General features: G+C 72.4%; 102 protein-coding genes, 1 tRNA gene and 2 pseudogenes (2 of these 105 only partly in view). 65 read left to right on the forward strand and 40 right to left on the reverse strand.

Going from position 1 to position 113,487, the window contains the following annotated elements:
* From ACFYPN_RS03795 to ACFYPN_RS03815, 5 genes are all read left to right on the forward strand, one after another.
* Window positions 1-288, forward strand: partial view of an ABC transporter permease gene (locus ACFYPN_RS03795; RefSeq protein WP_358762451.1) — the end only. The gene continues 636 nt to the left of window position 1, outside the view; the window shows 288 of its 924 coding nt (coding positions 637-924); the start codon falls outside the window, past its left edge; its stop codon occupies window positions 286-288.
* On the forward strand, window positions 281-1,255 hold the full coding sequence (locus tag ACFYPN_RS03800; protein ID WP_358762449.1) for an ABC transporter permease: 975 nt from the start codon (window positions 281-283) through the stop codon (window positions 1,253-1,255). Before ACFYPN_RS03795 ends, ACFYPN_RS03800 begins: the two co-directional genes overlap by 8 nt.
* A 13-nt stretch (window positions 1,256-1,268) precedes the next feature.
* The gene (locus ACFYPN_RS03805) at window positions 1,269-2,246 is read left to right on the forward strand and encodes an ABC transporter ATP-binding protein (protein ID WP_358762447.1); all 978 of its coding nucleotides are present in this window, start codon (window positions 1,269-1,271) and stop codon (window positions 2,244-2,246) included.
* Window positions 2,236-3,582 (forward strand): dipeptide ABC transporter ATP-binding protein, encoded by a 1,347-nt coding sequence (locus tag ACFYPN_RS03810; RefSeq protein ID WP_358762445.1) that lies wholly within the window; start codon window positions 2,236-2,238, stop codon window positions 3,580-3,582. The genes ACFYPN_RS03805 and ACFYPN_RS03810 overlap by 11 nt, the downstream gene beginning before the upstream one ends.
* A gap of 298 nt (window positions 3,583-3,880) precedes the next feature.
* Window positions 3,881-5,068 (forward strand): hypothetical protein, encoded by a 1,188-nt coding sequence (locus tag ACFYPN_RS03815; RefSeq protein WP_358762443.1) that lies wholly within the window; start codon window positions 3,881-3,883, stop codon window positions 5,066-5,068.
* 36 nt (window positions 5,069-5,104) lie between these two features.
* Here ACFYPN_RS03815 and ACFYPN_RS03820 read toward each other — a convergent pair whose 3' ends face one another.
* Complete coding sequence (locus ACFYPN_RS03820; protein WP_358762441.1) at window positions 5,105-7,249, reverse strand: prolyl oligopeptidase family serine peptidase; 2,145 nt, start codon at window positions 7,247-7,249, stop codon at window positions 5,105-5,107.
* Between the two features lie 427 nt (window positions 7,250-7,676).
* On the opposite strand from ACFYPN_RS03820, the gene ACFYPN_RS03825 reads away from it, so the two are divergent.
* The 8 genes from ACFYPN_RS03825 (at window position 7,677) to ACFYPN_RS03860 (ending at window position 15,679) form a co-directional block, all read left to right on the forward strand.
* Window positions 7,677-7,871, forward strand: a complete 195-nt coding sequence (locus ACFYPN_RS03825; protein WP_358762439.1) for a hypothetical protein — start codon at window positions 7,677-7,679, stop codon at window positions 7,869-7,871.
* Between the two features lie 171 nt (window positions 7,872-8,042).
* A complete protein-coding gene (mshB, locus tag ACFYPN_RS03830; RefSeq protein ID WP_358762437.1) occupies window positions 8,043-8,966 on the forward strand; it encodes an N-acetyl-1-D-myo-inositol-2-amino-2-deoxy-alpha-D-glucopyranoside deacetylase in 924 nt (307 codons plus the stop codon).
* Window positions 8,963-9,442 carry a DUF6113 family protein gene (locus ACFYPN_RS03835; protein ID WP_358762436.1) on the forward strand — a complete coding sequence of 160 codons (480 nt, stop codon included), beginning with the start codon at window positions 8,963-8,965 and terminating at the stop codon, window positions 9,440-9,442. Before mshB ends, ACFYPN_RS03835 begins: the two co-directional genes overlap by 4 nt.
* Window positions 9,443-9,617: 175 nt before the next feature.
* Complete coding sequence (locus ACFYPN_RS03840; RefSeq protein WP_358762434.1) at window positions 9,618-11,738, forward strand: hypothetical protein; 2,121 nt, start codon at window positions 9,618-9,620, stop codon at window positions 11,736-11,738.
* A gap of 242 nt (window positions 11,739-11,980) precedes the next feature.
* Entirely contained in the window at window positions 11,981-12,916 is a 936-nt protein-coding gene (locus ACFYPN_RS03845) for an ABC transporter ATP-binding protein (RefSeq protein ID WP_358762432.1), read from the forward strand.
* 182 nt (window positions 12,917-13,098) lie between these two features.
* Window positions 13,099-13,785: an ABC transporter permease gene (locus tag ACFYPN_RS03850; RefSeq protein WP_358762459.1), complete on the forward strand. Its 687-nt coding sequence runs from the start codon at window positions 13,099-13,101 to the stop codon at window positions 13,783-13,785.
* Complete coding sequence (locus ACFYPN_RS03855; protein WP_358762430.1) at window positions 13,782-15,065, forward strand: histidine kinase; 1,284 nt, start codon at window positions 13,782-13,784, stop codon at window positions 15,063-15,065. Before ACFYPN_RS03850 ends, ACFYPN_RS03855 begins: the two co-directional genes overlap by 4 nt.
* A complete protein-coding gene (locus ACFYPN_RS03860; RefSeq protein WP_358762429.1) occupies window positions 15,062-15,679 on the forward strand; it encodes a response regulator transcription factor in 618 nt (205 codons plus the stop codon). The genes ACFYPN_RS03855 and ACFYPN_RS03860 overlap by 4 nt, the downstream gene beginning before the upstream one ends.
* 43 nt (window positions 15,680-15,722) lie before the next feature.
* Here ACFYPN_RS03860 and ACFYPN_RS03865 read toward each other — a convergent pair whose 3' ends face one another.
* The 3 genes from ACFYPN_RS03865 to ACFYPN_RS03875 form a co-directional block, all read right to left on the reverse strand.
* On the reverse strand, window positions 15,723-16,133 hold the full coding sequence (locus tag ACFYPN_RS03865; protein WP_358762427.1) for a VapC toxin family PIN domain ribonuclease: 411 nt from the start codon (window positions 16,131-16,133) through the stop codon (window positions 15,723-15,725).
* 62 nt (window positions 16,134-16,195) lie between these two features.
* Window positions 16,196-16,672, reverse strand: a complete 477-nt coding sequence (locus ACFYPN_RS03870; RefSeq protein ID WP_358762425.1) for a hypothetical protein — start codon at window positions 16,670-16,672, stop codon at window positions 16,196-16,198.
* A gap of 334 nt (window positions 16,673-17,006) precedes the next feature.
* Window positions 17,007-17,267, reverse strand: coding sequence for a hypothetical protein (locus ACFYPN_RS03875; protein WP_358762424.1), 261 nt, complete (start codon window positions 17,265-17,267; stop codon window positions 17,007-17,009).
* Between the two features lie 104 nt (window positions 17,268-17,371).
* On the opposite strand from ACFYPN_RS03875, the pseudogene ACFYPN_RS03880 reads away from it, so the two are divergent.
* The 4 genes and pseudogenes from ACFYPN_RS03880 (at window position 17,372) to ACFYPN_RS03895 (ending at window position 20,582) form a co-directional block, all read left to right on the forward strand.
* A pseudogene (locus tag ACFYPN_RS03880) lies at window positions 17,372-18,203 on the forward strand (Scr1 family TA system antitoxin-like transcriptional regulator).
* The gene (locus ACFYPN_RS03885) at window positions 18,200-18,409 is read left to right on the forward strand and encodes a DUF397 domain-containing protein (protein ID WP_358762422.1); all 210 of its coding nucleotides are present in this window, start codon (window positions 18,200-18,202) and stop codon (window positions 18,407-18,409) included. Before ACFYPN_RS03880 ends, ACFYPN_RS03885 begins: the two are co-directional and overlap by 4 nt.
* A gap of 204 nt (window positions 18,410-18,613) precedes the next feature.
* Window positions 18,614-18,823, forward strand: coding sequence for a DUF397 domain-containing protein (locus ACFYPN_RS03890; protein ID WP_358762420.1), 210 nt, complete (start codon window positions 18,614-18,616; stop codon window positions 18,821-18,823).
* Window positions 18,824-19,304: 481 nt separating this feature from the next.
* On the forward strand, window positions 19,305-20,582 hold the full coding sequence (locus ACFYPN_RS03895) for a DUF4157 domain-containing protein (RefSeq protein ID WP_389296940.1): 1,278 nt from the start codon (window positions 19,305-19,307) through the stop codon (window positions 20,580-20,582).
* Between the two features lie 940 nt (window positions 20,583-21,522).
* Here the strand turns inward: ACFYPN_RS03895 and ACFYPN_RS03900 are convergent.
* Both ACFYPN_RS03900 and ACFYPN_RS03905 read right to left on the reverse strand, forming a co-directional pair.
* Window positions 21,523-22,002, reverse strand: a complete 480-nt coding sequence (locus tag ACFYPN_RS03900) for an SAM-dependent methyltransferase (RefSeq protein WP_358762418.1) — start codon at window positions 22,000-22,002, stop codon at window positions 21,523-21,525.
* Between the two features lie 79 nt (window positions 22,003-22,081).
* Window positions 22,082-23,500, reverse strand: coding sequence for a Tat pathway signal protein (locus ACFYPN_RS03905; protein WP_389296621.1), 1,419 nt, complete (start codon window positions 23,498-23,500; stop codon window positions 22,082-22,084).
* Window positions 23,501-23,875: 375 nt separating this feature from the next.
* On the opposite strand from ACFYPN_RS03905, the gene ACFYPN_RS03910 reads away from it, so the two are divergent.
* Entirely contained in the window at window positions 23,876-24,247 is a 372-nt protein-coding gene (locus ACFYPN_RS03910) for a hypothetical protein (protein WP_358762415.1), read from the forward strand.
* A gap of 114 nt (window positions 24,248-24,361) precedes the next feature.
* Here the strand turns inward: ACFYPN_RS03910 and ACFYPN_RS03915 are convergent, their stop codons facing one another.
* The 8 genes from ACFYPN_RS03915 to ACFYPN_RS03950 form a co-directional block, all read right to left on the reverse strand.
* On the reverse strand, window positions 24,362-25,042 hold the full coding sequence (locus ACFYPN_RS03915) for a GntR family transcriptional regulator (protein WP_358762413.1): 681 nt from the start codon (window positions 25,040-25,042) through the stop codon (window positions 24,362-24,364).
* Window positions 25,043-25,133: 91 nt separating this feature from the next.
* Window positions 25,134-26,072: an NAD(P)-dependent oxidoreductase gene (locus tag ACFYPN_RS03920; protein WP_358762412.1), complete on the reverse strand. Its 939-nt coding sequence runs from the start codon at window positions 26,070-26,072 to the stop codon at window positions 25,134-25,136.
* 154 nt (window positions 26,073-26,226) lie between these two features.
* Complete coding sequence (locus ACFYPN_RS03925) at window positions 26,227-27,651, reverse strand: gluconate:H+ symporter (protein WP_358762410.1); 1,425 nt, start codon at window positions 27,649-27,651, stop codon at window positions 26,227-26,229.
* An 86-nt stretch (window positions 27,652-27,737) separates the two neighbouring features.
* The gene (locus tag ACFYPN_RS03930; protein WP_358762408.1) at window positions 27,738-28,250 is read right to left on the reverse strand and encodes a ribose-5-phosphate isomerase; all 513 of its coding nucleotides are present in this window, start codon (window positions 28,248-28,250) and stop codon (window positions 27,738-27,740) included.
* Window positions 28,251-28,309: 59 nt separating this feature from the next.
* On the reverse strand, window positions 28,310-30,046 hold the full coding sequence (locus ACFYPN_RS03935) for a dihydroxyacetone kinase family protein (RefSeq protein WP_358762406.1): 1,737 nt from the start codon (window positions 30,044-30,046) through the stop codon (window positions 28,310-28,312).
* Between the two features lie 272 nt (window positions 30,047-30,318).
* Window positions 30,319-31,257 carry a sugar phosphate isomerase/epimerase family protein gene (locus tag ACFYPN_RS03940; RefSeq protein ID WP_389296622.1) on the reverse strand — a complete coding sequence of 313 codons (939 nt, stop codon included), beginning with the start codon at window positions 31,255-31,257 and terminating at the stop codon, window positions 30,319-30,321.
* A gap of 155 nt (window positions 31,258-31,412) precedes the next feature.
* On the reverse strand, window positions 31,413-32,279 hold the full coding sequence (locus ACFYPN_RS03945) for a transglutaminase-like domain-containing protein (RefSeq protein WP_358762402.1): 867 nt from the start codon (window positions 32,277-32,279) through the stop codon (window positions 31,413-31,415).
* 55 nt (window positions 32,280-32,334) lie between these two features.
* Window positions 32,335-33,336, reverse strand: a complete 1,002-nt coding sequence (locus ACFYPN_RS03950) for a GNAT family N-acetyltransferase (RefSeq protein WP_389296623.1) — start codon at window positions 33,334-33,336, stop codon at window positions 32,335-32,337.
* 117 nt (window positions 33,337-33,453) lie between these two features.
* Here ACFYPN_RS03950 and fdxA point away from each other — a divergent pair, with 117 nt between their 5' ends.
* Both fdxA and dapC read left to right on the forward strand, forming a co-directional pair.
* The gene (gene fdxA, locus ACFYPN_RS03955) at window positions 33,454-33,774 is read left to right on the forward strand and encodes a ferredoxin (RefSeq protein ID WP_065490770.1); all 321 of its coding nucleotides are present in this window, start codon (window positions 33,454-33,456) and stop codon (window positions 33,772-33,774) included.
* A gap of 121 nt (window positions 33,775-33,895) precedes the next feature.
* The gene (gene dapC / locus ACFYPN_RS03960) at window positions 33,896-34,993 is read left to right on the forward strand and encodes a succinyldiaminopimelate transaminase (protein WP_389296624.1); all 1,098 of its coding nucleotides are present in this window, start codon (window positions 33,896-33,898) and stop codon (window positions 34,991-34,993) included.
* 173 nt (window positions 34,994-35,166) lie between these two features.
* Here the strand turns inward: dapC and ACFYPN_RS03965 are convergent, their stop codons facing one another.
* Both ACFYPN_RS03965 and ACFYPN_RS03970 read right to left on the reverse strand, forming a co-directional pair.
* Window positions 35,167-35,577 carry an ATP-binding protein gene (locus ACFYPN_RS03965; RefSeq protein ID WP_358762396.1) on the reverse strand — a complete coding sequence of 137 codons (411 nt, stop codon included), beginning with the start codon at window positions 35,575-35,577 and terminating at the stop codon, window positions 35,167-35,169.
* A 335-nt stretch (window positions 35,578-35,912) separates the two neighbouring features.
* A complete protein-coding gene (locus ACFYPN_RS03970; protein ID WP_389296625.1) occupies window positions 35,913-36,938 on the reverse strand; it encodes a hypothetical protein in 1,026 nt (341 codons plus the stop codon).
* A gap of 179 nt (window positions 36,939-37,117) precedes the next feature.
* Between ACFYPN_RS03970 and dapE the strand changes: the two genes are divergently transcribed.
* Window positions 37,118-38,197, forward strand: coding sequence for a succinyl-diaminopimelate desuccinylase (dapE, locus tag ACFYPN_RS03975; protein WP_389296626.1), 1,080 nt, complete (start codon window positions 37,118-37,120; stop codon window positions 38,195-38,197).
* A 250-nt stretch (window positions 38,198-38,447) separates the two neighbouring features.
* Window positions 38,448-39,278, forward strand: a complete 831-nt coding sequence (locus ACFYPN_RS03980) for a TIGR00730 family Rossman fold protein (protein WP_389296627.1) — start codon at window positions 38,448-38,450, stop codon at window positions 39,276-39,278.
* Window positions 39,279-39,413: 135 nt separating this feature from the next.
* On the opposite strand, the gene folP is transcribed toward ACFYPN_RS03980, so the two are convergent.
* Window positions 39,414-40,286 carry a dihydropteroate synthase gene (gene folP, locus ACFYPN_RS03985; protein WP_389296628.1) on the reverse strand — a complete coding sequence of 291 codons (873 nt, stop codon included), beginning with the start codon at window positions 40,284-40,286 and terminating at the stop codon, window positions 39,414-39,416.
* 331 nt (window positions 40,287-40,617) lie between these two features.
* Here folP and ACFYPN_RS03990 point away from each other — a divergent pair, with 331 nt between their 5' ends.
* Together ACFYPN_RS03990 and ACFYPN_RS03995 are read left to right on the forward strand one after the other, a co-directional pair.
* Window positions 40,618-40,992 carry a DivIVA domain-containing protein gene (locus tag ACFYPN_RS03990; protein WP_358762386.1) on the forward strand — a complete coding sequence of 125 codons (375 nt, stop codon included), beginning with the start codon at window positions 40,618-40,620 and terminating at the stop codon, window positions 40,990-40,992.
* Entirely contained in the window at window positions 40,989-41,603 is a 615-nt protein-coding gene (locus ACFYPN_RS03995; protein ID WP_358762384.1) for a DNA-3-methyladenine glycosylase I, read from the forward strand. Before ACFYPN_RS03990 ends, ACFYPN_RS03995 begins: the two co-directional genes overlap by 4 nt.
* A 6-nt stretch (window positions 41,604-41,609) precedes the next feature.
* Here ACFYPN_RS03995 and ACFYPN_RS04000 read toward each other — a convergent pair whose 3' ends face one another.
* Window positions 41,610-42,422, reverse strand: a complete 813-nt coding sequence (locus tag ACFYPN_RS04000) for an enoyl-CoA hydratase/isomerase family protein (protein ID WP_389296629.1) — start codon at window positions 42,420-42,422, stop codon at window positions 41,610-41,612.
* Window positions 42,423-42,737: 315 nt separating this feature from the next.
* Between ACFYPN_RS04000 and ACFYPN_RS04005 the strand changes: the two genes are divergently transcribed.
* On the forward strand, window positions 42,738-42,905 hold the full coding sequence (locus tag ACFYPN_RS04005; protein ID WP_003966491.1) for a DUF3117 domain-containing protein: 168 nt from the start codon (window positions 42,738-42,740) through the stop codon (window positions 42,903-42,905).
* A gap of 174 nt (window positions 42,906-43,079) precedes the next feature.
* On the opposite strand, the gene ACFYPN_RS04010 is transcribed toward ACFYPN_RS04005, so the two are convergent.
* Complete coding sequence (locus tag ACFYPN_RS04010; RefSeq protein WP_358762380.1) at window positions 43,080-43,745, reverse strand: O-methyltransferase; 666 nt, start codon at window positions 43,743-43,745, stop codon at window positions 43,080-43,082.
* Between the two features lie 179 nt (window positions 43,746-43,924).
* On the opposite strand from ACFYPN_RS04010, the gene sigE reads away from it, so the two are divergent.
* From sigE to ACFYPN_RS04035, 5 genes are all read left to right on the forward strand, one after another.
* On the forward strand, window positions 43,925-44,686 hold the full coding sequence (sigE, locus tag ACFYPN_RS04015; RefSeq protein ID WP_358762378.1) for an RNA polymerase sigma factor SigE: 762 nt from the start codon (window positions 43,925-43,927) through the stop codon (window positions 44,684-44,686).
* Complete coding sequence (locus ACFYPN_RS04020) at window positions 44,683-45,717, forward strand: zf-HC2 domain-containing protein (RefSeq protein ID WP_389296630.1); 1,035 nt, start codon at window positions 44,683-44,685, stop codon at window positions 45,715-45,717. The genes sigE and ACFYPN_RS04020 overlap by 4 nt, the downstream gene beginning before the upstream one ends.
* Before the next feature lie 181 nt (window positions 45,718-45,898).
* Complete coding sequence (locus ACFYPN_RS04025) at window positions 45,899-47,572, forward strand: trypsin-like peptidase domain-containing protein (RefSeq protein ID WP_389296631.1); 1,674 nt, start codon at window positions 45,899-45,901, stop codon at window positions 47,570-47,572.
* A 281-nt stretch (window positions 47,573-47,853) separates the two neighbouring features.
* The gene (locus ACFYPN_RS04030) at window positions 47,854-48,354 is read left to right on the forward strand and encodes a sec-independent translocase (protein ID WP_358762374.1); all 501 of its coding nucleotides are present in this window, start codon (window positions 47,854-47,856) and stop codon (window positions 48,352-48,354) included.
* 125 nt (window positions 48,355-48,479) lie between these two features.
* Window positions 48,480-49,145: a hypothetical protein gene (locus tag ACFYPN_RS04035; RefSeq protein ID WP_358762372.1), complete on the forward strand. Its 666-nt coding sequence runs from the start codon at window positions 48,480-48,482 to the stop codon at window positions 49,143-49,145.
* Window positions 49,146-49,233: 88 nt separating this feature from the next.
* Here ACFYPN_RS04035 and ACFYPN_RS04040 read toward each other — a convergent pair whose 3' ends face one another.
* The 3 genes from ACFYPN_RS04040 to ACFYPN_RS04050 are packed head-to-tail and all read right to left on the reverse strand — an operon-like array spanning window position 49,234 to window position 52,234.
* Complete coding sequence (locus tag ACFYPN_RS04040) at window positions 49,234-50,367, reverse strand: Mrp/NBP35 family ATP-binding protein (RefSeq protein WP_266708782.1); 1,134 nt, start codon at window positions 50,365-50,367, stop codon at window positions 49,234-49,236.
* A gap of 42 nt (window positions 50,368-50,409) precedes the next feature.
* A complete protein-coding gene (locus tag ACFYPN_RS04045) occupies window positions 50,410-50,970 on the reverse strand; it encodes a DUF1003 domain-containing protein (RefSeq protein ID WP_358762370.1) in 561 nt (186 codons plus the stop codon).
* Window positions 50,960-52,234, reverse strand: coding sequence for a magnesium transporter MgtE N-terminal domain-containing protein (locus tag ACFYPN_RS04050; protein ID WP_358762368.1), 1,275 nt, complete (start codon window positions 52,232-52,234; stop codon window positions 50,960-50,962). Before ACFYPN_RS04050 ends, ACFYPN_RS04045 begins: the two co-directional genes overlap by 11 nt.
* Window positions 52,235-52,473: 239 nt before the next feature.
* Here ACFYPN_RS04050 and ACFYPN_RS04055 point away from each other — a divergent pair, with 239 nt between their 5' ends.
* The gene (locus ACFYPN_RS04055) at window positions 52,474-53,232 is read left to right on the forward strand and encodes a hypothetical protein (RefSeq protein WP_389296632.1); all 759 of its coding nucleotides are present in this window, start codon (window positions 52,474-52,476) and stop codon (window positions 53,230-53,232) included.
* A 79-nt stretch (window positions 53,233-53,311) separates the two neighbouring features.
* Here the strand turns inward: ACFYPN_RS04055 and ACFYPN_RS04060 are convergent, their stop codons facing one another.
* Both ACFYPN_RS04060 and ACFYPN_RS04065 read right to left on the reverse strand, forming a co-directional pair.
* Window positions 53,312-53,827: a hypothetical protein gene (locus ACFYPN_RS04060; protein WP_389296633.1), complete on the reverse strand. Its 516-nt coding sequence runs from the start codon at window positions 53,825-53,827 to the stop codon at window positions 53,312-53,314.
* Window positions 53,828-53,872: 45 nt separating this feature from the next.
* Window positions 53,873-55,000, reverse strand: a complete 1,128-nt coding sequence (locus ACFYPN_RS04065; protein ID WP_358762362.1) for a magnesium and cobalt transport protein CorA — start codon at window positions 54,998-55,000, stop codon at window positions 53,873-53,875.
* 418 nt (window positions 55,001-55,418) lie between these two features.
* Between ACFYPN_RS04065 and ACFYPN_RS04070 the strand changes: the two genes are divergently transcribed.
* A complete protein-coding gene (locus ACFYPN_RS04070; RefSeq protein WP_389296634.1) occupies window positions 55,419-56,003 on the forward strand; it encodes a suppressor of fused domain protein in 585 nt (194 codons plus the stop codon).
* A 25-nt stretch (window positions 56,004-56,028) separates the two neighbouring features.
* Here ACFYPN_RS04070 and ACFYPN_RS04075 read toward each other — a convergent pair whose 3' ends face one another.
* Complete coding sequence (locus ACFYPN_RS04075; protein WP_389296635.1) at window positions 56,029-56,181, reverse strand: hypothetical protein; 153 nt, start codon at window positions 56,179-56,181, stop codon at window positions 56,029-56,031.
* Between the two features lie 127 nt (window positions 56,182-56,308).
* Here ACFYPN_RS04075 and ACFYPN_RS04080 point away from each other — a divergent pair, with 127 nt between their 5' ends.
* From ACFYPN_RS04080 to ACFYPN_RS04090, 3 genes are all read left to right on the forward strand, one after another.
* A complete protein-coding gene (locus tag ACFYPN_RS04080) occupies window positions 56,309-56,986 on the forward strand; it encodes a DUF6758 family protein (protein WP_358762358.1) in 678 nt (225 codons plus the stop codon).
* 182 nt (window positions 56,987-57,168) lie between these two features.
* Entirely contained in the window at window positions 57,169-58,035 is an 867-nt protein-coding gene (locus ACFYPN_RS04085) for a PHP domain-containing protein (RefSeq protein WP_389296636.1), read from the forward strand.
* A 236-nt stretch (window positions 58,036-58,271) separates the two neighbouring features.
* The gene (locus ACFYPN_RS04090) at window positions 58,272-58,877 is read left to right on the forward strand and encodes a MarC family protein (protein WP_389296637.1); all 606 of its coding nucleotides are present in this window, start codon (window positions 58,272-58,274) and stop codon (window positions 58,875-58,877) included.
* A 107-nt stretch (window positions 58,878-58,984) separates the two neighbouring features.
* Here ACFYPN_RS04090 and ACFYPN_RS04095 read toward each other — a convergent pair whose 3' ends face one another.
* Window positions 58,985-59,137, reverse strand: a complete 153-nt coding sequence (locus ACFYPN_RS04095) for a hypothetical protein (protein ID WP_015611185.1) — start codon at window positions 59,135-59,137, stop codon at window positions 58,985-58,987.
* Window positions 59,138-59,348: 211 nt separating this feature from the next.
* Between ACFYPN_RS04095 and ACFYPN_RS04100 the strand changes: the two genes are divergently transcribed.
* Complete coding sequence (locus ACFYPN_RS04100; protein WP_358762352.1) at window positions 59,349-60,257, forward strand: NYN domain-containing protein; 909 nt, start codon at window positions 59,349-59,351, stop codon at window positions 60,255-60,257.
* A gap of 198 nt (window positions 60,258-60,455) precedes the next feature.
* Here ACFYPN_RS04100 and ACFYPN_RS04105 read toward each other — a convergent pair whose 3' ends face one another.
* Window positions 60,456-61,307: an alpha/beta fold hydrolase gene (locus ACFYPN_RS04105; protein WP_389296638.1), complete on the reverse strand. Its 852-nt coding sequence runs from the start codon at window positions 61,305-61,307 to the stop codon at window positions 60,456-60,458.
* 130 nt (window positions 61,308-61,437) lie between these two features.
* On the reverse strand, window positions 61,438-63,528 hold the full coding sequence (locus ACFYPN_RS04110; protein WP_389296639.1) for a DEAD/DEAH box helicase: 2,091 nt from the start codon (window positions 63,526-63,528) through the stop codon (window positions 61,438-61,440).
* 476 nt (window positions 63,529-64,004) lie between these two features.
* Between ACFYPN_RS04110 and ACFYPN_RS04115 the strand changes: the two genes are divergently transcribed.
* Window positions 64,005-64,751, forward strand: a complete 747-nt coding sequence (locus tag ACFYPN_RS04115) for a ferritin-like fold-containing protein (protein ID WP_358762346.1) — start codon at window positions 64,005-64,007, stop codon at window positions 64,749-64,751.
* Between the two features lie 98 nt (window positions 64,752-64,849).
* Here ACFYPN_RS04115 and ACFYPN_RS04120 read toward each other — a convergent pair whose 3' ends face one another.
* The 4 genes from ACFYPN_RS04120 to ACFYPN_RS04135 form a co-directional block, all read right to left on the reverse strand.
* Entirely contained in the window at window positions 64,850-65,125 is a 276-nt protein-coding gene (locus ACFYPN_RS04120) for a hypothetical protein (RefSeq protein ID WP_358762344.1), read from the reverse strand.
* A gap of 370 nt (window positions 65,126-65,495) precedes the next feature.
* Window positions 65,496-65,723 carry a DUF3107 domain-containing protein gene (locus ACFYPN_RS04125; RefSeq protein ID WP_358762342.1) on the reverse strand — a complete coding sequence of 76 codons (228 nt, stop codon included), beginning with the start codon at window positions 65,721-65,723 and terminating at the stop codon, window positions 65,496-65,498.
* A gap of 123 nt (window positions 65,724-65,846) precedes the next feature.
* Window positions 65,847-66,482, reverse strand: a complete 636-nt coding sequence (locus ACFYPN_RS04130; protein ID WP_266708815.1) for a TetR/AcrR family transcriptional regulator — start codon at window positions 66,480-66,482, stop codon at window positions 65,847-65,849.
* Window positions 66,483-66,821: 339 nt separating this feature from the next.
* On the reverse strand, window positions 66,822-67,037 hold the full coding sequence (locus tag ACFYPN_RS04135) for a hypothetical protein (RefSeq protein WP_358762340.1): 216 nt from the start codon (window positions 67,035-67,037) through the stop codon (window positions 66,822-66,824).
* Window positions 67,038-67,151: 114 nt separating this feature from the next.
* On the opposite strand from ACFYPN_RS04135, the gene ACFYPN_RS04140 reads away from it, so the two are divergent.
* The 7 genes and pseudogenes from ACFYPN_RS04140 (at window position 67,152) to moeZ (ending at window position 74,786) form a co-directional block, all read left to right on the forward strand.
* A complete protein-coding gene (locus ACFYPN_RS04140; RefSeq protein WP_358762338.1) occupies window positions 67,152-68,117 on the forward strand; it encodes an alpha/beta hydrolase in 966 nt (321 codons plus the stop codon).
* A gap of 8 nt (window positions 68,118-68,125) precedes the next feature.
* Window positions 68,126-69,607 (forward strand): DUF3152 domain-containing protein, encoded by a 1,482-nt coding sequence (locus ACFYPN_RS04145; protein ID WP_389296640.1) that lies wholly within the window; start codon window positions 68,126-68,128, stop codon window positions 69,605-69,607.
* A gap of 150 nt (window positions 69,608-69,757) precedes the next feature.
* Window positions 69,758-69,971, forward strand: a pseudogene (locus tag ACFYPN_RS04150) (ABC transporter ATP-binding protein); the annotation flags it as partial.
* A 191-nt stretch (window positions 69,972-70,162) separates the two neighbouring features.
* Window positions 70,163-71,446 (forward strand): DUF3492 domain-containing protein, encoded by a 1,284-nt coding sequence (locus ACFYPN_RS04155; RefSeq protein WP_389296641.1) that lies wholly within the window; start codon window positions 70,163-70,165, stop codon window positions 71,444-71,446.
* A 289-nt stretch (window positions 71,447-71,735) separates the two neighbouring features.
* Window positions 71,736-72,701, forward strand: a complete 966-nt coding sequence (locus tag ACFYPN_RS04160; protein WP_358762172.1) for an NAD-dependent epimerase/dehydratase family protein — start codon at window positions 71,736-71,738, stop codon at window positions 72,699-72,701.
* Entirely contained in the window at window positions 72,689-73,522 is an 834-nt protein-coding gene (locus ACFYPN_RS04165) for a spherulation-specific family 4 protein (protein WP_358762174.1), read from the forward strand. Before ACFYPN_RS04160 ends, ACFYPN_RS04165 begins: the two co-directional genes overlap by 13 nt.
* Before the next feature lie 85 nt (window positions 73,523-73,607).
* Complete coding sequence (gene moeZ, locus ACFYPN_RS04170; protein ID WP_358762176.1) at window positions 73,608-74,786, forward strand: adenylyltransferase/sulfurtransferase MoeZ; 1,179 nt, start codon at window positions 73,608-73,610, stop codon at window positions 74,784-74,786.
* A gap of 126 nt (window positions 74,787-74,912) precedes the next feature.
* On the opposite strand, the gene ACFYPN_RS04175 is transcribed toward moeZ, so the two are convergent.
* Together ACFYPN_RS04175 and ACFYPN_RS04180 are read right to left on the reverse strand one after the other, a co-directional pair.
* Window positions 74,913-76,499 carry an alpha/beta hydrolase gene (locus ACFYPN_RS04175; RefSeq protein ID WP_389296642.1) on the reverse strand — a complete coding sequence of 529 codons (1,587 nt, stop codon included), beginning with the start codon at window positions 76,497-76,499 and terminating at the stop codon, window positions 74,913-74,915.
* Between the two features lie 120 nt (window positions 76,500-76,619).
* Window positions 76,620-79,469, reverse strand: a complete 2,850-nt coding sequence (locus ACFYPN_RS04180) for a lysylphosphatidylglycerol synthase domain-containing protein (protein ID WP_358762180.1) — start codon at window positions 79,467-79,469, stop codon at window positions 76,620-76,622.
* Between the two features lie 312 nt (window positions 79,470-79,781).
* On the opposite strand from ACFYPN_RS04180, the gene ACFYPN_RS04185 reads away from it, so the two are divergent.
* The 5 genes from ACFYPN_RS04185 to nudC all read left to right on the forward strand — a co-directional run bounded on the left by ACFYPN_RS04185 (window position 79,782) and on the right by nudC (window position 90,287).
* The gene (locus tag ACFYPN_RS04185) at window positions 79,782-80,261 is read left to right on the forward strand and encodes an MGMT family protein (RefSeq protein ID WP_358762182.1); all 480 of its coding nucleotides are present in this window, start codon (window positions 79,782-79,784) and stop codon (window positions 80,259-80,261) included.
* Window positions 80,262-80,644: 383 nt separating this feature from the next.
* The gene (locus ACFYPN_RS04190; protein WP_389296643.1) at window positions 80,645-84,256 is read left to right on the forward strand and encodes a UvrD-helicase domain-containing protein; all 3,612 of its coding nucleotides are present in this window, start codon (window positions 80,645-80,647) and stop codon (window positions 84,254-84,256) included.
* A 139-nt stretch (window positions 84,257-84,395) separates the two neighbouring features.
* Window positions 84,396-87,887, forward strand: coding sequence for a UvrD-helicase domain-containing protein (locus tag ACFYPN_RS04195; RefSeq protein ID WP_389296644.1), 3,492 nt, complete (start codon window positions 84,396-84,398; stop codon window positions 87,885-87,887).
* A 10-nt stretch (window positions 87,888-87,897) separates the two neighbouring features.
* On the forward strand, window positions 87,898-89,301 hold the full coding sequence (locus ACFYPN_RS04200) for a dipeptidase (RefSeq protein WP_358762188.1): 1,404 nt from the start codon (window positions 87,898-87,900) through the stop codon (window positions 89,299-89,301).
* 38 nt (window positions 89,302-89,339) lie between these two features.
* Window positions 89,340-90,287 (forward strand): NAD(+) diphosphatase, encoded by a 948-nt coding sequence (gene nudC / locus ACFYPN_RS04205; protein ID WP_358762190.1) that lies wholly within the window; start codon window positions 89,340-89,342, stop codon window positions 90,285-90,287.
* Window positions 90,288-90,495: 208 nt separating this feature from the next.
* On the opposite strand, the gene ACFYPN_RS04210 is transcribed toward nudC, so the two are convergent.
* Entirely contained in the window at window positions 90,496-90,753 is a 258-nt protein-coding gene (locus ACFYPN_RS04210; RefSeq protein WP_266708857.1) for a glutaredoxin domain-containing protein, read from the reverse strand.
* Window positions 90,754-91,068: 315 nt separating this feature from the next.
* On the opposite strand from ACFYPN_RS04210, the gene ACFYPN_RS04215 reads away from it, so the two are divergent.
* From ACFYPN_RS04215 to ACFYPN_RS04235, 5 genes are all read left to right on the forward strand, one after another.
* Complete coding sequence (locus ACFYPN_RS04215; protein ID WP_358762192.1) at window positions 91,069-93,291, forward strand: ATP-dependent DNA helicase UvrD2; 2,223 nt, start codon at window positions 91,069-91,071, stop codon at window positions 93,289-93,291.
* A 176-nt stretch (window positions 93,292-93,467) separates the two neighbouring features.
* Window positions 93,468-93,803, forward strand: coding sequence for a hypothetical protein (locus tag ACFYPN_RS04220; RefSeq protein ID WP_358762193.1), 336 nt, complete (start codon window positions 93,468-93,470; stop codon window positions 93,801-93,803).
* 172 nt (window positions 93,804-93,975) lie between these two features.
* Window positions 93,976-94,344, forward strand: a complete 369-nt coding sequence (locus ACFYPN_RS04225; protein ID WP_358762195.1) for a WhiB family transcriptional regulator — start codon at window positions 93,976-93,978, stop codon at window positions 94,342-94,344.
* A gap of 32 nt (window positions 94,345-94,376) precedes the next feature.
* The gene (locus ACFYPN_RS04230; protein WP_389296942.1) at window positions 94,377-94,700 is read left to right on the forward strand and encodes a hypothetical protein; all 324 of its coding nucleotides are present in this window, start codon (window positions 94,377-94,379) and stop codon (window positions 94,698-94,700) included.
* Between the two features lie 330 nt (window positions 94,701-95,030).
* Window positions 95,031-95,231, forward strand: coding sequence for a hypothetical protein (locus tag ACFYPN_RS04235; RefSeq protein WP_389296645.1), 201 nt, complete (start codon window positions 95,031-95,033; stop codon window positions 95,229-95,231).
* A 550-nt stretch (window positions 95,232-95,781) separates the two neighbouring features.
* On the opposite strand, the gene ACFYPN_RS04240 is transcribed toward ACFYPN_RS04235, so the two are convergent.
* Entirely contained in the window at window positions 95,782-97,566 is a 1,785-nt protein-coding gene (locus ACFYPN_RS04240) for an ABC1 kinase family protein (RefSeq protein WP_389296646.1), read from the reverse strand.
* 172 nt (window positions 97,567-97,738) lie between these two features.
* Window positions 97,739-98,878 carry a ThiF family adenylyltransferase gene (locus tag ACFYPN_RS04245; protein WP_358762201.1) on the reverse strand — a complete coding sequence of 380 codons (1,140 nt, stop codon included), beginning with the start codon at window positions 98,876-98,878 and terminating at the stop codon, window positions 97,739-97,741.
* Between the two features lie 368 nt (window positions 98,879-99,246).
* Between ACFYPN_RS04245 and ACFYPN_RS04250 the strand changes: the two genes are divergently transcribed.
* The 4 genes from ACFYPN_RS04250 to ACFYPN_RS04265 all read left to right on the forward strand — a co-directional run bounded on the left by ACFYPN_RS04250 (window position 99,247) and on the right by ACFYPN_RS04265 (window position 103,057).
* Complete coding sequence (locus ACFYPN_RS04250) at window positions 99,247-99,891, forward strand: M48 family metallopeptidase (protein ID WP_358762203.1); 645 nt, start codon at window positions 99,247-99,249, stop codon at window positions 99,889-99,891.
* A gap of 108 nt (window positions 99,892-99,999) precedes the next feature.
* Window positions 100,000-101,601 carry a TerD family protein gene (locus ACFYPN_RS04255; RefSeq protein ID WP_389296647.1) on the forward strand — a complete coding sequence of 534 codons (1,602 nt, stop codon included), beginning with the start codon at window positions 100,000-100,002 and terminating at the stop codon, window positions 101,599-101,601.
* Window positions 101,602-101,612: 11 nt separating this feature from the next.
* A complete protein-coding gene (locus tag ACFYPN_RS04260) occupies window positions 101,613-102,293 on the forward strand; it encodes an AIM24 family protein (RefSeq protein ID WP_358762207.1) in 681 nt (226 codons plus the stop codon).
* 17 nt (window positions 102,294-102,310) lie between these two features.
* Window positions 102,311-103,057 carry an AIM24 family protein gene (locus tag ACFYPN_RS04265; protein WP_358762208.1) on the forward strand — a complete coding sequence of 249 codons (747 nt, stop codon included), beginning with the start codon at window positions 102,311-102,313 and terminating at the stop codon, window positions 103,055-103,057.
* Window positions 103,058-103,141: 84 nt separating this feature from the next.
* Here ACFYPN_RS04265 and ACFYPN_RS04270 read toward each other — a convergent pair whose 3' ends face one another.
* Together ACFYPN_RS04270 and ACFYPN_RS04275 are read right to left on the reverse strand one after the other, a co-directional pair.
* On the reverse strand, window positions 103,142-103,678 hold the full coding sequence (locus tag ACFYPN_RS04270) for an NUDIX hydrolase (RefSeq protein ID WP_358762209.1): 537 nt from the start codon (window positions 103,676-103,678) through the stop codon (window positions 103,142-103,144).
* A complete protein-coding gene (locus ACFYPN_RS04275; protein ID WP_358762211.1) occupies window positions 103,675-105,195 on the reverse strand; it encodes a zinc-dependent metalloprotease in 1,521 nt (506 codons plus the stop codon). The genes ACFYPN_RS04270 and ACFYPN_RS04275 overlap by 4 nt, the downstream gene beginning before the upstream one ends.
* A gap of 191 nt (window positions 105,196-105,386) precedes the next feature.
* Here ACFYPN_RS04275 and ACFYPN_RS04280 point away from each other — a divergent pair, with 191 nt between their 5' ends.
* From ACFYPN_RS04280 to ACFYPN_RS04295, 4 genes are all read left to right on the forward strand, one after another.
* Window positions 105,387-106,529 carry an SDR family oxidoreductase gene (locus ACFYPN_RS04280; RefSeq protein ID WP_358762213.1) on the forward strand — a complete coding sequence of 381 codons (1,143 nt, stop codon included), beginning with the start codon at window positions 105,387-105,389 and terminating at the stop codon, window positions 106,527-106,529.
* Window positions 106,530-106,706: 177 nt separating this feature from the next.
* Window positions 106,707-107,180, forward strand: a complete 474-nt coding sequence (locus tag ACFYPN_RS04285) for a molybdenum cofactor biosynthesis protein MoaE (protein WP_358762215.1) — start codon at window positions 106,707-106,709, stop codon at window positions 107,178-107,180.
* Window positions 107,181-107,329: 149 nt separating this feature from the next.
* Window positions 107,330-107,500, forward strand: coding sequence for a hypothetical protein (locus ACFYPN_RS04290; protein ID WP_266708887.1), 171 nt, complete (start codon window positions 107,330-107,332; stop codon window positions 107,498-107,500).
* 206 nt (window positions 107,501-107,706) lie between these two features.
* Entirely contained in the window at window positions 107,707-108,795 is a 1,089-nt protein-coding gene (locus ACFYPN_RS04295) for a PDZ domain-containing protein (protein WP_358762217.1), read from the forward strand.
* 34 nt (window positions 108,796-108,829) lie between these two features.
* Here ACFYPN_RS04295 and ACFYPN_RS04300 read toward each other — a convergent pair whose 3' ends face one another.
* Window positions 108,830-109,390, reverse strand: coding sequence for a PPA1309 family protein (locus tag ACFYPN_RS04300; RefSeq protein WP_358762219.1), 561 nt, complete (start codon window positions 109,388-109,390; stop codon window positions 108,830-108,832).
* Between the two features lie 135 nt (window positions 109,391-109,525).
* On the opposite strand from ACFYPN_RS04300, the gene ACFYPN_RS04305 reads away from it, so the two are divergent.
* The 3 genes from ACFYPN_RS04305 to ACFYPN_RS04315 form a co-directional block, all read left to right on the forward strand.
* Entirely contained in the window at window positions 109,526-112,471 is a 2,946-nt protein-coding gene (locus ACFYPN_RS04305) for a UPF0182 family protein (protein ID WP_358762277.1), read from the forward strand.
* Between the two features lie 42 nt (window positions 112,472-112,513).
* A tRNA-Met gene (locus ACFYPN_RS04310) sits at window positions 112,514-112,587 on the forward strand.
* Between the two features lie 206 nt (window positions 112,588-112,793).
* Window positions 112,794-113,487, forward strand: partial view of a tetratricopeptide repeat protein gene (locus ACFYPN_RS04315; RefSeq protein ID WP_358762221.1) — the 5' portion only. The gene runs 1,406 nt beyond the window's last position; only the first 694 of its 2,100 coding nucleotides appear in the window; the start codon lies at window positions 112,794-112,796; its stop codon lies beyond the right edge, outside the window.

The following is a 113,487-nucleotide window of genomic DNA, read 5'->3' on the forward strand; positions in this document are numbered from 1 at the left end:
GGACTGCCCCGGCGCCGGGTGATCGTGCGCCACCTGCTGCGCAACTCGCTGATCCCGGTCGTCACCTTCATCGGTACGGACGTGGGCGCGCTGATGGGCGGGGCCATCGTCACCGAGCGGATCTTCAACATCCACGGCGTCGGATACCAGCTCTACCAGGGCATCCTGCGTCAGAACACCCAGACCGTCGTCGGGTTCGTCACCGTCCTGGTCCTCGTGTTCCTGGCGGCCAACCTGATCGTCGACCTCCTGTACGCCGTACTCGACCCGAGGATCCGCTATGCCTGAGCCGTACTCACAGGACGGGGCGATCTCACCGGCGGGCGCCGGCGGTCCCATGGACCTCGCCATGGAGGAGGGCGAGACCCTGGAGAAGCCGCCCGGCCACGACGGCGCGGGCCCCTCCGAGAAGCCCCGCAGCCTCTGGTCCGACGCCTGGCACGACCTGCGGCGCAACCCGGTCTTCATCGTCTCCGGCCTGATCATCCTCTTCCTGGTGATCATCTCGATCTGGCCGTCGCTCATCGCGAGCGGCGACCCGCTCCAGGCCGACCTGGCCGACGCCCAGAAGGGCCGTGAGCCCGGCCACCCCTTCGGCTTCGACCCCCAGGGCCGTGACGTCTACACCCGCGTCGTCTACGGCGCCCGCACCTCGGTCACCATCGGCGTCTGCGCCACCCTCGGCGTCGGCATCCTGGGCAGCGTCCTCGGCGGACTCGCCGGGTTCTTCGGCGGCGGCTGGGACGCCGTGCTCTCCCGGATCACCGACGTCTTCTTCGGCATCCCGGTCGTCCTCGGCGGCCTGGTCTTCCTCTCCGTCGTCACCAGCTCCACCGTCTGGCCCGTCGTCGGCTTCATCGTCCTGCTCGGCTGGCCGCAGATCGCCCGCATCGCCCGCGGCTCCGTGATCACCGCCAAACAGAACGACTACGTCCAGGCCGCCCGCGCGCTCGGCGCCTCCAACTCGCGGATGCTGCTGCGCCACGTCACCCCGAACGCCATCGCCCCCGTCATCGTCGTGGCGACCATCGCGCTCGGTACGTACATCTCCCTGGAGGCGACCCTCTCCTACCTCGGCGTCGGCCTGAAGGAACCCGCCGTCTCCTGGGGCATCGACATCTCCGCCGCGTCCAACTACATCCGCAACGCCCCGCACATGCTGCTCTGGCCCGCGGGAGCACTGGCGGTCACCGTGCTGTCGTTCATCATGCTCGGCGACGCGGTGCGCGACGCCCTCGACCCCAAGCTGCGCTGAGGAGTCCGCTGCCATGCTGCTGGAAGTGCGCGATCTGCACGTGGAGTTCCACACCCGGGACGGCGTGGCCCGTGCCGTCAACGGCGTCAACTACTCCGTGGCCGAGGGCGAGACGCTCGCCGTCCTCGGCGAGTCCGGCTCGGGCAAGTCGGTCACCGCACAGGCGGTCATGGGCATCCTCGACATGCCGCCCGGGAAGATCACCGGCGGCGAGGTCCTCTTCAAGGGCCAGGACCTGCTGAAGCTCAAGAAGGAAGAGCGGCGCAAGATCCGCGGCCGGGAGATGGCCATGATCTTCCAGGACGCGCTCTCCTCCCTGAACCCCGTGCTGACCGTGGGCGACCAGCTCGGCGAGATGTTCCGGGTGCACCGGGGGATGTCCCGCAAGGAGTCCCGCAAGAAGTCGATCGAGCTCATGGACCGGGTCCGTATCCCGGCGGCCAAGGAGCGCATCGGGAACTACCCGCACCAGTTCTCCGGCGGCATGCGCCAGCGCATCATGATCGCCATGGCGATGGCGCTGGAACCCGCGCTGATCATCGCCGACGAGCCCACCACCGCCCTCGACGTGACCGTCCAGGCCCAGGTCATGGAGCTGCTCGCGGAACTCCAGCAGGAGTACCGCATGGGCCTGATCCTCATCACCCACGACCTCGGAGTGGTCGCCGACGTCGCCGACAAGATCGCCGTGATGTACGCGGGCCGGATCGTCGAGAGGGCCCCCGTCCACGAGATCTACAAGGCCCCCGCCCACCCGTACACCAAGGGCCTCCTCCAGTCGATCCCGCGCCTGGACCAGAAGGGCCAGGAGCTGTACGCGATCAAGGGGCTGCCCCCGAACCTGCTGCGCATCCCGCCCGGCTGCGCCTTCAACCCGCGCTGCCCGATGGCCCAGGACGTGTGCCGCACGGACGAGCCGCCGCTCTACGACGTGGCCGAACACCGCGCGAGCGCCTGCCACTTCTGGAAGGAGACGCTCGATGCACGCTGACCACTCCGGGGGCCGCAAGGCGGCGCGCGAAGAGGGCGAGGTGGCCGCGACCCTCCTCTCCGAGTCGCGGCGGCTCTCCGCGTGGGCCGAAGGGGAACCGATCCTGCGGGTCCGCGAGCTCGTCAAGCACTACCCGCTCACCCAGGGCATCCTGATCAAGAAGCAGGTCGGTGCGGTCAAGGCCGTCGACGGGGTCAGCTTCGACCTCTCGGCCGGCGAGACGCTCGGCATCGTGGGGGAGTCCGGCTGCGGCAAGTCCACCGTCGCCAGGATGCTGGTCCACCTCGAACGTCCCACCGCCGGCACGATCCAGTACAAGGGCGAGGACGTCACCAAGCTCTCCGGCCGGGCCCTGAAGGCGGTGCGCCGGAACATCCAGATGGTCTTCCAGGACCCGTACACCTCGCTCAACCCGCGCATGACGGTCGGCGACATCATCGGGGAGCCGTACGAGATCCACCCCGAGGTCGCCCCGAAGGGCAACCGGCGGCAGCGGGTGCAGGACCTGCTGGACGTGGTGGGGCTGAACCCCGAGTACATCAACCGCTATCCGCACCAGTTCTCCGGCGGCCAGCGCCAGCGCATCGGGATCGCCCGCGGCCTGGCGCTCAACCCCGAGATCATCGTCGCCGACGAACCCGTCTCCGCCCTCGACGTCTCCGTCCAGGCGCAGGTCGTCAACCTGCTGGACCGGCTCCAGGCGGAGTTCCGCCTCAGCTTCGTCTTCATTGCCCACGACCTCTCGATCGTCCGTCACATCTCGGACCGGGTCGGGGTGATGTACCTCGGCCGGATCGTCGAGATCGGCACCGAGGAGGAGATCTACGACCACCCCACGCACCCCTACACGCAGGCCCTGCTCTCCGCCGTCCCGGTGCCCGACCCGGAGGCCCGCGAGCGCCGGGAGCGGATCATCCTGCACGGGGACGTGCCCTCGCCCGCCAACCCGCCCTCCGGCTGCCGCTTCCGCACCCGGTGCTGGAAGGCGCAGGAGCGGTGCGCGGTGGAGGAGCCGCTGCTCGCCGTCCCGGAGGCGTTCAGGACGGCGGGCGGGCCGGCCCGCCACGACTCCGCCTGCCACTTCGCCGAGGAGAAACGCGTGGTCGTGGTCGAGAGCGACCGGGTGGTGCCGCCCGGGACGGAGAGCGGCACCACCCGGGGCCGTCTCGGTGCTGCCACGGGAGGCGGCAGCACGGAGACGGCCCCGGGCAGCGGCACGGCCCCGGGCATCGGGAAGCCGGGTCCGGGTCAGGGCGGGGAGCAGGGACCGGGACCGGGGTCGGGGTCGGGCGGGGAGCCGGGAGAGCAACCGCCTGACCCCGGCAGGGCGTTGTAGCGGCTCCGGAGCCGGTCGGCCTGCCCGCGCACCGGCGGGGGCGGTGCCCGGAACATCGTTAACAGTGAGGCAACGCGCCTGTCGTCACACCGATATACGGACGCCGCACCATGAACAACGTACGGCCGTGCGGGTGCCGTGGACCGGCCGGGACGACTTCACGTCGTCCCGGCCGGTTTCCCGTTTCCGGGTACCCGGAGATCGTCCTCGGGATCGCTCCAGGGAGCGCTCGGGATCACCTGAAACCCCGGCGCGGGCCCCCTTGTCGGGCGGTCCGGGGCGGTGGAGTATCGCTCGCGTGACACTCACACGGGGCGCACGCATCACCGGTACGGCCCTCAGCGCCGTCCTCGCACTGATCACCGCGGGCTGGATCGTCCGGGACCTGCGGGCCCTCGACGGACCGGGCCCGCTCTGGGACCTCTGGTCGGGGGTGCCCGAGGGTTTCCCGGGCGGAGTGCCCGCCACCACCGGCGGCACGCTCGCCCTCTTCCTCGTCCAGGCGGTCACCGTTCTCGCCGTGCGCCGGTCACCGGTCGCCGCCGCCGCGCTGGTCGCCACCGGTGTCACCACCCTGCTGCTCCGGCTGCCCGGCGTCTGGACCATCGGAGCCGCGTGGATGGACGGCCGCTACCCCGACGAACTCCGCACCCGCGCGCTGATCGGCACATTCGTCACCCTGGCCGCCTCCCTCGCCATGATCGTCACCGCCGCGGCCGGGCGGCGGCCCGCCGAGGACGTGGGGCTCCCCGCGCCGACCTGGCCCGCGACGGGCACCGCGGTCACCGCCTTCTTCACCCTCAGCGCCTCGGGCGCGGTGCTGATCGCCTGGGAGATACGGCAGTTCTCCGTCTTCCCGGACGAGGCATACCCCGACTGGTACGTCGGCGGGCGGGTGTTCGGTGTCGCGCTCGTCGACGCACCGGCGGGCTGGTCCATGGTGGCCGTGGCGCTGCTCGCCCTGTTCGCCGCCTTCAGCTCACTCGCGCATGCCGTCCACTCCCGGCCGTTCGGCATGATCGCCGCGCTCTTCCTGCTGCTCACGGGCGGTCTCGGCATCGCCCGCTCGGTCCGGCTGGAACTCTTCGGGGAGTTCGCCGACCTCGGCACCGAAGGCCGGCTCACCCTCGCGTCACAGGTGTTCCTCACCCTCGCCGGAATCGCCGCGCTCGCGGTGACCGCCCGCCGGGGGCGGCCCGCCGAGGACGGACCCGGGCAGGGCTGGGGACCGGGCGCCCCGGGGTACGGCTACCCGCCGCCCGGTGCGCCCGGCCGGGCGCCCGGCTACGGCTACCCGTACCCGTCGGCCGCTCCGGACTCCGGGTACCCGACGCCTCCCGGCTCCCCGTACTCCCCGGCTGCCCCCGCCGCCCCGGATCCCGCTTCCGGGTACTCCCGGCCGGGTGGCTCCGAGCCGGGGTCCGGCCACCCGCAGGGCGGCGGCTTCGGACCGCCGCCGCCCTCGTCACCGCCGCCCGGCTGGTGAACCCCGCCCGGCCGGCGGATCCGGCCGGCCCGGCGGTCAGCCCGCCGCGGGGGCTCCGGCCGACGGCAGGCCCAGGGACCGCTTGAGGAACTCCACCTGGAGCAGCAGCAGGTTCTCCGCGACCTCCTCCTGCGGGGTCATGTGCGTCACCCCGCTCAGCGGCAGTACCTCGTGCGGGCGGCCCGCCGCCAGCAGTGCGGAGGAGAGCCGCAGCGAGTGCGCGACCACCACGTTGTCGTCGGCCAGGCCGTGCACGATCATCATCGGCCGTACGGTGTCCGCCGGTTCGGACAGGCCCTCGTCGGTCACCAGCGAGTTGTGCGCGTACACCTCGGGCTGCTCGGCGGGGTCGCCGAGGTACCGCTCCATGTAGTGGGTGTCGTAGAGGCGCTGGTCGGTGACCGGGGCGCCCACGACCGCCGCGTGGAACACGTCCGGGCGCCGCAGCACCGCGAGGCCCGCGAGGTAGCCGCCGTAGGACCAGCCCCGGATCGCCACCTTCGACAGGTCCAGCGGGAAGCGTCCGGCGAGCGCGTGGAGCGCCTCGATCTGGTCGTCGAGGGTGAGGACCAGGTTGTTGAGCACGGCCTTCTCCCAGGCGGGGGAGCGGCCGGGGGCGCCCCGGCCGTCCGCGACGACGACCGCGAAGCCCTGGTCGGCGAACCACTGGGAGGTGAGGTGCGCGTTGTGCGCGGCGACCACCCGGCGGCCGTGCGGGCCGCCGTACGGGTCCATCAGTACTGGAAGCGGACCGTCCGGCTCCTGATAGTCGGTGGGCAGCAGCACGGCGCACGGAATGCGCCGTGCGCCCCCCTCGGTGAGGGTGAGGCGGGGGCTCAGGCCGGGTTCCTGGGCGTGGCTCGCCACCTCCGCGACCTGCTTACCGTCCCGCAGCACCCGTACGGCCGTCCCCGGCCGGTCGAGTGAGGTGGAGAGCAGCACCGTGAGGGCGCCGGAACGGACCGCCGTGTGGACGCCGACCCCTTCCGACATCCGTTCGACGCCCCGTTCGCTCACCCGGTACACATGGCACTCGCCCAGCTCCGGCGCGGCGGCCTCCTCGCCCGCCACCGCCCGCACCAGGACGTCCGACTCCCCGACGTCCAGCACCTCCTGAAGGTGCAACTGCGCCCCCGTCAGCGCCCGGTCGCCCACGTGCAGGACCCGCGCCCCGCCCTCGTCCGAGATCCGCACGAGCCGCCCGTCCGGTGTCCACGCGGGCACCCCATGGAAAAGATCGAGCCACGCCGGGTCCTCGTCCACGTGCACGGTCCGGGTCGCCCCGGTCTCCGGGTCCACCGCCAGATACCGCTGGCCACGCTGGTCGCGCGCCTGCACCAGCATCAGCGGAGCGCCCGCCGACGACCAGTGCACCCGGGCCAGGTACGGGTAGCGCGCCCGGTCCCACGCCACCTCGGTGCGCCCGCCCGACAGGTCCACGAGAAAGAGCCGGATTTCGGCGTTGGGGGTGCCCGCCGCCGGGTAGGCGACCTCGGCCGGCTTGCGCTCCGGGTGCGCCGGATCGGCGATCCACCAGCGCTGGACCGGGCTGTCGTCCACCCGGGCCACCAGCAGCCGGTCCGAATCCGGCGACCACCAGAAGCCCCGGTGCCGGCCCATCTCCTCCTCCGCGACGAACTCCGCGAGCCCGTAGGTGAGGTGTTCCTCCTCCGGTTCGGCCACCGCCCGGTCGTCGGTCCCGTCCGCGCCGACCACCCGCAGCGCGCCCCGCGCGGCGTAGGCGACGTGCCGGCCGTCGGGGGAGGGGCGAGGGTCGATGACCGGTCCGGGGACCGGCAGCGCCCGTGCCGTACCGGCGCGCAATTCGGCCACGTACACCTTGCCGGAGAGCGCGAAGGCGGCCAGCTCCGCCTCGGCGTCCACCGCGTACCCGACGATGCCCGCGCCGCCCTCCCGGACGCGTTCGCGCCGTGCCCGCTCCCGCGGCGACAGCTTCTCCGCCGCGCCCCCCAACAGGGCTTCCGGGTCGGCGGCGATGCGTTCCTGGCCGGTCGAAGGGTCCAGCACCCAGAGCCGGTTGACCGAATCCGTGCCGGAGGCGGAGCGCAGGAAGATCACCCGCGTCCCGTCAGGTGAGACGGTGAAGGCCCGGGGGGCGCCCCGGGTGAATCGCTGGGTCCTGGCGTGCCGGCGGGGGAAGGACAGCTTCTGCGAGGTCATGGGCCGAAACCTAGCGCCTCTCCCGTTAGGCCCTGCCCCGTCGCGGTGTTCAGCACGCACGCGCGCGGCGTTGGCCAAAAGCCCTGGTAGCTCCGTGACGAGGACTCCCGGCCGCCCTGCGGTCGCACGCACCGCACACCGCTCCTCGGGGGCGGACATCGCCGGCCGCGGCACCGGCTGGTCTCTCCACGGGGCAGGCGTTCCGGTCGCGGCGCTGGTTGTTCTCTCCACGGGGCAGGCGTTCGTGCGCCCCTCGTGCTGCTGTGACCCGGACAATGTCGTGGCACGGATAGTTATGATCCGTAGCGCTCGGTGGGTAGGAACCTGCTGGGCTCTCTACTGCTGCCCGACTGCTGTCCGTTCAGGCCCGATGAGTTCGACCCGTCCCGATGTCCCGTCGCGACCGTACTGATGGAGGTGAACCGCCGTGGCACTCTCGATTTCGGCGGTAGTGCTGCTGGCGATCGTCGTCTTCCTGCTGATCCGGAAATCCGGACTCAAGGGCGGACACGCGGCGATCTGCATGCTGCTCGGGTTCTACCTGGCGAGTTCTTCCATCGCCCCGACGATCTCGGACCTCACGTCGAACGTCGCGGGCATGATCGGCAGCATCAAGTTCTGACGGCCCGCGAGGCCCCTGCCGGGGTTCCGGGCGCCCGGCGTGCGTACGAGGGCCCCCACCGCCGCGTGGGGGCCCTTCGCGCGCCCCGGGAGCGGTGCCGCCGGCTTCCCGGACGTGTGAACCGAGGACGCCGACGCCCGGAGGGGGAGCGGGGCTCGTAGGGTGGTCCCCATGAAGGACCTTCCCGCCCGCCGTCTGCTCCTGGTGCACGCGCACCCCGACGACGAGTCGATCAACAACGGCGCCACCATGGCCAAGTACGTCTCCGAGGGCGCCCACGTCACGCTGGTGACCTGCACCCTGGGCGAGGAGGGCGAGGTCATCCCGCCGTCGCTGGCGCACCTCGCGGCCGACCGGGACGACGCGCTCGGCCCGTACCGCGTGGGTGAACTCGCCGCCGCCATGAAGGAGCTGGGGGTCACCGACCACCGCTTCCTGGGCGGCCCGGGCAGGTACCGCGACTCCGGGATGATGGGCACCGAGCAGAACCACCGGCCCGGCGCCTTCTGGGACGCCGCCGTGGACGACGCGGCGGCCCCGCTGGTGGACATCGTCCGCGAGGTCCGCCCGCAGGTCCTGGTGACGTACGACCCCGACGGCGGATACGGCCACCCCGACCACGTCCAGGCGCACCGGGTGGCGACCCGCGCGGCCGAACTCGCCGCCGACCCCGGGTACACCACCGGTTCCGGCGCCCCGGACGCGCCGCACGCCGTCGCGAAGATCTACTGGAACCGGATGCCCCGCCCGGTCGCCGAAGAGGCGTTCGCCCGGCTCCGGGCCGAGGCGCCCGCGGTGTTCGCGGAGATCGCCGCGGTCGACGACGTGCCCGGGGTGACCGAGGAGTCCGCGATCACCACGGAGATCGACGGCTCGGCGTACGCGGAGGCGAAGGCGGCGGCCATGCGGGCCCACGCCACCCAGGTCGCGGTCCACGGCCCCTGGTTCGCGCTCTCCAACGACAAGGGCCAGCCCCTCTTCACCACCGAGTACTACCAACTGGTCCACGGCGTCCACGGAGGTGGCTGGGCGCGCGAGCGTGATCTCTTCGCCGGCCTGCCCGAGGCGGACGCCGGGACGGGAGCGCGGTCATGAGCGGGAAGAAGAACCGGTCCGACCGGGCCCGCGCCGAGGCCCGCGCCCCGCGCACCAACGCCCCGCCCCGGTCGCCCGAGCCCACCGGGATGGCGGCTCCGCCCAACCCCCGCCGGATCGCCGCCTACCTCGGCCTCGCGCTCCTCGGAGCGCTGGTCTCGGTGGCCGGTTCGCTGGTCCAGGCGGCCTGGTTCCCGGGCGGCCTGCTGCTGGCGCTGGCCGGCGCGGCGGGCGTCTTCTACGGTGGTCGCGTCCTCACCCGTACGCAGCTCGGCGCCTTCGCGCCCGCCGCGGGATGGCTGATCGCCGCGATCGTGGTGCTGAACGGACGCCCCGAGGGCGACTTCTTCTTCGGAGGCGGCGACGAGGTCGTCCTGGCCCTCTTCGTCCTCGGAGGGATGGTGGTCGCTGTGATCTGTGCCACCTTCGGTGGGGGGCCTGTTTCGGCCAACGACCAGGAACGTTCAGGCCGGTGACATGCCTTGAGCGGCAGCTCGTGGACGTCCACGGGTGTGAGGTGCCGGTGGAGGTTTCCACCGGGCGTGAAACGCCCGTGCGCGGCGGCCAGTATGGTGGTGCGCGCGCCGAGCCGTCCCCTGGCCTGCGGCATGGGGGAAGTACGGGCGGCGGAGCCAATCGGGAGAACCTGCTTTGAGTCGTGAAACTGACAGTTCGTCCTCCGGGCCCCAGGGGCGCGGTGGTGCCGCCTACCCCTCGGGCACGCCGCCGTACGGATCACGCCAGTACCCGTCGTTGCACCCGACGCAGGACGGCGCGGAACCCGCACCCGAGCCCACCCCGGAATCCCCCCGGCCGTCACGGCCCGACGAGCCCCGGACCGAGACGACCCTGACGACGCGCATCCGGATCAACATCCCGGGGTCGCGGCCGATCCCTCCCGTCGTGATGCGTACGCCCATGGCGGAGGGCGACACCGCCTCCGGACCCGACCCCGAGCGCACGGGCGTCATGCCGCTTCCCGGTGCGGGCACCCCCGCCCCGGGGCAGCCGTCGGGCGAGCCGGCCGCCGAGGCGCGCGACGGCGGTGACTCCGAGGGGTCGCCGGCCGAGCCGCCCGCCAGGGAGAAGCCCACCAGCGACTGGTTCGCCCCGCGCAAGTCCCCGGCCGCCAACTCCGTGCTGGACGCCCCGGCCGGCACCGCCCCTCCGGGTGGTTCCGCCGGTCCTGCCGGTGGTCCTTCCGGGGCGAGCGCGCCGGGCCCGGCGGGGTCACCGGCAGGCTCGGACACGCCGACCGGCCCGCGCGCCGAGTCGCCGTACTTCCCCGACGGCCCGCAGGGCGGTTTCCCCGCCGGTCCTCCGGCCGGCCGGAGCGCCCTGGACAGCATCGACGCGGAGCTCGCCGACTCCGGCCGGCCCACGCCGAACCTCGGGGTGCGCACTCCCGGCCCGGCCGGTTCCACGACCGGTCCGACGGCCGGCACCGCCAGTTTCCCGACCGCCCCGGGCAACCCGGGCGCCGCGAACCCCGGTCCCGGCAGCCCCATCGGCCAGGGCCGCCCCGGCCTCACGGTGCCGGCCGGCCGGAGCACGCCCCCGGGCCCCGGTCCGCAGGGCGCGCCGGGCTCCGCGCCCCGGCTCTCCGACGACACCGCGATCCTGACGCCCCAGGTCGCCGCACCCGTCCCGGGCGGCGGTCACGTCTCCGGTGACACCCTCACCGGCGGCATCCCCGTCGTACCCGGCGGCGCACGGCCGTTCCCGCCGCGCTCCGAGGGGCCGGACGGGGCGAGTCCCGTACCGCAGGGGCCCTCGGGTCCCACCCCGCCGCGTCCCGCACCCCAGGCCGCCTCACCCGCCCGCAAGGGCCGGTCCAAGACGGTCCTGCTCGGCGTCGGGGTCGTCGTCCTGCTGGGCATCGCCTACGGCGCGGGCCTCCTGATGAACCACTCCGAGGTCCCCAAGGGCACCACGGTCCTCGGCCTGGACATCGGCGGCGGCACGAAGACCCAGGCGGTGAGCAAGCTCGACGCCGAGTTCGGCAAGCGGGCCCAGGCGCCCTTGAAGCTGTCGGTCGACGGCAAGCAGACCGAACTCTCCCCGGAGAAGGCCGGCCTGGGGCTGGACAGCGAGGAGACCGTGCGCGGCGCGGCGGGCAGCGACTACAACCCCGTCTCCGTGATCGGTTCCCTCTTCGGGGGGGCACGCCCGGCCGACCCGGTGATCCCGGTCGACGAGGAGAAGCTCGGCGCGGCGCTCAACGCCCTGTCCGGCGTCTCCGGTACCGCGACCGACGGCACCATCGAGTTCGAGCCGAACAAGGCCGAGCCGGTGCCGGGCAAGGCGGGCAAGGGGATCGACGTCAACCAGTCGATCGTCGCCGTACGGGACGCCTACCGCGCCCAGGTCCAGACGGGCACCTCCGCCGTCGTGGAACTGCCGGTCGTCACCCGGCAGCCCACCATCACCCAGGCCGAACTCGACCGGGCGATGAAGGAGTTCGCGGAGCCCGCCATGTCCGACCTGGTCACCATCGAGGCCGGCGGCAAGACGATCCAGTTCGGTCCGGCGCGGTCCCTGCCGCAGATCCTGTCGATGAAGGCGATCGACGGCAAGCTCGTGCCCTTCTACGACAAGAAGGCCATCGAGACCCTCTGCGACGGCGTCTTCGACGGCGTCATGGCGACCAAGGGCGACGGCAAGCAGCACCAGGTCGGGCCCGACGACGTGGCCAAGGCCATGCAGCAGGCGCTGCTCGGCAAGACCACCGCCGAACGCACCGTCTCGATCGACCTCACCGGCCAGGGCTGACCGTCCCGAGCCGTACCGCACACCGCCCCGCCCGGACTTCCTTGCTTCCCGGGCGGGGCGGTGCGCCGTGCGGGAGGTGCCGTACGGGGAGAGGCGTCCACGCGGGGGAGCCCGGCCCTCGGTCGCCCGGCGGCCGGGTCACCCGCCACGCGGCCCGTCACCCGCCCGGCATGACATCTGTCATCCCCGACAGCAGCCCGCCGTCCCTGCCGCGCGCACTGCCTTTCGGGGACGCTGTACCCATGACAACGACAGCCACCGGAGCGACCGCCGCAGCCACGGCCGTGGTCAGCTTCGACCACGTCAGTAAGGCGTACGGCGACGTGCGCGCGGTCGACGGACTCCACCTCGAACTGCACCCCGGCGAGACCGTGGCGCTGCTCGGCCCCAACGGCGCGGGGAAGTCCTCCACGCTCGACCTGCTGCTCGGACTGCGTACGGCGGACAGCGGCACGGTCCGGGTCTTCGGCACCACCCCGCAGGCGGCCATCGCCGCCGGGCGGGTCGGCGCGATGCTGCAGAGCGGCGGGCTGATGGAGGACGTCACCGTCGAGGAGATCGTCCGGCTCGCGTGCAGCCTGCACCCCCGTGCGTACCCCGTCGCCGAGGTGCTCGCCCGTGCGGGCATCGCGTCGATCGCCGGCCGCATGGTCAACAAGCTCTCCGGCGGGCAGGAGCAGCGGGTCCGGTTCGCGCTCGCCACGGCGGGGGCCAACGACCTGATCGTGCTCGACGAGCCGACCACCGGCATGGACGTCACCGCCCGGCAGGCGTTCTGGGCCACCATGCGGGAGCAGGCCGACCAGGGCCGTACCGTCCTGTTCGCCACCCACTACCTCGAAGAGGCCGACGCCATCGCCGACCGCGTCCTCGTCCTCCACAAGGGCCGGCTGCTGGCCGACGGCACCGCCGCCGACATCAAGGCCAGGGCGGGCGTCCGCAGGATCTCGTTCGAACTGGAGGGCACGATCGACGAGACCGCGCTCCGCGCCCTGCCGTTCCTCTCCACGCTCGACACCAGCGGCGACCGGGTCCGCATCCAGTCAAAGAACGCCGACGCCACCGTCCACGCGATCTACGGCCTCGGCCTCTACCCGCGCGCACTCGAAGTCACCGGACTCGGCCTGGAGCAGGCCTTCGTCGCCATCACCGAGGCCGAGGAGGCCAGAACCGCATGACGAACGCCACGAACGCCACCAACACCCCGAACGCCACGAGCACGACGACTCCGTCCCGTACCGCCGGTGCCGTCGACGCGCCGGGCGGGAAGGGGGCGTCGGGCACGAAGAGCCGGGCGAACCTCTTCTCCGGGGCGCTGATCAGGCTCGAAGTGACCCGCACCCTGCGGAACAAGAAGTTCATGTTCTTCTCGGTCCTCTACCCGTCGGTGATCTACCTGGCGGTCTCCAGCACGCAGAACACCACCGACAAGGTCCCCGGCACCCAGCTGACCCTGCAGGCGTTCTTCATGGTCGCCATGAGCTCCTTCGGCGCGCTGACCGCCGTCCTCATGGGCAACAGCGAACGCATCGCCAAGGAGCGGGAGAAGGGCTGGGTGCGCCAGCTCCGCCTGACGGCGCTGCCCGGTCACAGCTACGTCCTGGGGAAGATCGCCAGCGCCGCGATCGTCACCCTGCCCTGCATCGTCGTCGTGTTCGTCGTGGCCGCAGCGGTCAAGGGCGTACGGCTGGAGACCTGGCAGTGGTTCGCGCTGACCGGAGTCATCTGGGCCGGATCGCTCGTCTTCGCCGCACTCGGGGTGGCCATCGGCTACCTGGCGAGCGGTGACGCGGTCCGCCCGATCACGATGATCATCTACTTCGGGCTGTCGATCCTCGGCGGACTGTGGATGCCCGCCGCCACCTTCCCCGGCTGGCTCCAGGACATCGCCCGCTGGCTGCCCACCCACGCCTACGCCGCCCTCGGCCAGGCGGTGGAGACCGGCGGCGCCCCGCACGCCGGGGACGTCCTCCTGCTCTGCGCCTACTTCGTGGTCTTCGCGGGCGCCGCGGCCTGGCTGTACCGGAAGGACACCCTGAAGGCGTGAACGACGACACGTGGGTCGGGATCGGGCGCAGGCCGGCGAGCCCCCGGCAGATCCGGATGAAGGCGCTCTGGATCGGCGTCTGGCTGGTGTTCATGAGCGCCCCGGTGGCGGACCTCGCCGGCGGCCACCACACGCCGTGGGCGACGGTGCTCGGCTCCCTCGGCCTGGCCGGGTTCGTCGCCGCCTACCTCCTGCTCGTCTTCCGCCACACCTCGCGGTCCCCGGACCCCGGGCAGGCCAGGTCGACGATCGCCTTCCTGACCGTGTTCGCCGTCGTCCTCAGCCTGACGCTCGGCCTCCCGTGGCTGGTGCTCTTCGTCTACGTCAGCGTCTCCGTCGGCGCCGCACTGCCCCTGCGGGCCGCCTGCCGGCTGATTCCCGCGGTGACCGCCCTGATGGCGGGGCTCGGCCTCGCCATCGGCGGCGAGGGCGCGGGGGACATGATCCCCGACCTGCTCCTGCCCGCACTGCTCAGCGGCTTCGCCATGACCGGCGTACGCCAACTGATCCGTACAACGGTCGAGTTGCGGGAGGCCCGCGCAACGGTCGCCCAACTCGCCGCCAACGAGGAGCGGCTGCGCCTCGCCCGCGATCTGCACGACCTGCTCGGCCACTCGCTCTCGCTGATCACCCTCAAGAGCGAGCTGGCCGGACGGATGCTCCCCGGCCACCCCGAACAGGCGGCCCTCCAGGTCGCCGACATCGAACAGGTCAGCCGCCAGGCCCTGTCGGACGTACGCGACGCCGTCACCGGCTACCGCCGGCTCACCCTTCCCGGCGAACTGGCCGGAGCCCGTACGGCGTTGGCAGCGGCGGGAATCACCGCCGACGTCCCGGCCGTCTTACTGGCCGGTGCCACCGCCGATGCCACCACCGCTGTCGCCGCAGCAGCCCCGGCCGATGCCCCGGCCGGTGTCCCCGCCGCGCACGGCCTCTCCGCCGCGCGTGAGGAGGCCCTCGCCTGGGGGCTGCGGGAAGCCGTCACCAACGTCGTGCGGCACAGCGGGGCCACGTCCTGCACCATCGGCCTCGCCCCCCGGCAGACCCTCACCGGCCGGGTCCTCGAACTCGCCGTCGCCGACGACGGCCGGGGCGGGGCGGGCCTCACCCCCGGCAACGGCCTCACCGGCCTCGGCGAGCGCCTCGCCGCCGTGGACGGCACCCTCACCGCCCGGCCCGCCGACACCGGCCGGGGGTTCCGGCTCACGCTCAGCGTGCCGCTGGACGCCGCCCCGCCCGAAGGGGCCGGGGCGGCCCACGGTCTAGGATCGCCGGAATGAGCGTGCGTACGATCCGGCTCCTCCTCGCCGAGGACCAGTCCATGGTGCGGGAGGCCCTCGCCGCGCTGCTCGGCCTTGAACCCGACATCGAGGTGGTAGCCCAAGTGGCGCGCGGTGACGAGGTCCTCGACGCCGCCCGCACGCACACGGTCGACGTGGCCCTCCTGGACATCGAGATGCCGGGCATGACCGGTATCGAGGCCGCCGGAGTGCTGCGGCGCGCACTTCCCTCCGTGAAGATCGTGGTGGTCACGACCTTCGGCCGCCCCGGCTACCTCCGCCGCGCGATGGAGGCCGGCGCCGACGCCTTCCTGGTGAAGGACGCACCCGCCGCCCAACTGGCGTCAGCGGTACGGAGGGTGATCGCCGGAGAACGCGTCATCGACCCCGCCCTCGCCGCCGCCGCACTCGCGGGGGGCGCGGACCCGCTGACCGAACGCGAACGGGACGTGCTGCGCTGCGCGGCGGACGGCTCCACCAACGCCGAGATCGCCGCGGTCCTCCACCTCTCGCACGGCACGGTCCGCAACTACCTGTCGACCGCCATCCAGAAGACCGCCGCCCGCAACCGGGCGGACGCGGTACGGATCGCGTCGGACAAGGGCTGGCTGTAGGCCCTGCTCCCCCCTCCACCGGTAATCGGTCGGGCCGACGCGGTCACCGGTCGGCGGTGCCGGGCGGCACGACCCATTCGGTGGCCTGGCCGGTGAGGGAGGCGATCATGTCGAAGTCGCCGTCCCAGTGGAGGACCGTCCGCCGGTGCTGCTCCGCCGTGGCGGCGACCAGTAGGGCCGGGAGGGACAGCGCGCGGTGGAAGCCCTCGTCGAGGGCGCGCCGCTGCACCTCAAGAGCGCGGCCGAAGGCGTTCGCGTCGGTGGGCATTTGACAGCAGCATGAGGAAGCGTGGCCTCTGTCCCTGTCGCGGTCGCGGATGAGCGAACCGTCCGCGTCACGTGGGCCGGTGGTCTCCACGATCTTCGCCTTCGCCTTCGCCTTCGTCCTCGTGCCGACGATGCGCATGGCCTCGGCGATCATGTCCTCGTCGAGATCGGTGACAGTCCGTGCCACAGGGCTGACCCCTTCGTCTGCTCCATGAGTGAACGATGCCTCGTATGTCGTAGAAACGAATGTCATTCGGGCCGATTCGCCCCAGCCCCCTGCCCCCCGGGAGTCGGACCCCCGCGCTGCGGCGGCAGCGGAGGGTCTTGAGGGCCGTCGTCCTCGGCGGTGTCGATGATCCGCCACGAGTGCACGGACTGATGGCCGTCGAAGAGACCGCAGACATCGCCCGGTTCGCCGTCCGAGCCGCCCCCCGGTTCGCCGTCCGGTGCGGTGGAGTGGGTGCACCAGAAGAGCATCACCCGGTACATGCGGCTCTCGGTCCAGCGCACCCAGAGCCCACCGCCCAGCCGGTCGTCGTCCCACAGCAACTGGGCGTGTTCGTCGCAGTGCCCTTCCGCCAGTTCGCAGCGGAGCTGCCTCCCGGGCTCCACCGGGGTGGTCGCCGCCGCTCCTACGACCTGCGCCGGGGGCGGCAGCGGGGCCGTGGAGGGGCAGCGGTCCTTGAGCGGGCCGTACGCCGTCCTGCCCGGCCCCGGGGCGCTCATCGATGGCCGGCGGGGGTGTGCCGGCCACCCCTGGAGAGGCGGATCACCCCGCCCGGGGTGGTGCGGGCCCGCGCTCCGGGCAACGGCGAGGATCTGTCGGCGTCGAGCCGGTCCCGGAGGCGCTCCCGTAGGCCGCCGAGGCGTCGTGGGCCGCTCTGCCCGTCCCCGACGGGGTTGGACGCGTACGTGTTCATGAGGTGGCCTCTCTCGGTGAGCGGTGAGCGGTGAGCGGTGAGCGGCTTCGATGCGGGGGGGTCGGTGGAAACGCCGGGGACAGTCCGCGACGCGGCCGGCGGCCGGCCCAGCCCTCGGTGGCCCTGTAGGCGAGGCGCGCTCAGAGCACGTCACCCCGACTCCGGGCGTTGCACCGGGCGTTCTCGGCCCGTAGCCGCTCCATGGGGTTCGCCGGGCGTACCTGCTCGGGTGCGGCCTCCCATTCGAGCCCGCCGGAGAGAGGGCGTATGGCCCAGTAGGGACCGGAGATCCCTCGGAACTCGCCGACACGGTCCTGACGGCCCGTGTCGACCAGGACTGCGCCGAGGGCGGGAGTCGGGGGGCCGCCCATGGCATTCGGACTGGCGTTCTCTCCGGACATCTTTCGCTCCTCTCTGTAGTGGACCCACTACGGGGAGTCCCCAGGGTGTCCTAGAGTCAACTCCCCTTCAACTAGCGAGAACGGAAGGAAGAGGAGACCTCGACGTGGTCAATCGCCTGGAGTTGAACCCGGAAGCAAGCCCGCGCGCGGCATATGGAGCGCGTATCAGACGGATGCGGGAGGAGCGCGGGTGGAGCCAGGAGGGACTGGCATTCCATCTGTCATATTCCAGCCAGCATGTTTCGGCGATCGAAACTGCCCGGAAACCGCCGACCCTCCGCTTTTCGCGTGAGATCGATGCCGTATTCGGTACGGCGGAGTCGGCCGAGTCGTTCGAGAACGAGTGGCGGGAGATCCGGCACGGCGTACTACTGGAGGGGTTCCCCGAGTACGTCGCCTACGAGGGGCGGGCGGTGGAGATCCGGCTGTTCGAGGTGGGGATCATTCCTGGCCTGTTGCAGACGCCCGAGTACGCACGGGTGCTGGCGGACAGCGCGGTGCGCAGGGGTGTCGTCTCGCCGGAGCAGGCGGACGAGCGGGTGGCGTTCCTGGCGGAACGGCAGGCGGCGCTGGTCCGGCCCCGGCCACCCATGACGATGGTGGTGATGGACGAGAGCTGCATCCGCAGACAGGTCGGAGGGGCCGAGGTGATGGACGCTCAGTTGGCGCACCTCGTCGAGTTCGCCGAACACCGTGCTCCACGTCGCTCCCTACGACATGGGGGAGCGACGTCCGTTCGACCTTCCGATGAATCTGCTCACGCTGTCGGACCTCTCGGTGATGGCGTACGCGGAGTCGCAGATGCGGGGGCACCTGGAGCGTGAAACGACTTCCGTGCTCCCGCAGTTGGTGGCCTACCATCAGCTACAGGCCGAAGCGCTCTCTCAATCAGCATCGGTGGCCATGATTGAACAGGCACGAAAGGGCAGCCCATGACGTCCGAGTCCCCCCGTTGGTTCACGTCCTCGTACAGCAACAACGGTGGCAACTGTGTCGAGGTCGCCGCCAACCTTGCCGTGACGCACCACCTCGTACCCGTCCGTGACTCCAAGGTCTCCGGTGGCCCGGTCCTGGGTTTCTCCGCCGACTCCTTCACCTCGTTCGTGGCGGGTGTCAAGTCCGGCGAGCTCGGCGCCCTCTGACCGGTCGGCGCCGGGCCGACCGCAGCAGGCAGAAGAAGGCTCCACCGTGCGCCGCGCGGTGGGGCTTCCTCGTTTCCGGAGGTCAGGTAGGCGCGTTTTCGCCTCGGTGGCACCAATGTGGGCGGCCTACCCTCGTCACGCGGGGCGAGTCTTGCCGCGCGTGGCGTGCGCGGTGGTGACCGAGCACCGACGAAAGGGCAGCCCATGACGTCCGAGTCCCCCCGTTGGTTCACGTCCTCGTACAGCGACAACGGTGGCCAGTGTGTCGAGGTCGCCGCCCACCTTGCCGTGACGCACCACGTCGTACCCGTCCGTGACTCCAAGGTCTCCGGTGGCCCGGTCCTGGGCTTCTCCGCCGACTCCTTCACCTCGTTCGTGGCGGGCGTGAAGGCGGGCGACTTCGGTGCGGTCTGACCCACCGGTGCGAGCCTGACCGGATCATGCGCCGGGGAGCCCTGTCGCGCGCTGCGTGGCGGGCTCCTCCCTTCCGTGCGCCCCTCGCAACTCTCCGGAGCCTCCTGGTGGGGAGAGCCCGCTCCGCTCGCGCGCAGGCGAACGTGGGGGAAGCATGGCGGAGTTCACCACATTCCGGAGCGCGACCCGGCCAGGAGGAGAGGCGCGATCCTCCGCCTCGTACCCTGGTGACCACAACCGTGATCTGCCCCTGCCGGATTCTCTGCCGTGGCCGCAACCAGGCTGCGAAGTGGTGCAGTTGATCCGGCTCTCGAAAGGTGAGCGTGTGACTTCCAGGCAATCCCACGAAGACCCGGCGCAGAAGGCCGATCAGCGGTCGCGCCCGTCATCCCGCCGGCCCGCCGCTCCGGGGAGAACGTCGGGGCCTGCCTCGGGCTTGGCGGCATTGCAGGCCAGTGCGGGCAATGCGGCGGTGGTGCAGATGCTCCGTGAGGCCGGCCACTCCTGGACCCAGGAGCAGCATCAGCACTCGGCCGACTGCGGGCACCAGCAGACCGCCCGGCCCGCGGTGCAGCGGGCCGCGGCCGGTGTCGCCGTGGAGCGGACCGAGGACGAGCACGCACACGCCCACGGGCCGGAGACGCAGAGCGCGCTGTTGGCCGCCGCCATGAGCTCGCCGAGCGAGGCGCTGTCCTCCTCCATCGTGGCGAAGGCCGGGGCGTTCTACCAGAACGACGCCCTTGCCTCCACGCGCGTCCACCACGGGGTGGTGGCCCAGCGTGCCACCGAGGCCATGGGGGCAGCGGCCATGACGGTCGGCAACCACATATTCCTCTCGTCCGGGGCCACGGCCAGCGACGAGCTGATCGGCCACGAACTCAGCCACGTCGACAAGAACCTCAAGGGCGTGCGCGAGACGGGTCACAACAACGGTGGCGGAGTCACCGTCACCAACCCGCGCCAGGACTCCGAACGGGCCGCCGAGCGGGACGGTAGCGCCTATGCCGCCGGCCACCGGACCGCCCCGTCCCTCGTCGCGTCGCAGACAGGGTCGAACACCACCGCCGGGCCCGTGCAGCGGATGCCGGAGGAAGGGCAGTCGTCGGAGGAGGGGCGGCGGATCGCCCTCCAGGACGGTCCGCTGGATCTCAGCGCCGAGGACCACATCGCGTCGTTGCCCGAGGACAGCGAACAAGAAGTGATCCTCCAGCGCGGCATCACGCCCACGCAGCGGAAGGCCATGGAGAAGGAGGTCATCCGCGGCTCCTTCATCAGCCTTCCGAAGATGACGGCGAAACCCGACGAAGATGCCACGAAGCCCGATCCCGAGCATGTCCGGGGATACGTGAACCAGGAGCGCAACGACGAGGTCGCCAAGCTCATCGAGTTCTCGACGAAGACGAGGATCGCCACCGGGTTCGCCACGGAAGCCTCCTTCGGCATCGTGCTCACCATCAAGATCAAGAGGAAGTTCCTGGCGAAGGGCGCGCCCGGTGCCGAGAGTGGCTGGATCGCACGACAGGGAGCGCCCTACGACATCGTCGGGATCGAGCGGAAGGACAGTGGGGTGGAGAAACTGGTCCCGCTGACCGAGGGGGAGTTCCGTGAGGTGGTCAAGAAGGAGGAGATGGCCGAGTTCCTTCTCAAGGTGCAGGATCCGGCCGGCAAGGCGGAGCACATGAACTCGATCGAACCTTCGAAGAAGATGGACGAGGTGCGGAAAATCCTCGCCTACAACAAGGCGGTATTCGGGTCCTAAGGGCTGTCCCGCAGCCTTGTCGCGGCGGCTGCGCCCCCGGTGCGGTCCCTCCTCCCCAGGTGTCCCTGGGCGGTGGGGCCGGTTGTTCCGGGGGCCCGTCGCGTGCAGGGCCGCGGCGCCGGGTTCGGCCCATCGGTGCCCACGGCCCTGGGGCACCGCCGTCCGTGACCTACTGACCTGGAGGATTCATGGTGTACGCGGAGCCCATGGCGCGTGCCGTGGTGGAACCAGCCGTGCGGGAGCTGTTGGACCGGTTTCCCCGCGGAGGGGAACACACCGGGACCGTATCGTTCGGCGGCGACGACTTCACCCTGTACGCCGACGTCCGGGTACGCCGGACCCGGCCGGGACTGGCCACGGTCTCGGTGGCCTGCTGGGTGGCCAACCGCGATACGGCCCGCTACCTCGGCGGCAGCCCGCCACGGGAGGAGGAGGCGCTTCTGCCTCCGGAGGGCACGGCGGTTGTGGATGCCCCACTCACCGCGCGGGTGACCGAGCACCTGGCCACCCGAATGAACGCCCACGGCACTCCGGGGCCGGACGGTGACGGCCGCCTGGCGATCACCGTCCCCACCACCTCCCCGTCGCGAGCGGAGGACCAGCGCCGTATCGTGTCCGGCCGGTGGGCCTCGCTCCGGAGCCGACCGTTCGCATCCCCGTTCCCCATACTTCTGCCGGCGCTGGAGCCGATGCCGAAGCGGACCCGAACTCCGCCTTTCCGGCGGCACTGGGACGACTCCTGGCGGCGGGAAGGAGCGCCCGCGCACGCGGCGCTGCTCCCCGCCGTCCCACCGTGCAGCGGAAGGTTCACCGTGGCCTCGCGTCACTGGTTCCGTCGTACCGCACCGGCTACCGCACCGGCTCATCCCTCTCGCGCGGGGCGCCGCCCCCTCCGCCGCCCTGGCCGTCGCGGCGGCCCCGACCTGGTCCGACGTGACCCTCAGGCCCCGCTCCCGGCCCAGTACTCCGCGAGCATCTCGCCCGGCCAGGCGGGCTCCCGGACCGGGCCCCGGGGGCCCATCGCGGTGAAGTAGGGGGCGAGGTCGTAGACCGGCGTGCCGTCCACGGCGTCCAGGTCGGTCACCCGCAGGTCGAGGCCGTCCACCGCAAGCAACCGGGGGAAGCTGGTGGCGAGTTGGTTGGGGCGGCGGTGGTTGCGGTGGGCGAAGGTGCCGGTGGGCGGCCAGGCCGGGTTGTCGCGGGGGCTTCTCGCGTGCAGGGCCACATCCCCGGGATCGGCCCGGTCGAAGTGCCAGACGACCACGAGGTGGGAGAACTCCTCCAACCCGCGTACGACCTCCGGCGGGAAGTCCGGCCGCAGCCGGATCACCGCCTCGACGCCGCCCCAGTGGTCGTCGGACACCTCCTGGCGTCCCCCGACCACGGTCCCGACCGGCTCGATGCCCAGTGCGTCCGCCATTGTCCGTACCCCCACCCAGTCCGCAGTCCGTCCGCCGCGTTCCCGCAGCGCGCGGGGCGGCTCCGGGAGCCGCCCCGCGTCAATGTAGCCGCGCCAGATGCCTGTTGGCGCGCTCGGCCACCGCCGTCACCGACGCGATCCGGCGATGGCGCAGCGGCGACAGCAGGCGCCGCACCTGGAGAACCGCCTGCTCCGCCCGTCCCGACTGGATACCCTCCTCCATCGAGTCCAGCAGCCCGCCCCACGTGGCGCAGGCATCCTCCACCCGCCCGTCCGCCATCTGCGCAGCCCCCAGATGCCCCAGGGTCACCGCGTGGGTGCGGCGGAAGGCCGCACCCCGGGTCCGTACCGAACGGCCGAACTCGCGGATCGCGCCCTTGCGGTCACCGAGCGCCTCCAGGGTGCGCGCGGTCTCGTGGGCGAGGGAGGCCTCACCGAAGAAGAAGGTGCGGTGCGGCTCGACCACCCCCTCCTCGGCGGCGGCGAGATCGTTCTCCGCGCGCAGCAACGCCTTCACGGCGCTCCGGGTCCGGCCCGCGGCTGCCAGCGCCCGCGCGTGCACCACGCCGAGCAGGGCGCGCTCGCGAGGGGTCGCGTCGAGGTAGCGCCGGTCCTGCACGGAGGCCTCGGCGAGGGTGAGCGCGGTGTCGAAGTGGCCCAGATCCAGGGCCTGGTGGGCCATCGCACGCAAGATGTGCCCGCCGAGTGGATGGTCCTGCGCCTGTCCGGCGAGCTGGAGCGCGAGTACGAAGTAGCGTTGCGCGAGGGCGTTCTCGCCGCTGTCGAAGGCCATCCACCCGGAGAGGTAGGAGAGTTCGGCGGCGGCCGACTCCATGTCCCGGCGCACCCGTTCGTGGGCGTACCGCCCGTGCAGCAAGTCGCGTACGTCCGTGTGGAGGTACTGCACCAGGGCGGTGCGGCCGTGTCCGCCGCCGCGCCGCTGGTCCACCGCCGAGAAGGCGAGGGTGAGTTCGCGGACGGTGGCCACGTCGCCCTGGACCACCCGCAGATGGTTGGACGGCCGTTCGGCCGCGTGCGGGAGAAGGCCGCCGGCCTGGGGCGGCGGCCGGTCGCCGGTGGGGACCGCCAGGACCGCAGTGGAGTACACGATCCCGGCCAGCAGGTTCCGGCGGTCCGGATGGAGATCGGCCCGCCCGAGGTCCGCCAGGACGGCCAGGGCGTCGGCGGGCGACTCCAGCGGCGCCGGGCCGCCCGGGCCGCCCGGGGGACCGAACCCGAGCTCCGAGACGGTGACGAGGCGCTTCAGCCGCCGGGACAGCGCCAGCGCGAGCACGGCGGGTGCCGAGCCGGACGGCCGGGTGCCGGCCACCCACATGCTCACGTGCGAGCGCCCGATCAGCGGACCGCACGGGCCGCACGGACCGTCGGTGCGGCGGCTCTCCGCCGCCGCCCGGTTGAAGGCGCTCGCCGCCTGGGCGCGCGACCAGCCGGCCTCTCCCAGGAGGCGGGCGAGCTGCTCGTTCCGTTCACGTGTCATCGCATCCCCTGAAGGCCCGAAGTCGCACACCGGTGCTCCGTGGCGCCGCGCATGCCGAGCACCACCGGGAGACGACGAGGGCCTTCCGGCGTGCGTGGACGGGGCCAAAGTAGCCACGGTTGTGGGCCCTCACGGGGCGAATTTCCGCACGTCACCCGTGTTGGGGTGGTCCGAGACCGGTCCTGGGCGAGGCCTGTCGATCTTTGACCACTTTGATCAGCCCGACCGGGCGTCGGTCCCCCCGCGCGAGGGCCGGATGCGGTTCGATTCTCCGTACCGCAGCTCGTACCGCAGACCGTCCAGGAGCGGGTTCCGGCCCGCCCCGTCCACCGGCGGCCGGCGGGCGGGACGACGTGCCGGACGCCAGGAGGACCGATGAACAGCAGCACCGCACCGGACGTCCGACCGAAGGATCCGGGCATCGACGTGGGCGCGATCGCCGACGCCATCGAGCACGCGCGGGCCGACCGGGCGGGGGTGCCGCCGCGCTGCGTCGTCAACGCCGGTACGGACGACCTCGTCGCCCACCTCCGCAAGCTGATGAGCGCGGACGAATACGGCCACGACGAGCCGGACCGGGGTGCGGTCCGGCTGCTGTTCCGCGCCGCCTACCGCCACCTCGACATCGCGGTGCGGCCCGACGCGGACACCCCGGACCTCGCGGCGTACGCGTACTGGCGCACGGTCGCCTCCTTCGCCGCCGCCTTCCGCGACCTCTACTGCGAGACCGGGGCGGGAGCGGAGTGAGCCCACTCCGGCACCCGCCGGTATGCCGGGCTGGACACCGCCCGGGTCGGCGCACCTCGCGCACCACGGGCGGCGGGCCGGTCGCCGCCCGTGGTGGCCGGACGGGCCGCCGGGTCAGTGGCCGAACGACCGGTGTGCCACACCCTCCAGATGCGCGCGCATCGCCGCCTCGCAGGCGTCCGCGTCGGCCGCCTCGAACGCGCCCAGTACCGCGGCGTGTTCGGCCAGCGCCTCCCGGGTGTCCGTGACGCGACCGCCGGTGAACCGGCGGAAGCGCTGGACGTGCGCCCCCAGCGGATCGATGGCCGCGGCAAGGAACCGGTTGCCCGCGGCCCGCGCGATCGTCGCGTGGAAGGCGGAGTCGGCCTGCAGGTACGCCCGGAAATCGTCCGCCTCGCGCTGGACGGCCGCGGTCTCCATCAGCCGGTGGCTCTCGGCCAGCGCGCGCGCCGTGCCCGCCGCGTCGCGCTCGCACGCCTGGCGGGCGTTGTACGGCTCGATGAGCAACCGGGCGCCCATCAGCTCACGGAACCCTCCGTCGTCCAGGAGCGGGGCGACCGTGTAACCCCGGTGCGGGACGCGGACGACCAGACCGGTGTTCTCCAGCTTGGCGAGCGCTTCGCGCAGCGGCGTCGGCGAGACCCCCCAGTCCTTGGCGATGGTGTCGATGCGCAGGGGCGTGCCCGGCTCCAGGCCCTCGTCGAGGATGAGGGAGAGCAGCGCGTCGTACGCCTCGTCCATGAGCACGGTCCTGCCGAGCCCCGTCGGACGTACCTGCCTGCCGACTGGTCCCATCGTTGACTCTCTCCCTGTGATCTGCCGGGCACCCTGCCGACCGGATTTCAGCCTAGTCCGAACGGCCGGCCCACCCCCCACGGGCCCGCGTTCAGTGCGCGGTGCGCGGGGAGAGCAGGGTGACGAGCGCCGAGTCGTCCTCGGCGGCCAGGCCCTGGCTGATCGCGAGCTGGTAGAGCTGGTCGGCGGCGGCGGCCACGGAGGTGGCGACGCCGGCCTTCTTGGCCAGGGAGACCACGATGTTCATGTCCTTGCGGATGATGTCGAGCCGGGAACGCAGCTCGGGACCGCCGGTACCGTCCTCCTGCACCTGGTACTGCTGGACCATGCGCGGACCTCGGTCGGCCAGCATGAACGAGGCGGCGGCGCCCTGGCCCAGGACGTCGACCGCGCGGTCGAGGTCGATGCCGAGCGCACGGGCGAGCGCGAGGGACTCGGCCGCGGCGGCGGTGTGGATGCCGCACAGCAGCTGGTTGACGGTCTTCATGATCTGGCCGTCGCCCACGCGCGGCCCGACGATGTGCAGCGTCGAACCCAGCCGGGCGAGGACCGGCTCGGCGTCGGCCAGCACCGCCTCGTCCGCTCCCACCATGATCAGCAGGTCGCCCGTGCCCGCCCGTACGGCCCCGCCGCTGACCGGGGCGTCGACCAACCGCACACCCTGCTCGGCGAGACGCGCCGCGACGGTCCGGACACCGTCCACGCCGACGGTCGAGGTGACCACGACGACCGCGCCCTCGCGCAGCGTCTCGGCGGCACCGTGCTCGACGATCCCGCCGCCGAACAGGCACGACTCCAACTGCTCCTGGTCGCGGACCGCGATGACGACCACGTCGGCGCCCCGCGCGGCCTCGGCCGGAGTGGCGGCGGGCGTCGCCCCTGCCTGCTCGGCGAGGGTACGGCGCTCCTCGAAGACGTCGAAGGCCCGCACCGGGAAGGCGCCGGCGAGACGGGTGGCCATGGGCAGGCCCATGGCGCCGAGGCCGAGGACGGCGGTGGTGGGGGTGGAGGCGGGGGTGGTGAGCGACATGGGGTGCTTCTTCCTTGCGGGATGCGGTCGTGAGGGCCGCATGGACAGGTTCTCTCAACGGCCCGAGGGGGCAGGGCCGACGTGCCGGTTCCGGTGGTCCCGCACACGAGGGCCGGGACCGGTCCGGGGCGGCTTCCGCACGGGGGCGGGCGGATCAGACGAAGACGGCGTACAGGAGCAGGGACATGACCAGCCCCATCACCGCGACGATCGTCGACAGGGCCGACCAGGTCTTGATGTTCTGCGAGACGCTCATCCCGAAGTACTCCTTCGCCAGCCAGAAACCGGCGTCGTTGACGTGCGAGAAGAAGAGGGACCCGGCGCCCACGGCGAGTGCGATCAGGGAGGCTTCCACCGGGGGGACCCCCGCCGCCAGCGGAGCCATGATTCCGGCGGCCGCGGTGGTGGCGACGGTCGCCGAGCCGGTGGCGAGCCGGATCAGCACGGCGAGCAGCCAGCCGAGGACGAGCAGCGGCAGGTGTGCCTCCGCCGCGAACTTGCCGATGGCGTCGGCCACCCCGGTGTCCACGATGAGCTGCTTGAAGCCGCCGCCCGCGCCGACGATCAGCAGGATGCCGGCCACCGCGGGCAGCCCCGCGCTCACGGTCGCCCGCACCTCGGCGCGGTCGCGGCCGAGCCGGAACCCGAAGACGACCATGGCGACGAGCACCGCGAGGAACATCGCGATGAGCGGGGTGCCGAGGAAGTCCAGCACGCGGTTGTACCAGGCGTCCCCGGGGAAGGCGATGTCGGCGACCGACTTGGCGAGCATCAGCACCACCGGCAGGGCGACCGCGCCGATGGCGACGGCGAAGCTCGGCACCCGGCGGCCCTCACCCGGCTCCCGCGTGCGGTCCGCCTCCTTGACGAGGGAGGCGATGAGCGCGGCCGGGGCCTCGCTGCGCACATGACGGGAGATGAACCTCCCGTACAGGGGCCCCGCGAGGATCACGGTGGGTATCGCCGCGAGCAGTCCCAGACCGAGGGTGGTGCCGACATCCGCCTTGAGCGCGCTGACGGCGACCAGCGGTCCGGGGTGCGGCGGCACGAACGCGTGCATCGTTCCCAGGCCCGCGAGGGCGGGCACGGCGAGCAGGACCAGCGGCGTGTTCGTCCGCTTGGCCATCACCACGATGATCGGCACCAGCAGGACGAGGCCCACCTCGAAGAACATCGGCAGGCCGATGACCGCGGCGATCAGCGCCATCGACCACGGCAGTAGGCGAGGTCCCGAGCGTGAGCCGATGGTGTCGACGATGCGGTCGACGCCTCCGGAGTCGGCGAGAAGTTTGCCGAGAATCGCACCGAGCGCGATCAGGGCGCCGGTGGAACCGAGCGTGGACCCCATGCCGGCGCTGAACGAGTCGACGACCTTGGCGAGTTCGGTGCCCGAACCGATGCCGAGCACGATGGAGCCGCCGATGAGGGCGACGAACGGGTGGAAGTCGAGAATCGCGATCAGCGAGACGATCACGCCGATGGCGAGGGCGACCATGACGATGAGCCGGGTGTCGTGCCCGGTCCAGGGCTCGGTCGCCGCGGCCAGTACCTCTGGTCCGGTCAGAACGGGCGTAGACATGCGGCGTGCACCTTACGTCGTTGTAAGTGGTGGCAAGGGGGTCGAGCGGGGACGAGCGGGGTGGGGCCGAGGCGCGGAGGAGCGCGTCAGCAGCCGGCGGCGGCCTCGTGGTCGCGGTCCGCGCCGGCGGTGTCGTACGCGTCGAGAACCGCGACCTTCTCGTTCGAGGGCGAGGACTCGTCGAAGCGGTAACCGACCCACTCGCGGACCAGACGGCGGGCGAGTTCGAGGCCGATGACGCGCTGGCCCATGGTGAGGACCTGGGCGTTGTTGCTGAGGACCGCCCGCTCGACGGAGAAGCTGTCGTGGGCGGTGACGGCCCGGATGCCGCGCACCTTGTTGGCGCTGATGGCGACGCCGAGCCCCGTACCGCACAGCAGCAGCGCCCGGTCGGCGTCCCCGGCGGCGACCACACGGGCGGCGGCCACCCCGATGTGCGGGTAGGCGGTGTGCTCGTCCGAGGTCACCCCGACGTCGAGCACGGACGCGACGCGCGGGTCGGCCTCCAGATCGGCCTTGAGGGCTTCCTTGTACGCGTATCCGGCGTCGTCGCAGCCGACGACGATGCGGAGCGGAGCAGGGGCCTGGTTCTCTGTCATGTCGGTGTCCCGTGGGGTGGTGGGCGGTCGGGTTCGGTGGCGTGGACGGCGGCCGCCGCTCAGCCGGTGGCGTCGGCGTCGCCGAACAGCGCCGCGACGGTCCGGGCGCACAGGGCCAGGGAGAGGGCGCCGGCGTCGGGGGTGCCGACACTGCGCTCGGCCAGGGGCCGGGCACGGCCCAGGCGGGGGGTGAGCGCGGCGGTGGCGTCGGCGGCCACGGTGGCCGCGGCGGCGGCCTCGGCCAGGGCGACGCGGGGGGCCGCCCCGCGTGCGACGCCCGCCGTGAAGGTGTCGACGAGCGGGACGAGGGCGTCGACGAGGGTCTTGTCGCCGGGCTTCGCCCCGCCGAGCGAGGTGACGGCGTCGAGCGCGGCGCGGGCCCCCTCGGCGGCACGCGTCCCGTCGGCCCGGCCGGTGTCGCCCAACTCCTGGGCCAGAGCGCGCAGCGCGACGCCCCAGAGCACCCCGGAGGTGCCGCCGGCCTCGTCGGCCCAGGCGTCGGCGGCGGCGCTCAGCAGCGAACGGGCCCCCGCCCCGGCGGAGTCGGCGGTCTCGGCGGCCCGTACGGCGGCGTCGACGCCCTTGGTCATGCCCCGCCCGTGGTCACCGTCGCCCGCGACCGCGTCGATACGGCCGAGTTCCCCGGCGGCCTCGTGCAGCGCGCCGCGCAGTGCCCGCAGCGCCGCCAGGGTGTCTGCCGCGGCCGCACGCGAGGCGCGGTCCCCCGGCACGAACGGTGTCGTGGCCGGAGCCGGGGCCGCCTGCCCCGAACGGGCGCGCGGGCCGTCCGGAGCCTTCGGCAGGGGTGTGCGGCGGAAGCCCGGGGCGTCCGCCGCGGCGCACCACCGGCGCTCCAGGTCCTCGTCGAGCCACATCAGGGTGAGGGAGCAGGCGGCCATGTCGAGGCTGGTGACCAGCTCCCCGATCTCGGGCCGCACCACCGTGAGGCCCGCCCCGGCCAGGGCGCCGGCGACGTGTCCCCAGAGCAGGAACAGTTCCTCGTACTTGGTGGCGCCCAGCCCGTTGAGGATCGCGGCGACCCGGGGTCCCGCCCCGGTCGGGCGTTCTTCGAGGAGACGCTCGACGAGCGTGCGGGCGATCGTCGGGGCGTCGGCCATGTCGGCGTCGCGCACGCCGGGCTCACCGTGGATTCCGAGCCCGATGGCCATCTTGCCGTCGGGGACCGTGAAGAGCGGGGCGTCGGCGCCCGGCATGGTGCAGCCGTCGAAGGCGATGCCGAAGGAGTACGTACGGTCGTTGGCGCGGCGGGCGGCGGCCTCGACGCCGTCCAGGTCGAGGCCCTCCTCGGCGGCTGCGCCCGCGACCTTGAAGACGGTGAAGTCCCCGGCTATGCCCCGGCGTTCGTGGCGCCGCTCGGCGGGTGCGCTGGCCACGTCGTCGGTGACCATGACCGTACGGGTGTCGATCCCGGCGTCGCGCAGGCGGGCCTGCGCCATGCCGAAGTTCATGCGGTCGCCCGCGTAGTTGCCGAAGGAGAAGAGGACGCCCGCACCGGTGTCGGCGGCCCGCGCCACGGCCTCGGCCTGCCGGGCGGAGGGCGAGGTGAAGATGTTTCCGACCACGGCTCCCGCCGCCAGCCCTTCCCCCACCAGGCCGCTGAACGCCGGGTAGTGCCCCGACCCGCCGCCGACGACGACCGCGACCCGGCCCTCGGCCTGCGCCCGGGTGCGGACGACACCGCCGGGCACCACCGTGACGTGCTCCGGGTAGGCCGCGGCGAAACCCCGCAACTGGTCCTCGCTGAAGCGGTCGGGGTCGTCGAAGAGCCGGGTCATGGCGGGGGAGCTCCTAGTCGGAGAGGGGGATGTGCGGGTGGGGGCGCGGGCCGGACGGGAGGCGACGGGTGCGCGGGCCGGGCCGATGCCTCCGCGCGGAGGGCGCGGCCCGACCGGCGCACGGAGGCGTCGCGGCCTCACGGCGTCGCGGCCTCACGGCGTCGCGGCCTCACGGCGTCGCGGCCTCACGGCGTCGCGGCGTCGCGGCGGCACGGCTCACGGCGGCACGGCTCACGGCGTGGCCGGGGGCGTGCGGGTGGGGAGGGGGCGGTTCAGGCCGCGGTACGGCGCGGCAGGATGCGCCGGAGGTACTCGCGGTTGGAGGCGGCCACGCTCAGGCCGTCACCGCCGTAGTGCTCGACGCAGAACGCGCCGGTGTAGCCGTGCGCGAGGGCGATCTTCACGGCCTGGCGGTAGCTGACGAAGCCGGACTCCATGGGAGCCGGGGACGTCAGGACGGTGCCGGTGGCCGGGTCCTCGACGCGGTAATAGCTCTTCACGTGCCAGTAGTTGGCGTGCGGCAGCGTCTTGGTGACCATCGACTCCCAGGACTCGATGGGGCGTTGCATCCGGATGAGGTTGCCGAGGTCCGGGTTGAGGCCGACGTTCTCGCGGGCGATGTCGGTGAGCAGGGCGACGGAGGAGTCCGCGGTGCCGAGGTAGGTGTCCTCGTACATCTCCAGGGAGAGTTCGACGCCCACCGAGGCCGCGTGGTCGGCGAGTTCGCGCAGGCGGGTGACGGCCTTGTCCCAGGTCTCGCGGTCGCCGACCGGGTCCTGGGGGCCCGGCACCGTCCAGAACCAGAGCACCGCCTGCTGCTCGGGGGTGAGCGGCCGGTGCAGTCCCACCGAGACGAGCGGGACGCCGAGAGCGGCGGCCGCGTCGATGGTGCGGTGCGAATAGGCGAGGTTGGCGTCGCCGTCGACGGGGTCGATGACGCTGCGGCGGATCGCGGAGATGGCCGGGGCGGTCAGACCGACCGCGGAGAGCGTGGCCCGCAGTTCTTCCAGGCGCGCGGGGGCGAGATCGCCGGGGCGCAGCCAGCCGTCGGTGAGGTCGACCTCGGTGAAGCCGGCGTCCGCGACCTCCTGAAGGCTCTCGGCCCACTGCTCGGCGGTCTGCTCCTGGGTGGAGACACCATCGGGTCCCACGTTCGGGAACTGCAGCAGGGCGGCGGCGATCGGCCAGGTTTCTGCGGTGTGAGTCATCATCGGCTCCCTTTCTCTATTTCCTATAGGATCTAGAATCGTAGAGCCTGTCAATGTGGTCCGTGTCACGTACATGTTCCTGGTCGGTCCAGGGCGAGGGGTGGCGGAGCTCCCCCGGACACCGCCGCGGCCGTGCGGGGGACACCCCGCCGGCGGGCTCAGTTCAGCCGCGCCCGGGCCGCCCGCGCGCCCCGCCGTATCGTCTCCGCGGCCGTCGGCTCGATGCCGCCGATGATGTCCGCGTACTCCTCCATCTCCGACGCCCCGCGCAGGAAGTCCCCCCGCTGGACCAGGAGTTGGGCCCGCTCGTACCGCAGTCTGGCCGGATGGGACGGCAGCAGGAGCGACAGCTCGACCGCCCAGAGCGCCACGTCGGTGCGTTCGGGGCGAGCCGCCGCCCAGGCCCGTACGTTGTTCAGGATGCGGAGCACGATCGCCTGCGGCCGGGCGGGCGTCGGCAGCGACTCCCGCAGGGGCACACCTGTCGCCCCCGCCACCATCAGCTCGGCGTCCTCACCCGTCAGCACCACGCCCCCGGCGAACGGATCGGCCAGTACGTGCTCCGCAGGATCCCCGAAACCGACCACGAAGTGCCCCGGCAGCGCGACCCCGTGGACCGGGCCGCCCGCCCGCCGCGCCACCTCCATCCAGATCACCGAGAGCAGGATCGGCAGCCCGCGGCGGCGGCGCAGCACCTGCTGGAGCAGGGACGATTCCAGCCGCTGGTAGTCGGGGGAGGCACCGCAGAAGCCGTACCGGCCGCCGAGCAGCGCGCCCAGCGCCTCCGCCCAGTCGCGCGGCGTGGCGAGGCCGTGCGGGAGGAGGCCCGCCAGCCGGTCCAGCTCGATCTGCGCCGCGTCGATGCCGTACGGATCGGGGTCGCCGGGCGGGGGCTCCGGCATCGCCTCGGCGCCCACCAGCAGGCAGAGCAGCGCGAGATCCGGCCGCTCGGAGCGGGCCTCCTCGGCGAACCGCGCCCGCCGTCCGGCCGCGGAGAAGTCCTCGGAGTCCGCTCCGTCGTCCACGGGGTCCCTCTCTGACACCTGTTCCGCCGCTCCGAACGCCCGAACCGTTACGCCGTCACGCGGAACGGAAGTGGTGGTACCGGTGGTGCGTCACGAAGCCCATCCGGTCGTACAGGGCTCGTGCCCCGGCGTTCTCCTCCTCCACCTGGAGCCAGGCCGCCGATGCGCCCTCCTCCAGAGCGGTACGGGCCAGCGCGGTCATCACCGCGCCGGCGAGGCCCCGGCGCCGGTACTCGGGGGCCACCTCCACCGCGGAGAACCCGGCCCACCGGCCGTCCACCACGCACCGTCCGATCGCGGCGGGCGCACCCGCCGGGTCGGCGCCCGGGACGGTCGCGAACCAGACCGACGGGCCCGCGCACAATACGTGGAGCATGGGGGCCGAGTCCGCCCCGGCGCGGTGGTAGCGCTCCAGCCACCCGGTGTCGGGGGTCCGCCCGAGGAGCACCCGGGAGACGTCCGCGTCCCGGTCGCCGAGGGGAGCCAGCGCCGCGATCCGGACCTCGGCGGAGACCTCGCGCCGCCACCCGTTCTCTTCCAGCTCGGCGCAGAGCGCCTCCTGGCTGTCCGCGGTCCCTGTGCCGGCCTGGAGATAGGCGGGCAAGGCGCGCTCCGCGTACCACCGCCGGGCGTGGGCCAGCGCGTCGGCGACCGGCATTCCCGGATCACCCAGCGGCAGGACCGAGTTGGCGCGACGGGTGAAGCCGCCCGCGGCGCGCAGCCGCCAGTCGCCCAGCGCCTCGCTCTCCACGGGCTGCCAGGCACGCGCCGTCGCCCGGGTGAGTTCCGCGAAGGTGGCCGCGGGGCCGGACCGGCGCGCCGGGGCGGGGGGTACGACCTTGCCGGCGACGAGCGAGGATTCCGCGATGTGGACGCCCTGCCCGTCCTTCGGGGTGATCCGGAGCACGCCCGCGTCCCAGGATGTGAGAACACCGACCGTGTCCGTGAACACGGCGCCCGGGGCGCCCCCTTCGGAACGACGTCGGACGGACACGCGTTTTCCCACATCAGCATGGGTAATACGGACCTCGAGCCGTCCGCCGACGGTGAATTCCACAGCTCCTACCGCCCCTCCTGTTCGGATCGCGCTGAACTACGGAGATACTAGGTGAGGGCATCATCGACGCCGCGCTCCCGCGCGAGAGCCAACGCCCTACCGAGGAGGAACGACAGCGTGACCTACGTCATCGCGCAGCCTTGTGTCGACGTGAAGGACAAGGCCTGCATCGAAGAGTGCCCCGTCGACTGCATCTACGAGGGCCAGCGGTCCTTGTACATCCACCCGGACGAGTGTGTGGACTGTGGCGCCTGTGAGCCGGTCTGTCCGGTCGAGGCCATTTTCTACGAGGACGACACCCCCGAGGAGTGGAAGGACTACTACAAGGCGAACGTCGAGTTCTTCGACGACCTCGGCTCGCCCGGTGGCGCCTCCAAGCTGGGGCTCATCGAGCGCGACCACGCCTTCGTGGCCGCGCTGCCGCCCCAGAACCAGTAGCGACGCCCGCGGCCGCGCCGCACTCAGCACAGACGCGGCAGCAGATGTGCCGCTCGGTCCCGTACGGCTCGCCACCGTGCGGGACCGAGGTGTTTTCGCCCGTACGAGAAAGCAGAGTTCCGTGTCCGCAGCACTCTCCTCCCGCCTCCCGGAATTTCCCTGGGACCGCCTCGCACCCCACAAGGCGACCGCCGCCGCCCACCCGGACGGCATCGTGGACCTCTCCATCGGCACCCCCGTCGACCCGGTGCCCGAGGTGATCCGGCAGGCGCTCGCGGCGGCGGCCGACAGCCCCGGCTACCCGACGGTCTGGGGCACCGAGGAGCTGCGCGACGCACTCAGCGGCTGGGTGGAGCGGCGCCTCGGCGCGAGGGGCGTCACCCACCACCACGTGCTGCCGGTCGTCGGCTCCAAGGAGCTGGTGGCCTGGCTGCCGACGCAGCTGGGCCTGGGCCCCGGCGACAGGGTCGCCTTCCCGGCGCTCGCCTACCCGACGTACGAGATCGGCGCCCGGCTCTGCGGGGCGGACGCCGTCGCCTACGACGACCCGACCGCGCTCGACCCGGCCGGGCTCAAGCTGCTCTGGCTGAACTCCCCGTCCAACCCGACGGGCCGCGTCCTGTCCGGCGAGGAACTCACCCGGATCGTCGCCTGGGCCCGCGCCCACGACATCCTGGTCGTCAGCGACGAGTGCTACCTCGAACTCGGCTGGGAGGCCGAACCGGTCTCGGTTCTCCACCCGGACGTCTGCGGCGGCTCGTTCGACGGCCTCGTCGCCGTCCACTCGCTCTCCAAGCGGTCCAACCTGGCCGGGTACCGAGCGGCGTTCATCGCCGGTGACCCGGCCGTGCTCGGCGAGCTGCTCCAGATCCGCAAGCACGGCGGCATGATGACCCCCGCCCCGGTTCAGGCGGCCACGGTGGCGGCCCTCGCCGACGACACCCACGTCGCCGTGCAGCGCGCCCGGTACGCCGACCGGCGCGCGGCCCTGCGCGCGGCCCTGGAGAGCCACGGCTTCCGCGTGGAGCACAGCGAGGCGAGCCTCTACCTCTGGGTCACCCGCGACGAACCCTGCTGGGACACCGTGGCGTACCTCGCCGGACTCGGCATCCTCGTGGCGCCCGGCGAGTTCTACGGACCGGCGGGAGACCGCTTCGTCCGGGTCGCGTTCACCGCGACCGACGAGCGCATCCTGGCGGCCGTGAAGCGGCTGTCCTGACAGCCCTGACAGCCCTGACAGCCCTGACAGCTCTGACCGACGCCGCCCGATCGCGGGCCGACCGCCCGTGAACGACGCGAGAGACCCCGGGACGTGGTCCCGGGGTCTCTCGCGTCACTGCTGCGGGGAGGACACGGGCGGCGCCGGGCGGCGTCCGGCCGGTGTCCGGCCGGTCATCCGCCGAGCGGCAGGGCGCCGGCGAGACGCTCGACGGGCAGCGAGCCGCCGGTCGCCTTGTTGGCGGCGCCGCCGAGCACTTCGGCCGTCTGGCCGGTGGTCCTGCCGGCCTTCTCCTTGGTCTCGGGAGCGACCAGTTCGCCCGCCTGGTTCACCGTCTTCGCGGCGACCGGGACGGCCGTGCCGACCAGCTTGCCGCCCGTCTCGTTCAGCGTCTTCGCGCCCTGCTTGGCGGTGCCGTCGAGGGTGCTGCTGAGGTTCGTGCTGTCCAGCTTGGTCAGACCGCCCAGGTCGGGCGTCTGCGGGAGCCCCGCCGCGTTCGCGGCACCGGCCGCGCCGATCACGGGGGCGGCTGCGGCGATCAGCAGGACGGCGCGGGCGATACGGCGGGTGAGGGGGAGGGACATGGTGCTCCTTCGGCGGAAAGTCATCAGCACGGGCACGACCGGCAGTGCTGCCAGTACTGCCAGTGCTGCCAGTGCTCGTCCGGCGTTCCGGACGGACTGATCAACTGCGCCGGGGGCGGGGGAGGTTGCGGTCCGCCGAGGTAAAGAGTCGGCAATGCGTCGGATAATCCGCACTCCGGACACGTGGTCGGAGCACCGAATTCCGCACCACCCGAAGTACCGTCACTCCTCTTGTGCCGCACGGGAAAAGGGGAATCCGGCCCCGCCTCGCGGCTGGGGGGCGGGTGCCCCTGCCGCCGCCGACCGGGATGACCCCCTGCGGGTGAAGTGTCGCGCTACTGTGCGAGGCGCATCCGGACCTCGGGGGTGTCCGATTCCGCCGACTCCGCGGATTCTGTCGACTTCGCCGATTTCCCGTCCTCGGACCGGTCCGTGCGCCAGCCCGCGCCCGCGGTCCACACCTTGCCCGCGTAAGCGATCTCGTCGATGCCGAGTTCCGCGGAGCGGGCGACCGCCCAGTGGGCCAGCGACCAGCCCCGCTGCGCGGCGGTCGTCGCGCCGGCACCCGCGGTCCCGGCTCCGCCCTTCGCGTCGCCGTCCGTCGTGCCCCCGCCCGTCGCACGCACCGGAACCGCGACCGTGCGCGTCGCCGACCCCGCGGCCCCGCCCGCCGGAAGGACCTCCTTGCCGAAGTCCCGCACCAGCTCGGTGCGGAGGCGGTCCGGGTCACCCGGTGCGGAGGCGGTCGCGGTGACCGGTGTCGCGCAGTTCAGCGAGGCCGGGATCTGCCCGGTCAGCGCGGACGCCAGCAGTATCGCGTCGGGCTCGTGCTGTGCGTACGCCTCCGGGAACCCGCTGCGCTGCACGCGCTGCGCGGCCTCCGTCAGCGGCAGGTCCTCGTAGTGGCTGATCTTCGCGAGGTGCTCGTAGAACTTCCCGGAGGCGTACACCGGGTCCTGGATCTGAGCGGAGGTGCCCCAGCCCTGCGAGGGGCGCTGCTGGAAGAGGCCGAGGGAATCCCGGTCGCCGTAATCGATGTTGCGCAGCCGCGACTCCTGGATCGCCGTCGCCAGCGCGATGGCCACCGCCCGCTCCGGCATCCCGTGCGCGGCCCCCACCGCGGCGATCGTCGCGGCGTTGGCGGCCTGGTCGACGCCCAGCTCGTACGTCGTCCCCTCGCCGTCCCCCTTGCCGTCGCCGGAGCGAACCTCGCAGCCGGTCAGCAAATCCTTGCTGCCGGAGAGGTACTGCACCGCGAGATAGCCGGCCAGGGCAGCGAGTATGACGAACGCGGCGAGCACCTGGTAGAGGCGGCGGTGGCCGGTGGGGCGGCTGGGGGAGGAGAGTGTCGTCCGAGGCACGGGCCCACCGTACTGGAGGGTACGGGCGGCGCCGAGACCCTCGCGGGCGCCGATGGCCGCCCCGGAACGCCGGCCGGACCGCCCCGCACGTTTCCCCGGACTTTCCCGGCACTTCCCCCCTGATTCCCCGGCCCGTCCCCCGTCGGATGCGGGCGCGGCGCGGCAGTAGGGTCGGAGCCATGGCCGATCGCACGCTTGACCTCGCCCTGGACGCCCCCGCGCTCACCGCCCGGCTCGTCGACTTCCCGTCGGTGAGCGGGGAGGAGAAGGAACTGGCGGACGCCATCGAGGCGGCCCTGCGCGGACTGCCGCACCTGACGGTCGACCGGCACGGCAACAACGTGGTCGCCCGCACGCACCTCGGCCGCCCCGAACGCGTGGTCCTGGCGGGGCACATCGACACCGTGCCGATCGCCGACAACGTGCCCTCCCGGCTCGACGGGAACGGTGTCCTCTGGGGCTGCGGCACCTCCGACATGAAGTCCGGGGTCGCCGTACAGCTGCGGATCGCCGCGACCGTCCCCGAGCCCAACCGCGACCTCACCTTCGTCTTCTACGACAACGAGGAGGTCGCCGCCCACCTCAACGGCCTCGGCCATGTCGCCGACGCCCACCCCGACTGGCTGGAAGGCGACTTCGCGGTCCTCCTGGAGCCCTCCGACGGCCAGGTCGAGGGCGGTTGCCAGGGCACCCTGCGCGTCATCCTGCGGACCGAGGGCGAACGCGCCCACTCCGCGCGCAGCTGGATGGGGTCCAACGCCATCCACGCCGTCACCCCGATCCTCGCCAGGCTCGCCGCGTACGAACCGCGCCGCCCGGTCATCGACGGCCTCGAATACCGCGAGGGCCTCAACGCCGTGAAGATCGAGGGTGGCGTCGCCACCAATGTGATCCCCGACGCCTGCACCGTCACCGTCAACTACCGCTACGCCCCCGACCGGACCGCCGAGGAGGCCCTCGCGCACGTCCGCGAGGTCTTCGCGGAGTGCGCGATCGCCGAGTTCACGGTGGACGACCACTCGACCGCCGCCATGCCGGGCCTCTCGCACCCGGCGGCGAAGGCGTTCATGACGGCCGTCGGCGGCACCGCCCAGCCCAAGTTCGGCTGGACGGACGTCTCCCGCTTCGGCGACCTCGGCGTCCCCGCCGTCAACTACGGTCCCGGCGACGCGCTCTACGCCCACAAGCGCGACGAACACGTGGTGACTGCACGGATCACCCACTGCGAGGAGCGCCTCCGCTCCTGGCTCACCAGCTGACCCACGGCATCACCCCGCCCGTAACCCCCCGGGATCCAGGCCATTTGTCTGACCATTCGCGTCGGATCGGTGGGCGGTGTCCGGCGCGGTGCATCGCAGGGCGGAGGGGCGTCCGCATACGGGATGTACGCGGACGTTCCGGCAACGCGGCGAGGCGCCGTAGCTGGAGCCGCGCACCCGCCAGGAATCGCGGGACAGCGCTTAGGCTGACGGGAACAGCCACAAAGCACGTCGGTGGAGGGAGCAGGACATGGGCAACCCGGAGGACGGGCGCATTCCAGAGAACCCCGAGAAGGCAGAGAGTCCCCGGAGGGCGGAGATTCCCGCGGGCGCGCAGATCCCCGAGGGTGCGGTCAGGCCCGAGGAGCAGCGGCTCGGCCCGGTGCTGCGCCGCAGGGAACAGGTACAGCCCGGCACGACCGATCAGCGGCTGCTGGACTCCGAGGACGACTCGGAGTGGGTGCACACCGACCCGTGGCGGGTCATGCGCATCCAGTCCGAGTTCGTGGAGGGGTTCGGGGCGCTCGCCGAGCTGCCCAGCGCGATCAGCGTGTTCGGCTCCGCGCGCACCGCGGCGGACACCCCGGAGTACGACGCCGGGGTACGGATCGGCCGGGCGCTCGTCGACGCGGGCTTCGCCGTCATCACCGGCGGTGGCCCCGGCGCGATGGAGGCCGCCAACAAGGGGGCCAGGGAGGCGAAGGGAATCTCGGTCGGACTCGGCATCGAGCTGCCCTTCGAGTCCGGGCTGAACCCGCACGTCGACATCGGCGTCAACTTCCGTTACTTCTTCGTCCGGAAGACGATGTTCGTCAAGTATGCGCAGGGATTCGTCGTACTCCCCGGCGGCCTCGGCACGCTGGACGAACTCTTCGAGGCGCTCACCCTCGTCCAGACCGGCAAGGTCACCCGTTTCCCGATCGTCCTCTTCGGTTCCGCGTACTGGAGCGGTCTCGTGGACTGGCTCAGGAACACCGTGGTCGCACAGGGCAAGGCATCCGAGAGGGACCTGCTGCTGTTCCACGTGACGGACGACGTGGACGAGGCGGTGGCCCTGGTGACGAAGGAGGTCGGCCGGTAGTACGGCCGCCTCCCGTCGCCCGTCGCCCGTCCCCCTCTCCGTCACCGGTCGTGCGAACGGCCGGTGCGACGCCTACGACCCGGCCGGGCCGCCGCCCGGGGAGCCCCGGCGGCTCCCCGGGCGCCCCGGGTCGGGTCAGGCCAGCCCGCGCCGTGCCACGGCGGGCGGCCGGTGACCGGCGATCGACGCGACCATGTCCAGCACCTGCCGGGTCTCCGCCACCTCGTGCACCCGGTACACCTGGGCCCCCAGCCACGCCGACACGGCGGTGGTCGCCAGCGTCCCGATCACCCGCTCCTTCACCGGACGGTCCAGGGTCTCGCCGACGAAGTCCTTGTTGGAGAGCGAGACGAGCACCGGCCAGCCGGTCGCCGTCATCTCGTCCAGGCGCCGGGTGGCCTCCAGCGAGTGCCGGGTGTTCTTCCCGAAGTCGTGACCGGGGTCGATCATGATCCCGTCCCGGCGCACCCCCAGCTCCACCGCCCGCTCGGCCAGCCCGAGGGTGACCCGCAGGATGTCCGCCATCACGTCCTCGTACCCCACCCGGTGCGGGCGGGTACGCGGCTCCGCGCCTCCCGCGTGGGTGCAGACCAGTCCCACGCCGTACCGGGCGGCGACCTCCGCCAGCTTCTGGTCCACCCCGCCCCACGCGTCGTTCAGCACGTCGGCGCCGGCCTCGCAGACCGCCTCGCCCACGTCGTGCCGCCAGGTGTCCACGCTGATCACGACGTCCGGGTGGCGGCGGCGGACCTCCGCGACGAACCCGACCGTGCGCCGGGCCTCCTCCTCGGCGGAGACCTCCTCACCCGGTCCCGCCTTGACGCCGCCGATGTCGATGATCGCCGCGCCCTCCGCGATCGCCTGCTCGACCCGGGTGAGCGCCGGCTCGTCCAGGAACGTGGAGCCCTGGTCGTAGAAGGAGTCGGGGGTCCGGTTCACGATTGCCATGATCACCGGCTCGTACGGACCGAATTCCCGCCGCCCCAGCCTGAGTGGACCGCTTCGCATCCCGTGTTCCTCCTCGTAGATCGACCCTGGGGTCTCCGTCCGGATCATGCCGGACGGCGGCGGACCCGTGCGGCCCCGCACCCGGTCCGGGCCGGTGCGTGCCGGTGCGTGCCGGTGCGTGCTGTGTTCCGGTCCTGGGCCCGTGCGGGTCCCGCGCGGTCGAACCCGCAGACCGCAGACCGCAGACCGCAGACCGCAGACCGCAGACCGCAGACCGCGGAGCGTCGGCGACCGACGGCGACGACGCTGGTGCGGCACCGGAGACCCTATGTGCCGGTGCCGCATGGCACGATCGGACCCGGACTGATTCCCGTCCTCTGGGGAGGCGCACGTGTTCTTGTTCCTGCTGCTCGCGATGGTCGTGGTCGTCGGGGCGGTCACCCTCGCCGTGGTGGGTGGGGGCGACCGGGCGGTGCTCCTGGACACCGCGCCCGAGTGCCTCACGGACCCGCTGCCGGTGAACAGGCCCCTGGTCACCGCCGACCTGGAAAAGCTCCGGCTGCCGATGGCCGTGCGCGGCTACCGCATGGCCGACGTGGACGAGGCGCTCGACCGGGTCGCGGCCGAACTCGCCGAGCGCGACGCCCGGATCGCCGACCTGGAGTCGGCGCTCTCCGGAGCCCTCTCCCGGGGCACGCCCGCATCCGACTTCCGCAAGCCCCCCTCCGGCCAGGAGCCGGGCCACGACGACGGAGGGGCCCGATGAGCGGCGGAGCCGAACCGGGCCCGGACGGACGGCTGCGCTGTCCGTGGGGCCTCAGCACCGACGACTACCTCGCCTACCACGACACCGAGTGGGGCCGGCCGGTCCACGGCGACGACGCCCTCTTCGAACGCCTCTGCCTGGAAGCGTTCCAGTCCGGTCTCTCCTGGCTGACGATCCTGCGCCGCCGGGAGGGCTTCCGCGCCGCCTTCGCGGGATTCCGGATCGCCGAGGTCGCCCGGTTCACCGACGCCGACAAGGAGAGGCTCCTCGCCGACGCCGGCATCATCCGCAACCGCGCCAAGATCGACGCCACCCTGGCCAACGCCCGGGTGCTCGCCGGATGGGCCCCCGGCGAGCTGGACGAACTCATCTGGTCCCACGCCCCCGACCCGGCGACCCGGCCCGTCCCCAAGGCGCTCGGAGACGTCGCGGCGGTCACCCCGGAGTCGACCGCGCTCGCCAAGGAGCTGAAGAAGCGGTCGGTGCGCTTCGTCGGCCCGACCACCGCCCACGCCCTGATGCAGGCGTGCGGCCTGGTGGACGACCACCTCGCCGACTGCGTGGCGCGCGGCGCCTCCGGCCTCCGGCCTCCGGCACCCCGCGACGAGTGATACCGGTCACTTCCCGAGGTAGTGCGGCTTCTCCTTGGCGAGGAACGCCTTCACCGCGATGGTGTGGTCCTGCGAGGCGCCCGCCTTCGTCTGGAGTTCGTCCTCCTTCTCCAGCGTCTCGGCCAGGGTGTGGCCCGCGCCGTACGCCATGGACGCCTTGAGCGCCGCGTAGGCCACGGTCGGCCCGTCCGCCAGCGCGCGCGCCACGGACGCGGCCTCGGCTGCCAGGTCGGCCGCCGGGACGACCCGGTTGACCAGGCCCAGTTCGTACGCCTGGGCCGCGGTGATCGAACGGGGGAAGAGCAGCAGGTCCGCCGCGCGGCTCGGCCCGATCAGCCGGGGCAGCGTCCAGGACATCCCGGAGTCGGCGGTCAGCGCGACCCCCGCGAACGATGTGTTGAACGAGGCGGTGTCGGCCACCACCCGGTAGTCGGCGGCGAGCGCGAAGCCGAAACCGGCCCCGGCCGCCACCCCGTTCACCCCCGCCACGACCGGTTTCTCCATCTCCGTGATGGCCAGCACGATCGGGTTGTAGTGCTCGCTCACCGTGCTCAGGGCGTTGCCCCCGCCGGTCTCCTGCGCGGCGGCGAGCGACGCGATGTGCTCCTTGAGGTCCTGGCCGACGCAGAAGGCACGCCCGGTGGCCGTGAGGAGTACGGCGCGTACGGAGGAATCGCCGGCGGCGGTGCGCAGCGCGTCCCGCAGGGCGACCTTGGCCGCGGTGTTCATGGCGTTCATCGCGTCGGGCCGGTTGAGGGTGATCGTCGCCAGTCCGTCGCTCACCTCGTAGAGCACGGTGTTCGCCAGTTCGTCGGCCATGGTGGTGTCCCCTCGCTGTCCAGGTTCGGTGCCCCGCCAGGCAAGCATGGCCGACGCCCCGCCGGGCCGACATGTGACCTGCGTCTAACGATTGGCTCTCACCTCGGGCCGCGAGCGGGCGAAGTATCGCAGCCGGATCGCCGAATTGGGTGGTTTTGGTGGTGTGCGTTGCGCAAGCGATGCCGATCGATGTTGGTCATCGGGGTGTCGCATGCGGGATAATGACCTGGAAGCAATGTGTTCGATGCCGGTGAGGCAGCGCCTGTCATGGGGCCGCCGGTTGCGATTGAGCTGGTTTCAGGAAGGGGAACGAGCATGGCGGCCATGAAGCCGCGGACGGGCGACGGCCCGCTCGAGGTGACAAAGGAGGGGCGGGGCATCGTCATGCGAGTTCCGCTCGAAGGCGGCGGTCGGCTTGTTGTCGAGCTGACTCCCGACGAGGCAGACGCGCTCGGCGACGCGCTCAAGAAGGTTGTCGGCTGACCTTCTGCGCGCCCACACTTCACTTCTGCCCCGGCACGGGAACCCGTGCCGGGGCAGAAGCGTGTCCGGCCGGAACCGTCTCCGGGGCAGACCGTGGCCGGGGCGCCGTAGCGTGTTCGCGCCGCAGCGGTACGGGCCGTGCGCACAGCGGCCGGGCCTTCCCGGCCGGCGGGCTCAGCCGCGCCGGACCGCGCAGAGCAGGCCGTCGCCGACCGGCAGCAGCGTGGACATCAGCTCCTGGCTCTCCCGCACCGCCCGCAGCAGCTCACGGATGCGCTGGACCTCGGCGGGCTGGGCCGCGGCGTCGACCGTACGGCCGTCCGCGAAGACCCCTTCAAAGCAGACGACGCCGCCCCGGCGGAGCAGACGCAACGATTCCGCGAGGTAGTCCAGGCTCTCCAGCCGGTCGCCGTCGCAGAAGACGAGGTCGTACCCGCCGTCGGCGAGCCGTGGCAGGACGTCCAGCGCGCGTCCGGGGATGAAGCGGGCCTTGTTGGTGGCGTAGCCGGCGGAGCGGAACGCCTCACGGGCGAACTGCTGCCGTTCCGGCTCGGGGTCGACCGTGGTCAGCACCCCGTCCGGGCGCATCCCGTTCAGCAGGTAGATGCCGGACACGCCGGTACCGGTGCCGATCTCCGCCACCGCCTTGGCGTCCGCCGCGGCGGCGAGCAGCCGCAACGCGGCTCCCGTGCCGGGGGAGACCGAGCGGATCCCGAACGACCTGGACCGCTCGCGGGCCAGGTACAGAGCCTCGTCCTCGGGGACAAAGGCGTCGGCGAACGCCCAGCTCGTCTGCCGGTTGGCGGTAATGACCCTCTCCTGTCCCCGTAGTTGGCGCAACGGTGACTGTATCCGCTGCGCAGGGGAACCCGCAGATGGGACCGGACGTTGGGGGAGGAGAGGGGAAAGCGCCCGAAGGGGGCCCGCGGATCGGGCTCACCGGACCGGCACGAGCAGGCCCCGGGCATGGCCCGGCCCCTCCGAAAAAGGCTTATACGGAGCTAACGGGCGAGGTGGCTATGGTAGGGGCTCCACTGGACACCACCAGAGCCGACAGGGGAGGTGCGGCTGCGCCTGGGGATCGGGGAGGAGTGCTGCGGCGCTTTCTCAGGTCGGCGGGTGAGCCGAAATCCGTGACCAACCAAGCTGACCGTTCTTCCAACGATTCCGCAACGACCGCGACCTTCGCCTCCGACACGGAATCCCCGGCGTGGACCCCGCCCTCCTGGGAAGAGATCGTCAGCACCCACAGCGGTCGCGTGTACCGACTCGCGTACCGGCTGACGGGCAACCAGCACGACGCGGAGGACCTCACCCAAGAGGTCTTCGTCCGCGTCTTCCGGTCGCTGTCGACGTACACCCCCGGCACCTTCGAGGGCTGGCTGCACCGCATCACCACCAACCTCTTCCTCGACATGGTCCGCCGCAAGCAGCGGATCCGTTTCGACTCCCTCGGCGACGACGCCGCCGAACGGCTGCCCAGCCGTGAGCCGTCGCCGCAGCAGGTGTTCAACGACACCCACTTCGACGCGGACGTGCAGCAGGCGCTGGACACCCTCGCTCCCGAATTCCGGGCCGCCGTGGTGCTCTGCGACATCGAGGGTCTGAGCTACGAGGAAATCGCGGCGACCCTCGGAGTCAAGCTCGGCACCGTGCGCAGCCGCATCCACCGAGGCCGTTCGCATCTGCGCAAGGCGCTCAAGCACCGGTCTCCCGAAGCCCGCGCCGAACAGCGCTCCCTGGCGGGCGCCGTCCTCGCGGGGGAGGGCGGTACGACGTGACACCCACAGGTCCCACCCCTGCCGAGCAGCACTTGGGGGACCGGCTCGCCGCCCTGGTCGACGGCGAGCTCAAACACGACGCCCGCGAACGCGTCCTGGCCCACCTCGCCACCTGCGCCCGCTGCAAGGCGGAAGCGGATGCCCAACGGCGGGTCAAGTCGGTGTTCGCACAGACGGCTCCCCCGTCGCCCACCGAGGGCTTCCTCGCGCGGCTCCAGGGTCTCCCCGGCGGTACCGGCACCGACGACGGATTCCGGGGCGGGCCCTTCGGCCCCGACGGGCGGCCGGTGGACGACTTCCGCCTCCCGGCGCGTCCCCCCGTCGGTCGCCGGGCGGAGAAGGTCCCCTCGCCGCTGGACGGCTTCGGATACCTCCCCACCGTGCACGGGTCGGGCGCCGTCCTGCCCGGCGGCGCCGCCGGTTCCGCCTTCCGCATACACGAGGTGGCCCGCGAGGCCGACCGCGGTCCCTGGCGCAGCCGGCGGATCGCGTTCGCCGCTGCCAGCGCCGTATCCCTGGCGGCCATCGCGCTGGGCGGTGCCGTCCCGGTGGGCGACGCCTTCGACACCCCGTTGCGGGCCGAGGGCGCCGGGTCCGCGGCGACCCCGCTCGACGCCGACGAACGCGCGGCGAGCGGCATCTCCGCGGCCAGCCGCGGGAGCTCCCAGGGGGGCGCGCTCTCGGTGGAGGGCCCCTCCGAAGGCACGGACAGCACAGCCGCCACGGCCACCACGCCCACCTTCGCCGCGTCGTCCGCCTCCGGGGGGCTCACCACCGGCGCCCGGTCCTTCTCCGGAACCGGCAGCACCGGCACCGAGACCCTCTTCGGGACGGGGCAGGAGTACACGCAGCCGACGAGGAAGGTCTCGCTGGCGTCGCTGATATGCCCCAGCACGGCTTCCCCGCTCCTCGCGCCGCTCTTCCCCGCCGCGGCCGCGCAGCCGGGGGCCACCCCGTCCTCGGCCGCCCCCTCCCCGTCCGCCTCCACGCCGCTCTCGGCCCTGCCGTCGCCGCACCAGGCGCTGCGCTGATCGCCCCCGCGCCGGTCATGCCCCGGCGCGGGAACGGCACCTCCCCCCGACGCCCGGGCGGCCCGCACCGGCCGCCTCCTCGGCCGCCCCTCGCCGTCTCCGTTCAACCGGCCCAAAACCTGGTTGAATTCCGGTCGGAACGCTCCGAGGAGGGCGTGCGGAGGTCATGTGCGGGGAGAGTATGGACGAGGGAAAGCCCACCGGATCGAAGCCGAAGTGGTGGAGCCGTCCCGCGACGGGACCCGCCGCCGACACCGAGGGCTCGCTCCCGCCGGTCGCACCCGGCCGGCCCGCGCCGCTTGCGCCGGTCGCACCGGAACAGCCGACACCGGTCGCACCGGATCAGCCCGTGCCCCTTGCGCCGGGCCCCGTACCGGCCGCGGACGGTCCCCCGACGGAGGCTCCGGGCCTCCCCGGCCCGCGTACCCCCGGGGCGGCGCGCCCCCTGCACGAGCCCGACGAGTACAGCACCCCGCCCTACGGCGGCCCCGGCCCCTGGGCGCCCGCCCCGCCGGTCCAGCACCCGGCGGCGACTCCCGCCCACGGCACCGCCGTGCCCCAGGCGTACGCGACGGCACCCGGTGCGCCGCACACGGCGGGCCACCACGCGGGGCAGCCCGCACCGGTGCAGGCCGCCCGGCCCGGCGCTCCCTGGCTCCACTACGACCCGTGGGGTTCTCGGCAGCAGCCGCTGATCAGGACCGTCCCCCAGCACTCCGGGGTCGTCCCGGCAGCGGGCCGCCAGGGCGGCCGGCGCGGGTCGCTCCTCGTCGGGGCCGTCCTCCTCACGCTGGTCGCGGGAGCCGTCGGCGGCGGGGTCGGTTCGTACATCGAACGGAACGGCGGGATCACCACCGTGCACCTCCCGCAGGCCGGCCCCGCGCCCGCCGGCCGGGCACCCGACAGCGTCGCCGGGATCGCCGCGAGCGCCCTGCCGGGCGTGGTCACCCTGCACGTCAGCGGCAACGCGGAATCCGGTACGGGCACCGGCTTCGTCCTCGACGACCAGGGCCACATCCTCACCAACAACCACGTCGTGGCGCCCGCCGGGTCGTCCGGCGACATCACCGTGACGTTCAGCGGCGGCGAGAACGCGAGGGCCGAGGTGGTCGGCACGGACAGCGGGTACGACCTCGCCGTGGTCAAGGTCAGCGGGGTGTCCGGCCTGAAGCCGCTGACGCTCGGCAACTCCGACGACGTGGCGGTCGGCGACCCGGTGGTGGCCATCGGAGCCCCGTACGACCTGTCGAACACGGTCACCTCCGGGATCATCAGCGCCAAGCAGCGCCCGATCACCGCCGGCGGCGAGGAGGCAGGCTCCACCGACGTCAGTTACGTCGACGCCCTCCAGACCGACGCCCCGATCAACCCCGGCAACTCCGGCGGCCCGCTCCTGGACTCACGGGCCCGGGTGATCGGCATCAACAGCGCCATCCGCGCCGCCGACACCGGCGCCGGCGGGACGGGCGCCCAGGCGGGTTCGATCGGCCTCGGGTTCGCCATACCGATCAACCAGGGCAAGCGCGTCGCCGAGGAGCTCATCAACACCGGCAGGGCCACCCACCCGGTCATCGGCGTCTCCCTGGACATGGCGTACGCAGGCGACGGCGCCAAGGTGAACACCGGGGGAGCGGACGGCTCCGCCGCCGTCACCGAGGGCGGTCCGGGCGACCGGGCCGGTCTCCGGCCCGGCGACGTCATCACGGCGGTGGACGGTGTCCGCGTCCACAACGGCGAGGAGCTGATCGTGAAGATCCGCGCCCACCGGCCGGGCGACCGGCTCGGCCTGCGGCTGACCCGCGGGGGTAAAGAGCTGTCCATGACTTTGACCTTGGGGTCCGCCACCGGCAGCTGATCGGCCGCCGTGTGTTCCGATGCCTGTTCATACGGCCCGGGAACCGGGAACCACCGGCAGAGACGTGCGCCGGCCCCTGCCCCGCTGCGACGTCCGCGGCGGGCCGGGGGCGGTCCCCGGCGACTCCATGACCGGATTCCGGGGCGGCGGGCGCCCCCTGGACGTCGTCCAGAGCTACCGTCCGTACAGCTCGGCCAGGTACGGTTTGCACGGCCGGACTTTCCGGCCGTGCCGGTGGGAGACCACGCGACTCATACGCGGAGCACACGAGGAGCGGCAAAGTGTTCAACGACATAGGCGCACTTGAGCTGCTGACTCTCGGGATTCTCGCCGTCCTGGTCTTCGGCCCCGACAAGCTGCCGAAGGTCATCCAGGACGTCACGCGCACGATCCGCAAGATCCGCGAGTTCTCGGACAGCGCCAAGCAGGACATCCGCTCCGAGCTGGGCCCGCAGTTCAAGGACTTCGAGTTCGAGGACCTGAACCCCAAGACGTTCATCCGCAAGCAGCTCATGGACGGCGAGGACGATCTCGGGCTCAAGGAGATCCGCGAGAGCTTCGACCTCCGCAAGGAGATCACCGACATGACGGACGCCGTGCACGGCCGCGAGAGCGTGGCGGCCACCACGGCGGCGACGGTGGCCTCGGCCCGTTCCGACGCCGGCGCGCTGACGAAGCCCGCCGCCGCCGACCCGCTGGTCAAGGGCTCCGCGGACCCCCTGAAGAAGGCCGCTCCGGCCGCTCAGGACGACCGTCCGCCCTTCGACGCCGACGCCACCTGAGACCGGTCAATCCCGGCTCGTCCGGACGGTATGGCTATTCTCCATCTGTCCGGTTGCGAGGATGCCCGAGCCCGCGGGGGGCGGGCCGCTCCGGATCCTGAGAGATCGAGGAGGCGGCCGGGTAGATGGAGACCACGAGTCGGGCTGACACGGATGGCACGCCCAGCACGGAGACCGCGCCGGCGGAGGGGGTGCCCTCGGCCCGGCCGGCGGTCGTCGACGGCTATCTGCAGGCGTCCTTCCCCTGGTACGCCCTGGACGAGGCGTTCACCGGACCGCGACGGCTGGGCCAGGTCGGCAGGGCCGCGGACGGGACGGTCCAGCACGGCGCGATCGGCCACGGCGACGAGCCGCTGGCACGTCCCGACGCGGGCCCCGAGAAGGACCGGTTCGCCGTCGTGGTGACCGTGGCCAGCAGCCCCGTACGCGGCAGCGGCGACGGCACCGGCACGCTGGAGGCCACCACGGTGTCCACGGCGGCCTGGCTGGCCGGTTCCGGACTCCTCGCCTGCACCTGGCCGCCGCAGCTCGACCACGGCCTCCGCGACGACTGGCTCGACCAGCAGACCGAGATCGCGTTCGAGCTCGCCGACGAGCTGGCCGGGGCGCCCTGGTCGAGGCTCTCGCTGCCGGTGGACGGCGTGCCGGTCGAGTTCCACTACCGCGAGTCCGAGTTCGGCTGGGTGCTGGCCGGGTCGGCGAGGGGCGTGCACCTCGGTGCGTACGGCCGGGGGATGAGCGCGTACGGGCTCGGCTTCTCGGCCGTCGAGGACGTCGCCGCCTACGCCTGAGGGATGCGCGAGGAGCCGGGCGGTCCGTGACTACGGACCGCCCGGCTCCTCATGCGTCAGCCGCGAGACCCGCCGGTCTCCACGGGACTCAGAACTTGTTGCGCGGCGTGATGCCCAGCGACATGCCGGACAGGCCGCGCTGACGGCCTCCCAGCTTCTCCGCGATGGAGCGCAGCGCGCGGCCGGCGGGGGAGTCCGGGTCGGAGAGCACGACCGGCTTGCCCTCGTCGCCGCCCTCGCGGAGCCGTACGTCGATCGGGATCGAACCGAGCACCGGGACCTCGGCGCCGATCGTCTTCGTCAGACCGTCCGCCACCCGCTGCCCGCCGCCGCTGCCGAACACGTCGACCATCTCGTCGCAGTGCGGGCACGGCATGCCCGACATGTTCTCCACCACACCGGCGATCTTCTGGTGCGTCTGCACCGCGATCGAACCGGCCCGTTCCGCGACCTCGGCCGCCGCCTGCTGCGGGGTGGTGACGACGAGGATCTCGGCGTTCGGCACGAGCTGCGCCACCGAGATCGCGATGTCACCGGTGCCCGGGGGCAGGTCGAGCAGCAGGACGTCGAGGTCGCCCCAGTAGACGTCGGCGAGGAACTGCTGGAGCGCCCGGTGCAGCATCGGGCCGCGCCAGACCACCGGGGCGTTGCCCGGGGTGAACATGCCGATGGAGATGACCTTCACGCCGTGCGCGGAGGGCGGCATGATCATGTTCTCGACCTGGGTCGGCTTGCCGTCGGCGCCGAGCATGCGGGGCACGCTGTGGCCGTAGATGTCGGCGTCGACGACGCCCACCTTCAGGCCGTCGGCCGCCATCGCCGCGGCGAGGTTGACCGTCACCGAGGACTTGCCGACGCCACCCTTGCCGGACGCGACCGCGTAGACGCGGGTGAGCGAGCCGGGCTTGGCGAAGGGCACCTCGCGCTCGGCGGTACCGCCGCGCAGCGCGCCCGCCAGCTCCTTGCGCTGCTCGTCGCTCATCACGTCCAGGGTGACCTCGACCCGCGAGACGCCCTCGACCGCGGCGACCGCGTCGGTGACGTTCCGGGTGATGGTCTCGCGCATCGGGCAGCCGGAGACGGTGAGGTACACCGTGACAGCCACCACACCGTCAGGATCGATCTCGACCGACTTCACCATGCCGAGCTCGGTGATCGGGCGGTGGATCTCCGGGTCGTTCACTGTCGCCAGTGCTTCGCGCACCGCGTCTTCCGTAGCCATACGACGATGTTACGGCGCGTGGCGCTACGCGCGGGTAGCCCCTCAGCGGTCGCCTTCGTCACTCTCGGACGGAAGGAGGATCCGCCGGTCCTCCAGGTCCTTCACGAGGTCCTCCAGCTCCGAGCGGATCCAGTCACGGGTGGCGACCTCGCCGAGGCCCATCCGGAGCGCGGCGATCTCCCGGGTGAGGAACTCGGTGTCGGCGATGGACCGCTCGTTCTGCTTGCGGTCCTGCTCGTGGGTGACCCGGTCACGGTCGTCCTGGCGGTTCTGCGCCAGCAGGATGAGCGGCGCCGCGTACGAGGCCTGGAGCGAGAGCATCAGCGTCAGGAAGATGAACGGGTACTCGTCGAACCGGAGCGCCGTCGGCGCGAAGATGTTCCAGAGCACCCAGAGGACGATGATCAGCGTCATCCAGACGATGAACCGCCCGGTGCCCAGGAAGCGGGCGATCCGCTCCGAGAACCGGCCGAACGCCTCCGGGTCGTACTCCGGGATGAGCCGGCGGCGCGGGGCCTTCGGCTGGTCCAGCCGGAACCTGGGCGGGCGCACCATCCCGGACGAACCGGTGGACGCCGCCTTCGTACGCTCCTCAGCGGCCACGGGCGATCCCCTCCTCGCCGTGGAAGTCGGTCTCCCGCCAGTCCTCCGGCAGCAGGTGGTCCAGCACGTCGTCGATGGTCACCGCGCCCAGCAGAGAGCCGCTCTCGTCGACCACGGGCACCGAGACCAGGTTGTAGGCGGCCAGATAGCTGGTGACCACCGCCAGCGGGGTGTCCGGCGGCAGTGGCACGAGGTCGCTGTCCACGATCGAGCTGACCAGCGCGAACGGCGGGTCCCGCAGCAGCCGCTGGAAGTGGACGGTCCCGAGGTACTTGCCGGTGGGCGTCTCGTCGGGCGACCGGCAGACGTACACCTGGGCGGCGAGCGCGGGGGAGAGGTCCGACTGGCGCACCCGGGCGAGCGCGTCCGCGACGGTGGCGTCCGGGCGCAGCACGATCGGCTCGGTCGTCATCAGACCGCCCGCCGTCCGGTCCTCGTAGCTCATCAGCCGGCGCACGTCGGCCGCGTCGTCCGGGCGCATCAGCGTCAGCAGCCGCTCCTTGTCCGCCTCCGGCAGCTCGGAGAGCAGGTCCGCCGCGTCGTCCGGGTCCATCGCCTCCAGCACGTCCGCCGCGCGCTCCTCCTTGAGCTTGCCGATGATCTCCACCTGGTCGTCCTCCGGCAGCTCCTCCAGGACGTCGGCGAGCCGGTCGTCGTCGAGGGCGGCGGCCACCTCCGCCCGGCGCTTGGGCGTCAGGTGGTGCAGGGCGTTGGCGACGTCGGCGGGGCGCAGCCGTTCGAAGGTGGCGACCAGGCTCTCGGCGCCCTGCCCGTGCTCCTCCAGCGAGAAGTCGCGGACCGCCGACCACTCGACGGTCAGGGTCTCGCCCTTGCGGCGCAGCGCCCCGCCGCGCCCCTTGCGGACGAAGTACTTGTCGATCTCCCAGTCGCGGCGGGCCGGCAGCTGGTGGATGGCCACATCGAGGATGGTGACCTCCTCGCCGCTCGTCGCGAGCCGCACCCGCCGGTCCAGGAACTCCCCGAGCACCAGACGCTCGGTGGGGCGCTGTTCGAAGCGCCGCATGTTGATCACTCCGGTGGTGATGACCTGGCCGGACTCGACCCCGGTCACCCGGGTCATCGGCAGGAAGATGCGCCGCCGGCTGACCACCTCCACCACCATGCCGAGCAGCCGCGGCGGCCTGCCGCCGACGCGCAACATCGCCACCAGGTCGCGGACCCGGCCGACCTGGTCGCCGTTGGGATCGAAGACCGGGACTCCGGAGAGGTGCGAGACGAAGACCCTGGGCGCGCCCGATGCCATTGCGCACCCCTTCCGTACCGTTGCCGCGTGCATGTACCCGACGTGATCCTTTAACCGTACGTCAGGGGCGCCGGTGACGCCGGTGTGCCGGATTCAGGCTAGCCCGTACCGCTGCGCCCCGCTCTGTACCCCTCCGTACCGACCTGGCGCACGCCCGGACGGCTCCCTTCCGGACGGCGTCCGAACCCCGGGTACGCTGCCGCTTGCCATCCCACACGCATGACGAGAGGCAAGTACGCGTGACCTCCTACGCCCCCGCCGTACGGGCCCGCCGCACCGCGCTCGCCGTGGCACTCGGGGCGGGGCTCGCCCTGGTCCTCACCGGTTGCACGGGCGAGGACCCCGACAAGGGCACGAACGGAATCGGCAAGCTCTCCGCCACGGAGATCGACACCCGGGCCCGAGCCGCCGCCGACGCCGCCACCGCCGTCCACCTCGCGGGCACCCTCATCAGCAAAGACGGCAGCTACACCCTCGACATGCGGCTCAACGCCGACGGCGGCACCGGCTCCGTCACCTCGCGGCAGAACACCTTCGCCGTCCTCCGGGTCGGTGACGAGCTCTACCTCAAGGCGGACACCGCCTTCTGGAGCGCCGAGCAGGACGGCAAGGGCGAGGACGGAGACGGAGAGGCCGCCAGGAAGCTCGGCGGCAAGTACGTCAAGGTGCCCGAGGACGACCCCACCTACAAGCAACTGCGCGGCTTCACCGAGAAGGACACCCTGCTCGACGGGCTCCTCTCCCTGCACGGCACCGTCAACAAGGGCGAGCGGGACACCATCACCGGCGTCCCCACCATCAAGATCCTGGGCGGGAAGGGCGAGGGCGGGGCGTTCGACGTGTCGCTCACCGGCACGCCGTACCCCGTCAAGGTGGCGCGCGGCGGCGGTGGCGGGACGGTCACCCTCGCCGACTGGGGCCGCTCCTTCGACCTGGCGGCCCCGCCGCAGGACGACACGGTGGACTACGGCGGCGAGCTGCCGAAGAACTCCGGCTGAGCCGCTCGTAGGTCCGGGCCGGCCGTTGCTGAGGGCCGGGGGCGGCTGTTGCTGAGGGCCGGGGGCGGAACGCCGGCCCTCAGACCTTGGGGCGGCGCTTCTTCAGCAGCAGCCGGGGGAGTCCGGCCGGTACCGGTTCGCGGGTGATCGCCGGGGTGGCGAGGGGGCGGGCGGCGAGCGAGCCGTCCGGCAGATCGGTGGTGTGCGCCACGGGCGTCAGCCGCACCACCCGGCAGTCGCGCGCCCAGCGCTCCGTCAGCCGTTCCGCGTCGGGCGCGTTCAGCCGCTTCCCCTTCAGCTCCGCGACCGCCGCCTCCCACTCCTCGGAGTGCGGGGCGAGCTCGGCCACCGAGGCGGTCCACGCGACGACCCGGCCGCCCTTGTCCTTGCTGCGCACCGTCACCCCGGCCCGCGCGCCGTCCGCCAGACCGTCCGGGAGCGGCTGCTCACCGGGACCGCCGACGAGCAGCGCCGCGCCCTCGTGCCAGACGTGCCAGAGCGCCCGGGCGGCGCCGGAGGCGCGCACCCAGATCAGGCCGGACTTCTTGGTGGCCTCCTCGACGAGGGCCTGCCCGAGCAACGAGTCAGCAGTCATGGCGAAGAGCCTAACGGCCCGTCGTCCGGGCCCGCGTGGCGGGAATCAGAGCCAGCCGTTGCGCTTCAGCGTCCGGTGGATGGAGAAACAGACCACCGCGATGACGCCCAGCACCATCGGGTAGCCGTACGTCCACTTCAGCTCCGGCATGTGCTCGAAGTTCATGCCGTAGACCCCGCAGATCATCGTGGGCACGGCGACGATGGCGGCCCAGGACGTGATCTTGCGCATGTCCTCGTTCTGGGTGACGGTCGCCTGCGCCAGGTTGGCCTGGAGGATCGAGTTCAGCAGTTCGTCGAAGCCGAGCACCTCCTCCTGGACCCGGGCGAGGTGGTCGGCCACGTCGCGGAAGTACTTCTGGATGTCCGGGTCGATCAGCCGCATCGGCCGCTCGCTGAGGAGCTGCATCGGCCGCTGGAGCGGCGAGACGGCCCGCTTGAACTCCAGCACCTCACGCTTGAGTTGGTAGATCCGCCCGGCGTCGGTGCCGCGTGCGCTGCCCTTCGTCGGAGTGGAGAAGACGTCGATCTCCACCTCGTCGATGTCGTCCTGCACCGCGGCGGCCACCGCGATGTAACCGTCCACCACGTGGTCGGCGATGGAGTGCAGCACGGCGGACGGGCCCTTGGCGAGCAGCTCCGGATCGTCCTGGAGGCGGTGGCGCAGGGCGCGCAGCGAGCCCTGACCGCCGTGCCGGACGGTGATCACGAAGTCCCGGCCGGTGAAGCACATCACCTCGCCGGTCTCCACGACCTCGCTGGTCGCGGTGAGTTCGGCATGCTCGACGTAGTGGATGGTCTTGAAGACGGTGAAGAGCGTGTCGTCGTACCGCTCCAGCTTCGGCCGCTGGTGGGCGTGGACCGCGTCCTCGACCGCCAGCGGGTGCAGCCCGAACTCCCGGGCGATGACCGCGAATTCGGCCTCGGTGGGTTCGTGCAGCCCGATCCAGGCGAAGCCGCCGCCCTCGCGCACCCGCAGCATCGCCTCGTGCGGGGTCTGGCAGGCGGAGGCCTCCATGCGGCGGCCGTCGCGGTAGACCGCGCAGTCCACCACGGCACTGGAGGCGGACGGGTCGCGGGTGGTGTCGTAACCGGTGTACGGGGCTGGGGTCTTGCGGAAGGAGGGCCGCAGGGAAGGGCGCACGGCGGCGCGCAGGTCACGGATCATGGACATGGCAGGCTCCTACACGAAAGGGCCGTGCGGTGCGCGCAGGCGGAACAGCCCGGAATGGAGACGTGGAAACCACGTCCGCAAAGCGGGCGGCACCGCGGAGCGGTGGCGACGGCGTTCGCTACAGACAGGGCAAAAAACGGGATGCTCTTCCGCCGTGCGACAAGCCACGAGCCCTGACCGAGAGGGCTTAAGAAATCACCGGGTAACGGTGGAGACGGAAGAGCGCTCGGTACTGCACGGTCGACTTGGATCCATGGCAGTCCCCACCTCCTCCGGTCGGTCCCCCGTGGGGGACGACGTGCTGTCGGGACGGAGAGGGCGCCGCATCGCGCGCTGTCCCGACCGGCGGCCAGGCTATCAGTCGGCCCGGGGTCAATCCCTTACTTTGCCCGTTCGATACGCGTTCTATGCTCGCGGCATGGAAGAAATTCTCGCGCTCGTCGAAGCCCGTCTCCGCACCGCTCTGGGGGAGCCGGACGCCCGCGCCGCCGTCACCTTCCTCGGCACGGACCGCATCGAAGTGCTGCGCTTCCTGGACGGGGACGTGGTCCGCTACGCCACCCTCGGCATGTCCGCCCAGCCCATGGCGGACCCCACCTCGCCGCTCGCCGACCCCGTGAAGGGCCCCCGCGCCGAACTGGTGCTCTCCGTGCGCGCGGGCCTGGCCGACACCGACCAGGTCCTCCGCCCGCTCGCCGTGCTGGCGGCGTCCCCGCAGGTCGAAGGCGTGATCGTGGCGCCCGGCGCCTCCCTCGACCTGGGCGACCCGCTCTGGCCGTCGGCCCCCTTCTCCTCGGTGCTCGTGGCCGAGTCCGGCGGACTGGTGGAGGACCTGGAGCTCGACGCGCCGATGGACCCGGTGCGCTTCCTGCCGCTGCTCCCGATGACCCCGAACGAGGCCGCCTGGAAGCGGGTCCGGGGCGCCCAGGAGCTCCAGGAGCGCTGGCTCTCCCACGGCACCGACCTGCGGGACCCGCTGCGCACCTCCGTACCGCTGGACTGAGATCACCCGTCCACGTTCAAGCGTTTCACCCGTCCGTGTCGTGCGTGAGTGGCCGGGTCGTCGCGGGTGTCGGTCGGCGAGCGGAGACGCCGCCGAGGCGGACGAACCCGACCGTCATCGGGGCCGCGGTGCCGAGGAACGGGGAGCGGCCGCCGGCGTTGCCGGGCACTGCGCCCACCAGCGGTCCGTACGCCATGCCGGGGCCGGAGCGCCGCCTCGCACAACGGCACGTCCTGGCGGAAGCCACGCTGCGGACGGGTGACCGTCCTTGACGTGGCGACGCGGGAGGGGGACCGTGGGTCGCTATGAGGGGCGAACCCAGTTGCCCGAAATGCGGTGGCCGGGTAAGGGCGCCCGGTCTCTTCGCCGACTCCTGGCAGTGCCCCGCGCACGGTCCGGTCCACCCGATGCAACCGGTGGTCCCGCCGAGTGTCGAGGCGCTCGGAGTGGTGGTCCACCGCGCGCAGGTGCCGGTCTGGATGCCGTGGCCACTGCCGGTGGGCTGGCTGTTCACGGGCGTGGCGCACGCGGGCGACGACCGCAGCGGTGGCCGCGCCACCGCGCTGGTCTGCTCAGGACCCGGCCCGCTCGGCGGGCTCGGCGAACTGCTGCTGGTCGCCGAGGAACTCGGCGTCGGGCTCGGCGCCCGTTACGCCGGCATCGAGGGCCCCGACCCCGGCCCCCGCATGCGCGTCGACGGTCCCCCCGCGGCCAAGGTGCTCGCCGCCGGCCGCCCGACCCCGCTCTGGCAGGTGAACGGCGTCCCCGAGGACCGGGCCGTCTTCGCGGGCGAGGCGCGCGGGCTCTGGCTCTGGGCGATCGTCTGGCCCCAGCAGTCGGCGCTCCTCATGTACGACGAACTCGTGCTCACCGACCTCCGCGACGCGGGGGCCGAAGTGGACCTGGTGCCCTGCGGTGCCCTCACCCCCCGTCTGCTCGGCATCCCCGAAGGCCCGCCCCGGCAGGGCCCCGCACCGCGCTGAGGGCGGCCGACGCGCCTCTGCGACGCGGGCCGGGTGCGGCCGGCGCGCTCTTTCCGCGAGGGGCGGCTCCCTACGGCCGGGGGCGGCTCGGTACGGCCGTCCGGACGGAGGTCGGGTGGCGGTCGGGCGATGGTTATCCTGGAGCGTCCCCACCGTCCGCCGCGAGCACAGGAGTCATCGTCGTGCGTATCGACCTGCACACGCACTCCACCGCGTCCGACGGTACGGACACCCCGGCCGAGCTGGTCGCCCACGCGGCGGCGGCCGGACTCGACGTCGTCGCCCTCACCGACCACGACACCGTGCGCGGCCACGCGGAGGCGCGGGCGGCCCTCCCCGAAGGCCTCACCCTCGTCACCGGTGCCGAACTCTCCTGCCGTCTCGACGGGGTGAGCCTGCACATGCTGGCGTACCTCTTCGACCCCGAGGAACCCGAGTTCGCCCGCGAGCGCGAGCTGGTCAGGGACGACCGGGTGCCGCGCGCGCAGGCCATGGTGGTCAAGCTCCAGGCGCTGGGCGTACCGGTGACCTGGGAGCAGGTCGCCCGGATCGCGGGGAACGGCTCGGTGGGCCGCCCGCACGTCGCCGCCGCCCTCGTCGAACTCGGCGTCGTCCCCACCGTCTCCGACGCGTTCACCCCCGAGTGGCTCGGCGACGGCGGCCGGGCGAACGCGGCCAAGCACGAACTCGACCCCTTCGACGCCGTCCGGCTGGTCAAGGCCGCGGGCGGGGTCACCGTCTTCGCCCACCCGCAGGCCGTCAAGCGCGGCTCCGTCGTCCCCGAGTCGGCCATCGCCCGGCTCGCCGCGGCGGGACTCGACGGCATCGAGGTGGACCACATGGACCACGACGGGGCCACCCGCGCCCGGTCGCGCGGCCTCGCCGCGGACCTGGGACTGCTGACCACCGGTTCCAGCGACTACCACGGCAGCCGCAAGACCGTGGCGCTCGGCGAGTACACCACCGACCCCGAGATCTACGGCGAGATCACCCGGCGCGCCACGGGAGCCTTCCCGGTGCCGGGCGCCGGTGGAGCCCTCACCCGCTGAGGGCCCCGCGTACTGCCCGTACCGCTCCCTCTCCCGCGCGGCGGCCGGACGTCCGGTCGGCCGCGGCAGCCGTACTCCGGCGCCCTTCACACCCCGGCGCCCTTCACACCCCCCGCGCCATCCTCACGCGCCCCGGGCCCTCCCGTAGCCCCGCTCCGGCGAGCCAGGGGGCGCCCGCGCGCGGTCTCCCTCCCCGACCTGCTTCTTCTCATCTCCAGCAAGGCTCAAGGCTCACTGTGTTCGACGTCGCTGTTTTCGGTTCGCTCTTCCTCACCCTGTTCGTGATCATGGATCCGCCCGGGATCACGCCGATCTTCCTGGCCCTCACCGCGGGCCGCCCCGCCAAGACCCAGCGCAAGATGGCGCTCCAGGCGGTCGCGGTCGCCTTCGGGGTGATCGCCGTCTTCGGCGTGCTCGGCCAGCAGATCCTGGACTACCTGCACGTCTCCGTGCCCGCGCTGATGATCGCCGGCGGTCTGCTCCTGCTGCTCATCGCGCTGGACCTGCTCACCGGCAAGACGGACGAGCCGACGCAGACGAAGGACGTCAACGTGGCACTCGTACCGCTCGGCATGCCCCTGCTGGCCGGTCCGGGCGCGATCGTCTCGGTGATCCTGGCCGTGCAGCACGCGCACACCGTGAGCAGCCAGATCTCGGTCTGGGCGGCGATCGCCGTCATGCACGTGGTGCTCTGGCTGACCATGCGTCACTCGCTGGTGATCATCCGGGTCATCAAGGACGGCGGTGTGGTGCTGGTGACCCGGCTCGCCGGGATGATGCTCTCCGCCATCGCGGTCCAGCAGATCATCAACGGTGTCACCCAGGTCATCCAGAAGGGCTGAACCGGCCCGTACCACCGGAGCGGCCGGCCCCGGACGCACTGCGCCCCCGTACGGAGATCCGTACGGGGGCGACTCGACTTCTCATCAAGGCGTACTGCCGGAAGGTGTTACGAGGCCGAGCTCTCTGCCGGCCGAATGTAGATGCGCTGGCCCATAGCCGCGGCCTGCTGCACGATCCGGTTGACGGAGGCGGCGTCTACAACGGTGCTGTCCACGGCGGTACCGTCGACATCGTCGAGTCGCATGATCTCGAAGCGCACAGGGCTTCCCTTCGTCCGATCCTCCTGCTGGAGAACTACTGGTCGGACGGGACACCCCGTCCGCAAGGATAAGGAAGCGGGGCCTTGCGGTCCCACTCCCTACGAGGGGTACAACGGCCCGCCCCCCGAGAAACATTCCCTACGCTAAGGAAATTTTTTGGATGTCTAAGTACCTGTTGGCAGTCACTCCGTCACGGACGTCGGATCCCGCATGACCGACGCCGATTTCCCCACCACCCCGGACGACATCCGGGACCGCCTGGACCTGACGAACCAGCTCCTCCAGCGTGTCCTCGCCGAGGTCTCGAAAACCCCTTCCACCCACGCGATCTTCGTCGACGCGGGTTATGTCTACGCCGCCGCAGGACTTCTCGTCACCGGCACCGAGGACCGCCGCTCCTTCGACCTCGACTCGGGAGGGCTGATCGAGGCGTTCATCGAACAGGCCCGCACGATCTTCGCGGACAGCCGGCTTCTGCGCGTCTACTGGTACGACGGCGCCCGGCGCCGCACCCACACCACCGAGCAGCAGTCCATCGCGGAACTGCCCGACGTCAAAGTGCGCCTCGGCAACCTCAACGCCAACAACCAGCAGAAGGGAGTCGACTCCCTCATCCGCACCGACCTCGAATCACTCGCCCGCCACCGCGCCATCAGTGACGCCGCCCTCGTCGGCGGCGACGAGGACCTCGTCTCGGCGGTGGAAGCCGCGCAGGGGTACGGCGCCCGGGTCCACCTCTGGGGCATCGAGGCCGGTGAGGGCCGCAACCAGGCCGAGCCGCTCCTCTGGGAGGTGGACAGCCAGCGCACCTTCGACCTGGACTTCTGCCGCCCCTACGTCACCCGCCGCCCGGTCACCACGTACGAGGACGAAGGACCGGCGCCCTCCCGCGAGGACGTCCGCTTCGTCGGTGCGCAGGTCGCCGCCGCCTGGCTCGCTGCCAAGGGGCGGGAGTCCCTGGTCGACCTGATGCCGGGCCACCCGTACCTGCCGGGTTCCGTGGACCAGGATCTCCTGGTCGAGGCGGAACGCCTGCTCCAGCACTCCCTGCGCGGGCACGCCCCGCTGCGCCGGGCACTGCGTGACGGCTTCTGGCAGCACCTCCAGGCGCAGTTCTAGGGCCTGTATGGGGTTGTCGCGCGGAAGAAGGAGCGGGGCTGGGTGCGTGCGACCGCAAGGCGCCGGAGCGCCCTGGTAGCTCCGCTACCAGGGCGCTCCGGCCACGCCGCGAGCGCGCGTGCCCGGCCCCGCGACGCCGCGAGCCAACCCGTACCGGCCTGAGGACGGTCTCCGGCCCCCGCCCGGCCCGCCCGCGGCTCAGAGGCCGGACCAGAACGCCACCAGCGCCGCGGCCGTCTCCTCGGGGCGGGCGGTGTTGGGGGAGTGCTCGGCGCCCGCGATCGTGGTGCGGCGGGCGCCCAGACGGCGGGCCATCGCGGTGAGCAGGCCGACCGGCCACACGTCGTCGCGCTCCCCGGAGAGGACGTGGACGGGCAGGCCGGTGGCGGCCAGCTCGTCCACCCGGTCCGGCTCCACGGACAACTGGTGGCCGGTGGCGAGCAACTGCGCCGGGTCGTGTCGCAGCCACCGGCGGCGCAGATCCTCGCCGCCGCCGGTGTCGGCGTCCTCCGGCGGGTCCAGCGCCCGCATCGCCTCCCACACCTGCTCCATGGTCAGCGCGGAGAGCGCTTCGCCGAGCAGCTTCACCTTGTCCCGCTGCCCGGCGGAGATTTCCGCCGGGCCGGACGACATCAGTGTCAACGAGCGGAAGGGTGCGGGGTCCAGGAGGGCGGCCGCACGGGCGACCTGGCCGCCGAGCGAATGGCCGAGCAGGTGCGGGGCGGCGCCGTCACCGATGTCGAGCGCCTTCGCCTGCGCGAACACGTCCCGCGCCAACTCACCCTGCGCGTAGTCCTCCTGACGACCCGTGCCCGAGCTCTCGTACTGCCCCCGGCCGTCCACGGCGACGGCGCGGAAACCCGCGACGGCGAGGGGTTCGAGGAGGGCGACGAAGTCCTCCTTGCTCCCGGTGTAGCCGGGGAGCATCAGGACCGTCCCGCGCGTTTCCGTACGCGCCACGGCGTCCAGGGCGGCGAAGTCGCCGCGCGGGGTGTGCAGCACGCGGGCGCGGGCACAGGGGGGCGGGGTGAAGGTCGGCGGCCGGCTCATGGGACGAGGTTAAGGGCTGGTTCGCGCCCTCCCCGACCATCGGGGGACGGCCCCGGAAACGCCGGACGGCCCCGTCCCCCCGATGGTCGGGGAGCGGGGCCGTCCGGCGTGCTGCGGGTTGCCGCGAGTGTCAGCTCTCGGACGACACGGCGTCGGCGGTGGCCGGGCGCGTGCGGCGGCGACGGGTCCGGGCCGGGGCCTCTGACACCTCGCCCGTCACGCCCTCCGCCTCGGTGACCACGGAGGTCTCCGGCTTGACGGCGGCGCGGCGACGGCGCTTCGGCTTCTCCTCCACGGCGTCGGCGTCGGCGACCGGAGCGGCCTCGGCCTGCACGGCGGTCTTCGCCGCGGCGGCCTTGCGGGTCCGGGGCTTCGTCTCGGTCGCGCCGCCGGCCTTCGTCTCGGCGGCCGGCTTCGTGGCCGTACGGGGACGGCGGCGCGTCCGGCTGTCGGACTCGGGCTCCGAGGGCGGGGCGATCTGGAAGTCGACCTCGTCCGCGGCGGGCTTCACGATCCGGGCGCGGCGGCGCGGCTTCGTCGCGGCCTCGGCGGAGGCCTCACTGAAGCCCCCGGCGACGGCCACCGTCTGGAACTCCGGCTCGGCCGGAGCAGCGGCACGGGTGCGGCGGCGGCGTGCGGGCTTGGTGGCCTCGACGGCGGCCGGAGCCTCCGCGACGGCCACGGGGGCCTCCGCGACGGCCACCGGTGCGGGCGCCTCGACGACGGCCACCGGTGCGGGCGCCTCGACGACGGCCACGGCTGCCGCCTCGGCGGCGACGGCCTCCGCGACACCGACCCGGCCACGACGACGGCGGCGCGGGGTGCGCGACTCCGTCGTGCCGGCGTCCCCGGCCTCGTCCGGAGCGGGTACCGCTACGGCCTCGGTCGAGGGTGCGGGCACCGTGGCGGCGCCCTCCTCGCCGGTTCCGCCACGGGTGCGGCGGCGCTGGCGCGGGGTGCGCGCGGGGCGCTCCTCGCGCGTCTCACGGGCGGGGGCGGACGCGGCGGGCGCCTTGCGGCCACGGCCACCGGTCTCGCCGAGGTCTTCGAGCTCCTCCGCGCGCAGACCCGCGCGGGTCCGCTCGCTGCGCGGCAGTATGCCCTTCGTGCCCTCGGGAATGCCGAGGTCGGTGAAGAGGTGCGGAGAGGTGGAGTACGTCTCCGGCGGGTCCGGGAACTTCAGGTCCAGCGCCTTGTTGATCAGCTGCCAGCGCGGGATGTCGTCCCAGTCCACCAGCGTGACCGCGATCCCCTTGGCACCCGCGCGGCCGGTACGGCCGATGCGGTGCAGGTAGGTCTTCTCTTCCTCGGGGGACTGGTAGTTGATGACGTGGGTCACACCCTCGACATCGATACCGCGCGCCGCGACGTCGGTGCAGACGAGGACGTCGACCTTGCCGCTGCGGAAGGCGCGCAGCGCCTGCTCGCGGGCGCCCTGGCCGAGGTCGCCGTGGACCGCGCCGGAGGCGAAACCGCGCTTCTCCAGCTGCTCCGCGATGTCGGCGGCGGTGCGCTTGGTGCGACAGAAGATCATCGCCAGTCCCCGGCCGTCGGCCTGGAGGATGCGCGAGACCAGCTCGGGCTTGTCCATGTTGTGCGCCCGGTACACGAACTGGGTCGTGTTCTTGACCGTCGTGCCCTCGTCGTCGGGCGACGTGGCGTTGATGTGCGTGGGCTGCGACATGTAGCGGCGGGCGAGGCTGATCACGGCCCCGGGCATCGTCGCCGAGAAGAGCATGGTCTGGCGCTTCGCCGGCAGCATCGTGAGGATGCGCTCGACGTCGGGCAGGAAGCCCAGGTCCAGCATCTCGTCGGCCTCGTCGAGGACGAGGGCGCGGACGTGGGACAGGTCGAGCTTGCGCTGGCCCGCCAGGTCGAGCAGGCGGCCGGGGGTGCCGACGACGATGTCGACGCCCTTCTTCAGCGCCTCGACCTGGGGCTCGTACGCGCGGCCGCCGTAGATGGCCTGGACGCGGACGTTACGGACCTTGCCGGCGGTGAGCAGGTCGTTGGTGACCTGCTGGCAGAGCTCGCGCGTGGGGACGACGACGAGCGCCTGCGGCGCGTCGGTCAGCTTCTCGGGCGCCGCCCGGCCCGCCTCGACGTCGGCGGGGACCGTGACGATCTCCAGGAGCGGCAGACCGAAGCCCAGCGTCTTGCCGGTGCCGGTCTTCGCCTGGCCGATGACGTCGCTGCCGGAGAGCGCGACGGGGAGCGTCATCTCCTGGATCGGGAAGGGGGACAGGATGCCGACGGCTTCGAGGGCCTCGGCAGTCTCGGGGAGGATCCCGAGGTCGCGGAAGGTAGTCAGGGTGCTGCCTCTTCTGTGAGACGCGGACCGAGGCGAACGCTGGGGGTCGTACCGTGCCGGGGTTGGTCATCCGGCCCCGGGAGGGCGCGGGTGGCGCGGGACCACTGCCGTCGCTCGAGCGCTCGTGCCGCTGAGGGGGCCCCTCATCTGCGGTCGTACGGTGTGTACGACCCGCGCGGAGGGCTGTCGGGTCGGAGCCGATCGGGCCTCCGACCGGGCATCCTCATTCAAAGGGCGCGCCCCTGGCACACGAAAATGCTCAGTAGGCGCATTACCACTGTACCCCGGATTCGCGCATGTGTGTTGGGCGAATTCATCGGAACGGTGTGATCTCGGTGGTGGACCGGGCCCTTACCACCGGGGTGGTGCGGGCTATTGTGCGCTCCATGGAGACGCCTGACAACGCACCTCGCACACCCGACGAAGCCCCCGCCCCCACCGGCATCGCCGCCGGAAGCTGGTCGACGGCATCGGTCGATCCGCAGTACCGCGCCGCCGTGGTGGATCTGCTGGGCGCCCTCGCGTACGGGGAGCTGGCCGCCTTCGAGCGGCTCGCCGAGGACGCCAAACTCGCGCCGACCCTCGGGGACAAAGCGGCACTGGCGAAGATGGCCTCCGCGGAATTCCATCACTTCGAGCAGCTCACCGAGCGGCTCTCGGCCATCGGCGAGAACCCGACCGGGGCGATGGAGCCGTTCGGCAAGGCGCTGGACGACTTCCACCGCCAGACCGCTCCCTCCGACTGGCTGGAGGGGCTGGTCAAGGCGTACGTCGGCGATTCGATCGCCAGTGACTTCTACCGCGAGGTCGCCATCCGGCTCGACGCGGACACCCGGGAACTGGTGCTCGCCGTCCTGGACGACACCGGCCACGGCAACTTCGCGGTGGAGAAGGTGCGCGCCGCGATCGAGGCAGAGCCCCGCGTCGGCGGCCGGCTCGCCCTCTGGGCCCGGCGGCTGATGGGCGAGGCGCTCTCGCAGGCCCAGCGGGTGGTCGCCGACCGCGACGCCCTCTCGACGATGCTGGTGGGCGGTGTGGCGGACGGGTTCGACCTGGCCGAGGTCGGCCGGATGTTCTCCCGGATCACCGAGGCGCACACCAAGCGGATGGCCGCCCTGGGCCTCGCCGCCTGACGCCTGCCCGGCGCGTGGGCGGCGGCCCGTCCGGCCGCATCCGCCGCGGGGGTACGTTCCTGACGGGAGTACCGCGAGGAGAACCACCGCGGACGGGACTACCGGGTGGCCGCCGACCCCGTGATCCGGCGCCGGTCGCGCGGCCGGATCAGCAGCGAAAGCGTCACCGCGCCGACCACCAGCGCGCCGGCGACCGTGGCCGTGGCGTGTCCGGAGTACAGCACACCATCTGTCAGATACGCCCCGAACAGGGCTCCGAGTGCGCCGGTGGGATAGACGGCGCGGGCCGACGGGAGCCGGCCGGGCAGGACGTGGAGGGCTGCCCAGGACAGGGCGAGCCCGACCACGACGGAGCCGAAGGATTCCAAGATCACGGAGCATCACCTCGCGGAGTTCGTCGGTGCGTCCCCGCCGCCGCGGAGCGCCGGGGGAGGGCCGGTGGGCCCTGGCTGGACAGGTCCGGCGGATCTGGACGGGCCACGGCGTCCGGCGCGGCACGCCGCGTCCGATCGGCCTTGATCCGTAGGACGCTGCCTACGCCGTCCTACCCGTGACCTGCGTCACGCAACCCTTCCCCGGTCGGGGGAAACCTTTCGGCGGAGCGCTGTGTTCCGCAGCGGCGACCTGGGGCGGGGTGCGGAACGGGCCGCATGCCGCGTGGGGTACGGCGTGCTCCCCGGACATGCGGAACGGCCCGGCGGGACATCCCGCCGGGCCGTTCCGTAGTGCTGCGTGTGGAGCCGCCTACAGTGCGCCGAACCCGACACGCCGGGCAGTCGGCTCGCCGATCTCGACGTACGCGATCCGGTCGGCCGGCACGAGAACCTTGCGGCCCTTCTCGTCCGTGAGGCTGAGCAGCCGCGCCTTTCCGGTGAGCGCCTCGGCGACCGCGCTCTCGACGTCCTCGGCGGAAAGCCCGCTCTCCAGAACGATCTCGCGGGGCGTGTGCTGCACCCCGATCTTGACCTCCACGGCTATGTCCCTCCGACGGTCAGTCCCTGCGCGGTAGCCGCGCCGTACGCAGCCACATTAGCCCGGTGGACGGAGCGCCCACGGCCCGACCGGCCACGCCCGCAGCGAACACGCCCGGCGACGCTACTCCGTCCCGTGCAGCGGGAAGCCCGCGATGCCCCGCCAGGCGAGCGAGGTGAGCAGCTGCACCGCGGTGTCGCGCGGGATGCCGGAGGGGCTGGAGAGCCAGTAGCGGGCCACCACCTGTGCGACACCGCCCAGGCCGACGGCGAGCAGCATCGATTCGTCCTTGGACTGGCCCGTGTCGCCCGCGATGACGTCCGAGATCGCCTCGGCGCACTGGAGGGACACCCGGTCCACCCGCTCGCGCACGGCGGGCTCGTTGGTGAGGTCCGACTCGAAGACCAGGCGGAAGGCGCCGCCTTCGTCCTCCACGTACGCGAAATAGGCGTCCATGGTGGCCTCGACGCGCTGCTTGTTCTCCGTCGTCGACGCGAGGGCGGTACGCACCGCCTGGAGCAGCGACTCGCAGTGCTGGTCGAGGAGGGCGAGGTAGAGCTCCAGCTTCCCGGGGAAGTGCTGGTAGAGCACCGGCTTGCTGACGCCGGCCCGCTCGGCGATGTCGTCCATCGCTGCGGCGTGGTACCCCTGCGCGACGAACACCTCCTGGGCGGCGCCCAGCAGCTGGTTGCGTCGGGCGCGGCGGGGCAGGCGAGTGCCCCGCGGGCGCGCTGCCTCTGTCTGCTCGATGGCGCTCACGCCGCCTCCCAAATGTGTGATCCGACACGGTGTTCCGTGCTTGCCGCGCCGCATGCCCATCGTACTTTTGGGTAACCCGGGTGCGCGCGGCGCGGACGCAGAATTTCACGGACCGGACAACTCCGGTAGCCACCGGCCGACGTCACGTCCCCGGCCGGGCCGGGACGAAGCGGTCCTGAACTGTGTGTTTCATCGGTAATCGCCCCCCCGGAGCGACTTCCGGCCGTGGGCCGGCGCCGCCCGCCCCCGCGCAGCCGCTCCACTCCGCCACCGGCCACGAGCACGTGCCCGGTGGGGCACGGTCGTGGCCGGCGCCGAAGGCGGTGTCCGGCGGGCCACTCAGCGGTAGTCGTCCTCGTCCTCGGCGACCACCTTGGTCTGTTCCGCGACGTCGGCCTCGTCGGCTTCGTCGGTGTCGACCTCCGTCAGCGGCTCGTCGTCCTCCGGCCGGACCTCCGTCCGCTGCTCCGCGGCGTCCGCGGCGGGCGTCTCCAGGCCTGGCGGGTCCGGCTGCTCGTCCTCGAACGTCTCCGGGTCCCTCGGGTCGACCGTCATGGTGACTCCCTTCCGTCCGTCATCCGAAGCCTATGAGCTTGACTCCTGCCCCGCGATGCGGCCTGTGACCGCGAACACATGAATCAGCGCGTGATCGTCTCGTAACATTGCCGCATGTCTTCGACCGAGCTGCCGGGTGTCGAGGCCGCCGCCGCGGCGGTCGCCCCCACGGTCAGTGCCGTGCACGTCGCGTCCGGGGAGAGCCTGCGTACCGTCCCCCTGGCCGGACTGAGCCTGACCGTCCGTTCCCGCCCCGGCGCGCGCGCCGGGCTCCCTCCGGCGCTGTACGTCCACGGGCTGGGCGGTTCCTCGCAGAACTGGTCCGCCCTGATGCCGCTGCTGGCGGACGTGGTGGACGGCGAGGCGGTCGACCTGCCGGGCTTCGGCGACTCACCGCCGCCGGACGACGGCGCTTACTCGGTGACGGCCCACGCCCGGGCGGTGATCCGGCTGCTCGACGCGCAGCGGCGCGGACCGGTCCACCTCGTCGGCAATTCGCTGGGCGGCGCGGTCTCGACCCGGGTCGCGGCCGTCCGGCCCGACCTGGTGCGCACCCTCACCCTGATCTCGCCCGCGCTCCCGGAGATCCGCGTCCAGCGTCCGGCCGTGCCGACCGGACTGCTGGCGCTCCCCGGCGTCGCGGCCCTCTTCTCCCGGCTCAGCCGGGGCATGACGGCCGAGCAGCGCACCCGCGGAGTCATGGCACTCTGTTACGGCGATCCCGGGCGGATCACCGAAGAGGGATTCCGTCACGCGGTGGCCGAGATGGAACGGCGCTTGGAACTGCCGTACTTCTGGGACGCCATGGCACGTTCCGCCCGGGGGATCGTCGACGCGTACACGCTGGGCGGACAGCAGGGACTGTGGCGCCAGGCCGAGCGCGTGCTCGCGCCGACGCTTTTGGTGTACGGAGGACGGGACAGACTGGTTTCGTACCGGATGGCGCGCAGGGCCTCCGAGGCGTTCCGCGACTCGCGCCTCCTGTCACTGCCCGAGGCCGGGCACGTGGCGATGATGGAGTACCCGGAGACGGTCGCCCAGGCGGTCCGGGAATTGGTGGAAGACAACGGCGGGAGCTGATCCGGGGCGTGGGACGACACAGCCGAAGGGGCGCCGAGGCCACGGGCCCGGCGGGCGAAGCCGCACCGGCCCCGGCAGGTGCACCGGGGGCGGACTCCGGCAGCGGTCGCCGCAGGCGGGCGCCGGAAGGGCCGCCCGCCGGGCGCGACGGACAGCGGCCGCCCGAGGCGGCTGAGGAGACCCCGTTCCAGGGTGTCCCGCAGGTGCGCGGCGGCCACCCCGAACAGCGCGAACCGGGCGGCGGCTGGGGCACCGGTCCGCAGCCGCGCTACCCCCGCGGCGAGGTCCCACGGTCCCCGCGGCCCGTCGAACCGTCCCGCAGGCAGACACGTTCGGGCGAACTTCCGGCCGGAGCGCCCCGCGCCGGAGCCCCCCGTACGGCGGAACCTCGTACGGGCGACCTCCGCGCAAACGGCCGGGGCACGGCTCCCGTCGGCCGGTCGGTGACGCGGCCCGCTCCCGGCGGCACGCCGCTGATACCCGGTCCGCGGCCCGAGTTCGTGGACGCCTTCGACGCGCCGTCGGTGGGACTGCCGGTGCGGCACGTCCCGTCGAGGGTGGCCGTGCCCGCCGTGGCGGAGGAATCCCCCGGTGCTCAGGACCGGCGCGGTGGCGGGGCGGAAGGCGGCCCGGACGGCGGGGCGGGCGACGGCTCCGGCGGGGCGGACCTCTCCCCCGGCACGGGCGGCCGGGGCGGCAGGGCACGGACGTTCACCGGTATCGCGGCGGCGGCGGTGACCACGGTGCTCGCCGTCGTGGTGGCCGGGCAGGTGGCCCAGGGGCACGGCGACGACTCCCCGCAGGCGTCCGGGACCCGGCAGAGCGGGCAGGGAGCGTCGCGCTCCGACGCGCGCCCCACCCCCGCGACGCCCGTACCGCTGAAGGCACTGACGTACGACGAGAGGATGGCCACGCCCTACCCGCTCGCCGCCGATCTGGCGGGCAACGGGAAGTTCGAGGTCGTCCCGGGCACGGCGAAGGCGCCCGGCACCGGGCACAAGTACCGCTACCGCATCGACGTGGAGGAAGGGCTGGGTCTCGATCCGGCCCTCTTCGCCGAGGCCGTGCAGAAGACCCTCAACGACGACCGCAGTTGGGCGCACCACGGGGACATGACGTTCGAGCGGGTCTCCACGGGCGCGCCCGACTTCGTCATCACCCTGGCCAGTCCCGGTACCACCGGGGTCTGGTGTGAGAAGTCCGGTCTGGACACCACCGAGGACAACGTCTCCTGCGACTCCGCGTCCACCGAGCGCGTCATGATCAACGCCTTCCGCTGGGCCCAGGGATCGGCCACCTTCGGCCCCGACAAGCTCCTGCCCTACCGGCAGATGCTCATCAACCACGAGGTCGGACACCGGCTCGGGCACAACCACGTGAGCTGCCGTACCCCGGGCGCGCAGGCACCCGTGATGCAGCAGCAGACGAAGTCGCTCGACATCGACGGGATCTCCTGCAAGCCCAACCCGTGGGTCTACCCCGTCAGTTGATCCGGCACATCCACAGGGTGATACGGCCGTCCAGTGCCACGACCGGCGATAGTTTCGCGTGGGGCAAGTGGATGAGCGGTTCATTGCCTGCCCGGTCGCGTGCGGGCCGCCGTGCGCACCCCTCCCCGGCGCCTCCCGCGCGACCCTCGGATCGCGCCCCCGGCTGGAGTGATCCGTGAGGTCGGCGACCGGGTCGCGGTGATGCGCCGCGGCAGGATCGTCGAACAGGGTGCCGTCGACGGGGTGTACGGCGCCCCGTGCGCCCCGCGCCCCGTGCACCCGGCAGCTCCTGGCGGCCGTGCCCGCCCTCGATCCGGAGGTGGCGGCGGCCCGGCGGGCGGCGCGCGAGGAGCTCGCCGCGGCCCGCCGGGGGCCTCTCCCGGGGGCCGTTTCGCGGCGAAACGCGCGGAGGCCGGGAAAGTTACGCCGGTTCACCCCTTCTGGTGGCGTGACGGACAACCGTCCGTCGTACCCCCGGCGTATCCGCTTACGGTCGTCCCGACGCTGGTCACCGGCCAACGGTGGCCACCCACATGGGAGATCGGGGGTGTACTCGTGCGTATCGGCCTGCTCACCGATGGTGGCTATCCGCATGCGGACGGTGAGTCCGGACTGTGGTGCGACCGCTTGGTACGCGGTCTTCCCCAGCACGAGTTCGACCTCTACGCGCTGAGCCGCTCCGCCCGCCAGGAGAAGCTCGGGTGGGTGAGCCTGCCGCCGCAGGTGGGGCGGGTACGGACCGCGCCGCTCTGGAGCGCCCCGCCCCCGACCCCGACCCCGCCCCCGGCCACGGACGGGGGCGGGCACCATCGCGAGCTCCGCGCACGCGCCGTCGATCCGCTGGAGATCGCCGCAGGTCCGGAGGTGCACGGGATCACCGACCGGGCCGCCGCCCGCTACCGCCACCGGGACGTCTTCTCGTCGGCCGAGGAGCTCTATGCCCGGGTCCCCCGGACGGTCACCGGGCCGGGCCGGGTGCCGGTGGCCGTCCGGGGGACGCCCGACGATCCCGACCACCGTGCCGCCTGGACCCTGCACGCCCTGCTGCCCGGGGCCGCCTGCCTCGCCACGGTCGGGGTGCTCCGGCTGACGGAGGGGGCGCTCGGTACCGGCGCGCGGAACGCCTTGACGGCGGCCGGCGCTCTGCTGGTCTTCCTCACGCTCCGGTCCGCCGTGGCCACCGGCCCGTTGCGCGCCCCGGCGGGCTCCGGCCGGACCGCGCTCTACACCTGCTGGCTCCTCGGCTACGCGGTGTACGGGGAGGAGTTGCTCGCCCAGGTCCTCAGCGGCGGCCCGGACGGCCACTGGCCCGGTACCCCGGCCCCGCTCCTCGGCCTCTCCCTCGCCGTGGTCCCCGCCACCCGGTGCGCGCACTTCTTCGCCGTGCACGCCCGTCGCAGACTCGCCGCCGGCCGGAGGCTGGAGGAGTTCGGCGCGGGGGGGAGACCCGTGCTGCTGACGAGCGCCGCGCTCTTCCTCGCCGCTCTCCTGCCGCTCATGCTCCTCGCCGACCTGGGGTACGGCGGCCACGGCGTACCGCTCTCCGCCTACGCCCTCGGGCTGCTGCTCTTCCTCGCCCGGCTGGAGACGGCGCACGGCCTGCCCGCTCCCGCCGTCACCGCGCTGGCCGCTGCCTGCGCGGTCGAGGCGGCGGCCCCCGTCCTCGTGCTGGGCGGTCGGCTGCCCGGCCTCGACCTGCTGGCCCGGCCCGTCGACGTGCTCGTCGCGGCCGCCGGTACCGGCGCCGTGCCCGCCCTGGCCTGCGGCGGGGCCGCTCTCGGGCTGCTGGCGCACGCAGCCGTCGCGCTCTCCCGCGCCTCCGCCCACCACCCGCACTGACCCGACGCGCCCCGACCCCGACGCGCACCGACCGGCCCACGCGGCCGACCCCGCGCACACCGGGCGCCACGGGCGCCACATCGCACCACCCCGTGCAGGCCGCACCGCCCCATGCCAGCCCGTACTACCCCGCTCGACCCCGTACCAGCCCGTACCTACCTCGCAGACCCGCGGAGCCGACGCCGCGGGTCGCCCACACCGCACACGCCTTCCCCATCAAGGAGTAACCGGACATGACCCGCCGACCCGCCGCACCGGCCACCCGCCGTCGGCACCCAGGGAGCGCACGATGAGGGTTCTGCTGCTCGGCGCCAATGGATTCCTCGGCCGCTTCGTCGCGGACCGCCTGCTGGCCGACCCGGCCGTCCACCTGACGGCCCTCGGCCGGGGCGACGACGCCGACGTACGGTTCGACCTCGCGGGCGGCAGCCCCGGGGCGCTCACCCGCTTCCTGGACGCCGTCCACCCAGGGGTCGTCGTCAACTGCGCCGGGGCCACCCGGGGCCAGGCCCGCGAGCTGACCCGGCACAACACCGTCGCGGTCGCCACCGTCTGCGAGGCGCTGCGCCGCAGCGGCTGCGGGGCGCGGCTCGTCCAGGTCGGCTGCGCCTCGGAGTACGGTCCCTCGCAGCCCGGGTCCTCCACCGCGGAGGACGCCGTACCGCGCCCCGGCGGTCCGTACGGCGTCAGCAAGCTCGCCGCGACCGAACTCGTCCTCGGTTCCGGCCTCGACGCCGTCGTGCTGCGGGTCTTCTCGCCGGTCGGCCCCGGCACCCCGGCCGGCTCCCCGCTCGGCCGGCTCGCCGAGGCGATGCGCCGCGCGATGCAGTCCGGCGACGGCGAGCTGAAACTCAGCGGCCTCGGGGTGCAGCGCGACTTCGTGGACGTACGGGACGTGGCGCGTGCGGTGCACGCGGCCTCGCTCTCCGCCGCCCAGGGTGTCGTCAACATCGGGACCGGCCGGGCCGTCCGGCTCCGCGACGCCGCGGCGGTCCTCGCCCGGGTCTCCGGCTTCGCCGGTGTGCTGCACGAGTTGGAGGTGCCGCCCCACCGCATCCCGATCGGCGCCCAGCGCACCTCCGGCGAGTCGGTGATGGACCACCTCGCGGCCACCCCGTCGCCGTACCCGGACGGGTGCGGCGCCTGGCAGCAGGCCGATGTGCGTACCGCCCGCGACCGACTGGGCTGGCGCGCCCGGATCAACCTGGAGGAGTCCCTGGCCGACATCTGGATGGAGGCGGCGTGCCGCATCTGACCGGCACCGGAACGGCTCGCCGGACGAGCGGGGACGAGCCGATGGGGTTCGGTGTGCCGGGGTACGCCCATCCGCTGCTCGCTCCCACCGAGTGGGCGGAACTTACCCGCCCCGGCACGCCGTTGCACTGGGCGGTCCTCAACATCGCGGACGGGCCGGGCACCCGGCCCGATCCGCACTGCCTGGAAGCCGCCGGAAAGCTGTACGACGCCCGGGAGCGCGCCCTTCAGGGGTGCGCCCCCGGCGCCCCCGCCCCGGGCGGCCGGCTGCTGGGACACCTCGATCTGGTGCACGGGGCACGGCCGTTCGGCGATCTGGTCGTGGACGCCCAGCGGTTCCTGGACTGGTACCGGGTCGGCGGCTTCTACCTCGGCCGCTGCCCCACCGAGCGGGCCGGCCTCCCGGCGGTCCGGCGGCTCACCGCCACCCTGCGCGAACTCGTCGCGCAGAGCGAGGCGGTCCGGGGGTGCACGGACGGCGACGGTGGCCGGATCGTGCTGGGGCTCGGCACCCATCCCTACCCCGGTTACGCCGAGGCCGCCGACCAACTCGTCACCTTCCGGGGGGCCTGGCCCGACTACCGCTGGTCGCAGGTGGCCCAGTGGACCGCCGAGTACCCGCCCGAACGGTTCGCGCACTTCGTCCACGGCGTCCCCCGTACCCATCTGGACGAGGCGATGCGCATCGCGCGCTGGCAGGGCGCCGGCACGATCTTCTTCACCGACCGCGACGGCCGCAGCAGACAAACCGACCCATTCGCGGCACTGCCCGGCTACTGGGACGAAATCGTCTCGCGGATCGGACCGGGTATCTCGGAATGAGCGGGGGCGTGACAGTGTTACCGGGAGAACAACCGTACGCACGTGAAGTACGTATAAACCGACCACCTGCATTGTTGAGGTTCCTGTGTCGCTGCCACCCTTGGTCGAGCCGGCTGCCGAGCTCACCGTCGATGAGGTCCGCAGGTACTCCCGCCACCTGATCATCCCGGATGTCGGGATGGACGGACAGAAGCGGCTGAAGAACGCGAAGGTGCTCTGTGTGGGCGCGGGCGGCCTCGGCTCGCCGGCCCTGATGTACCTGGCCGCCGCCGGTGTCGGCACGCTCGGCATCGTGGAGTTCGACGAGGTGGACGAGTCGAACCTGCAGCGCCAGATCATCCACAGCCAGGCCGACATCGGCCGCTCCAAGGCCCAGTCGGCCAAGGACTCGGTGCTGGGCATCAACCCGTACGTGAACGTGATCCTGCACGAGGAGCGGCTCGAAGCCGACAACGTGCTGGAGATCTTCGCCCAGTACGACCTGATCGTGGACGGCACGGACAACTTCGCCACCCGCTATCTCGTCAACGACGCGGCCGTACTGCTGAACAAGCCGTACGTCTGGGGCTCCATCTACCGGTTCGACGGACAGGCGTCCGTCTTCTGGTCCGAGCACGGCCCCTGCTACCGCTGCCTCTACCCGGAGCCGCCCCCGCCGGGCATGGTTCCCTCCTGCGCCGAGGGCGGGGTGCTGGGCGTGCTCTGCGCGTCCATCGGCTCCATCCAGGTCACCGAGGCCATCAAGCTGCTCGCCGGTGTCGGCGACCCGCTCGTCGGCCGGCTGATGATCTACGACGCGCTGGAGATGCAGTACCGCCAGGTCAAGGTCCGTAAGGACCCGGACTGCGCGGTCTGCGGCGAGAACCCGACCGTCACCGAACTCATCGACTACGAGGCCTTCTGCGGCGTCGTGTCCGAGGAGGCGCAGGAGGCGGCGCTCGGTTCCACGATCACTCCCAAGCAGCTCAAGGAGTGGATCGACGCCGACGAGAAGATCGAGATCATCGACGTCCGCGAGCCGAACGAGTACGAGATCGTCTCGATCCCGGGCGCCAAGCTGATCCCGAAGAACGAGTTCCTGATGGGCAACGCCCTCCAGGGCCTGCCGCAGGACAAGCGCATCGTCCTGCACTGCAAGACCGGTGTCCGCAGCGCCGAGGTCCTCGCGGTCCTCAAGTCGGCGGGCTTCGCCGACGCGGTGCACGTGGGCGGCGGCGTCATCGGCTGGGTCAACCAGATCGAGCCGTCGAAGCCGGTCTACTAGAGGCTTCCCCGCAGGCCAGGGTTTTCCCGGGAGGGGCCGCAGCACGGGTTTCCGTGCTGCGGCCCCTCCCGGTGCGCTCCGTGACATTCCCGTGCGCTCCCGCGCGTTCTCGTGCTTTCGTACGGGTCAGGACGAGCAGGTCGAGCCGTCCGCGGGGACCTTCCCGTCCAGGAAGTAGGAGTCCGTCCGCGCGGTCACGCAGGTGCCGTTGCCGTAGGAGCCGTGTCCCTCGCCCTTGTTGGTGAGCAGTACGCCGACATCCTTGCCGAGCTCGTCCGCCATCCGCGGCGCCCCTTCGTACGGGGTCGCCGGGTCCCCGGTCGTCCCGATCACCAGGATCGGCGCCGCACCCGGGGCGCTCGCCTCCGGGGTGTCGTGCTCCCCGGTCACCGGCCAGTTCGCGCACCAGCCCGCGGTGTCCCAGGCCAGGAACGCGCCGAAGACCGGGGAGAGCTTCCGGAACTCGGGCAGCAGCGCCCGCGCGTCGTCGACGGTCGGACGCGCGCTGCTGTCCGCGCAGGAGATGGCCCGCTGCGACTGCGCCATCGTGCCGTAGTGCCCGTTCTCGTCACGGTCGTTGTACGAGTCGGCCAGCGCCAGCAGCGTGTTCCCGGTGCCGTTGTCCTCCGCCTCGTCGAGCGCCTGCGTCAGCAGGGGCCAGTCGCTCTGCGAGTAGAGGGGGGTCACGATGCCGATGACGGCGAGCGACTCGCTGAGCATGCGGCCGGAATCGGTCGGCAGCGGGTTCTTGTCCAGTTTCGCGAGCAGCCGGGCGATGCGCGCGCTCCCCGCCTCCAGGTCCTCGCCCCGGTCCTCGAGGTAGTTCCCCAGTGCGCGCTGGAAGCCCTCCGCCTGGTTCCGGGCATGTCCGACGGTGTCCGCCGTGGGGTCCACCACGGCGTCCAGCACCCCCCGGCCGACGTGTCCGGGGAAGAGGTGGGCGTACGTGCCGCCCAGCTCGGTGCCGTACGACATGCCGAAGTAGTACAGCTTCTGGTCGCCGAGCACCTGGCGGATCAGGTCCATGTCGCGGGCGGTGTTGGTGGTCGTCAGGAACGGCAGGACCTTGCCGGAGTTCTTCTCGCAGGCGGCGCCGATCTCCGCACCGTCCTTCATGAAGGCCGCCTCCTCCGCCGGTGTGTCCGGGGTCAGGTCGACGCGCTTCAGGGACGCTTCGGTCTCACCGTCACCGCGGCATTCCACCCCCTCGCTGGCGGCGACCCCGCGAGGGTCGAAACTCACCAGGTCGTACCGGGAGTTGAGCCTGCCGTAATCACCGGCGGCCAGCGGCAGGGTGCCCACCCCGGAGCCACCCGGGCCTCCGAAGTTGAAGAGCAGCGAGCCGATCCGCTCCCTGGTGGAGGTCGCCCGACGCTTGATCAGCGCGATGCCGATCGTGTCCCCGTCCGGCTTCCGGTAGTCCAGCGGCACCTGGACGGTGGCGCAGCGCCAGGAGCCGCCGGGTGCCTTACCGCCCTCGGGGGCCGCGCACTTCTTCCAGTCGGGCCTCTGCGAGGTGAGCGCGGCCGGCAGCGCGGTGGGTCCGGGCGCCGCGGTCGCCGGTGCGGAGGGGGCCCGGCTCGGGGTGGCCCCGCCGCTGTCGCCCGTCGCGTCGTCCTTCGTGGCGCCGTCGCAGCCCGCCAGCGCGACCGCGGCGAGCAGCGCCGCGGTCGCCAGGGCCGTGACGCGGTGGGCGCGCGTGTGCGTGTGCATCGTGTCGTCGTCCTCCCCGATGCCGGGGCGGTGCGGCCCCGGCCCGACATGTGTGCGGCCACGGTAGTTGAGCCGTGGCCGCACCCGCCCCGAGAGCCCCGCGCGGGGGCGGGAGAACGGCTACAACTGGCCCCTGCGCGTCAGCTGGCTGAAGCAGATCCAGCCGGGCAGGACCGGCAGCCAGAGCGTCATCACGCGGTAGAGCAGCACCGCCGGCGCCGCCACCTCCTTGGGCAGTCCGACGGCGATGAGACCGAGGGTCAGCGCCCCCTCCACCGCGCCCATGCCGCCCGGGGTGGGCGCCGCGGAGCCCAGGGCGTTGCCCGCGAGGAAGACCACCGCGATGCTCGCGTACGACAGCTGCGGCACGTCCGGCCCGCTGAACGCCCGGATGGACGCGTCCAGGCAGAGCACGAACAACCCCGTCAGCAGCACCATGCCGCCGATGCCGGTGGCCAGCTTCTGCGGACGCTGCACCACGTCCAGCATGCGCGGCACGACCCCCGCGAACAGCGACCGCACCCGCGTCACCACGAACTTCCGCAGGAACGGGATCGCCGTCACCACCAGCACCAGCACCGCGACCGTGAGCAGCCCGGCGATGACCGTACGGGACGGGGTCAGCGAGTCCGGCGTCTTCTCCGTACCCGTCAGATAACCGAACAGGGCCAGCAGCAGGATGTGGCAGCCCAGCCCGAACAGCTGGGAGGCGCCCACACTCGCGACCGCGAGGCCGGGCCGCACCCCCTGGCGCTGGAGGAAGCGGGTGTTCAGCGCCACCCCGCCGACCGCGGCCGGAGCGACGATCTTCACGAACGATCCGGCCACCTGCGCCAGTACCGTGCGCCGGAACGGCACCCGCTCGGGCACAAAGCCCAGCAGGCTCATCGCCGCCGCCACGTAACTCAGCGCCGAGAAGCCCAGCGCCGCCGCCACCCAGCCCCACTCGGCCTGCTCCACGACCGTGCCGAAGTCGGCCTGGGTGATCTGCGAGATCACGAAGTACGCGGCGATGGATCCGGCGATGAAGCTCAGCAGGGTGCGCGGCTTGATGCGCTCCAGGCGGACCGGTTCGACCGGGGCCTGCGGACGGATCAGCAGGACCTGACGGCGGATCTGCGTGAGCAGGTCCTCCTCGCGGGCCTCCTCCCGTGCGTCGTCCAGAGCCCGTTTCTCGGCCTGCTTCTCCGTACGCTGCGACTTCCGCTCCGTCTTCCGGTCCGAGGGAGACGCCATCGTGGAGGAGACCGACTCCGCCCGTTCCCGGCGTGCCGCGTCCGAAGCCTCCAGCGCCGCCTCACGGTCCCGCTGCGCCCGCTCGCGGGCGAGCCGGCGCAGGGTCGCCCGGGTCGAGCGGGTCAGCGCGATCGGCTGGAGCAGCGGCAGACAGCCCGCCACCGCGTCGGGCCCCAGCACGGCGAGCGCCCCGGCCACCGACCGCTCGGCCCCCACCCGCAGACCGAGCGTGGTCAGGAACTGGGCCACGTCCATCCGCAGGACGAGGTCGCCGGCCGCGATCTCGCCGCCGCGCAGATCGGTGACGTACACGGTGCCCGAGGCGTCCACCAGGATCGAGTCCCCCGCGAGCCTGCGGTGCGCGATCCGCCGAGACTGCAGCGACCGCACCTGTTCCCAGGCGCCGCGCACCAGCTCGTCGGTGATCTCCGCGTCCTCCAACGAGTCCAGCGACCGCCCGCCGATGTGCTGGTAGACCAGCATCACGGCGTCCGGACCCAGCTCGGAGGTGGCGATCAGCTTCGGCGCGTTCGCCCCCGCCGCGATGGCCGCGTACGCGAGCAGCGCCTCCTGCTCCAGGGCTTGGCGCAGCGACTGGATGGAACGCCGCTGGGTGATGCTGCGCAGGGTGAGCCGCCGCCAGGCCCGGTAGAAGAACCCCTGGGCCTGCTGTTCCCGGTCCACCACCGTCACGTCGAGCGGCGGGCCGTCCTCCAGGGTGACCAGATAGCGCCGCCCCCGGTCCTGTCGGTCCGGGTTCTCGGGCGCCTCGTCGGCGCGCAGCGCGGCGACCGGCCGGAAACCGACGTGCCGGAGCCCGGCCATCAGGTGCTGGCCGGTGGGCCGGACGTTCGGGGAGCCGACTCCGTACAGCGTCCCGTACGCGACGGTCCAGCCGATCAGTACGGTGAGGATGATCGAGAACGGTGTGGTGTAACCGCCCACCAGCATGGCGAACGCGTCGAGCAGCAGCACCACCCAGAGCACGACCCGCCAGCGGGGGCGTCGCGCCATGCCCACCGCCGTCATGTACGCGATGACGGGCGCGAGGTAGCCGTGCACCGGGTCGGTGAGTGCGTGTCCGGGCTGCGGCTGGGTCAGCGCGTCCTGGATGGAGCCGGGGGCGGACCGGGAGACCCAGAGATCGGTGGCGAGCGTCACCCCGTGCGCGAGCACGGCGGCCAGCACCCCGTCCGCGATGCGCAGACCGTCGCGTTTGATCAGACGCTCGATGGCGAAGGCGACCGGGACGAGCAGCACCGCGATGCTCGACACCAGCCCGGCGATTTTGATCAGGAGGTCGGGCGCCTGCTCGGTGCCCCGGGAGATGTCGTCCTCCAGGCCCGTCGTGGTGCCCTGCGCGAAGGCGGCGACCGCCAGCAGCACCGCGATGGCGAGCACGCCGACGAGCAGCCGCATCAGGTCGGACGGGCGGTGCACCCGGGCTGCGAGCAGCGGCTCGTCGCCCGAGACACGCCCGCTGGGCCCGTCGCCGGTGCCCGCCCGGGTCGAACCGGTCAGCCGCGGGGGGCCGGGAGCCTCCCCGGGTGCGCCGGGCGCCTCGCCGGAGCTCCTGGCGTCTGCGGCGCCTGAGGCGTCAGCGGCGTTTCCGACGTGTTCGGGCTCTCCGGTACGGGCGGGCCCGGCGGGGTCACCGGCGGGTTCCGGCGCGGAGCCGGAACCACCTGGCTGCGAGTCGGCATCGGAGGCGTCCGCCGCCCTGGATGGCTGCACGCCCTGCTCCTTCGTCGCATCTGGTCGATCTTCGTGTTCTCGTATCACCGGTCACCGCCCGCACGATGGTGGCACGGCGCCAGGACACGCGGAGTCATCAGGGTGCACTCCCCCCGCGCGCGAGGGGAGTGATTCGCTCCTTTGCGCACGTGGGCGGTCCGGGCCTGCGGTCCGGCCCCCTGTCCTGTCGGCGGTCCGGCCTCCGCTCCCCTCGGTGGTCCGGGCGGTGGGGTGGCCGCGCTCGCCGCCGGGACCGGTGGGAGTGTCCGGACGGGGACCCCGGTGTCGGTGGCGTACGGCAAGATGGGACGGATGAGACAGGACCGGACGCCCCGCCACGGCGTGGACGACGCCGCCCTCCACCGCACGTCGGCAAAGGACGAGGGCACCGCCGGTGCCCCTGCCGCGCAGGCCCACGCCGAGCTCCCGGAGTACGCCGAGCGGGTCCTCGACGTCGCCGACCTGATCCCGCCCGGCCACGTCATGACCTACGGCGACGTCGCCGAGTGGCTGGGCGACGGCGGCCCGCGCCAGGTCGGCCGGGTGATGGCGCTCCACGGATCGGCGGTGCCGTGGTGGCGCGTCGTACGGTCGGACGGCACGCTGCTGCCCGGGCACGAACTGCGCGCGCTGGCGCGCTACCGCGACGAGGGCACACCGCTGCGCGACGCCGCCCGGTCGGCGGACGGGCATCTGCCGCGGATCGACATGCGGCGCGCGCGGTGGGACGGCGGGACCGGGGGGCACGGCGGGACAGCCGGGCCGGACGGGGGCGAGGAAGCTCACACCTGACAGCTTCGGCCATCGGGACCCGGCAGTCTCCCTCTTCGGGTCCCGTATCCCGCGCGCCGCCGGGCGTGAACGCGCGGGAGCGGGACACCCCCGGCCGACCGCGGTCCGCCGGGCCCGTGACGAGCGACGCAGCCGACCCGTCTCCGCCCGCGCCGTCACTGGCGTAGCGTCGATGCCCGGCGCGGACCCGAGTCCCTGCCGTACCGCGTTCATCCGCGCACCTCTCCGTACCTCGCCACCAACCGCCCCGCCGAACCGCTCCGAACCGACCGAACTGCCCCTGACCGCTCCGGCAGGACCGCCCCGATCCGCGACCGTGCACCGCCCGGTGCGACGGCCGGCGCACCACCAGTCAGCGCACCACCGACAGGACCGGCGAACCATTGAGCTCCTCCTCCACCACCCGGCAGGCCCCGCCCCGCGAGACGCGACGGCGGGCGCCGGGCGCGTACCGGCTGGTGCGCACGCCCCCCGGGTCGGTGGAGCCCCCTGTGCTGGACGCGGCACAGCGCGCGGTGGTTGACCACCCGGGGGGGCCGCTGCTGGTGCTCGCCGGTCCCGGAACGGGCAAGACCACGACGCTCGTGGAGTCCGTCGCCGCACGGGTGACCGCCGGCACGGACCCGGCCCGCATCCTCGTCCTCACCTTCAGCCGCAAGGCCGCCGTGGAACTGCGCGACCGGATGGCGGCCCGGCTCGGCGCGGCGCGCGGACCGCAGGCCACCACCTTCCACTCGTACTGCTACGCCCTGGTCCGCGCCCACCAGGACGCCGACCTCTTCGCCGACCCGCTGCGCCTGCTCTCCGGTCCGGAACAGGACGTCACCGTCCGCGAACTGCTGGCGGGCCAGCTCGACCTGGAGAAGTCCGGCCTCGCCCACGTCCGCTGGCCCGACGAACTGCGGGCCTGCCTGACCACCCGCGGCTTCGCCGACGAGGTGCGCGCCGTCCTGGCCCGCAGCCGCGAGCTGGGACTCGGCGCGGACGCCCTGGCCGACTTCGCCCGCAGGACCGGGCGCCCCGACTGGGGCGCGGCGGCCCAGTTCCTCGCCGAGTACCTGGACGTGCTCGACGCGCAGGGCGTCCTCGACTACGCGGAGCTGGTCCACCGCGCGGTCCTGCTCGCCGAGCGTCCCGAGGTCGCGGAGCGACTGGCCGGTGAGTACGACGCCGTGTACGTCGACGAGTACCAGGACACCGACCCGGCGCAGGTGCGGCTGCTGCACGCGCTGGCCGGCAACCGTGTGGGGCGTACGCCGGGCGGGACGGGTACCGGCCCGGGCGCGGGCGAGCACGCCGGCGACTCCGCCGGGGCGGGCGCCGGAGTGCGGGCCGGGGCGCGGGGCGGCGGCCGGACGCTGATCGCGTTCGGCGATCCGGACCAGTCCATCTACGCCTTCCGGGGCGCCGACGTGAACGGCATCCTCGACTTCCCCGACACCTTCCGCCGTGCGGACGGGGCACCCGCGCCGGTCGGCGTCCTCACCACCTCGCGCCGCTCCGGCGCCGGCCTGCTCGCCGCGACCCGGCTGCTCACCCGCCGGATGCCGCTCACCCGGCTGCCCGCCGAGAAGGTGCGCGCCCACCGCGAGCTCTCCGCGGTCCGGGAGGGCGGCCAGGTGGAGGTGTACACCTACCCGACCGCCTCCACCGAACTCGACAACATCGCCGACCTGCTGCGCCGCGCCCATCTGGAGGACGGCGTCCCCTGGAACGAGATGGCCGTCCTGGTACGCGCCGGCGGCCGCTCGATGCCCTCCGTGCGCCGGGCGCTGACCTCCGCCGGGGTACCGCTGGAAGTCGACGGCGACGACCTCCCGCTCCGCCACGAACCCGCCGTCGCCCCGCTGCTGACCGCCCTGCGCGCGGTGGCGGAGGCCGCCCTGCGGCAGCCGCCCCCCGCCGACGCGAGCGCGGTCGTGGGCGCGGACCCGGATGCGGGCCCGGATGCCGGCCCGGATGCGGGCCCGGATACGGACGCGGTCCCGGACGCAGCCGGGCCCGGTACACCGGAGTTCGGCACGTCCGGGTCCGGCACGTCGACGTCCGGTACACCGGCGCCCGGCACGGCCGGGCCCGGACCGGATTCCGGTGCGCGGACCTCCCCGGCGAAGGGCTCGGGCGTCCTGGACGAGGAGACCGCCCTCACCCTGCTCACCTCCCCCCTCGGCGCCATGGACGCCGCCGATCTGCGCCGCCTCGGCCGGGCGCTGCGCGACGACGAGCGGGCCGCCGGGAACCGCGTACCGCCGCCCTCCGGGGAACTGCTCGCGCTGGCCCTCGCCGAACCCGAACGCCTCGCCACCCACGACCCCGCCTACGCCCGGGGCGCCCAGCGCCTCGGCACCCTGCTGACCCGGGCCAGGGCCCTGCTCCAGGAAGGGGGCACCGCCGAAGAGGCGCTCTGGACCCTGTGGAACGGCACCCCCTGGCCCAGCCGCCTCGAACGCGCCGCGCTCCGCGGTGGCGCGGGCGGGCGCAACGCGGACCGGGACCTGGACGCGGTGTGTGCCCTCTTCGAGACCGCCGCGCGGGCCGAGGAACGTACCGGAGGGCGCGGGGCTCTCAACTTCCTGGAGGAGGTGGACGCCCAGGACATCGCCGCCGACACCCTGTCGCGCCGGGTCGCCCGCCCCGACGCGGTCCGGCTGATGACCGCGCACCGCTCCAAGGGACTGGAGTGGCGACTCGTCGTGGTCGCCGGGGTGCAGGAGGGACTCTGGCCCGACCTGCGCCGCCGGGGCTCCCTGCTGGAAGCCGACCGGATCGGCCGCGACGGACTCGCCGAACCCCTCACGCCCGGCGCGCTCCTCACCGAGGAACGCCGGCTCTTCTACGTCGCCGCCACCCGCGCCCGCGAACGCCTGATCGTCACCGCGGTCAAGGCCCCGGCCGACGACGGCGACCAGCCGTCCCGGTTCCTCGCCGAACTGGGCACCGAACCCCGCGACGTCACCGGCCGCCCCCGCAGGCCGCTGGCCGTCGCCTCCCTCGTCGCCGAACTGCGCGCCACCACCGTGGACCCCGCGGCGTCCGAGGCGCTGCGCGGGGCCGCCGCCCAGCGGCTGGCCCGGCTCGCCGCGCTCACCGACGACGAGGACCGCCCGCTGGTGCCCGCCGCCCACCCGCACCGCTGGTGGGGCCTGGACGAGCCGACCCGCTCCGCCGTCCCGCTCCGCGACCGGGACCAGCCCGTCGTGCTGTCGGGCAGCGCCCTCGACCAGCTCGCCCGCACCTGCGCGCTCCAGTGGTTCCTCGGCCGCGAGGTCAAGGCCGACGCCCCCGCCACCGCCGCCCAGGGGTTCGGCAACGTCGTCCACGTACTCGCCGACGAGGTGGCCTCCGGCCGTACCCCCGCCGACCTGGACGTCCTCATGGAACGGCTCGACACGGTCTGGAACGGCCTGGCCTTCGACGCCCCGTGGAAATCCGACCAGGAGAAGGGTCAGGCCCGCGCGGCCCTCGAGCGCTTCCTCCACTGGCACGTCATGGACCGCTCCGGCCGCACCCCCGTCGCCGGGGAGCACGACTTCGACGTGACCCTCGAAGCGGGGGAGCACGCCGTCCGCATCCGGGGCTCCATGGACCGCGTCGAACGCGACGCCGAGGACCGGGCGTACGTCGTCGACTTCAAGACCGGCAAGCAGGCGCCCACCAAGGACGAGGTGGCCCGCCACCCCCAGCTCGCCGTCTACCAGCTGGCCGTCCGCGAAGGCGCCGTCGACGAGGTCTTCGGCGGCCGGCGCCCCGAACCCGGTGGCGCCGAACTCGTCCAGTTGCGCCGCCCCGCCCCCGTCAAGGAGGGCGGCGCGACCTCGCCCCAGGTGCAGGCCCAGCAACCGCTCGCCGGGGAGTGGGTCTCCGACCTGCTCGCCACCGCAGCCGGACGCGTGCTCGACGAACGCTTCACCCCGACGACCGGCACGCACTGCGGCCACTGCGCCTTCCGCGCCTCGTGCAGCGCCCAGCCCGAGGGACGGCACGTGGTGGAGTGACGGTGTGGTCCGGGGTCGCGGGGCGCCCGCGTGACGGGAGCCACGGGCGGTCCGGCGTGACGGGAGCCACGCGCGGGTCCGGGGTGACGGCGGACACGGTCCGGGGCGCGATGTCGGTGCGCCCGGTTACCGTTCTGGGGTGTCCTCACGTCTCACCGATCCCGAGCAGCTCAAGGAGCTGCTGGGCATCCCCTTCACCCCGGAGCAGACGGCCTGCATCACAGCGCCGCCCGCCCCGCAGGTGATCGTGGCCGGGGCCGGCTCCGGCAAGACGACCGTGATGGCCGCCCGCGTGGTCTGGCTCGTCGGCACCGGCCAGGTCGCCCCGGAACAGGTCCTCGGCCTCACCTTCACCAACAAGGCCGCCGGTGAACTCGCCGAACGCGTCCGCAAGGCCCTGGTGGCCGCCGGGGTCACCGATCCCGACGTCATCGACCCGGACAACCCGCCGGGTGAGCCGAGCATCTCCACGTACCACGCCTTCGCCGGCCGGCTGCTCACCGACCACGGGCTGCGGATAGGGCTCGAACCCACCACCCGGCTGCTCGCCGACGCCACCCGGTACCAGCTCGCCGCCCGCGTGCTGCGGGACGCCCCGGGCCCCTACCCGGAGCTCACCCACTCCTTCCCCACCCTGGTCGGCGACCTCCTCGCGCTCGACGCGGAGCTGGCCGAGCACCTGGTCGAGCCGGACGCCCTCGCCGCGTACGACACCGGCCTCCTCCGTACGCTCGACGGCGTCAAGCTCTCCAACGAACAGTTGCGCAAGCTCCCCGAGACCGCGCGGGCCCGGGGTGAACTGCTCACCCTCACCGAGCGGTACCGGCAGGCCAAGCGCGGCCGGGACCTGGTCGACTTCGGCGACCAGATCGCCCTCTCCGCCGAGCTGGCCCTCACCCGGCCCGAGGTCGGGGCCCTGCTGCGCGACGAGTTCCGGGTGGTGCTCCTGGACGAGTACCAGGACACCTCCGTCGCCCAGCGACTGCTGCTGTCGGCCCTCTTCGGCCACGGCCCGGCGGGTCGCACCGGCCACGCCGTCACCGCCGTCGGCGATCCCTGCCAGGCGATCTACGGCTGGCGCGGCGCCTCCGTCGCCAACCTGGACGACTTCCCCCAGCACTTCCCGCACGCCGACGGCACCCCCGCCACCCGTCACAGCCTCAGCGAGAACCGCCGCAGCGGGGGACGCCTCCTCCAGCTCGCCAACGGCCTCGCCGAACCGCTGCGCGCCCTGCACGAGGGTGTCGAGGCGTTGCGCCCCGCCCCCGGTGCCGAACACGACGGCACCGTCCGCTGCGCCCTGCTCCGTACCCACGCCGAGGAGATCGACTGGCTCGCCGACTCCCTCGCCCACCTCGTACGCACCGGCACCCAGCCCGCCGAGATCGCCGTGCTCTGCCGCACCGCCTCCGACTTCCCGCAGATCCAGGCCGCGCTGGTGGCCCGTGACGTCCCCGTCGAGGTCGTCGGCCTGTCCGGACTGCTCCACCTCCCCGAGGTCGCCGACCTGGTCGCGGTCTGCGAGGTCCTCCAGGACCCGGGGGCCAACGCCTCCCTGGTCCGGCTGCTCACCGGCCCGCGCTGGCGCATCGGCCCCCGCGACCTCGCCCTGCTCGGCCGCCGGGCCCGCCTCCTCGTCCACCGGGCCTCCTCGGGAGACGGGGACGGCGACGCCGACCTGCGGCTCGCCGAAGCCGTCGAGGGCACCGACCCGGCCGAGATCGTCTCGCTCGCCGACGCCCTGGACACCTTCCTCGACCAGGGCGGCGACGAGGACGACGGACTGCCGTTCTCCCCCGAGGCCCGGGTCCGGTTCGCCCGTCTCGCCGCCGAACTGCGCGACCTGCGCCGCTCGCTGGCCGACCCGCTGATGGACGTACTGCACCGGGTCCTCTCCACCACCGGGCTCGAAGTCGAGCTGTCCGCCTCCCCGCACGCGCTCGCCGCCCGCCGCCGGGAAACCCTCGCCAACTTCCTCGACATCGCAGCCGGTTTCGCCTCCCTCGACGGCGAGGCCACCCTCCTCGCGTTCCTCGGCTTCCTGCGGACCGCCGCCCAGTACGAGAAGGGGCTCGACAACGCCCTGCCCGGCGGCGAGAACACCGTCAAGGTGCTCACCGCCCACAAGTCCAAGGGCCTGGAGTGGGACGTCGTCGCCGTACCCGGTCTGGTCACCGGCCAGTTCCCCAGCAGCCGCGCCCGTGAGTCCTGGACGTCCCGGGCGAGGGTGCTCCCGCACGCCCTGCGCGGCGACGCGGCCACCCTCCCGGCGCTGGACTCCTACGACGCCAAGGCGCTCAAGGCGTACCAGCAGGAGATGAAGGAGCACCAGCACACCGAGGAACTCCGCCTCGGCTACGTCACCTTCACCCGCCCCCGCTCCCTGCTGCTCGGCTCCGGCCACTGGTGGGGCCCCTCGCAGAAGAAGACCCGCGGCCCCTCGGCCTTCCTCGACGCGCTGTACGAGCACTGCGTAGCCGGACACGGCGAGATCGAGGTCTGGGCGGACGAGCCGGCGGCCGACGAGGAGAACCCGGCACTCGCCGGACAGGACGCCGACATCGCCTGGCCGCTGCCCCTGGACGCCACCGCGACCGCCCGCCGCCGCGCCGCCCGCGACACGGTCCTCGCACACCTGGACGCGTGGGCGGGCGGCGAAGCGCTCCCGTACACCGAGCCGGAACCCGCCCCGGCCGGAGGCGACGCGGAGGAGGCGTACGACGAGCCGTTCGAGGAGCCTTCCGAGGAGCCGGACTGGGACGACTGGGACTCCCTCGCCACCGACCGTCCCGAGGAGACCCCGCAGTCCCCCGCCGAAGCCGCTCCCGGACCCGTCGTCGAGGCCGCCCGGCCCGCCGTCGAGGCCCCCGACGCCCCCCATCCGTACATCCCCGCCGCCCGGCCGCCCAGCGAGCTGACCCCCGAGGAGAGCCGCACCCTCGCCTCCTGGGACCGCGACCTCGACGCCCTCGCGGGGGAGCTGCGCCGCGCCCGCGCCACCGTCCGGGACGTCGTCGTACCCGCCTCGCTCTCCGCCACCCAGCTCCTCCTCCTCGCCGAGGACCCGGACGCCTTCGCACGCGAGCTGGCCCGCCCGATGCCCCGCCCGCCGCAGCCCGCGGCCCGCCGGGGCACCCGGTTCCACGCCTGGGTCGAGTCCCGTTACGAAGAGCTCCCGCTGCCGATGCTCGGCCCCGACGAACTCCCCGGCGGCGCCGGTGACGGCGACGCCGATGACGCCGCCATCGCGGACGAGCGCGAGCTCGCCGAGCTGAAGGAGGCGTTCGAACGGACCGAGTACGCCCGCCGCACCCCGTACCGGGTCGAGACCCCGTTCCAGATCTCGCTCGCCGGCCGGGTCGTCCGGGGCCGGATCGACGCGGTGTACCAGGCGGAGGACGGTTCGTACGAGATCGTCGACTGGAAGACCAGCCGCCACCGCACCGCCGACCCGCTCCAGCTCGCCGTCTACCGGCTCGCCTGGGCCGAACTCCACGACCTGCCGCTCGAATCCGTCACAGCCACCTTCCTCTACGTACGCACCGGGGAGACCGTCCGGCCCCGCTCGCTGCCCGGCCGCCCGGAGCTGGAGCGACTGCTGCTGGACGAGCCACCCGCGCGGGCCCGTTAGGCTCAATGGCATGAGCGACACCCCGGACAGCGCCGTCCAGCCGTACATCGAGCAGCACCGCGAGTCCTTCCTCGAAGACCTCGCGGCATGGCTCCGCATCCCCTCCGTCTCCGCCCAGCCGGAGCACGCCGAGGACGTACGGCGCAGCGCCGCATGGCTGTCCGGCAAGCTCAGGGAGACCGGATTCCCGGTCTGTGAGGTCTGGGAGACGCCGGGTGCCCCGGCCGTCTTCGCCGAGTGGCCCTCCGACGATCCCGAGGCCCCCGTCGTGCTGGTCTACGGCCACCACGACGTGCAGCCGGCCGCACGCGAGGACGGCTGGCACACCGACCCGTTCGAACCGGTGGTCCGGGACGGCAGGATGTACGGACGGGGCGCCGCGGACGACAAGGGCCAGGTGTTCTTCCACACACTCGGCGTCCGCGCCCACCTCGCAGCGACCGGCCGCACCACCCCGGCCGTCCACCTCAAGCTCCTGATCGAGGGCGAGGAGGAGTCCGGCTCCCCGCACTTCCGCGCCCTGATCGAGGACCGCGCCGACCGCCTCGCCGCCGACGCCGTGATCGTCTCCGACACCGGCATGTGGGACGAGGACACCCCGACCGTCTGCACCGGCATGCGCGGCCTCGCCGAATGCGAGATCGAGCTGTCCGGGCCCGAGCAGGACATCCACTCCGGATCGTTCGGGGGCGCCGTCCCCAACCCGGCGACCGCCGTGGCCCGACTGGTCGCCGCCCTCCACGACGAGCGGGGCCGCGTCGCCGTCCCCGGCTTCTACGACGGCGTGGCCGAGCTCACCGACGCCGAACGCGCCCTCTTCGCCGAGCTTCCCTTCGACGAAGCCACCTGGCTGCGCACCGCCAAGTCCACAGCCGCCTCCGGCGAGGACGGCTACTCCACCCTCGAACGCGTCTGGGCCCGGCCCACCGCCGAGGTCAACGGCATCGGCGGCGGCTACCAGGGCGCCGGAAGCAAGACGATCATCCCTTCCTCCGCCCTGGTCAAGATCAGCTTCCGGCTGGTCGCCGGCCAGGACCCCGACCGGGTGCAGGAGCTCGTACGGACCTGGGCCGAGGACCGGGTCCCGCCCGGCATCCGTCACGGGATCACCTTCTCGCCCGCGACCCGCCCCTGTCTGACCCCGCTCGACCATCCCGCCCTCCAGGCACTGGCCCGGGCCATGGGACGGGCGTTCGGCAAGAAGGTCCTCTTCACCCGCGAGGGGGGCTCCGGTCCCGCCGCCGACCTCCAGGACGTGCTCGGCGCGCCCGTCCTCTTCCTCGGCATCTCCGTACCGTCCGACGGCTGGCACGCACCCGACGAGAAAGTCGAGCTCGGCCTCCTCTTCAAGGGCGTGGAGACCACCGCCCATCTCTGGGGTGAGCTGGCCGCCGCACTCCGCCGCAACAACTGAGCACCCGATCCGCCCCGGGGGAGTAGGAAGCAAGAACTGTGAGTACCTTCGACACCGACCACATCGCCCGTCCCATCGGCCTGACCGCACCGAGCGGCATCGACCGCGCGGCCCACCACCGTCTGGACGAGGCGTGGCTCGCCGTCGCCTGGAGCCACCCCACCACCAAGGTCTTCGTGGTGTCCGGCGGCCAGGTGCTGGTCGACGACACCGCCGACGGCGGCACCGAGATCGTCATGACGCCGGCCTTCGAGGCCCCCATGACCGAGACCCACCGCTACTTCCTCGGCACCGACGAGGACGGGGTGAGCTACTTCGCCCTCCAGAAGGACTCCTTGCCCGGCCGGATGGACCAGCAGGCCAGGCCGGCCGGACTGCGTGAGGCGGGCCTCCTGCTCAGCGCCCGGGACGCCGGTCTCATGGTCCACGCCGTCGCCCTGGAGAACTGGCAGCGGCTGCACCGCTTCTGCTCCCGCTGCGGCGAACGCACCATGATCGCGGCGGCCGGGCACATCCGCCGCTGCCAGGCATGTGGCGCCGAGCACTACCCCCGTACCGACCCCGCCGTCATCATGCTGGTCATCGACGACCAGGACCGCGCCCTGCTGGGCCGCCAGGTGCACTGGCCCGAAGGCCGGTTCTCGACCCTCGCCGGGTTCGTGGAGCCGGGTGAGTCGATAGAGCAGTCGGTGGCCCGCGAGGTGCTGGAAGAGGCCGGGATCACCGTCGGCGATGTCGAGTACGTCGCCAGCCAGCCCTGGCCCTTCCCCTCCAGCCTGATGCTCGGCTTCATGGCACGGGCGATCACCTCGAAGATCGACGTGGACGGCGACGAGATCGAGGAAGCCCGCTGGTTCTCCCGCGACGAACTGACGGAGGCCTTCGAGTCGGGCGCCGTACTGCCCCCCAACGGCATCTCCATCGCGGCCCGGCTCATCGAGATGTGGTACGGCAAGCCGCTTCCGAAGGCCCGCCCGATGGGCTGACGCGGGCAGCGGTCGGGAGGGGCCGTGGTCGGGACGGCCGTGCCACTCCCTCGGCGGCACACGTTGCTCCCCCAGGAGAGTCCTTCACCCGCACAACGCACGAGGCCCCGCCCGGATCTTCACCGGGCGGGGCCTCATGCGCTGTGTTCCGTGCTGCGTTCCGTGCGGTGAACGCCGTGCGCCGTACGGCGTGTGGCGCGTGCGGCGGTCAGGCGCCGAGCGCCTGCTTCACCTGGGCGAGGCTGGGGTTGGTCATGACGACCTCGGAACCGCCCTGCGCGGGAACGATCCGGACCGTGGGAACCGTCTGGTTTCCGCCGTTCGCCTTCTCGACGAAGGCGGCCGACTCGGGGTCCAGCTCGATGTTGATCTCGGTGTACCCGATGCCCTCGCGGTCCATCTGGCCCTTGAGGCGGCGGCAGTAGCCGCACCACGTGGTGCTGTACATCGTCACAGTGCCCGGCATGTCGCTGGTGCTCCTCTGGTCGTCTCGTCCGTTTCGCCGCACACCCGAAGCCGGAAAAGGCCGAAAAGGTGCGGTCTCCGGGTCTCCGCGCCGCGTACCCGGGGAGGGAGGGCGGACGTGGTGCCCGCTGGATCAACGCTCGGGCACCTGCCACCATTCCCGGCCCGGTGGGATGCCCTTGCCGTGCGCCGTGCGCCGTCCGCCGACCGCCGACCGTCGGCCCTTCCGGTATGACGGATGCATCCGGTATGACGGATGCATCACCCCTGTGGACAACGATCCCGGTGCCCGCCGGCGACCTGGCAGCATGGCAGGGTGACAGCAGCAACGCATTCCACCCTCTTCCCCCAGGTGCCCGAGTCCCCGGACGCGGTCCTGGAAGGGCTCGATCCCGAGCAGCGCGAGGTCGCCCTCGCCACGCACGGGCCGGTGTGCGTGCTGGCCGGAGCGGGCACGGGCAAGACGCGTGCGATCACCCACCGCATCGCGTACGGCGTCCGCGCCGGGATCGTCCAGCCGTCGACCGTGCTGGCCGTCACGTTCACCAACCGGGCCGCCGGGGAGATGCGCGGACGCCTCCGCCAGCTCGGCGCGTCGGGGGTGCAGGCGCGTACGTTCCACTCAGCCGCGCTGCGCCAGCTCCAGTATTTCTGGCCGAAAGCAGTCGGTGGTGACCTTCCCCGGCTGCTGGAGCGCAAGGTGCAGCTGGTCGCCGAGGCGGCGGCCCGCTGCGAGATCCGTCTCGACCGCAACGAACTCCGTGACGCCACGAGCGAGATCGAGTGGGCCAAGGTCACCCAGACCGTTCCCGCCGACTACCCGGCCGCCGTGGCGAAGAGCCTCCGCGACGCCCCCCGTGATCCTGCGGAGCTCGCCAAGATCTACGCGACGTACGAGCAGCTGAAGCGCGACCGGTCCGTGATCGACTTCGAGGACGTACTGCTGCTCACCGTTGCGATCCTCCAGGACCGCCAGGACATCGCCGAGAACGTCCGTGCCCAGTACCAGCACTTCGTGGTCGACGAGTACCAGGACGTCAGCCCGCTCCAGCAGCGGCTGCTCGACCTGTGGGTCGGCGGCCGGGACAACCTCTGCGTCGTGGGCGACGCCAGCCAGACGATCTACTCCTTCACCGGCGCCACCCCGGACCACCTGCTGAACTTCCGCACCGCCCACCCGAACGCCACCGTGGTCAAGCTGGTCCGGGACTACCGCTCCACCCCGCAGGTCGTCCACCTCGCCAACGGCCTGCTGAGCCAGGCGAGCGGACGGGCCGCCGAGCACCGCCTCGAACTCGTGTCCCAGCGCGAAAAGGGCCCGGAACCCGTCTACACGGAGTACGCCGACGAGCCGGCCGAGGCGGAGGGAACCGCTCGCCGTATCCGCGACCTCATCGCCGCCGGGGTCCCGGCGGGAGAGATCGCCGTCCTCTACCGGGTCAATTCCCAGTCCGGCGTCTACGAGCAGGCGCTCGCCGACGCCGGGGTGCCCTACCAGCTGCGCGGGGCCGAGCGGTTCTTCGAGCGGCGGGAGGTCCGCGAGGCGTGGGTGGCCCTGCGCGGCGCCGCCCGCGCCGGAGGGAACGACACCCTGCTCGACGGCGCCGAGGGACTGCCCTCCCAGGTGCGGGCCGTGCTCTCCACCCAGGGCTGGACGCACCGGCCGCCCGCCGGCTCCGGAGCGGTGCGCGACCGCTGGGAGTCGCTGGCCGCGCTCGTCCGGCTGGCCGAGGACTTCGAACGCGCGAAACCCGACGCGACCCTCGCCGATCTCGTCCGGGAACTCGACGAGCGCGCGGCCGCCCAGCACGCGCCGACCGTCCAGGGCGTCACCCTGGCATCGCTGCACGCGGCCAAGGGGCTCGAGTGGGACGCGGTGTTCCTGGTCGGGCTGACCGAGGGCATGATGCCGATCGCCTACGCCAAGACCGACGAGCAGGTCGAGGAGGAGCGCCGGCTCCTGTACGTCGGGATCACCCGCGCCCGTTTCCACCTGGCGCTCTCCTGGGCGGTGTCCCGTTCGCCAGGAGGGCGGGCCGGCCGCCGGCCCACCCGCTTCCTCAACGGACTCAGGACCGGGTCCGGGGCGGGTGCCCGGGGCGGAGCCGGGGGCGGCGGAGGCATCGACCGCGGTACGGGCACCGCGGCGACCACGACCACGCGCACCGAGGGCACCGTCCAGCGCAAGAAGTGGGGCCCGGTGCGGTGCCGGGTCTGCGGCCGGACACTGACCGAGGCCGGCGAGATGAAACTGATGCGCTGCGAGGACTGCCCCTCCGACATGGACGAGGCGCTCTACGAACGGCTCCACGCCTGGCGTGCCGTCCGGGCCGGGGAACTCTCTCAGCCCGTCTGGTGCGTCTTCACCGACAAGACCCTGATGGCCATCGCGGAGGCCGTCCCGGGCAGTGAACGCGAACTCGTCACCATCGCAGGCGTCGGGAGTCGCAAGATGGGCCGTTTCGGTAGCGATGTACTGGCCATCTGCGCAGGTGAGGACCTGGACGAGGGAAGCGGCGAGGGTGCCGGCGAGAGCTGAGGAAAACTCGTCGGGAAAATAGTTTGCGCCCGCACCAGTCGCCACCATAGGTTCTTAACCACGGAAACAGCGGCTTCTCCGAAGCCCGCCTTCCGTGCTGTACTTGTCTGTACCCATCCGAATAAGCAGGACCGGCCCCGGCCGGTCCCTCGAGACGCCGAGAGGAGGCGATTGAAGTGATCAGCATCATCAAGACCGTCAAATTGACCGATCTCCCCGTCGTCTCCGCATGCTCACTCGGCCTTCTCGGCTCCTCGGATGTCTCGCTTCTCGGCACCGGTCTGTCCGGCATCTCTGCCGTGCGTCCGCTCCCTCTGGCGTCCCTGCCGGTAGTCCGAGAGCGCAATGAGCGACCGATCCAGGCATCGGCGGCAGCAGGAGCGAAGGCGGATCAGGCTCAGGCCTATGCCTTCGCGGCAGCCGGTGCCGGATTCGGAAGCAAGAAGCAGACGACGCACCACCACACGATGTGGGCCTTCCGTGGGCCTGAACCCTGGAGCGATCCAGCCTGATGCAGCATCAGGCCGGCGCCTTCAGGGCCGCGGAACCCCACTCGGGATCCGCGGCCCTTTTGTTTTGTCCGAACGGATGAGACGGAACGAAGGAGCCTCGGGACCAGCAGTACCTGGTACCAGCCGACAACCGGCCAACAGCCGGAACGACCAGACGAGGACACCACTCACCGTGCAACTCCAAGCGCACGCCCCGTCCGTACCGCCTTCCCCCTCGCTCGTCCCGCCCGGTTCCACGGAGGACCCCACCTTGCTGCCCCTCACCACCCTCACTGCTCTCGACGACGCCATCGAGAACCTCGGCACCCCGGTGCCCTGCCGCTCCTACGACCCGGAGGTCTTCTTCGCCGAGTCGCCCGCCGACGTCGAGTACGCCAAGTCCCTCTGCCGGACCTGCCCGCTCGTCGAGGCATGCCTCGCCGGCGCCCAGGAGCGCCGCGAGCCCTGGGGCGTCTGGGGCGGCGAGCTCTTCGTCCAGGGCGTCGTCGTGGCCCGCAAGCGGCCCCGCGGCCGTCCGCGCAAGCACCCGGTCGCGGCGTGACCGCCGACCTGGGAGCCATGGCTCCCGCAGTACTGCACCTGGTCGGCACCATCGACCGCCCCCACACTCATGACCCGCGAAATCAGGCACCCATGACCACCCCCACGAAGGAGCCCGTCGGCTCCGCCACGCTCGACGTCACGAACTCCGGCGCGAACGACTCGCGTCAGAACAGGAACCGCGAGATGCAACTCATCCCAGAAGCCCTGGCACGTGCGCATATGCACGACCGCCTCTCCACCGCCGAGACGGAGCGCCGGGCCCACCACCTGGTCTCCGCCCGGCGGATGCAGCGCCGGGCGGAGCGCGTGTCCCTGCGTGCCCGCCGTGCGCTCGCCATGGCGGTCATGCAGTAAGAAGGCAGCCGCCCCGAGCACATCCGGGGCGGCCCTCCGGCACACCCCCTCGAACGACGTCACCACCCCGCCCACCGCGAACCGCCGAACTAGGGCGGCCCGCGGTGTGCGGGGTGGCCGTGCATACGGGGGTGCCGGGCAGGGATGTGCCGCGGGTAGCGGGTAGCGGATGCCGGGGGCGCCGAGCGAGCGGTCAGCCCGAAGCGAGGGTGGGCTCGTGCGGGCGGGTGGAGGGCGTGGGGTTTCGTCCGTGTGTCGTGCGGGGCCCGGTCCCGTTACTGCTGTGCGTTCCGCCGCGCAGCCCACCACCTGCGGAGTTATCGTCACGGCGTGGACGAGGAGAACTATCACCCCGCGCTGTCGGAAGCCCCCCACGTGTTCTGCGGGAGGTGCGGCACCATCGCGGGCCCGAGCGCCCCACCCACCTGGATGTGCGCGGTGGAGGGGGGCGGGCGCCATTACTTCTGCGAGAACTGCGCCCGTGCCCACATCCGGGCCATCGAAAGTCGGCTCGACCCCGCCTCCTGGTGAGTTCCGGCCGTTCCGGCCACCGTGCTTGTCCGAGAACCGCGCTTGTCCGAGAACCATGGGCGGACCAGAAGCGTGGACGGACCGGAACCATGGGCGGACCAGAAGCGTGGACGGACCGGAACCGTGGGCGGACCAGAAGCGTGGACGGACTAGAACCCTGGGCGGATCCGAGGCCGCCCAGCCGTAACGGCCATGGAGCGCTCAGCGTCACTGCCGGACTTCCGCGCAGGGAGTTGGGTAGAAGCTCGCCCCCCTGGTACGCCGCGCAGCAGCCAGCAGCCAGCAGCCAGCAGCCAGCAGCCAACAGCCAACAGCCAGCAGCCAGCAGCCAGCAGCCAGCAAGCGTCGGCCAGCGGCCAGCGGCCAGCGGCCAGCAGCCCGTACCAGCGACCGGCGTCTCCCGGGCAGGCAGGGCAGGCAGCCAGGCCCCGGACCGGATGCCCGGCCCGTACTCCTCTCCCGCTGCGCCCCGGGGCTCGTCCCGCCCGAGCTTCCCTCCGCCCCGGCTCACCCCCGCCGCCGACCGGGAGCCACTCCGGCGCCGCCCGCCCTACACCTCCTCGGTCTCCCGCTCGGCCCGTCCGCCGGAGCTCCTCCGCCTCCCGGGGCCCGTCCGACCGTCGGTTGCCGCCGCCTCGGCCCGTGCGCCCCTGCCGTCCGAGGCGACAGGGACCCCACGACGCTCCGGCTCGTCAGCACCGCCCGGCTCGTCATCAGCACCGGCCACGCCGTCCCCGCCGTCCCCGCCGTCCCCGCCGTCCCCGCCGTCCGCGCCGTCCGCGCCGTCCGCACCGGCCACGCCGTCCCCGCCGGCCGCGCCGTCCGCGGCATCCAAGCCGTCCACGCCGGCTGCACCGATCGCGTCACCCGTGTCCTCCACACCACCCGCGCCGCGCGTAAGGCCCGGGTCCGTGAAGCCAGGGAGCCACGCTTCGAGCTCGTCCCGCAGGCGCACCGTCGCGCCCAGCTGGCAGAGCACCCCGATCGTGCTCAGGGTCACCCGGTGTATGAGGAGATAGGAGGGCGGAAGGTTCAGCTGCCTCCCGAGCCTGTGTGCGGGAGAGCGTGGATCGGCGATCCGGGCCGCCTGGGTGCGCAGCCACCCCCGGCTGAAGGTGAACGCCTCCACCTGTGCCGGTTCGATGACGGGGAGCAGGTAGTCCAGGACCGCGTCAGGTTCCAGATCCACCTGCTCCGGCACGAAGCCGGCCCGCCGGAGCAGTGCGTACACCTCCTCCGCCTCGCCGAGCAGCGTCACCCGCAGGGCCTCGCCGATGATCTCGGGCAGGCCGCCCGGCAAGCGGTCCACCGTGCCGAAGTCGAGTACGCCGAGCCGCCACGCCCGCATTCCGTCACGGTCGGCGGACTCCTCCGAAGTGGCGAGCTCCTCCGGGGTGACGGACTTTTCCACGGCTGGGGCCTCCTCCATGGCGGGGGCGAGCGGAGACTCCCCGTCAGCCGGTGGCAGGAGGCGGAAGTTGCCCGGGTGCGGGTCGGCGTGGAGGAGACCGGTCCGCGCGGGTCCGGAGAAGAGGAAGCGGGAGAGCAGCTGACCCGCCCGGTCACGCTGTTCCGGAGTCCCGCGCTCGATCACCTCGGAGAGCGGGATGCCGTCCATCCACTCCGTCACGAGCACTTGGTCGGAGTGGAGCACCACACCCGGTACGACGACATCGGGGTCTTCCGCGAACTCGGCCGCGTGCTCCTCCTGAGCCCGCGCCTCCAACGCGTAGTCGAGCTCTTCGGAGACCCGGTCCCGCATCTCCTTGATCAGCGGCTTGATGTCCATGCCGGGGATCAACGGCCCGAGAAGCCGGGCGAACCTGCTGAGCTGGGTGAGATCCGACAGCAGCGCCTCACCGGCACCCGGATACTGCACCTTCACCGCGACATCGCGCCCGTCGTGCCAGACCGCCCGGTGCACCTGGCCGATGGAGGCCGCCGCGGCCGGCTGGTCGTCGAACGAGAGGAAGAGGTCGCGCCAGCCCTCACCGAGCCGCTCCGTGAGCACCCCGTGGACCGTCCGCACCGGCATCGGGGGAGCGGCCTCCTGGAGCTTCGTCAGCGCCGCCCGGTACGGACCGGCCACCTCCTCGGGCAGCGCGGACTCGAACACGGAGAGCGCCTGACCGAGCTTCATGGCGCCGCCCTTCAACTCGCCCAGAGTCTTGAAGAGCTGGTCCGCAGTGCGCTGCTGCACCTCCCGGGCCACCAGCTCTGCCGGTCTGCCCCCGATCCGCTTGCCCAGGCCCCACGTCGCACGGCCGGCGAAGCCGAGCGGCAGCGCGGCCAGTTTCGCGGTGCGGGTGACCGCCTTGCGGGGAAGATCGGACATGTGCTCCTCCAGTTCGTGAACTGCGGTGCCGGTGCGCCCTTCGCGTCGAACCGGCGAAGCATCGATACAGGCAAGCATTGATATGGCCGAGCACTGATACGGCGAGCGTAGATATGGCGAGCGTTGATACGGAGAGCGTTGGTACGGCGAAGCATCGACCCGGCTTGGGCGGTCACCCCGCCATTGTGTCGTGAGGTGCGCCCGAGGCGGGGAAAAGCGCCCCGGTGGTGCGAGCGGCGCCGCACACGCACGCCTGGTGCGGCGCGATCCGTTCGCTCCGCCATTCCATGAGGGGCAGCGCGGCTTCCCAGCGGGCGCCCGTGGTCGCCGGCAGTTCGCCGTCCAGGAAGGAGAGGGCGTGCGAAGCGGCGAGCCCGGCCACCGCCGCGGAGAGAGCGAGGTCGCAGGCAGGTACCGCGCCACGCCGCCCGGTCCGCCACTGCGCCACCATGCGGGGCCACTGCGCGTCCTGGTCCGCCCGGTGCAGGTTCAGACAGCCCGCGCAGCCCGTACCTCCGGGCAGCACCAGCGGGCCCACCACCCCGGTGGCCTCGATCACTCCGGCGTACAGGTGGGGGGTGCCCGAGGAGATCCATGGTTCGGCCGTCCCCGGGTCGGGGGCGTACACCGCGAGTCCGTCGCGCGGGGCGACCACGACCAGGGAGAGGCAGGGACCGCCGGCCTCCGCCGTGCCCGCCTCCGTCGCGCGCGGCGGAGCTCCGGCGGCCGACCGACGCACGAGCCGCCGGGCCGAGACGTCACGGCGTTCCCCGACCGCCGACGGCGGGAGGCCGCCGGGTGCCACGTCCCAGGGCTCCGTCAGACCGCCGTCCAGCACGTCCACCCGGCCCACCCCCGACCCCGAGAGGAGGGCCGCGATCGCCGCACCGACCCGGCCGGCACCCCGGACCTGTACGCGCATCGCCCGCCGCGCGGCGAGTCGGCGGACCGCACTCCCCGGCTCGGGATGCACCACGGAGAGGGAGGCTGCGTCTGGTCGCTGCCGGTCCAGCACGTCGGCCCGGCGGCGTAAGGCCGCGGCCTCCGCCCCACCGGCGTGCGGATCGTCCAGGAGGCCGGCGCCCGCCAGCCGCTCGACGAGCACGTCCACGTGGCGCTCCGCCAGATCCAGGGAGCGGGCCTCCTCCTTCAGCAGGGGCAGCCCCCGGGTGCCGTCGAGCAGCTCCAGGAAGCTTCCGGTGGCGATATCCAGAGGGCCGAAGGTGACCGCGTGTGCGGGAGTGACCCCGAATTGCACGGTGCTCCGGCCACGCCAGGCACGGCGCAGTGCGGGCTTCAGCATCGGATGCATCTCTTTCTCCCTTTACGGTCGGGCCGCTCTTCTGCGGTTGATCACGGATGTGGGCGATCACGGATGTGGGCGATCACGGATGTGGTCGACAGAGGATCTGGTGGATGACGGATGTGGTTGCGGACGGACATGGTGGATCACCGGAGTGGTGGGTCACCGGCACGGCTCATCAACGGATACGGATGACCGTCGAGCCGGACTTCTCCTGCTCCTCTCCGCTCACAGAATGCAGTCGGCGCCCGAAACCCGCCGAAAGTTATCCACAGGGGAGGGAATTAGTCGTTCAAATGGTGTGCTTCCTGCGGTGATCGGAGAGGAACCACCGGGGAGGCGGGACTTCCGCGTGCGACAGCGGGTAACGTCGGGGCGTGCCCGCCGACCCGTCGCCCGGCCTCGCCGGGGAGATTCCCGCGCGCTCCGCCGCTGCCCTGCAGCGCGGTGCCACCCGTCCGATCCGTCCGACCGCGACGAGTGCGGTGGACCCGACCGCGACGAGTGCGGTGGAGGTGCGCAGGAGCGACCGGCGCCGCAGGACGGTCTCCGCCTACCGCGAGGGCGGCCGCACGATCGTGCTCATCCCCGCCCGCATGTCCGAGGCCGAGGAGCGCCGCTGGGTCGGGGTGATGCTCGACAAGCTGGCAGCCCAGGAGAGCCGTCGGGTGCTCGGTGACGGCGCGCTGGTCGAGCGTGCCGCGAGCCTCTCCGCCCAGTACCTCGGGGGCCGGGCCCGGCCCGCTTCGGTGCGCTGGGTCACCAACCAGAACACCCGCTGGGGCTCGTGCACGCCCGCCGAGGGCAGCATCCGCCTCTCGCACCGGCTCCAGGGGATGCCGGAGTACGTGGTCGACTACGTCCTGGTGCACGAACTCGCCCACCTGCTCGTGCCCGGCCACGGGCCCGACTTCTGGCGTCTGCTGGAGGAGTACCCGCGTACGGAGCGGGCGCGGGGGTACCTCGAAGGCGTGGTGTCGGCGGACCGCTTGCCGCATCTGCCCACCGCCCGGGAGGAGTGACGGGCAGGCCGCTCTGTACCGACTGTGTACCGACTTGGCTCGATGTCGTAGTTTGCGGATAGCCTGACGCGACGCATTGACATTCGGGATGGGGGACGGTCGTTACGCATGGCCAGGGAATTCCAACGCGGCCACAAGGCCAAGATCAGCGATCTCACGTCAGGGACGGATCTGTACGTAGGTGTGCAGATCGCCGGCCCGGGACTGACCTTCGACATCAGCTGCTTCGGCCTCGACGCCGATGAACAGCTGTCGGACGACCGGTATTTCATCTTCTTCAACCAGCCGAAATCGCCCGAGGAGTCCATTCAGCTGCTCGGCGCGCAGTCCGGTGACACCGAGTCGTTCCGGGTGACGTTGGATCGTATTCCGGCCGCCATCCACAAGTTGTCGTTCACGGCGACCGTCGACGGTGCCGGCCAGATGTCCCAGGTCGGTCCCGGACACATCCGGATCGTCGCGGGCGGCGAGGAAGTGGTGCGGTACGCCTTCACCGGCTCCGAATTCACCACCGAACGCGCGGTGATGCTCGGGGACTTCTATCTGAAGGACGTCTGGCGGTTCGCCGCGGTCGGCCAGGGATTCGACGGCGGACTCGACGCTCTCCTGCGTAATTTCGGCGGCGAGGTCGCCGAGGAGGAAGCGCCTGCCGCCCCGCAGCAGGGCGCGCCCTCCTTCGCGCCGCCGGCCTTCGGCGCGCCCGTCGCTCCCCAGGCCCCGCAGCCGGCACCGTCGTTCGGAGCGCCGCCGGCCCCCGCCCCCGCACAGCCGCTGCACGCGGCGCCCACGATCGCCGCTCCCGTCGCCCCGCCGGCTCCCGCCCCGTACGGCGGGCAGCCGCAGTTCGGGCAGGTCCCGGGCCAGGTCGCGCCGCCGTACGGTCAGCAGCCCCCGGCCCAGCCCTACGGTCAGCAACCCCCGCAGGCGCACGGGCAGCCGCAGTTCGGCCAGCAGCCCCCGCAGCCGTTCGGCCAGCAGCCGCAAACACCCTTCGGGCAGCAGCCCGGAGGACTTCCGCAAGGGGTTCCGCAGGGTGTGCCGGCGGCCGGAGCCGGACTCGCGGCGGCACTCCAGCCGTACAAGGAGAAGCCGACCGGTCAGCGCTGGACCCCGCAGAACCAGCAGCTCATGCGGGTGGATCTCACCCTCGGCGGCAACCCCGTGCTGGCACGGCAGGGCAGCATGGTGATGTACCAGGGCAAGGTCGACTTCGGCTACAAGGGTGCCGGCTTCACCGGCCGGGTCGTCGGCAACGCCACCGGCCAGGAGATGCAGCTCATGCGCTGCACCGGCCGCGGGCAGGTCTTCCTCGCGGAGGAGGGCGCCCATCTGCACCCCATCGAGCTCCAGGGCGACGGGATCTGCGTCTCCGCGGAGAACGTCCTGGCCTTCGACGAATCGCTCCAGTACGAGGTCCGCAGGGTGGAGGGGCACGGCATTCCCGGTGGAGCCCTGTTCACCATGCAGTTCCAGGGCACCGGCACCGTGGTCGTCAAGACCCACGGCGTGCCCGTCGTCCTGCCCGTCACGCCGACCACCTTCGCCGACTGCAACGCCGTCGTCGCCTGGTCGTCGGCCGCCCAGGTCATCATCTCCAGCCAGGTCCGGCTGCGCCGCAACGCGTACCCCGGTCACAGCGGGGAGACCGTGAACCTGCAGTTCCGGGGAGCCCCCGGCAACTTCATCGTCGTCCAGCCCTACGAGGTCTGAGGGAGCCTGCCATGAACCAGCAACTCGCGGGCTACGCCCCGACCCCCGTCACCGCGCGGATGGAGAACCACGGCCACTCGATGCTCAAGGTGGCCATGGCCACCGGCCAGGACCTCTACGCCCGTACGGGTTCGATGGTGGCCTACGAAGGCTTCATCCAGTACGAACCCAACCCGCCCGCCGTCCGGCAGATCGCCTCCCAGTGGGTCACCGGCGAGGGCGCCCCCGTCATGAAGTGCTCCGGCGACGGGTTGCTCTACCTGGCCGACTACGGCGCCGACGTCGTCGTCATCAACCTCAACAACGAGTCGATCTCCGTCAACGGCACCAACCTCCTCGCCTTCGACGCCCACCTGGGCTGGGGCGTGGAGAAGGTCAAGGGGATGGCGAAGTTCGCCGGCCAGGGCCTGTGGAACGTGGTCGTGGAAGGCACGGGATGGGTGGCCATCACCTCCCGGGGCACCCCGATCGTGGTCGATTGCGGCCGGGGCGAGGACGAGACGTACGTCGACCCGGACGCGCTCGTCGCCTGGTCGCCGAACCTCAAGGTCAAGGGCAAGCGGAGCTTCAAGGCGAGCGCGCTCATCGGGCGCGGCAGCGGCGAGGCGTACCAGATGGCCTTCTCCGGCCAGGGCATCGTCGTCGTCCAGCCGAGCGAGGACAGCACCGACCGCCTCCGCGTCCGGTCCTGAAGGGAGGGAGAGACACCATGCAGAGTCCGCTTTTCGCCCACACCGAGCAGCAGTCCTCGGAGCGGTACACCGTCCAGAACCCGCAGCTGCTGCGGGTCTCCCTGACGGGTACCGACGCCGTGCTCGCCCGCAAGGGTGCCATGGTCGCCTACCAGGGGCTGATGGAGTTCGACGGGGAGTACCAGTCGCACTCCCAGCGCAGTGCCCGCGCCCGCACGGGCGAGGGCCTCGACCTGATGCGCTGCACCGGCCAGGGCACCGTGTACTTCGCCAACCTCGCGCAGTACATCCACGTGATCGACGTCGACCACGCGGGGATGACGGTCGACAGTGCCTACGTCCTGGCACTCGACTCCTCGCTCCACACCGAGGTCATCGCCGTGGACAGCCAGTACGGCATCTCCGGCACCGGCAAGTACCAGCTCAACATCACCGGTACCGGCAAGGTGGCGCTGATGACCTCGGGCCAGCCGCTGATGCTCCAGGTCACGCCGGACAAGTACGTCAACGCCGACGCCGACGCCATCGTCGCCTGGTCCAGCTCCCTCCGGGTCCAGATGCAGGCGCAGACGCACTCCTCGGGCGTCATGCGCAGGCGGGGCAGCACCGGCGAGGGCTGGGAGCTGAGCTTCCTCGGTGAGGGCTTCGCGCTGGTCCAGCCCAGTGAGGTCATGCCCCCGCAGAACGCCCAGATCGGCCAGGGAATCCGCGGCCAGTACGGCGTTGGCTCGCAGAACCAGAACCAGAACAACGCCTGGAACTGAGACGGCCCGGACCCGGACGTCCGGATACGCCACAGGGGCGGCCCTCCCACGACGGAGGAGCCGCCCCTGTGGCGTACCGGCGGGTCAGAGCGCCGCGCGGGCGGCCGCCATCAGCCGCACCACCGAGTCGTCGGCGACCCCGGCCACCTCGTCGTACGCGTACCAGCGCAGATCCAGCGACTCCTCGCTGATCCGCTGCGTGGCCCCGGCCGGGGCCAGCGCCGCGTACTGCACGTCGAGGTGCCAGTGGCAGGGAGCCGGGATCGGGTGCCGGTCCAGGCGCACAGGACCGCCGGCCAGCAGCACCAGACCGTCGATGCCCGACTCCTCGGTGGCCTCCCGCAGCGCGGCGTCCGCGAGCGTGGCGTCCTCCGGCTCGCAGTGACCGCCCATCTGCAGCCACATGCCGAGCTTCCTGTGCAGGGTCAGCAGCACCCTGCCCGCCGCCGGGTCCAGCACCAGCGCGCTGGCGGTCAGATGCCCCGCCCCGCACGCCTTCCACATGCCGTCCGGATGGGCGTCCAGATGGTCGAGGTAGGTCTGACGCAGCTCGGCCTGCCCGGCGTCCCCACCGCCCTCGTACGCCTTGAGCACGAGGGCGGCGTCGTGGTGAAGGCTCATCGGCCGGTGTCGCCCTTCGGGTCGGAGCCGTCCCGGCCGTCGTCGTCGCCATCGCCTTCTTCGTCGCTCCCGGCGGCGTCCTCGGGCGCGGCGTCCTTCGACGTCGCATCCTCGGTCGTCGGAGCCTCGGGCGTCGCGTCCTCGGCCGGTGCAGCCCCGCCGGTCGCGGCCTCGCCGAGCATCTTGTCGAGCTCGGAGAAGTCCAGCTGCTCGTGGTGGACGAAACCGTCCGGGTCGTCCAGGTCCTGGGCGGTCGGCAGCATGTCCGGGTGCTCCCAGAGGCCGTCACGGCCCTCCATGCCCCGGGCGTCCGTGAGCGAGGCCCACAGGCGCGAGGCGTCCCGCAGCCGGCGCGGACGCAGCTTCAGCCCGATGAGCGTGGCGAAGGTCTGCTCCGCGGGGCCACCGGAGGCGCGGCGGCGGCGCATCGTCTCGCGCAGCGCGTCCGCCGAACCCAGGCGGGGCTTCGCCGCCTCGTGGACCACCGCGTCCACCCAGCCCTCGACCAGCGCGAGCGCCGTCTCCAGACGGGCCAGCGAGGCCTTCTGCTCGGGGGTGTCCTCCGGCTGGAACATGCCCTGCTGGAGAGCGTCCTGGAGCTGCTGGGGCTCCGAGGGGTCGAACTGTCCGACGACGTCCTCCAGCTTGGAGGTGTCGACCTTGATGCCGCGCGCGTACGACTCGACCGCGCCGTACAGGTGCGAGCGCAGCCACGGGACGTGCGCGAAGAGACGCTGGTGGGCGGCCTCGCGCAGGGCGAGGTAGAGGCGCACCTCCTCCAGCGGGACGCTCAGGTCCTTGCCGAGGCGCTCGACGTTCAGCGGGAGCAGTGCGGCCTTGCCCGCCGGACCGAGCGGCAGTCCGATGTCGGTGGAACCGACTACCTCGCCCGCGAGGACGCCCACCGCCTGTCCGATCTGCTGGCCGAACATGGCGCCGCCCATCGACCGCATCATGCCGATCAGCGGGCCGGCCATCGCCTGCATCTCCTCGGGCAGCACGTCGCCCATGGCCATGCCCACCCGCTCGGCCACCGGGTCGACGAGCTGCTGCCACGCCGGGAGGGACGCCTCCACCCACTCCGCACGGCTCCACGCCACGGTGGTGACCGCGCCGGAGGGCAGCGAGGTCACACCGTCCAGCCAGTGGTCCGCCAGCCGCAGGGCCTCGTCGACGGCCGCGCGCTCGGCGGGTCCGACGCTCGCGTCCTTGCTGCCGTCCTGGGTGCCCTGCGAGACCGTCTGGCGGGCGATCTGCTTGGCCATGTCCCAGTTCACCGGGCCACCCTCGTAGCTCAGCATCTGGCCGAGCTGCTGGAAGGCGGCGCCCAGGTCGTTCGGGTTCAGCGAACCGAACATGGCCGCGAACGGATTGTCCCCGGCGGCACCGGGACCAAAGCCGAACGGGTTCGCCGGTCCGCCCTGACCCTGCCCACCTTCGATGGGGTCCTTCTTCTTGCCGTCGCCGTTCTCCGGCTCCTCCGGCGGAAGGCCGAATCCGAATGGGGTGTCACTCACGGGTTTCCTCGGCTCGTAGGGCCGCCGGCTGGAACCGGCGGCGATGCCCGGCTTGTCACATCCAGCGTAGACACCCGCTCCGGCTCAGGGGCTCAGTGCTCCGCCGGGACTCGGGCTGCGGCAGGATGGACGCCACCAGGTACGCACGCCTCACTCGGGTACGTACTGAAGACAACCGCTGGAGACGCCTGGTGAGTTCCCCAGATCCTCAGGTTCGCGGAGCGCGAAACCTGAACGACCCCACGACCGAGAAGAAGCCCGCGAAAAACATTTCCGGGAAGCGCGGCCCCGTCGTCGCGGTCACCGGCGCGGCGACCGGAGTGGGGGCGCTGCTGACCGCGCACCTCGCCGCGTCGGACGAGATCGGACGGGTCGTCGCGATCGACGAACGACGCGCGGACGTGCCCGGGGTGACCTGGCACGTCCTCGACGTGCGGGACCCCGCCGTCGCCGAGAAACTGCGGGGTGCGGACGTCGTCATCCACCTCGCCGTCGATCTCGACCTGGAGACCGACGCGGCCGCCCGTACCGCGTACAACGTGCGGGGCACCCAGACCGTGCTGACCGCGGCTGCGGCCGTGGGCGTCCACCGGGTGGTGCTCTGCACCTCCGCGATGGTCTACGGCGCCCTGCCGGACAACGACGTCCCGCTCTCCGAGGACGCCGAACTGCGCGCCACCGCGGAAGCCACCGGCGTCGGGGATCTGCTGGAGATCGAACGCCTCGGCCGCCGCGCCCCGCGCGCCCACCCCGGCCTCAACGTCACCGTCGTCCGCCCGGCCGTGCTGGTCGGCGGTACGGACACCGCGCTCACCCGCTACTTCGAGTCACCCCGCCTCCTCGTGGTGGCCGGATCGCGGCCGACCTGGCAGTTCTGCCACGTGGAGGATCTGGTCAGCGCCCTGGAGTACGCGGCGCTGGAGAAGATCGACGGGGAGTTCGCCGTCGGCTGCGACGGATGGCTGGAGCAGGAACAGGTCGAGGAACTCAGCGGGGTACGCCGCATGGAGCTGCCCTCCGCGGTCGCGCTGGGCGCCGCTGCCCGGCTCCACCGGATCGGGCTGACCCCCTCTCCGGCCGGCGACCTCGCCTACACGATGCACCCCTGGGTGGTCAGCGTGGGCCGGCTGCACGACGCCGGATGGCGGCCCCGCTGGACCAACGAGGACGTGCTGGCCGCGCTCCTCGAAGAGGTGGAGGGACGCCACACCCTGGCGGGCCGCAGGCTCGGCCGCAAGGACGCCACCGCCGCGGGTGCCGCCGGAGCGACGGTCGCGCTGCTCGGCACGGCCGCCCTGGTCCGCCGCGCCCGCAAGGCCCGCCGCCGGATCTGACCCCGGCGGCCCCGGTCACCGCCCGCCCCGCGGCCCCGCCGCCGCTCGCGGCCGCGGGCCGGGCCGTTCCGCTGCGCGAGGGCGGTGACGGTGACCCCGGCGGAACGGCGAAGACGGCGGCGGAGGTGACGGAACACCTGTTTCCGTCGCGGCTCCGTCGTGCGGCACCATGGCCCCATGGCATCCCACCACGACCTCCGCGGCGACCACCCCGGCGAGCAGGCCGCCGCCGACCCCCTCCGGCTCCTCGCGATCCGCGAGACGCCCCTCTCCGTCGACGAGGTCTTCCGGGCGGTGGGGGACGACGCGGCCGGAGGGATCGCGCTCTTCGTCGGCACGGTGCGCAACCACGACGGCGGCCAGGACGTCGGAGCGCTCGGCTACTCCTGCCATCCGTCCGCCGAGGACGAGCTGCGCCGGGTGGCCGAGAAGGTCGTCGCGGAGTACCCGGTCCGCGCGCTGGCCGCCGTCCACCGCGTGGGTGAACTGGACGTGGGCGATCTGGCGGTGGTGGTCGCCGTGGCCTGCCCGCACCGCGCGGAGGCCTTCGAGGCATGCCGGAAGCTGATCGACGACCTCAAGCACGAGGTGCCGATCTGGAAACACCAGCGCTTCCTGGACGGCACCGAGGAGTGGGTCGGAGCCTGCTGAGCGACGGACCCGGGTCCGTCGGCCGCAAACCGTACGGGCCCGGATCAGGCCCGATTTGCGTAACCGCCCCCCTGCCAGCAGCGTGGGTCCTGCCGCTGGTTAATCTGCAGACCGTCAGTTGCGGTCGCTCATGGGGTAGGGAGGTCGTAGTGGCTGCACTCGCATGGCTCTTGATTCCGCTTTTCGCCGCTCTCGGCGCGGCGATATGGGGAGGCTGGGCCGCACGTAATCGCACGACCGGCGATGTCACCGAACTCGCCGGGTATGCCCGGTTCCGGGAAGCGATGGAGAGATCCCACTCCGGTTCCGACGCCGTCTGACGTACGACGGTGATCAGCAGGACCGCCTCAGTCGTACGCGATCGCCAATCGGGCGCCGCCCCGCTCCGCCCGCGCACCTCCCGCGCGTTGTCGGCGCCCCGGGCGGACCGTGGGCCACCGCCACCGATCCGCCGCACCGCCTCGGCGGGCCTCGTACGGACCGGCCCCGGCGGTGCACTGACAGGTGCTTCCCGTACTGTCGTTCCATGCCACGCCGCACCGCGACGATGCTCGCCTCGATCCTCATCTTCATCGCGCTCATCTGCGTGGGTGTGGTGCTTCCCGTTCCGTACGCGGAGATGTCACCGGGGCCGACCGTCAACACGCTGGGCGACGCGAACGGCGACCCGGTACTGAAGATCTCCGGTCGCAAGACGTACCCGACGTCGGGGCACCTCAACATGACGACGGTCCGCGTCACCGGTGCGGACTACAACATGAACCTGGTCGAGGCCGTGTACGGCTGGCTGGCCCACGACAGCGTGATCGTGCCGCACGACACCCTCTACCCGGACGGGAAGACGGAAGAGCAGTCCACGCAGGAGAACGCCGAGGAGTTCAGCCAGTCCCAGGAGAGCGCCAAGGTCGCCGCCCTGAAGGAGCTGGACATCCCGGTGACCTCGCGCGTCATCGTGTCGACCGTCGTGAAGGGCGGGGCGGCCGAGGGCAAGCTCCACGCGGGTGACGTGATCAAGTCCGTGGACGGCACCGCGGTGAAGGACCCGGCGGACGTCGCCGGGCTGGTGAGCAAGCGCGACGCCGGCCAGGACGTGACGTTCACGGTCGTCCCGGCCGAGCGGGCAGCCGCCGCCGAGAAGGCCGGCAAGGAACCCGAGGGCACCCAGGACGTCACGCTCACCACGCGCGAGGCGGACGACGACGGCCGTGCGATCGTCGGCATCCAGGCGGGAACCGACCACACGTTCCCGTTCCAGATCGACATCAACCTCGCCGACGTCGGCGGTCCGAGCGCCGGGCTGATGTTCTCGCTCGGCATCGTCGACAAGCTCACGCCGGGGCAGCTCACCGGCGGGAAATTCGTCGCCGGCACCGGCACCATCGACGACGACGGCACCGTCGGACCGATCGGCGGCATCAACATGAAGCTGGTCGGCGCGCGGGACGCCGGGGCGAAGTACTTCCTCACCCCCGACGAGAACTGCGCCGCGGCCGCGGCCGACACCCCGTCCGGCCTCACCCTTATCCGGGTCAAGAAGATCGACGACGCGAAGAAGTCCCTGGACAAGATCCGCACCGGGGACACGGCGGCCCTGCCGAGCTGCTCGAAGAGCTGACGTCCGGGGCCCCGCGCGGGGCCCCGGACGTACCTCAGGACTCGAAGGTCGCGGCCAGCGCGTCGGCCAGACCCGGGACGAGCGCCGGGCCGGTGAGGACCTCGCTCGCGGAGTCCTTCTCCCGCAGCCGGATCGCGGACTCGCGCCGGCCGTCACGCAGGACGGCCACGGTCATCCGGACCTCCTGCCGCTCCGGGTGCGCCGCCACCCACGCGGTCAGCTTCTTGCCGCTGAGCCCCTCGGGTACGGATGCCTCGGCGGTCGGCGGGAGCATGAGCCGCTCCACCGTCAGCGCGCACCCCGCCACCCCGGCCGGCCAGGCGATCGTGGCGAGGAACTCGTCCAGCGGCTTGCCGGAGGGGATCTCCTCCTGTTCGACGGGGGTGAAGGCGGCGGGCACCGTACCGCCGGCGCCGAGCCCGAGCTGGGCGGCGAGGCCCGGCTCCTGGACGCGCAGGCTGGCGGTGTCGACGAGGGCGAAAAGGCGGGCGGGGCGGTCCCATCCGAGACCGGCGGCGTACTCGTCGATTTCGAGCACCGCGACGGTGAGGGGACTCGAGGCCATCGGAGGGCCTGAGGAAGAAACGTTGGGCATACCAATATCCTGCCTCTTTTCGCACCGGGAGCGGGAACTAGGTAAAGCCTCCGTAAGTTGCAAGGGAGGGCTCTACGATCGCGGAGCCCGTTCCACACGACCCCGAAGTACGAGGTGCGCACGTTGGCTTTCCAGATGCCGGACCGCGGCGGAGGCCCGACCGGGCCACGGATCAGAGTCGGCCGCCCGTCCCGGCGTGCCCGTACCCTTCTTTTGACGCTGGGCATCCTCGCGGCGCTCGGTATGGCGTTCCTCATGTTCGCCGGGTTCTGGACCGACTGGCTCTGGTACCGCTCGGTGTCGTACTCGTCGGTCTTCACCACCACGCTGTGGACGAAGATCGGTCTGTTCCTCGTCTTCGGACTGCTGATGGCGCTCGCCGTCGGCCTCAACGTCTGGCTCGCCCACCGGCTGCGCCCGCCGCTGAGCGCGATGTCGCTGGAGCAGCAGAGCCTTGACCGCTACCGCATGGGTGTCGCCCCGTTCAAGAAGTGGGTGCTCCTCGCGGTCACCGCGCTCGTCGGGCTGATCTCCGGGGCATCCGCCTCGGGCCAGTGGCGCACCTGGCTGATGTACGTCAACGGCGTCTCCTTCGGGCAGAAGGACCCCCAGTTCCATCTGGACGTCTCCTTCTACGCCTTCGACCTGCCGTGGTACCGCTTCCTGCTCGGCTTCGGCTTCGCCGCGGTCGTGCTGTCGCTCATCGCCGCGGCCCTGACGCACTACCTCTACGGCGGCCTGCGGATCACCAGCCCCGGCGCCCGCGCGACCGGCGCGGCCACCGGGCACCTCTCGGTGCTCCTCGGCATCTTCGTCTCCCTGAAGGCCGTGGCGTACTGGCTCGACCGGTACGGACTGGCCGTGAAGTCCAGTGACTTCAAGGCCACCGACAACTGGACCGGCCTGCGGTACGTCGACGCCAACGCCTATCTGCCGGCGAAGACGATCCTGTTCTGCATCGCCGCGATCTGCGCGGTGCTCTTCTTCGCGACGCTCTGGCGCCGCACCTGGCAGCTCCCGGTGATCGGCTTCGGCCTGATGGTCCTCTCGGCCATCCTGATCGGCGGGCTCTACCCGGCGATCGTCCAGAAGTTCCAGGTCCAGCCGAACGAGCAGGCCAAGGAAGCGCCGTTCATCAGCAAGAACATCAAGGCGACGCGCGACGCGTACGACATCGACGACGCACAGGTCGACGACTACGCGGGCAAGAGCACGGAGACCGAGGGTGCCGCGCTGCGCACCCAGGCCGACGCCGCCGCGAGTTACCGCGTGATGGACCCCAACGTCGTCTCCCCGGCGTTCCAGCAGCTCCAGCAGAAGCGGAACTACTACCAGTTCCCGGCGACGCTGGACGTGGACCGCTACGAGGAGGACGGCAAGGAGCAGGACACCGTCGTGGGTCTGCGCGAGCTCAACCTCGCGGGCCTGCCCAAGCGGAACTGGATCAACGACCACTTCACGTACACCCACGGCTACGGCGTCATCGCGGCCAAGGGCACCAGCACGGGCACCAACCCCGTCGGCTCCCCGGACTTCACCGAGTCCGGACTGCCGACGACGGGTCAGCTCGGCGAGTACGAGCAGCGGATCTACTACGGCGAGAAGACCGAGCAGTACTCCATCGTCGGCGGGCCCCAGAAGGAGCTCGACTACGAGGAGGACGGCGAGAAGACCACCAGTTACAAGGGTGACAGCGGGGTCAGCCTCGCCGGCGCCTTCAACCGCGCCGCCTACGCGGTCGCGTTCAGCGAGCCGCAGATCTTCTACTCGGGGGCCATCGGCGAGGGCTCGCGGATCCTCTACAACCGCACGCCCAAGGAGCGCGTCGAGGCGGTCGCCCCGTGGCTGACCATCGACGGCGACGCCTACCCGGCGGTCGTCGACCACCGGATCCAGTGGATCGTCGACGCGTACACCACGACGAACGGGTACCCGTACGCCTCCCGTACGACGCTCGGTGACACCACGGCCGACTCGCTGACGACCAACCAGCGCGCGGTCGTCGCCCAGCAGAACCAGGTCAACTACATCCGCAACTCGGTGAAGGCGACCGTCGACGCGTACGACGGCACCGTCACGCTCTACGAGTGGGACACCGAGGACCCGGTGCTCAAGACCTGGCGCAAGGCGTTCCCCGGGACGGTGAAGGACAAGTCCGCCATCCCGAAGGAACTCATGGACCACCTGCGCTACCCGCAGGATCTCTTCAAGGTCCAGCGCGAGCTGCTGACCCGCTACCACGTCACCAACCCCGCGCAGTTCTACAGCGGCAGTGACGCGTGGCAGGTGCCGGACGACCCGACCAACAAGGAACCGGGCTCCGTTCCGCCGTACTACCTCTCCATGAAGATGCCGGACCAGGACCAGCAGACGTTCTCGCTGACCACGACGTTCACGCCGAGAGGCCGTCCCGACCTCGGGGCGTTCATGGCGGTGGACGCCGACGCGGCCAGCGACGACTACGGCACGATCAGGCTCCTGAGAGTCACCAACACGGTGAAGGGCCCCGGGCAGGTACAGAGCGAACTCAACGGCAACGACGACGTCGCCGAGTTCGTGAGGAACCTCAAGGGCACCGACTCGGACATCGAGTACGGAAACCTGCTCACCGTGCCCCTGGACGGTGGGTTCCTCTACATCGAGCCGGTCTACACGCGCGGTGGCAACCAGAACTATCCGCTGCTGCGCAAGGTGGCCGCCTCGTTCGGGTCGAAGATCGTCTTCGAGAACAGTCTCGGGGAGGCGCTGAACGCCGTCTTCGACGTCGACTCGGACACGACCGTGCCCACCGAGCCCACGGAGCCCACCGAACCGACGAAGCCGACCGAGCCCACCAAGCCGCCGGCCACCGGTGACGCGGCGCTCAAGGCGGCCATCGCGGACGCCCAGAAGGCGTACGACGCCGGCGAGGAGGCGCTCCGGAAGCCGGACTGGGAGGCCTACGCCCAGGCCCAGGACGACCTCCAGGACGCCCTGAAGAGGGCCGCGGCAGCCCAGTCCGGCACGGGCTCCTCCGGCGGTACCGGTACGGCCGGGGACACCGCCGCCCCGGCCGAAGGGGCCTCCGACCAGGGCAGCTGAGAAAACCCACCCCCGCGTCGTGGTACTGTTTGAACACAACGACGCGGGGTGGAGCAGCTCGGTAGCTCGCTGGGCTCATAACCCAGAGGTCGCAGGTTCAAATCCTGTCCCCGCTACTGAAAGACGAAGGCCCGGATCCACTGGATCCGGGCCTTCGTCGTGTTGTGACGTCTACACAAGTGGGCGTGAAGTGCGGTTCGCGGGGCACCTGTTGTCCGAGGTCGTGTTTGACTTGTCTCTCTGTGGGCATGTCGACAAAACGCTGAAGTGACCTCACTGTCCGCGATATACCAGGTGTACGCGGGTTACAGGTGGTGCGACGATGGTATTTATGGGGGACAGGGCAACTCTGTTGGAGACAGGGCGGTTTGTGCAACGGCGGACACAGGGCCCGGAGCGGGCGCCGGCCGCGGCCTCGGCCGTGGCCATCGCCGAGGCAGCGGGTGCCGCCGAGCAGGCCGTGACCAGCGACCACTTCACCACCGGGGCCACCGGGACGACGGGGGGCACGGTCACGCCAGCCAATCCAGGAGACACGGACACTGCCGCCGGGGGCCCGTTCCCGGCCGACACGGCCGACGTGACCGACGCCGGGGAGACCGACGCGATCGGCACCGTCGAGACCGCCGAGGACGAGGAGCGCCACCGGCGTGCCGCCGACGCGGGCGACACCGCCGCGATGAGCGTCGTCGGGGCCCTGCTGCTGCGCCGGGGCGAACTCGACGCCGCCGAACCCTATCTGCGCGGGGCCACCGCCGACGGCGACCGGGCCGCCGCCAACAACCTCGGGGTCCTGCTCCACCAGCGCGGGTACCCGGACGAGGCGGCCGGCTGGTGGCGCATCGCGGCAGTGGCGGGCTCCGCCTCCGCCGCGCACGCGCTCGGCCGGCACCTGCGCGAGCGGGGCGACGAGCCGGGCGCCGAGTACTGGCTGCGCCAGTCCGCCGAACAGGGCCACGCGCTGGGCGCCTACGCCCTCGCCGACCTGCTGGAGCACCGCAGCGACGTCGGTGCCG

This window comes from Streptomyces sp. NPDC005576 (genome assembly GCF_042871745.1).
Taxonomy (GTDB): domain Bacteria; phylum Actinomycetota; class Actinomycetes; order Streptomycetales; family Streptomycetaceae; genus Streptomyces.

Excerpts from the sequence above, each read along its gene's own strand:
- sigE (WP_358762378.1), top strand. The coding sequence starts at position 43,925 with ATGGTAGGGGCTCCACTGGACACCACCAGAGCCGACAGGGGAGGTGCG.
- ACFYPN_RS04000 (WP_389296629.1), bottom strand. The coding sequence starts at position 42,422 with ATGGCCGACGAACTGGCGAACACCGTGCTCTACGAGGTGAGCGACGGA.
- mshB (WP_358762437.1), top strand. The coding sequence starts at position 8,043 with ATGAAGGACCTTCCCGCCCGCCGTCTGCTCCTGGTGCACGCGCACCCC.
- ACFYPN_RS03820 (WP_358762441.1), bottom strand. The coding sequence starts at position 7,249 with ATGACCTCGCAGAAGCTGTCCTTCCCCCGCCGGCACGCCAGGACCCAG.
- ACFYPN_RS03870 (WP_358762425.1), bottom strand. The coding sequence starts at position 16,672 with ATGAGCGCCCCGGGGCCGGGCAGGACGGCGTACGGCCCGCTCAAGGAC.
- ACFYPN_RS04285 (WP_358762215.1), top strand. The coding sequence starts at position 106,707 with ATGGCATCCCACCACGACCTCCGCGGCGACCACCCCGGCGAGCAGGCC.
- ACFYPN_RS04160 (WP_358762172.1), top strand. The coding sequence starts at position 71,736 with ATGAGGGTTCTGCTGCTCGGCGCCAATGGATTCCTCGGCCGCTTCGTC.
- ACFYPN_RS03930 (WP_358762408.1), bottom strand. The coding sequence starts at position 28,250 with ATGACAGAGAACCAGGCCCCTGCTCCGCTCCGCATCGTCGTCGGCTGC.
- ACFYPN_RS04255 (WP_389296647.1), top strand. The coding sequence starts at position 100,000 with ATGGCCAGGGAATTCCAACGCGGCCACAAGGCCAAGATCAGCGATCTC.
- ACFYPN_RS04245 (WP_358762201.1), bottom strand. The coding sequence starts at position 98,878 with ATGCATCCGATGCTGAAGCCCGCACTGCGCCGTGCCTGGCGTGGCCGG.
- ACFYPN_RS04035 (WP_358762372.1), top strand. The coding sequence starts at position 48,480 with ATGGAGACCACGAGTCGGGCTGACACGGATGGCACGCCCAGCACGGAG.
- ACFYPN_RS04200 (WP_358762188.1), top strand. The coding sequence starts at position 87,898 with ATGAGCGACACCCCGGACAGCGCCGTCCAGCCGTACATCGAGCAGCAC.
- ACFYPN_RS04270 (WP_358762209.1), bottom strand. The coding sequence starts at position 103,678 with ATGAGCCTTCACCACGACGCCGCCCTCGTGCTCAAGGCGTACGAGGGC.
- ACFYPN_RS04105 (WP_389296638.1), bottom strand. The coding sequence starts at position 61,307 with ATGAGCCGGCCGCCGACCTTCACCCCGCCCCCCTGTGCCCGCGCCCGC.
- ACFYPN_RS03910 (WP_358762415.1), top strand. The coding sequence starts at position 23,876 with ATGAACAGCAGCACCGCACCGGACGTCCGACCGAAGGATCCGGGCATC.
- ACFYPN_RS03860 (WP_358762429.1), top strand. The coding sequence starts at position 15,062 with ATGAGCGTGCGTACGATCCGGCTCCTCCTCGCCGAGGACCAGTCCATG.
- ACFYPN_RS03920 (WP_358762412.1), bottom strand. The coding sequence starts at position 26,072 with ATGTCGCTCACCACCCCCGCCTCCACCCCCACCACCGCCGTCCTCGGC.
- ACFYPN_RS04210 (WP_266708857.1), bottom strand. The coding sequence starts at position 90,753 with ATGCCGGGCACTGTGACGATGTACAGCACCACGTGGTGCGGCTACTGC.
- ACFYPN_RS03965 (WP_358762396.1), bottom strand. The coding sequence starts at position 35,577 with ATGTCCCTCCCCCTCACCCGCCGTATCGCCCGCGCCGTCCTGCTGATC.
- ACFYPN_RS04175 (WP_389296642.1), bottom strand. The coding sequence starts at position 76,499 with ATGCACACGCACACGCGCGCCCACCGCGTCACGGCCCTGGCGACCGCG.
- ACFYPN_RS03940 (WP_389296622.1), bottom strand. The coding sequence starts at position 31,257 with ATGATGACTCACACCGCAGAAACCTGGCCGATCGCCGCCGCCCTGCTG.
- ACFYPN_RS03835 (WP_358762436.1), top strand. The coding sequence starts at position 8,963 with ATGAGCGGGAAGAAGAACCGGTCCGACCGGGCCCGCGCCGAGGCCCGC.
- ACFYPN_RS04135 (WP_358762340.1), bottom strand. The coding sequence starts at position 67,037 with ATGACGGTCGACCCGAGGGACCCGGAGACGTTCGAGGACGAGCAGCCG.
- ACFYPN_RS03810 (WP_358762445.1), top strand. The coding sequence starts at position 2,236 with ATGCACGCTGACCACTCCGGGGGCCGCAAGGCGGCGCGCGAAGAGGGC.
- ACFYPN_RS03935 (WP_358762406.1), bottom strand. The coding sequence starts at position 30,046 with ATGACCCGGCTCTTCGACGACCCCGACCGCTTCAGCGAGGACCAGTTG.
- ACFYPN_RS04070 (WP_389296634.1), top strand. The coding sequence starts at position 55,419 with ATGGAAGAAATTCTCGCGCTCGTCGAAGCCCGTCTCCGCACCGCTCTG.
- folP (WP_389296628.1), bottom strand. The coding sequence starts at position 40,286 with ATGCGAAGCGGTCCACTCAGGCTGGGGCGGCGGGAATTCGGTCCGTAC.
- ACFYPN_RS04295 (WP_358762217.1), top strand. The coding sequence starts at position 107,707 with ATGCCACGCCGCACCGCGACGATGCTCGCCTCGATCCTCATCTTCATC.
- ACFYPN_RS04040 (WP_266708782.1), bottom strand. The coding sequence starts at position 50,367 with ATGGCTACGGAAGACGCGGTGCGCGAAGCACTGGCGACAGTGAACGAC.
- ACFYPN_RS03980 (WP_389296627.1), top strand. The coding sequence starts at position 38,448 with ATGGGCAACCCGGAGGACGGGCGCATTCCAGAGAACCCCGAGAAGGCA.
- ACFYPN_RS03845 (WP_358762432.1), top strand. The coding sequence starts at position 11,981 with ATGACAACGACAGCCACCGGAGCGACCGCCGCAGCCACGGCCGTGGTC.
- ACFYPN_RS04025 (WP_389296631.1), top strand. The coding sequence starts at position 45,899 with ATGGACGAGGGAAAGCCCACCGGATCGAAGCCGAAGTGGTGGAGCCGT.
- ACFYPN_RS04080 (WP_358762358.1), top strand. The coding sequence starts at position 56,309 with ATGAGGGGCGAACCCAGTTGCCCGAAATGCGGTGGCCGGGTAAGGGCG.
- dapE (WP_389296626.1), top strand. The coding sequence starts at position 37,118 with ATGGCCGATCGCACGCTTGACCTCGCCCTGGACGCCCCCGCGCTCACC.
- ACFYPN_RS03805 (WP_358762447.1), top strand. The coding sequence starts at position 1,269 with ATGCTGCTGGAAGTGCGCGATCTGCACGTGGAGTTCCACACCCGGGAC.
- ACFYPN_RS03905 (WP_389296621.1), bottom strand. The coding sequence starts at position 23,500 with ATGACACGTGAACGGAACGAGCAGCTCGCCCGCCTCCTGGGAGAGGCC.
- ACFYPN_RS04115 (WP_358762346.1), top strand. The coding sequence starts at position 64,005 with ATGGAGACGCCTGACAACGCACCTCGCACACCCGACGAAGCCCCCGCC.
- ACFYPN_RS03890 (WP_358762420.1), top strand. The coding sequence starts at position 18,614 with ATGACGTCCGAGTCCCCCCGTTGGTTCACGTCCTCGTACAGCGACAAC.
- ACFYPN_RS03875 (WP_358762424.1), bottom strand. The coding sequence starts at position 17,267 with ATGTCCGGAGAGAACGCCAGTCCGAATGCCATGGGCGGCCCCCCGACT.
- ACFYPN_RS04240 (WP_389296646.1), bottom strand. The coding sequence starts at position 97,566 with ATGTCCGATCTTCCCCGCAAGGCGGTCACCCGCACCGCGAAACTGGCC.
- ACFYPN_RS03900 (WP_358762418.1), bottom strand. The coding sequence starts at position 22,002 with ATGGCGGACGCACTGGGCATCGAGCCGGTCGGGACCGTGGTCGGGGGA.
- ACFYPN_RS04140 (WP_358762338.1), top strand. The coding sequence starts at position 67,152 with ATGTCTTCGACCGAGCTGCCGGGTGTCGAGGCCGCCGCCGCGGCGGTC.
- ACFYPN_RS04305 (WP_358762277.1), top strand. The coding sequence starts at position 109,526 with ATGCCGGACCGCGGCGGAGGCCCGACCGGGCCACGGATCAGAGTCGGC.
- ACFYPN_RS03850 (WP_358762459.1), top strand. The coding sequence starts at position 13,099 with ATGTTCTTCTCGGTCCTCTACCCGTCGGTGATCTACCTGGCGGTCTCC.
- ACFYPN_RS04110 (WP_389296639.1), bottom strand. The coding sequence starts at position 63,528 with ATGACGCTCCCCGTCGCGCTCTCCGGCAGCGACGTCATCGGCCAGGCG.
- ACFYPN_RS04005 (WP_003966491.1), top strand. The coding sequence starts at position 42,738 with ATGGCGGCCATGAAGCCGCGGACGGGCGACGGCCCGCTCGAGGTGACA.
- ACFYPN_RS04300 (WP_358762219.1), bottom strand. The coding sequence starts at position 109,390 with ATGCCCAACGTTTCTTCCTCAGGCCCTCCGATGGCCTCGAGTCCCCTC.
- ACFYPN_RS04050 (WP_358762368.1), bottom strand. The coding sequence starts at position 52,234 with ATGGCATCGGGCGCGCCCAGGGTCTTCGTCTCGCACCTCTCCGGAGTC.
- ACFYPN_RS04260 (WP_358762207.1), top strand. The coding sequence starts at position 101,613 with ATGAACCAGCAACTCGCGGGCTACGCCCCGACCCCCGTCACCGCGCGG.
- ACFYPN_RS04060 (WP_389296633.1), bottom strand. The coding sequence starts at position 53,827 with ATGACTGCTGACTCGTTGCTCGGGCAGGCCCTCGTCGAGGAGGCCACC.
- ACFYPN_RS03800 (WP_358762449.1), top strand. The coding sequence starts at position 281 with ATGCCTGAGCCGTACTCACAGGACGGGGCGATCTCACCGGCGGGCGCC.
- ACFYPN_RS03915 (WP_358762413.1), bottom strand. The coding sequence starts at position 25,042 with ATGGGACCAGTCGGCAGGCAGGTACGTCCGACGGGGCTCGGCAGGACC.
- ACFYPN_RS04100 (WP_358762352.1), top strand. The coding sequence starts at position 59,349 with ATGACCGACGCCGATTTCCCCACCACCCCGGACGACATCCGGGACCGC.
- ACFYPN_RS03925 (WP_358762410.1), bottom strand. The coding sequence starts at position 27,651 with ATGTCTACGCCCGTTCTGACCGGACCAGAGGTACTGGCCGCGGCGACC.
- ACFYPN_RS04065 (WP_358762362.1), bottom strand. The coding sequence starts at position 55,000 with ATGTCCATGATCCGTGACCTGCGCGCCGCCGTGCGCCCTTCCCTGCGG.
- ACFYPN_RS04265 (WP_358762208.1), top strand. The coding sequence starts at position 102,311 with ATGCAGAGTCCGCTTTTCGCCCACACCGAGCAGCAGTCCTCGGAGCGG.
- ACFYPN_RS03895 (WP_389296940.1), top strand. The coding sequence starts at position 19,305 with ATGCTCCGTGAGGCCGGCCACTCCTGGACCCAGGAGCAGCATCAGCAC.
- ACFYPN_RS03885 (WP_358762422.1), top strand. The coding sequence starts at position 18,200 with ATGACGTCCGAGTCCCCCCGTTGGTTCACGTCCTCGTACAGCAACAAC.
- ACFYPN_RS03995 (WP_358762384.1), top strand. The coding sequence starts at position 40,989 with ATGAGCGGCGGAGCCGAACCGGGCCCGGACGGACGGCTGCGCTGTCCG.
- ACFYPN_RS04185 (WP_358762182.1), top strand. The coding sequence starts at position 79,782 with ATGAGACAGGACCGGACGCCCCGCCACGGCGTGGACGACGCCGCCCTC.